Origin of the sequence: Limosilactobacillus sp. DJ3M12, from assembly GCF_947381695.1 — a bacterium.
GTDB lineage: Bacteria > Bacillota > Bacilli > Lactobacillales > Lactobacillaceae > Limosilactobacillus > Limosilactobacillus kinnaridis.
In genome coordinates this window covers 285786-401128 of record NZ_CANCWY010000001.1, presented here as the reverse complement: position 1 = coordinate 401128, position 115343 = coordinate 285786, and the positions used below count along the sequence as shown (strand labels likewise).

Annotated in this window: 108 protein-coding genes, 1 other RNA gene, 5 pseudogenes and 1 riboswitch (2 of these 115 cut by a window edge); of the genes and pseudogenes, 36 read left to right on the top strand and 78 right to left on the bottom strand. The window is 38.7% G+C overall.

Annotated elements, in window-relative coordinates; genetic code table 11:
• Window positions 1-174: the 3' portion of a TVP38/TMEM64 family protein gene (locus QOS06_RS02190; RefSeq protein ID WP_283595436.1), read on the top strand. The gene continues 519 nt to the left of window position 1, outside the view; 174 of the gene's 693 nt are visible here — the last part of the coding sequence; its start codon lies beyond the left edge, outside the window; its stop codon occupies window positions 172-174.
• Window positions 175-237: 63 nt separating this feature from the next.
• On the opposite strand, the gene QOS06_RS02185 is transcribed toward QOS06_RS02190, so the two are convergent.
• The 3 genes from QOS06_RS02185 to QOS06_RS02175 are packed head-to-tail and all read right to left on the bottom strand — an operon-like array spanning window position 238 to window position 3475.
• Window positions 238-2751, bottom strand: a complete 2514-nt coding sequence (locus QOS06_RS02185; RefSeq protein WP_098035079.1) for an excinuclease ABC subunit UvrA — start codon at window positions 2749-2751, stop codon at window positions 238-240.
• 15 nt (window positions 2752-2766) lie between these two features.
• On the bottom strand, window positions 2767-3105 hold the full coding sequence (locus tag QOS06_RS02180) for a fluoride efflux transporter FluC (RefSeq protein ID WP_078009771.1): 339 nt from the start codon (window positions 3103-3105) through the stop codon (window positions 2767-2769).
• A complete protein-coding gene (locus tag QOS06_RS02175; RefSeq protein ID WP_273774071.1) occupies window positions 3098-3475 on the bottom strand; it encodes a fluoride efflux transporter FluC in 378 nt (125 codons plus the stop codon). Before QOS06_RS02175 ends, QOS06_RS02180 begins: the two co-directional genes overlap by 8 nt.
• Before the next feature lie 107 nt (window positions 3476-3582).
• On the opposite strand from QOS06_RS02175, the gene QOS06_RS02170 reads away from it, so the two are divergent.
• Window positions 3583-3975, top strand: coding sequence for a VOC family protein (locus tag QOS06_RS02170; protein ID WP_004562272.1), 393 nt, complete (start codon window positions 3583-3585; stop codon window positions 3973-3975).
• Window positions 3976-4026: 51 nt separating this feature from the next.
• Here the strand turns inward: QOS06_RS02170 and QOS06_RS02165 are convergent, their stop codons facing one another.
• Together QOS06_RS02165 and QOS06_RS02160 are read right to left on the bottom strand one after the other, a co-directional pair.
• Window positions 4027-4842 carry a YdcF family protein gene (locus QOS06_RS02165; protein WP_283595435.1) on the bottom strand — a complete coding sequence of 272 codons (816 nt, stop codon included), beginning with the start codon at window positions 4840-4842 and terminating at the stop codon, window positions 4027-4029.
• 3 nt (window positions 4843-4845) lie between these two features.
• Window positions 4846-6582 (bottom strand): ABC1 kinase family protein, encoded by a 1737-nt coding sequence (locus QOS06_RS02160; protein WP_078009768.1) that lies wholly within the window; start codon window positions 6580-6582, stop codon window positions 4846-4848.
• A gap of 139 nt (window positions 6583-6721) precedes the next feature.
• On the opposite strand from QOS06_RS02160, the gene QOS06_RS02155 reads away from it, so the two are divergent.
• On the top strand, window positions 6722-8083 hold the full coding sequence (locus tag QOS06_RS02155) for a hemolysin family protein (protein WP_066035266.1): 1362 nt from the start codon (window positions 6722-6724) through the stop codon (window positions 8081-8083).
• Between the two features lie 59 nt (window positions 8084-8142).
• On the opposite strand, the gene QOS06_RS02150 is transcribed toward QOS06_RS02155, so the two are convergent.
• Window positions 8143-8571 carry a CopY/TcrY family copper transport repressor gene (locus tag QOS06_RS02150; protein WP_003667826.1) on the bottom strand — a complete coding sequence of 143 codons (429 nt, stop codon included), beginning with the start codon at window positions 8569-8571 and terminating at the stop codon, window positions 8143-8145.
• Between the two features lie 154 nt (window positions 8572-8725).
• On the opposite strand from QOS06_RS02150, the gene QOS06_RS02145 reads away from it, so the two are divergent.
• Window positions 8726-10114 (top strand): DHA2 family efflux MFS transporter permease subunit, encoded by a 1389-nt coding sequence (locus tag QOS06_RS02145; RefSeq protein ID WP_283595434.1) that lies wholly within the window; start codon window positions 8726-8728, stop codon window positions 10112-10114.
• Window positions 10115-10163: 49 nt separating this feature from the next.
• Here the strand turns inward: QOS06_RS02145 and QOS06_RS02140 are convergent, their stop codons facing one another.
• Both QOS06_RS02140 and QOS06_RS02135 read right to left on the bottom strand, forming a co-directional pair.
• Window positions 10164-10619 (bottom strand): DUF441 domain-containing protein, encoded by a 456-nt coding sequence (locus QOS06_RS02140; protein WP_078009767.1) that lies wholly within the window; start codon window positions 10617-10619, stop codon window positions 10164-10166.
• A gap of 71 nt (window positions 10620-10690) precedes the next feature.
• Window positions 10691-11107 (bottom strand): cupin domain-containing protein, encoded by a 417-nt coding sequence (locus tag QOS06_RS02135; RefSeq protein ID WP_283595433.1) that lies wholly within the window; start codon window positions 11105-11107, stop codon window positions 10691-10693.
• Between the two features lie 79 nt (window positions 11108-11186).
• Here QOS06_RS02135 and QOS06_RS02130 point away from each other — a divergent pair, with 79 nt between their 5' ends.
• From QOS06_RS02130 to QOS06_RS02120, 3 genes are all read left to right on the top strand, one after another.
• Window positions 11187-12077 carry an aldo/keto reductase gene (locus QOS06_RS02130; protein WP_087215155.1) on the top strand — a complete coding sequence of 297 codons (891 nt, stop codon included), beginning with the start codon at window positions 11187-11189 and terminating at the stop codon, window positions 12075-12077.
• A gap of 137 nt (window positions 12078-12214) precedes the next feature.
• Window positions 12215-12481: an ACT domain-containing protein gene (locus QOS06_RS02125; protein ID WP_003666221.1), complete on the top strand. Its 267-nt coding sequence runs from the start codon at window positions 12215-12217 to the stop codon at window positions 12479-12481.
• Window positions 12482-12505: 24 nt separating this feature from the next.
• A complete protein-coding gene (locus tag QOS06_RS02120; protein ID WP_078009762.1) occupies window positions 12506-13849 on the top strand; it encodes a PFL family protein in 1344 nt (447 codons plus the stop codon).
• Window positions 13850-13904: 55 nt separating this feature from the next.
• Here the strand turns inward: QOS06_RS02120 and QOS06_RS02115 are convergent, their stop codons facing one another.
• Complete coding sequence (locus QOS06_RS02115; protein ID WP_035160101.1) at window positions 13905-14429, bottom strand: GNAT family N-acetyltransferase; 525 nt, start codon at window positions 14427-14429, stop codon at window positions 13905-13907.
• 159 nt (window positions 14430-14588) lie between these two features.
• On the opposite strand from QOS06_RS02115, the gene QOS06_RS02110 reads away from it, so the two are divergent.
• A complete protein-coding gene (locus QOS06_RS02110; RefSeq protein WP_283595432.1) occupies window positions 14589-15434 on the top strand; it encodes an alpha/beta hydrolase in 846 nt (281 codons plus the stop codon).
• Here QOS06_RS02110 and QOS06_RS02105 read toward each other — a convergent pair.
• Window positions 15408-16256, bottom strand: coding sequence for a glycosyltransferase family 8 protein (locus QOS06_RS02105; protein ID WP_078009760.1), 849 nt, complete (start codon window positions 16254-16256; stop codon window positions 15408-15410). The two genes, QOS06_RS02110 and QOS06_RS02105, sit on opposite strands and share 27 nt — an antisense overlap.
• A 95-nt stretch (window positions 16257-16351) precedes the next feature.
• On the opposite strand from QOS06_RS02105, the gene QOS06_RS02100 reads away from it, so the two are divergent.
• Entirely contained in the window at window positions 16352-17011 is a 660-nt protein-coding gene (locus QOS06_RS02100) for an HD domain-containing protein (protein WP_078009759.1), read from the top strand.
• A 60-nt stretch (window positions 17012-17071) separates the two neighbouring features.
• Here the strand turns inward: QOS06_RS02100 and QOS06_RS02095 are convergent, their stop codons facing one another.
• From QOS06_RS02095 to QOS06_RS02085, 3 genes and pseudogenes are all read right to left on the bottom strand, one after another.
• Window positions 17072-17716 (bottom strand): hypothetical protein, encoded by a 645-nt coding sequence (locus QOS06_RS02095; protein ID WP_085680403.1) that lies wholly within the window; start codon window positions 17714-17716, stop codon window positions 17072-17074.
• Complete coding sequence (locus QOS06_RS02090; protein ID WP_087215802.1) at window positions 17713-18591, bottom strand: DegV family protein; 879 nt, start codon at window positions 18589-18591, stop codon at window positions 17713-17715. Before QOS06_RS02090 ends, QOS06_RS02095 begins: the two co-directional genes overlap by 4 nt.
• A 61-nt stretch (window positions 18592-18652) precedes the next feature.
• Window positions 18653-19575 (bottom strand): annotated as a pseudogene (locus QOS06_RS02085) (IS30 family transposase).
• A 290-nt stretch (window positions 19576-19865) separates the two neighbouring features.
• Between QOS06_RS02085 and QOS06_RS02080 the strand changes: the two are divergent.
• Window positions 19866-21548, top strand: coding sequence for an Rqc2 family fibronectin-binding protein (locus QOS06_RS02080; RefSeq protein ID WP_283595431.1), 1683 nt, complete (start codon window positions 19866-19868; stop codon window positions 21546-21548).
• Between the two features lie 131 nt (window positions 21549-21679).
• Here QOS06_RS02080 and QOS06_RS02075 read toward each other — a convergent pair whose 3' ends face one another.
• The 5 genes from QOS06_RS02075 to QOS06_RS02055 all read right to left on the bottom strand — a co-directional run bounded on the left by QOS06_RS02075 (window position 21680) and on the right by QOS06_RS02055 (window position 27085).
• A complete protein-coding gene (locus tag QOS06_RS02075) occupies window positions 21680-24154 on the bottom strand; it encodes an ATP-binding protein (RefSeq protein ID WP_078009583.1) in 2475 nt (824 codons plus the stop codon).
• A complete protein-coding gene (locus QOS06_RS02070; protein WP_078009582.1) occupies window positions 24154-25239 on the bottom strand; it encodes a carbamoyl phosphate synthase small subunit in 1086 nt (361 codons plus the stop codon). Before QOS06_RS02070 ends, QOS06_RS02075 begins: the two co-directional genes overlap by 1 nt.
• Before the next feature lie 76 nt (window positions 25240-25315).
• A complete protein-coding gene (locus QOS06_RS02065) occupies window positions 25316-26227 on the bottom strand; it encodes an RluA family pseudouridine synthase (RefSeq protein WP_078009581.1) in 912 nt (303 codons plus the stop codon).
• Between the two features lie 3 nt (window positions 26228-26230).
• Complete coding sequence (lspA, locus tag QOS06_RS02060) at window positions 26231-26677, bottom strand: signal peptidase II (RefSeq protein WP_004562298.1); 447 nt, start codon at window positions 26675-26677, stop codon at window positions 26231-26233.
• Window positions 26678-27085: an EbsA family protein gene (locus tag QOS06_RS02055; protein WP_078009580.1), complete on the bottom strand. Its 408-nt coding sequence runs from the start codon at window positions 27083-27085 to the stop codon at window positions 26678-26680.
• A gap of 23 nt (window positions 27086-27108) precedes the next feature.
• Here QOS06_RS02055 and QOS06_RS02050 point away from each other — a divergent pair, with 23 nt between their 5' ends.
• Complete coding sequence (locus QOS06_RS02050; protein ID WP_004562299.1) at window positions 27109-27504, top strand: ribonuclease HI family protein; 396 nt, start codon at window positions 27109-27111, stop codon at window positions 27502-27504.
• Between the two features lie 174 nt (window positions 27505-27678).
• On the opposite strand, the gene QOS06_RS02045 is transcribed toward QOS06_RS02050, so the two are convergent.
• The 5 genes from QOS06_RS02045 to QOS06_RS02025 form a co-directional block, all read right to left on the bottom strand.
• Complete coding sequence (locus tag QOS06_RS02045; RefSeq protein ID WP_004562300.1) at window positions 27679-28833, bottom strand: THUMP domain-containing class I SAM-dependent RNA methyltransferase; 1155 nt, start codon at window positions 28831-28833, stop codon at window positions 27679-27681.
• A gap of 295 nt (window positions 28834-29128) precedes the next feature.
• Complete coding sequence (locus tag QOS06_RS02040) at window positions 29129-29605, bottom strand: class Ib ribonucleoside-diphosphate reductase assembly flavoprotein NrdI (protein ID WP_078009579.1); 477 nt, start codon at window positions 29603-29605, stop codon at window positions 29129-29131.
• 300 nt (window positions 29606-29905) lie between these two features.
• Window positions 29906-30281, bottom strand: an RNA gene (rnpB, locus tag QOS06_RS02035) — RNase P RNA component class B.
• 32 nt (window positions 30282-30313) lie between these two features.
• The gene (gpsB, locus tag QOS06_RS02030) at window positions 30314-30676 is read right to left on the bottom strand and encodes a cell division regulator GpsB (RefSeq protein ID WP_152697652.1); all 363 of its coding nucleotides are present in this window, start codon (window positions 30674-30676) and stop codon (window positions 30314-30316) included.
• Between the two features lie 71 nt (window positions 30677-30747).
• Window positions 30748-31320 carry an SLOG family protein gene (locus tag QOS06_RS02025; protein WP_004562304.1) on the bottom strand — a complete coding sequence of 191 codons (573 nt, stop codon included), beginning with the start codon at window positions 31318-31320 and terminating at the stop codon, window positions 30748-30750.
• Between the two features lie 103 nt (window positions 31321-31423).
• Between QOS06_RS02025 and recU the strand changes: the two genes are divergently transcribed.
• Together recU and QOS06_RS02015 are read left to right on the top strand one after the other, a co-directional pair.
• Window positions 31424-32038: a Holliday junction resolvase RecU gene (gene recU, locus QOS06_RS02020; protein WP_035160109.1), complete on the top strand. Its 615-nt coding sequence runs from the start codon at window positions 31424-31426 to the stop codon at window positions 32036-32038.
• Between the two features lie 11 nt (window positions 32039-32049).
• On the top strand, window positions 32050-34314 hold the full coding sequence (locus tag QOS06_RS02015; protein WP_283595430.1) for a transglycosylase domain-containing protein: 2265 nt from the start codon (window positions 32050-32052) through the stop codon (window positions 34312-34314).
• Window positions 34315-34391: 77 nt separating this feature from the next.
• Here QOS06_RS02015 and QOS06_RS02010 read toward each other — a convergent pair whose 3' ends face one another.
• The 4 genes from QOS06_RS02010 to QOS06_RS01995 form a co-directional block, all read right to left on the bottom strand.
• Window positions 34392-35309: a DMT family transporter gene (locus tag QOS06_RS02010; RefSeq protein WP_004562311.1), complete on the bottom strand. Its 918-nt coding sequence runs from the start codon at window positions 35307-35309 to the stop codon at window positions 34392-34394.
• 22 nt (window positions 35310-35331) lie between these two features.
• A complete protein-coding gene (locus tag QOS06_RS02005) occupies window positions 35332-36036 on the bottom strand; it encodes a DnaD domain-containing protein (protein ID WP_004562312.1) in 705 nt (234 codons plus the stop codon).
• Window positions 36037-36119: 83 nt separating this feature from the next.
• Window positions 36120-36638, bottom strand: coding sequence for a cell wall elongation regulator TseB-like domain-containing protein (locus QOS06_RS02000; protein WP_078009577.1), 519 nt, complete (start codon window positions 36636-36638; stop codon window positions 36120-36122).
• Window positions 36639-36731: 93 nt separating this feature from the next.
• Entirely contained in the window at window positions 36732-39596 is a 2865-nt protein-coding gene (locus tag QOS06_RS01995; RefSeq protein ID WP_085720000.1) for a helicase C-terminal domain-containing protein, read from the bottom strand.
• A 216-nt stretch (window positions 39597-39812) separates the two neighbouring features.
• On the opposite strand from QOS06_RS01995, the gene mvk reads away from it, so the two are divergent.
• From mvk to QOS06_RS01965, 6 genes and pseudogenes are all read left to right on the top strand, one after another.
• Window positions 39813-40763 carry a mevalonate kinase gene (gene mvk / locus QOS06_RS01990; protein WP_004562315.1) on the top strand — a complete coding sequence of 317 codons (951 nt, stop codon included), beginning with the start codon at window positions 39813-39815 and terminating at the stop codon, window positions 40761-40763.
• Window positions 40763-41734, top strand: coding sequence for a diphosphomevalonate decarboxylase (gene mvaD / locus QOS06_RS01985; protein ID WP_004562316.1), 972 nt, complete (start codon window positions 40763-40765; stop codon window positions 41732-41734). The genes mvk and mvaD overlap by 1 nt, the downstream gene beginning before the upstream one ends.
• 27 nt (window positions 41735-41761) lie before the next feature.
• Entirely contained in the window at window positions 41762-42889 is a 1128-nt protein-coding gene (locus QOS06_RS01980; RefSeq protein ID WP_004562317.1) for a phosphomevalonate kinase, read from the top strand.
• 15 nt (window positions 42890-42904) lie between these two features.
• Window positions 42905-43951 carry a type 2 isopentenyl-diphosphate Delta-isomerase gene (gene fni, locus QOS06_RS01975; RefSeq protein ID WP_004562318.1) on the top strand — a complete coding sequence of 349 codons (1047 nt, stop codon included), beginning with the start codon at window positions 42905-42907 and terminating at the stop codon, window positions 43949-43951.
• Between the two features lie 60 nt (window positions 43952-44011).
• Window positions 44012-44500, top strand: a complete 489-nt coding sequence (locus QOS06_RS01970) for a DUF1440 domain-containing protein (protein WP_004562319.1) — start codon at window positions 44012-44014, stop codon at window positions 44498-44500.
• Between the two features lie 149 nt (window positions 44501-44649).
• A pseudogene (locus QOS06_RS01965) lies at window positions 44650-46349 on the top strand (IS1182 family transposase).
• Between the two features lies 1 nt (window position 46350).
• Here QOS06_RS01965 and QOS06_RS01960 read toward each other — a convergent pair.
• Window positions 46351-48540, bottom strand: coding sequence for an alpha-galactosidase (locus QOS06_RS01960; RefSeq protein ID WP_078009628.1), 2190 nt, complete (start codon window positions 48538-48540; stop codon window positions 46351-46353).
• A gap of 163 nt (window positions 48541-48703) precedes the next feature.
• On the opposite strand from QOS06_RS01960, the gene QOS06_RS01955 reads away from it, so the two are divergent.
• Together QOS06_RS01955 and scrK are read left to right on the top strand one after the other, a co-directional pair.
• On the top strand, window positions 48704-49723 hold the full coding sequence (locus QOS06_RS01955; RefSeq protein ID WP_085650099.1) for a LacI family DNA-binding transcriptional regulator: 1020 nt from the start codon (window positions 48704-48706) through the stop codon (window positions 49721-49723).
• Between the two features lie 121 nt (window positions 49724-49844).
• A complete protein-coding gene (gene scrK, locus QOS06_RS01950) occupies window positions 49845-50723 on the top strand; it encodes a fructokinase ScrK (protein WP_019253600.1) in 879 nt (292 codons plus the stop codon).
• 75 nt (window positions 50724-50798) lie between these two features.
• Here the strand turns inward: scrK and QOS06_RS01945 are convergent.
• The 4 genes and pseudogenes from QOS06_RS01945 to QOS06_RS01925 form a co-directional block, all read right to left on the bottom strand.
• Window positions 50799-51533 (bottom strand): annotated as a pseudogene (locus QOS06_RS01945) (L-lactate dehydrogenase); the annotation flags it as partial.
• Window positions 51506-52622: pseudogene (locus QOS06_RS11105) on the bottom strand (LytS/YhcK type 5TM receptor domain-containing protein); the annotation flags it as partial. The pseudogenes QOS06_RS11105 and QOS06_RS01945, both read right to left, overlap by 28 nt.
• Complete coding sequence (locus QOS06_RS01930; protein ID WP_003672105.1) at window positions 52623-53489, bottom strand: SPFH domain-containing protein; 867 nt, start codon at window positions 53487-53489, stop codon at window positions 52623-52625. It lies immediately after the preceding pseudogene.
• Window positions 53490-53507: 18 nt separating this feature from the next.
• Window positions 53508-54875: an RsmB/NOP family class I SAM-dependent RNA methyltransferase gene (locus QOS06_RS01925; protein WP_283595428.1), complete on the bottom strand. Its 1368-nt coding sequence runs from the start codon at window positions 54873-54875 to the stop codon at window positions 53508-53510.
• Between the two features lie 143 nt (window positions 54876-55018).
• Here QOS06_RS01925 and QOS06_RS01920 point away from each other — a divergent pair, with 143 nt between their 5' ends.
• A complete protein-coding gene (locus QOS06_RS01920) occupies window positions 55019-55831 on the top strand; it encodes a Cof-type HAD-IIB family hydrolase (RefSeq protein ID WP_078009632.1) in 813 nt (270 codons plus the stop codon).
• 57 nt (window positions 55832-55888) lie between these two features.
• On the opposite strand, the gene QOS06_RS01915 is transcribed toward QOS06_RS01920, so the two are convergent.
• Window positions 55889-56125 carry a cytochrome b5 domain-containing protein gene (locus QOS06_RS01915; RefSeq protein ID WP_003666157.1) on the bottom strand — a complete coding sequence of 79 codons (237 nt, stop codon included), beginning with the start codon at window positions 56123-56125 and terminating at the stop codon, window positions 55889-55891.
• Window positions 56126-56610: 485 nt separating this feature from the next.
• Here QOS06_RS01915 and QOS06_RS01910 point away from each other — a divergent pair, with 485 nt between their 5' ends.
• Entirely contained in the window at window positions 56611-57264 is a 654-nt protein-coding gene (locus QOS06_RS01910; RefSeq protein ID WP_181462550.1) for a response regulator, read from the top strand.
• 215 nt (window positions 57265-57479) lie between these two features.
• On the opposite strand, the gene QOS06_RS01905 is transcribed toward QOS06_RS01910, so the two are convergent.
• From QOS06_RS01905 to sufC, 7 genes are read right to left on the bottom strand one after another with little or no spacing between them, the layout of a single operon-like run.
• Window positions 57480-58370, bottom strand: coding sequence for a helix-turn-helix domain-containing protein (locus QOS06_RS01905; RefSeq protein WP_078009970.1), 891 nt, complete (start codon window positions 58368-58370; stop codon window positions 57480-57482).
• Window positions 58371-58386: 16 nt separating this feature from the next.
• On the bottom strand, window positions 58387-58719 hold the full coding sequence (locus tag QOS06_RS01900; protein WP_003667917.1) for a metal-sulfur cluster assembly factor: 333 nt from the start codon (window positions 58717-58719) through the stop codon (window positions 58387-58389).
• Window positions 58720-58751: 32 nt separating this feature from the next.
• Window positions 58752-60161, bottom strand: a complete 1410-nt coding sequence (gene sufB, locus QOS06_RS01895) for a Fe-S cluster assembly protein SufB (RefSeq protein WP_066035282.1) — start codon at window positions 60159-60161, stop codon at window positions 58752-58754.
• Window positions 60154-60615, bottom strand: coding sequence for a Fe-S cluster assembly sulfur transfer protein SufU (sufU, locus tag QOS06_RS01890; protein ID WP_078009969.1), 462 nt, complete (start codon window positions 60613-60615; stop codon window positions 60154-60156). The genes sufB and sufU overlap by 8 nt, the downstream gene beginning before the upstream one ends.
• A complete protein-coding gene (locus QOS06_RS01885) occupies window positions 60602-61840 on the bottom strand; it encodes an aminotransferase class V-fold PLP-dependent enzyme (protein WP_085680228.1) in 1239 nt (412 codons plus the stop codon). Before QOS06_RS01885 ends, sufU begins: the two co-directional genes overlap by 14 nt.
• Window positions 61821-63110 (bottom strand): Fe-S cluster assembly protein SufD, encoded by a 1290-nt coding sequence (sufD, locus tag QOS06_RS01880; protein WP_078009968.1) that lies wholly within the window; start codon window positions 63108-63110, stop codon window positions 61821-61823. Before sufD ends, QOS06_RS01885 begins: the two co-directional genes overlap by 20 nt.
• Before the next feature lie 11 nt (window positions 63111-63121).
• Window positions 63122-63919: a Fe-S cluster assembly ATPase SufC gene (gene sufC, locus QOS06_RS01875; protein WP_035160234.1), complete on the bottom strand. Its 798-nt coding sequence runs from the start codon at window positions 63917-63919 to the stop codon at window positions 63122-63124.
• 224 nt (window positions 63920-64143) lie between these two features.
• On the opposite strand from sufC, the gene QOS06_RS01870 reads away from it, so the two are divergent.
• The 3 genes from QOS06_RS01870 to QOS06_RS01860 are packed head-to-tail and all read left to right on the top strand — an operon-like array spanning window position 64144 to window position 66502.
• Window positions 64144-64350: a FeoA family protein gene (locus QOS06_RS01870; protein WP_003672088.1), complete on the top strand. Its 207-nt coding sequence runs from the start codon at window positions 64144-64146 to the stop codon at window positions 64348-64350.
• Between the two features lies 1 nt (window position 64351).
• Window positions 64352-66343 carry a ferrous iron transport protein B gene (feoB, locus tag QOS06_RS01865; RefSeq protein WP_078009967.1) on the top strand — a complete coding sequence of 664 codons (1992 nt, stop codon included), beginning with the start codon at window positions 64352-64354 and terminating at the stop codon, window positions 66341-66343.
• Window positions 66344-66349: 6 nt separating this feature from the next.
• A complete protein-coding gene (locus tag QOS06_RS01860; protein ID WP_003672085.1) occupies window positions 66350-66502 on the top strand; it encodes a FeoB-associated Cys-rich membrane protein in 153 nt (50 codons plus the stop codon).
• A gap of 102 nt (window positions 66503-66604) precedes the next feature.
• Here the strand turns inward: QOS06_RS01860 and QOS06_RS01855 are convergent, their stop codons facing one another.
• Together QOS06_RS01855 and menB are read right to left on the bottom strand one after the other, a co-directional pair.
• Complete coding sequence (locus QOS06_RS01855; RefSeq protein ID WP_085680230.1) at window positions 66605-68026, bottom strand: o-succinylbenzoate--CoA ligase; 1422 nt, start codon at window positions 68024-68026, stop codon at window positions 66605-66607.
• 18 nt (window positions 68027-68044) lie between these two features.
• Entirely contained in the window at window positions 68045-68866 is an 822-nt protein-coding gene (gene menB / locus QOS06_RS01850) for a 1,4-dihydroxy-2-naphthoyl-CoA synthase (protein WP_003672083.1), read from the bottom strand.
• A 33-nt stretch (window positions 68867-68899) separates the two neighbouring features.
• Here menB and QOS06_RS01845 point away from each other — a divergent pair, with 33 nt between their 5' ends.
• Both QOS06_RS01845 and QOS06_RS01840 read left to right on the top strand, forming a co-directional pair.
• Window positions 68900-69274: a PaaI family thioesterase gene (locus tag QOS06_RS01845; RefSeq protein WP_085680232.1), complete on the top strand. Its 375-nt coding sequence runs from the start codon at window positions 68900-68902 to the stop codon at window positions 69272-69274.
• A 347-nt stretch (window positions 69275-69621) separates the two neighbouring features.
• The gene (locus QOS06_RS01840; RefSeq protein ID WP_098039698.1) at window positions 69622-70197 is read left to right on the top strand and encodes an RNA polymerase sigma factor; all 576 of its coding nucleotides are present in this window, start codon (window positions 69622-69624) and stop codon (window positions 70195-70197) included.
• Window positions 70198-70261: 64 nt separating this feature from the next.
• Here QOS06_RS01840 and QOS06_RS01835 read toward each other — a convergent pair whose 3' ends face one another.
• A complete protein-coding gene (locus QOS06_RS01835) occupies window positions 70262-71446 on the bottom strand; it encodes an MFS transporter (RefSeq protein WP_085680236.1) in 1185 nt (394 codons plus the stop codon).
• Window positions 71447-71614: 168 nt separating this feature from the next.
• On the opposite strand from QOS06_RS01835, the gene QOS06_RS01830 reads away from it, so the two are divergent.
• Both QOS06_RS01830 and QOS06_RS01825 read left to right on the top strand, forming a co-directional pair.
• Complete coding sequence (locus QOS06_RS01830) at window positions 71615-74503, top strand: YfhO family protein (protein WP_085680238.1); 2889 nt, start codon at window positions 71615-71617, stop codon at window positions 74501-74503.
• Between the two features lie 73 nt (window positions 74504-74576).
• Window positions 74577-75302, top strand: a complete 726-nt coding sequence (locus QOS06_RS01825) for a potassium channel family protein (RefSeq protein WP_085680240.1) — start codon at window positions 74577-74579, stop codon at window positions 75300-75302.
• Between the two features lie 45 nt (window positions 75303-75347).
• Here the strand turns inward: QOS06_RS01825 and ribH are convergent, their stop codons facing one another.
• The 7 genes from ribH to QOS06_RS01790 form a co-directional block, all read right to left on the bottom strand.
• Complete coding sequence (gene ribH / locus QOS06_RS01820; protein WP_085680242.1) at window positions 75348-75806, bottom strand: 6,7-dimethyl-8-ribityllumazine synthase; 459 nt, start codon at window positions 75804-75806, stop codon at window positions 75348-75350.
• Between the two features lie 2 nt (window positions 75807-75808).
• Window positions 75809-76990 carry a GTP cyclohydrolase II gene (gene ribA / locus QOS06_RS01815; protein ID WP_283595426.1) on the bottom strand — a complete coding sequence of 394 codons (1182 nt, stop codon included), beginning with the start codon at window positions 76988-76990 and terminating at the stop codon, window positions 75809-75811.
• A complete protein-coding gene (locus tag QOS06_RS01810; protein WP_085680246.1) occupies window positions 76990-77592 on the bottom strand; it encodes a riboflavin synthase in 603 nt (200 codons plus the stop codon). The genes ribA and QOS06_RS01810 overlap by 1 nt, the downstream gene beginning before the upstream one ends.
• Entirely contained in the window at window positions 77585-78643 is a 1059-nt protein-coding gene (gene ribD / locus QOS06_RS01805; RefSeq protein ID WP_502868062.1) for a bifunctional diaminohydroxyphosphoribosylaminopyrimidine deaminase/5-amino-6-(5-phosphoribosylamino)uracil reductase RibD, read from the bottom strand. Before ribD ends, QOS06_RS01810 begins: the two co-directional genes overlap by 8 nt.
• A 147-nt stretch (window positions 78644-78790) precedes the next feature.
• A riboswitch (FMN riboswitch) is annotated at window positions 78791-78931 on the bottom strand.
• Window positions 78932-78991: 60 nt separating this feature from the next.
• Window positions 78992-79933, bottom strand: a complete 942-nt coding sequence (gene rihA / locus QOS06_RS01800; protein ID WP_283595425.1) for a pyrimidine-specific ribonucleoside hydrolase RihA — start codon at window positions 79931-79933, stop codon at window positions 78992-78994.
• A gap of 157 nt (window positions 79934-80090) precedes the next feature.
• On the bottom strand, window positions 80091-80216 hold the full coding sequence (locus QOS06_RS01795) for a hypothetical protein (RefSeq protein ID WP_003666121.1): 126 nt from the start codon (window positions 80214-80216) through the stop codon (window positions 80091-80093).
• A gap of 169 nt (window positions 80217-80385) precedes the next feature.
• Complete coding sequence (locus QOS06_RS01790; RefSeq protein WP_283595423.1) at window positions 80386-82653, bottom strand: phospholipase D family protein; 2268 nt, start codon at window positions 82651-82653, stop codon at window positions 80386-80388.
• Between the two features lie 354 nt (window positions 82654-83007).
• Between QOS06_RS01790 and QOS06_RS01785 the strand changes: the two genes are divergently transcribed.
• Window positions 83008-83247 carry a helix-turn-helix transcriptional regulator gene (locus QOS06_RS01785; RefSeq protein WP_152709467.1) on the top strand — a complete coding sequence of 80 codons (240 nt, stop codon included), beginning with the start codon at window positions 83008-83010 and terminating at the stop codon, window positions 83245-83247.
• 56 nt (window positions 83248-83303) lie between these two features.
• On the opposite strand, the gene QOS06_RS01780 is transcribed toward QOS06_RS01785, so the two are convergent.
• The 6 genes from QOS06_RS01780 to QOS06_RS01755 form a co-directional block, all read right to left on the bottom strand.
• Window positions 83304-86429, bottom strand: coding sequence for a type I restriction endonuclease subunit R (locus tag QOS06_RS01780; protein WP_283595422.1), 3126 nt, complete (start codon window positions 86427-86429; stop codon window positions 83304-83306).
• 53 nt (window positions 86430-86482) lie between these two features.
• Window positions 86483-87574, bottom strand: a complete 1092-nt coding sequence (locus QOS06_RS01775; protein WP_283595421.1) for a restriction endonuclease subunit S — start codon at window positions 87572-87574, stop codon at window positions 86483-86485.
• Window positions 87571-88545: a site-specific tyrosine recombinase/integron integrase gene (gene xerA / locus QOS06_RS01770; RefSeq protein ID WP_152709463.1), complete on the bottom strand. Its 975-nt coding sequence runs from the start codon at window positions 88543-88545 to the stop codon at window positions 87571-87573. The genes QOS06_RS01775 and xerA overlap by 4 nt, the downstream gene beginning before the upstream one ends.
• 74 nt (window positions 88546-88619) lie before the next feature.
• Window positions 88620-89741, bottom strand: a complete 1122-nt coding sequence (locus tag QOS06_RS01765; RefSeq protein WP_283595419.1) for a restriction endonuclease subunit S — start codon at window positions 89739-89741, stop codon at window positions 88620-88622.
• A complete protein-coding gene (locus QOS06_RS01760) occupies window positions 89731-91263 on the bottom strand; it encodes a class I SAM-dependent DNA methyltransferase (RefSeq protein ID WP_283595417.1) in 1533 nt (510 codons plus the stop codon). The genes QOS06_RS01765 and QOS06_RS01760 overlap by 11 nt, the downstream gene beginning before the upstream one ends.
• A gap of 17 nt (window positions 91264-91280) precedes the next feature.
• Window positions 91281-93044, bottom strand: a complete 1764-nt coding sequence (locus QOS06_RS01755; protein WP_271900729.1) for a GmrSD restriction endonuclease domain-containing protein — start codon at window positions 93042-93044, stop codon at window positions 91281-91283.
• 195 nt (window positions 93045-93239) lie between these two features.
• Here QOS06_RS01755 and QOS06_RS01750 point away from each other — a divergent pair, with 195 nt between their 5' ends.
• A complete protein-coding gene (locus QOS06_RS01750) occupies window positions 93240-93731 on the top strand; it encodes a DUF805 domain-containing protein (protein ID WP_019251216.1) in 492 nt (163 codons plus the stop codon).
• Window positions 93732-93790: 59 nt separating this feature from the next.
• On the opposite strand, the gene QOS06_RS01745 is transcribed toward QOS06_RS01750, so the two are convergent.
• A complete protein-coding gene (locus QOS06_RS01745; protein ID WP_098035135.1) occupies window positions 93791-94066 on the bottom strand; it encodes a hypothetical protein in 276 nt (91 codons plus the stop codon).
• Window positions 94067-94263: 197 nt separating this feature from the next.
• Between QOS06_RS01745 and QOS06_RS01740 the strand changes: the two genes are divergently transcribed.
• Together QOS06_RS01740 and QOS06_RS01735 are read left to right on the top strand one after the other, a co-directional pair.
• Window positions 94264-94494: a hypothetical protein gene (locus QOS06_RS01740; protein WP_003667978.1), complete on the top strand. Its 231-nt coding sequence runs from the start codon at window positions 94264-94266 to the stop codon at window positions 94492-94494.
• A 139-nt stretch (window positions 94495-94633) separates the two neighbouring features.
• The gene (locus QOS06_RS01735) at window positions 94634-94945 is read left to right on the top strand and encodes a hypothetical protein (RefSeq protein ID WP_152719022.1); all 312 of its coding nucleotides are present in this window, start codon (window positions 94634-94636) and stop codon (window positions 94943-94945) included.
• A 46-nt stretch (window positions 94946-94991) separates the two neighbouring features.
• On the opposite strand, the gene QOS06_RS01730 is transcribed toward QOS06_RS01735, so the two are convergent.
• Entirely contained in the window at window positions 94992-95525 is a 534-nt protein-coding gene (locus QOS06_RS01730) for a GNAT family N-acetyltransferase (protein ID WP_003671015.1), read from the bottom strand.
• 226 nt (window positions 95526-95751) lie between these two features.
• Between QOS06_RS01730 and QOS06_RS01725 the strand changes: the two genes are divergently transcribed.
• Together QOS06_RS01725 and QOS06_RS01720 are read left to right on the top strand one after the other, a co-directional pair.
• Complete coding sequence (locus tag QOS06_RS01725; RefSeq protein WP_085680256.1) at window positions 95752-97281, top strand: gluconokinase; 1530 nt, start codon at window positions 95752-95754, stop codon at window positions 97279-97281.
• A 12-nt stretch (window positions 97282-97293) separates the two neighbouring features.
• A pseudogene (locus QOS06_RS01720) lies at window positions 97294-97452 on the top strand (GntT/GntP/DsdX family permease); the annotation flags it as partial.
• A 250-nt stretch (window positions 97453-97702) separates the two neighbouring features.
• On the opposite strand, the gene QOS06_RS01715 reads toward QOS06_RS01720, so the two are convergent.
• The 20 genes from QOS06_RS01715 to QOS06_RS01620 all read right to left on the bottom strand — a co-directional run.
• Complete coding sequence (locus tag QOS06_RS01715) at window positions 97703-98041, bottom strand: type II toxin-antitoxin system PemK/MazF family toxin (RefSeq protein WP_109913969.1); 339 nt, start codon at window positions 98039-98041, stop codon at window positions 97703-97705.
• Window positions 98042-98106: 65 nt separating this feature from the next.
• The gene (locus QOS06_RS01710) at window positions 98107-98379 is read right to left on the bottom strand and encodes an AbrB/MazE/SpoVT family DNA-binding domain-containing protein (protein ID WP_109913968.1); all 273 of its coding nucleotides are present in this window, start codon (window positions 98377-98379) and stop codon (window positions 98107-98109) included.
• Between the two features lie 975 nt (window positions 98380-99354).
• A complete protein-coding gene (locus tag QOS06_RS01705; RefSeq protein ID WP_283595412.1) occupies window positions 99355-100047 on the bottom strand; it encodes a DUF3800 domain-containing protein in 693 nt (230 codons plus the stop codon).
• Window positions 100048-100140: 93 nt separating this feature from the next.
• Window positions 100141-101253 carry a LysM peptidoglycan-binding domain-containing protein gene (locus tag QOS06_RS01700; RefSeq protein WP_283595411.1) on the bottom strand — a complete coding sequence of 371 codons (1113 nt, stop codon included), beginning with the start codon at window positions 101251-101253 and terminating at the stop codon, window positions 100141-100143.
• 1 nt (window position 101254) lies between these two features.
• On the bottom strand, window positions 101255-101692 hold the full coding sequence (locus tag QOS06_RS01695) for a phage holin, LLH family (RefSeq protein ID WP_283595410.1): 438 nt from the start codon (window positions 101690-101692) through the stop codon (window positions 101255-101257).
• Between the two features lie 160 nt (window positions 101693-101852).
• Window positions 101853-102233, bottom strand: a complete 381-nt coding sequence (locus QOS06_RS01690) for a hypothetical protein (protein WP_283595409.1) — start codon at window positions 102231-102233, stop codon at window positions 101853-101855.
• A gap of 102 nt (window positions 102234-102335) precedes the next feature.
• Window positions 102336-102497 (bottom strand): XkdX family protein, encoded by a 162-nt coding sequence (locus tag QOS06_RS01685; protein WP_283595408.1) that lies wholly within the window; start codon window positions 102495-102497, stop codon window positions 102336-102338.
• A gap of 2 nt (window positions 102498-102499) precedes the next feature.
• Window positions 102500-102865 (bottom strand): hypothetical protein, encoded by a 366-nt coding sequence (locus QOS06_RS01680; protein ID WP_283595407.1) that lies wholly within the window; start codon window positions 102863-102865, stop codon window positions 102500-102502.
• 12 nt (window positions 102866-102877) lie between these two features.
• Window positions 102878-103675 carry a hypothetical protein gene (locus QOS06_RS01675; RefSeq protein ID WP_283595406.1) on the bottom strand — a complete coding sequence of 266 codons (798 nt, stop codon included), beginning with the start codon at window positions 103673-103675 and terminating at the stop codon, window positions 102878-102880.
• Window positions 103675-105333 (bottom strand): BppU family phage baseplate upper protein, encoded by a 1659-nt coding sequence (locus tag QOS06_RS01670; protein WP_283595405.1) that lies wholly within the window; start codon window positions 105331-105333, stop codon window positions 103675-103677. Before QOS06_RS01670 ends, QOS06_RS01675 begins: the two co-directional genes overlap by 1 nt.
• Window positions 105334-105678, bottom strand: a complete 345-nt coding sequence (locus QOS06_RS01665; RefSeq protein ID WP_283595404.1) for a hypothetical protein — start codon at window positions 105676-105678, stop codon at window positions 105334-105336.
• Window positions 105675-106019, bottom strand: a complete 345-nt coding sequence (locus QOS06_RS01660; RefSeq protein WP_283595402.1) for a hypothetical protein — start codon at window positions 106017-106019, stop codon at window positions 105675-105677. Before QOS06_RS01660 ends, QOS06_RS01665 begins: the two co-directional genes overlap by 4 nt.
• Entirely contained in the window at window positions 106009-108285 is a 2277-nt protein-coding gene (locus QOS06_RS01655; RefSeq protein WP_283595401.1) for a phage tail protein, read from the bottom strand. The genes QOS06_RS01660 and QOS06_RS01655 overlap by 11 nt, the downstream gene beginning before the upstream one ends.
• Complete coding sequence (locus tag QOS06_RS01650) at window positions 108282-109214, bottom strand: distal tail protein Dit (protein WP_283595400.1); 933 nt, start codon at window positions 109212-109214, stop codon at window positions 108282-108284. Before QOS06_RS01650 ends, QOS06_RS01655 begins: the two co-directional genes overlap by 4 nt.
• Before the next feature lie 17 nt (window positions 109215-109231).
• Entirely contained in the window at window positions 109232-113053 is a 3822-nt protein-coding gene (locus tag QOS06_RS01645; RefSeq protein ID WP_283595399.1) for a tape measure protein, read from the bottom strand.
• 3 nt (window positions 113054-113056) lie between these two features.
• On the bottom strand, window positions 113057-113221 hold the full coding sequence (locus QOS06_RS01640) for a hypothetical protein (protein WP_283595398.1): 165 nt from the start codon (window positions 113219-113221) through the stop codon (window positions 113057-113059).
• 107 nt (window positions 113222-113328) lie between these two features.
• Window positions 113329-113874 (bottom strand): tail assembly chaperone, encoded by a 546-nt coding sequence (locus QOS06_RS01635; RefSeq protein ID WP_283595396.1) that lies wholly within the window; start codon window positions 113872-113874, stop codon window positions 113329-113331.
• A gap of 19 nt (window positions 113875-113893) precedes the next feature.
• Window positions 113894-114550 (bottom strand): phage tail protein, encoded by a 657-nt coding sequence (locus tag QOS06_RS01630; protein WP_283595395.1) that lies wholly within the window; start codon window positions 114548-114550, stop codon window positions 113894-113896.
• A gap of 2 nt (window positions 114551-114552) precedes the next feature.
• Window positions 114553-114963, bottom strand: coding sequence for a hypothetical protein (locus QOS06_RS01625; protein ID WP_283595394.1), 411 nt, complete (start codon window positions 114961-114963; stop codon window positions 114553-114555).
• Between the two features lie 8 nt (window positions 114964-114971).
• Window positions 114972-115343 carry the 3' portion of a hypothetical protein gene (locus QOS06_RS01620; protein ID WP_283595392.1) on the bottom strand. Its footprint extends 189 nt past the window's final position, so the window shows 372 of its 561 coding nt (coding positions 190-561); the start codon falls outside the window, past its right edge — the gene reads right to left on this strand; the stop codon is at window positions 114972-114974.

The window sequence follows — 115343 nt, the reverse complement described above, 5'->3', positions numbered from 1 at the left end:
ACCGTGGGAATGGCACCGACCTCCTTTCTCTATGCCTTTGGTGGGGATGCTATTTTCAAAGGCAACATTAGACGACTGATCGGTGTCGCAATCGCTATTTTAATTCTAATTGGCTGTTATTTACTCGTTCGCAAAATCTGGCAAAGCCATGAAGAAAAAGCAGCAACAAAATAATTAACTTGATTAAAAACAAGGCTCCAAACATCCGGCAAATCCGAATGTTTGGAGCCTTTATCTTTAATTAAATCTTGACCAGTATTCTGACAAATACTTGCTGGTTAAACTTTCTGGTTTTTGAATAAGGGCTAACGGATTACCCTGAGCCACAATTTCCCCACCATTGCTGCCACCGCGCGGACCCATATCAAGCATATAATCTGCGTTAATAATCAAATTTAAGTCATGAGTAATAGTAATGATTGTCGCTCCCCGATCAAGTAATTGCTGCATTACCGCTAAAAGGGTTTTAACATCAAGGGGATGCAAGCCAATAGTCGGTTCATCAAATACAAATAACGTTTCGCTTTGATTATGATTAAGGTGTTTAACAAGTTTTAAGCGTTGCGCCTCACCACCAGAAAGACTAGGCGTACTTTCGCCTAAGTGCAGGTATCCTAGGCCTACTTCATCTAATAATTGAAGTTCACGAGCAATTTTCGGAACTTCCTTAAATACACTCATCGCTGCCCGAACATCTAATTTTAAGAGATCAACAATTGAATATCCCTGCCACTTAACTTTTTGAACTTCTTCATTGTATCGACTTCCCCCACATGTTGGACAAGTCTGTTGCATATCTGGCAAGAATTGAACATCAAGAGTTACGACCCCCGCGCCCCCACACGTTGGACATGCTCCCTGCTTATTATTATAAGAAAAGTAAGAAGGTGTATAGTGTTTCTCTTTGGCTAAGGGCTGGGCTGCAAATAACTTCCGCAGATTATCCATAATACTGGTATAAGTTGCGACTGTTGACCGGTTAGTTTTACCGATTGGCGCTGCATCAACACTTACTACTTCTTTTAACGGACTTGACAATTTTCGAACTTGCGAAGGTAATTTAGCCCCACTTGCTTGAGCATGGATAGCAGGAACTAAACTATCAAGGATCAGACTTGTTTTACCAGCACCCGAAAAACCAGTGATAGCAGTCAGCCGATTAACCGGAATCTCTCCATAGACGTCTTTAAGATTGTAATAATCTTTTACTTCAAAGATAATCTCTTGACTAGCTGGTTCGTTTGCTATGGGGCGACTTTTTAATACTGCCGTCCCATTTAAATAAGGACCAATCTTAGACTGAGGGTTGTTAGCAATTTGCGATGGTGTCCCCTCCGTAAGAATTTCTCCACCCTTTTCTCCAGAACCCGGGCCAATTTCAATAATCCAATCTGCTTCTTTGATAATATCAACATTGTGATCAACAACTACTAATGAATTACCTTGGGCCACTAATTCCTTAAATACATTTAAGAGGCCTGTAATATTGTCAGGATGTAAGCCGATGGAAGGTTCATCCAGAATATATAAGACACCGGTTGTTTGAGTTCGAAGAGTTCTTGCAAGCTGAATACGTTGTAATTCACCTGTCGATAACGTATTCCCGTTTCGCGATAAAGTTAAATAATCAAGACCTAATTCCAATAATGGCCGTAAATTATCATCAAACTCTTTAAATAATGAAGTCGCCATCTTTTTCATATCTGAAGGAAGAGCAGCTAATACATCTTGCTTCCACTTGCTTAATTCCCCAAGCGTAAGATCACTAACTTGCGCAATATTTAAACCACCAGCTAATTGTTTTAATAATTCTGGCTTTAACCGTGTTCCATGGCAAACTGGGCACGTTGAATAATGGAAAAATTCGCTAATTCGTTTTTGTGCTCGTTCGCTCTTACTGCTTTTGGCAGATGCTAATACCGCTTCATGAGCGTTCTCATATAAAGCATTAAAGTCATGAAAAACACGGCCTGTTCCAGAGCGGAAGTCCATCTTAAACTTCTTTTGGGGACCATTTAAAACAAAATCTTTTTCTTTAGGGGTTAAATCTTTATATGGAACATGGATTCGAACACCGGCCTGTTCAGCAACACTCGGCATAAAGTTTCGTCCAGGCAAATGCCATGAAGCAACTGCCCCATCAGCTAAACTAAGATTTTCATCCCTAATAAGTTTACTTTCATCCAGTTCACGAACTTTTCCTGTTCCATGACATCGTAAGCAAGCTCCGTCAGAATTGAATGCAAAGTCTTCTGCTCCATAGGCATAAAACTTTGTGCCACAAGTAGGACAGGTTAATTGTCCCATCTCATTGCCGCTCTTACTCATTACCTCTGCGATTTCAAGGCTTGGTTTTAAACGATGCCCATTTGGACAGACCGGTTCGCCAAGCCGCGAAAAGATCAGCCTAATTACGTTCAACATCTCACTCATTGTTCCAACGGTTGCTCGTTCAGATGGAATTGCGGGACGTTGCTTCAATGCTAGTGCTGAAGGAATATATTTAACACTTGTAACATCGGCTTGAGCACCTAACTTTATCCGCCGTCTTGTGTAAGTAGAAAGCGCTTCTAAGTACCGTCGAGATCCCTCTTCATATAAAATTCCCATCGCTAATGAGCTTTTCCCAGAACCAGATAATCCCGAAATTGCGACAAATTTATGTAGGGGGATATTGATATCAATGTTCTTAAGGTTGTGGACTCTTCCACCTTTTACTTCAATTTGCGTTGGTAGTCTGGTTTCTGTCACTATTTTTTACTCCTTTCATATCATCATTCCACAGATGGTGGCAATAACTCCACCAAGATAACTTAAGCCAAAATAAACAGCGAACATTCCCCATCGCCTTTCATCCATCATTGAAATTAGTTCAACGTTAAAAGTCGAAAAAGTAGTGTAACCTCCTAATAGGCCAATCCCAAATAATAGCATGAGCGATGAATTACTAGCAAAATTTTTGGTAAGAATGCCTAATAAAAAACTACCGGTGATATTAATAAACAGAGTTGCTAGGGGCCAATCAATTCTTAGCTTTTTCCACCAGCTTGTGATGATGTAACGAATGACAGCCCCAATTGCTGCTCCAAGCCCTACATTAATCATCTTGCCGCGAACCTCCGTATTTTCGTGCCAACATAAAACCGAGCAGTGCCAAAGCCAAGCCGCCAAGAGAGCTCACAAGAAAATAACCAATGCTAGCAATTATACCTTGGCTTTCAAGCTTAACAATAGTTGTGGCTAAACTTGAAAATGTCGTAAAAGCGCCAATAAAACCAGTTCCTATCCCGGCATTTAGCCATGCTGCTAATAGTCCCCGCTTAATAAAATAATAAGTTATAAAAGCTAACAAAAATGAACCAATAAGGTTGGCATATAAAATCCCATCGCCGCCTAATAGGACACTAAGTTCATAACGGGTAATTCCGCCGAGGAAGCCGCCAATCGAGACACTCATTATTGTTTTTATATTCATAAAAAATCTCCTTAGATCTGCAATCATTTCATTATACAACTTTTGCTATTTCAATTTAGAAACTTGTATAATGATATTGATTTAAAAATTTAAGGGAGACTTAGATAATGAAAATGCGACGAATTGATCACATTGTTTTAACTGTAACTGATTTAGAGCAATCAATGCGCTTTTATCACGAAGTATTTGATATGCCGGTGATTAAAGAACAAAGTAATGACGACTTAATTACAATGCGGTGTGGGCATCAGTTAATCCGTTTACAAAAAATTGACCGACCAACTACTTTAAAGGCAGCTGATCCGACAATTGGTTCTGCTGACTTATGTTTAGTTGCCGGAGATAGTATTGACGATATTGTTCACCATCTTAATAGCTATTATATTGATATAATTGCTGGACCAATTGTAAAACAAGGGGCGGAAGGCGAAATGACCTCGCTTTACGTTTATGATCCAGATAATAATCTGATTGAAATTGCAGTATATAAGAATAAATAAAGTAAATATGAGCGAGAGAAGGTTGTTTTTCACTTCTGTCTCGCTCATATTTCATTTCAAAATAAATTCAACTAAAAGTAAAAAGAGCGTGCTCCCGCAAAATACCCACCAATGGTCACGGATAATCCCGAGATAGTCACGAATAAAAGTTAATGGACAGTATCGCCAAGGAGTCTTGCTACTAATGAATGACCAGTTTAACCCCATCTTCCTTGCATAAGCTCTCGCACGAAGAACATGAAAATCACTAGTTACTACTACAACCGTCTCTTGCGGCTTAATGAGTTGACTAGCGAAGGCTAAATTTTGCCATGTATTAAGTGCCTTGTTTTCGCGAATTATTTTTCTTGCTGGGATTCCGTGAGCAATTAAGTAAGCAGCCATGACTTCTGCTTCAGATTCTTTTGCTTTCTGTACTATTCCCCCAGAAACAATAATTTTTGCAGATTGATGAGTTTTCCAACAATTAATGGCTTTATCAAGGCGAGTAGCTAACACTGGCGGGACTTGGCCATGTTTAACAGCTGCACCTAAAACCAGAAAGCCATGAACCGTAGCAGGACATTTTCGCAGGCGGGTACAACAACTGAAAACACAAAATAAAATTAAGTTAAAGGTACTTAAAACGTCAATAGTTGCTACTATTAATGAACTTAGCCAACTTACTGATTGAATCGGTAAATTTTTAAGCAAAAAAGCAAAAATAGGCAACACTACTATCAAGTTGAGCAACATCAAAACAAACGCAAACGTATTGAATCTGGCCACCTTGGTTTCACTATTTAAATGACGAATCAAAATAAGCCTAATCGTAATTCCCCAGCATAACACACATATTAATTCATCAACTAAGTTTAAATATATCATTAATCATCGTTTCCTTCGCCAATTTCGCCATCGATGGATAATCTCCGTAACAACTAAAAGAATAATAATTATGATTGCAATAATATAGCCAGATACTCCTAAACGATAGATATGTGAATCAGCTGGTGTTCCCTGGACTAATAATGATGATCCTAAAATGACTGCTGCTAAAATAATTGCAATCATGAAACGGTTCATTAACCGTTCTATCTGCTTTAGCACTCGTTGCTCATTTTTATACTGTAGATCAACTTTGGCATCCCCACTTACAAATGTATCGATCAATTCATTAATTCTTTCTGGCATCTTCCCCATTGCTTTGCTAGCAAGGAAAAAATTGACTAGGTTATTATCAAGGGCAGAACGCCAATTAAAGTTTCGTTTTAAATAACGCCGGCCAAACGATTGGGCAACCTCAAGCATTGATATTTCAGGATCAAGTTTAGCAACCGAGCTTTCAAGAGTTCCAAATGCCTTAATTAGCATCGTTACCTCTCCCCTCATTTGAAGGTGGTTTTTCTTACATAGCTGGACAATTTGGTATAGCATTTTCACGAAATCAATATTGCCAAGGCCGGTTGAAAAATAGGGTTGCATAAAGGCGCCAAGTTCTTTATAAAATGCATTTTCGTCAACTTCCCCGGTTCGATTACAAACATTTAAAACTGCTTTTCCAATTTTTCGCGTATCCTTTGTGTTGATAGTAATCACAATATTCGCAATACTATTTGCCATCGCTGGACTTAACCTTCCCATCATTCCAAAATCAAGGTAGATGATCCGGTAATTTGGTAATGCCTCCTGTTGATCATAACTAATGGTTGTATTATAAATGGTCTTTTCATGGTGTTTGGTCGTTGCGTATTGCTTTGCTGATTCATCCGGACGTAATTCGTGAATTAATATATTTCCTGGATGCGGATCCGCATGAAAGTAATGATCAACAAAAACTTGTTTTAAAAAGTTATTAACGAGCGTAGTAGCAATTTCATGATTAACGGTCGTTGCCTCTTGATCATTATCATTCGGCTGCTTAAACCGATATCGAATGCTTTTCCCTTCCATCGCTTCATTAACAAGAATCTTAGGAGCACAATACTTCATATATACTTTAGGAACTAAGATAGGTCCGTCACCGTTATTTAATGTATAAAATTCTTCCCCATTTTTTGCTTCTTCAAGAGTATTGACCTCACTTAATAATGAAGTACTGAGTTCATCAATTACTTTATCCAAATCAACTACTGCAATGTCTTGGGGAACATACTTAAATAAGACTACTGCTTTCCGTAACAAGGCTAAATCAGTATTAACAAGCTTACCGACTTCTGGATGTTGAACTTTGACAACAACCGGTGTCCCATCCTTAAGCATTGCATGGTGAACTTGCCCAATCGACGCAGAAGCAAAAGGTTTTTCCGCAAAGCTAGCAAATTCGTCATTAATTTTCTTCCCAGTTTCTTCTTCAAAAGTTTGCTCTACGGTCGCAAAGCTATCAGCTTTAACCTGATCTTGCAAGTGGCGAAGTTCTTTAATATATGCTGGGGAGACAAGGTCTGGACGGGTTGATAATATTTGGCCAAGTTTAATAAAGGTCGGTCCCAGTTCTTGCAGTGCCTGACAAATAGCTTGTGGATTAGTTTGATGGTAAAAATTGCTAACAAAATGATATTTTCGCATCACTTGCATAATCTTACGCAAGCGTGCTGACTTCTTGATTTCTTCTTCATTAGTCGTCATGTGTCTTCTCCTACTTATTTTCCTTTATTTTAGCATTTTCACTTATAAAAAAATAATTAAACTCCCCTTTCACTACATTTTACTGATACAATAGTAGTCGATAAATTTTTTAAGAAAGTTTAGGTGAAATTTTTAAACGATGAATGGTTTATGGGATTCATATTGGTTTAAATTAATTATCATTATTTTAATTCTGCTGTTAGCTGCTTTATTTACACTGCTGGAGTATTCAGTTGTTAAAGTGCGGCCTAGTGAGTTAAAGGAGCTCCGGCAAACGCGAAAAGTCAAACGTGCGGAACACATGGTAGCAAATCTTAATGAGTACCTATCAACAGCTCAAGTCGGTGTTACGATGACTTCTTTAGTTTTAGGTTGGTTAGGTGATGAATTTATCACAGATCTATTGCTAAAGATTAATATTATTCCGCACGATGTTCTTCAAGCGATTGCACCAGTTATCGGTGTTTTAATTTTTACATTCTTCCACGCGGTATTTACTGACTTAGTTCCGAAAAATATGGCGATTGATCGACCGGTACCAATTCTCTTATCAATTGTTCACCCGGTACAATTCTTCCATACTGTTTTTTATCCCTTCGTTTGGTTATTTGCGGTAGTCGCTGCGGCAATTACGAAAATGTTGGGATACAATGTTCAGCCAGAAGAAGACACATATTCACAAAATGAAATTATGACCTTATCCCAACAATCGGAAAAAGCTGGGGAAATGGATAAAGAAGACGTTATCTTCATGCAACGGGCTTTTGAAATGAATGATAAAGTTGCTGAGGATATTATGATTGATCGGACACAGTTAGCGGTTATTGATATTACGGCTTCAATTGAAGATGCAGCCAAACTTTATTTCGAAAAGAAATTCACGCGTTTCCCAGTTGTTGCTAATAATGACAAAGACCACATTCTTGGTTATATTTTTGCATATGATATTATGCGGCAAAACCAAATCAATCCGCAACAATCAGTTCGCACAATCATGCGCCGAATTCCAATCGTTTACGAAAATGAACAACTCACCAATGTCCTTGCTGAGATGATGAAAAAACAAGTGCCAATTGTCGTTGTCCAAGACGAATACGGTGGTACTTCTGGGATCATTACTGATAAGGATATTTATGAAGAATTATTCGGAACAGTTGGCGAAGAAATTGATCATGCTACCTCTGATATGATTGAAAAGAAGGATCCTGATAGCAAGGGTAATCCTACCTTCGAAGTTTCAGGTAAGATGCCACTAGATGATTTTGAACGTTACTTTGATACAAACATCGAGCAATTTGACAACTCTGAAGTAACAACCTTAACTGGGTTTTTCCTTGAACGGCAGTATGACTTAAAAGTTGGCCAACCAATTAGAGTCGATAATTTCTCATTCACACCTCTTGATTTGAAGAATGCCTATGTTAATAAATTCAAGGTAGTTTACATTAAGCCTAGAAAGAAGAAGCCATCAGCTGATGAGGATCAAAGCAAAGAAAAATAGATATTAAAAAGGCTCGCCGCAATTTAGGAAAGATTTCCTAGTTGCAGGGAGCCTTTTCATTAGCAGTTCATCTGCATATCAGGAATGCAGTTACATTTGACGTGGTCCGGCGAATTAGTTGCTTTGCTTGCCAATAATTCTTGTAACTTAGCAATATCATCCTTGCTAAGGGTTACATTATTGATCACATGTTCAAGGGTGCTTCCAACGTGTCGTTCACAAATATTATTAAATAGGTTGTCCGCCGCTTGGTCCATTGTTTGCTGTTCGGGAACTAAGGGCTCATAGATAAATCCACGTCCTTGACGAGTGGCAGATAAGGCTTTTTTATCAACCAAGCGTCGAAGTAAAGTCTTAATCGTTGCCGGTTTCCAGTCAACTTTTTTCTGTAAAATTTCAATAATTTGGCTACTGGTCGTTTGCCTTAGACTCCAAACTACCCGCATAATTTGCCATTCAGCGGGAGTTATTTCTAAATTAATATTCATCTAATTCCTCCTGCGTTTACACATGTAAATTCTTCGTAACTATATTTTATCATTAATTTACTTACTTGCAAATTCCTAATGTGTATTGACATTAATAATCTGGCTAGTAAACTCAATACTGTTTGACTAATTTTAAGGAGCGCTATATCTACTAATGAAAAATCAACGCATCAGCCATGCATTAGTAATCATGGTATTTGGTACATTTTTCGGTCTTCTCTGTTCAACCTTAATGAACATTGCTCTCCCAACCTTTATGAATGTCTTTCATATCAGTGAGGCTCAGGTTCAATGGGTAACAAATGGGTATATGCTTGTCAATGCCCTAATGATTCCCATTAGTTCATTTCTCATAAAAAGGTTCCCATTCAAGAATCTCTTTATTATTTTCTCCGGAATTTTTCTTTTGGGAACCATTATCGGAGCGATTGCGTGGAGCTTCAATCTAGTTGTGGTTGCTCGGATGATTCAAGCTTTGGGTGCAGGAATGATGATGCCACTAGTAAATGTCTTGGCAATTCGTTACGCAAAACCGGGTAAAAAAGGGCAAATTATGGGAATTATTGGCCTTGCCTTTAATTGTGCCCCCATCTTAGGTCCTGCTATTTCTGGTTTTCTGTTACACTTTTTCTCTTGGCGATACCTTTTCCTATTAATTATTCCCTTTGCAGTAATTACATTACTACTTTCATTCTTCCTACTTCCTAAAATCCCTCATAATGAATATCCCAGTTTTAATACATTGGCCCTTATTTTAATCACAGGCGGATTATGGTCATTATTAATGGGCTTATCAAATGTTTCGAACAATCACTTGCTTTCATTTAATGTCGCAGGGTATGTCCTTATCGGCTTAGTCTTTCTTTTCCTTTTCTTTCTTAACCAACGTCACAGTAATCGTCAGTTAATCAACTTTGGGATCTTCTCACACAAACAATTTGTTTTTGCCACTGTTATTAATATGCTAATTACATCAACAATGTATGGCAACGCAATTTTGATTCCCCTCCTAGTACAGATTGTCTTGGGCAAAAGTACGGTTGTTTCAGCCATCGCTGTCCTTCCGGGGGCAATCTTAACGGGCTTATTATCGACAACGAGTGGTCGCTTTTATGACATTTATCCAATTAAGATTCTTGTTGGGACTGGTCTCATAATCGATATCATCGGAACAATTGGCCAAGCTGCAATCGGTGCGCGTAGTTCTGTTCTCATGATTACCCTCTTTCAAACTGTTCGCCAATTTGGGTTAGTAACGATGCTGATCCCATTACAAACTCAGGCTCTCTCACTTCTACCTAATGAGATTGTTCCCGATGCGGTTGCTACCTTTAATACGTTACGACAAATTGCGGCTGCCTTTGGAACTGCCCTCATCGTTTCAATTGTTGGTATTGTTAATCACTTAGTTCACAACCCGTCCTCACACCTCGGCATTCAAGCCGGTTTCCTTCTATGCTTATGCTTGCTATTAACTTCGCTATACCTTAGCACTAAGTTATATCATAAAATTTCTTCGCAAGAACAATTAGAAAATGCGTAAAATAAAAACCAAGTGAGATCTATTTTGGTCTCGCTTGGTTTTTTGCTATTTAAAAATGCAAATTCAATAGCGTTACAATACAATAGGTCATTCCACTCGCGATAACTGGACCGGCAGCAATTCCCTTAAACGCAACTACTCCAATAATCGTTCCAAGTACTAAGGCAACCGTGACTTGAGGAACAGCTGCCAACTGGTTGACTCCATACTTCGATAAGATGGCAACTGCAATACCCATGCCGACTGCAATCCAACCAGCAGGGGTCTTAAAAGCCGCCCATAAATCATCAAAACCAATTTGCCCCGTCGCAATTGGAATCAAGATCGCAACTGAAATCACTGTTACACCCCAATTAATTCCTTTATGCTGTATCAGGGGCAACCACTTGGCGGTATAAGGGATCAGTTTCAAAACCATTACTACTACTGTGGCAATAATCAATGACGAGTTATGACCAAAGATTGCAATTAATAATACTAAAGCTAAAAAAAGCCAGCTTTCCATGTAATCTCCTCCTCAAACTTTACCTAGTATATCAAAGTTGAGGACGAGAACAAAGAAAGCTGACTAATTAACTAATCAGAAAGGCGGTTGTAAGTAGCGTCATCTACTTCTTCGCACCATTCGCTAGTTTCCTTCGTAATAGCAATATGAGAGAACCAACTATCTTTAGTAGCTCCATGCCAGTGCTTTACACCTTCATGAATTGCTACAACATCACCGGGTTTTAACAATTGCGCCGGCTTGCCTTCTTCTTGATACCAACCCTCCTCAGCAGTTACTAATAAGATTTGGAAACCATCATGGTGAATATGCCAGTTGTTACGGCAACCGGGCTCAAAATTAACGTTTGAAACATTTACATCAATGTTATCATCAGGAGATACTAACCCATTGAGATAACTTGTTCCAATAAAGTATTTTGCAAATGCAACGTTCTTATCACCAAAACCAAAAAGGTCATTTTTTATTTCGTATTCATTCTTAGCCATTATTACTAACATCCAATTAATTGTTGGTTTAATAATAAACTCTAGCATTAAGAATGTAAAAATCTTACCGAGAATTAAAATGAATCAAAATCTGCAACCAAAGATAAAATTAAACAACGGTCACCTCATCCCCCAACTTGGCTTAGGAGTCTGGAAAGCCTCACTTGCGGAAACACAGCAAATGGTTAAAGAGGCTATTATGAATGATTATGTTTTGATCGATACGGCAAAGCAATATGGGAATGAAGCGGCTGTCGGACAAGGTATTCAGGACGGTCTTATAGCAACTGGTCGTAAGCGCAACAGTATTTTTCTTACTACTAAAATTTTTAATGGTGATCAAGGAGATTATGATAAGCTTCGGCAAGCAGTAAAAGCCCAACTTAAGAGGCTTCAAACTGATTATGTCAACCTTCTTCTTCTTCACTGGCCAGTTAATGATAAATATAATGAGAGTTGGCGGGCACTCGAAGATATTTATGCTGATGGTCAAGCAAAATCAATTGGTGTTTGCAATTTTAATGTTGAACGAATGACTGATTTGCTCGATCACGCCAAAATTAAACCAGCAATTAATCAAATTGAATTCAATCCCCTAATTCACCAACCTAAGATTGTAAAGTTTTGTCGAGAAAATGATATTCAGCTTGAAGCCTGGTCGCCACTAGGCAATGGTCGTCTTCTTTCCAATGATGTTATTAAGCAAATCGCAGACGAGCACCAAAAGAGTCCTGCCCAAGTAATTCTTCGCTGGGAAATTCAGCAAGGCTTTATAGTTCTTACCAAGACTACTCATCCTCAACGTATGCAAGAAAATGCCGAAATTTTTGACTTTACCCTATCACCAGATGAAATGAAGCAAATCGACAAGTTAGATCAAGAAAAGCATTCTATCTGGTATGATAAGTTCAAATGGTCAGGAAATCCGGACGGTGTAGATGACTATATTGGTAAGCCAGGCGCATTTTGATCCAACCAATTTCATATCTTTTACCATAAAAGGCACCTCTAAACGAGTGATGCCTTTTTTATTAGCTAAAATTGTCTAGAAATGTTCATATTATTATACTACAATTAAAATCATTAAAAGAAAGAGAGGATTCTTTAATGAAAGCTGTTGTATCTGTTCTAGGTGAAGACCAAGTTGGAATTATCGCTAAGGTAAGTGCCCTCCTTGCCCAAAAACAAATTAATATTCTAGATGTTTCCCAAACAATTATGGATGGCAATTTCGTAATGATGATGTCTGTGATGATTCCTGAAAATCTTGATAGTTATCAATTAACTAATGAATTTACAGAACTCGGTAAAGAGATTGGTGTTGAAATCAACCTTAGAAATGCCAAAATTTACGATGCCATGCATAATCTTTAAGATATACAGGAGGAATACCCCTTAATGAATTCACAACAAATTTATGAAACCAGCCACATGATTTCTAATGAAAACCTCGACGTGCGGACAATCACGATGGGAATTTCTTTACTTGATTGTATCGATAGTGATAGTACGGTTGCATGTCAAAAGATCTATGACAAAATTACGACAAAAGCAAAGAGCCTTGTTAAAGTCGGCCAACAAATTGAAGCCGAATATGGGATTCCGATTGCTAACAAGCGAGTAACTGTTACTCCTATTTCCCTCATTGCCGCTGCTTCTCAAGACCACGACTATGTTAAATATGCTAAAACCTTAGACAGGGCTGCCAAAACATTAGGGATTGATTTTATCGGCGGGTACAGTGCTCTTGTTCAAAAAGGGTACCAAACTGGTGACCGCTCGTTAATCGCTTCCCTCCCTGAAGCATTAGCAGAAACTGATTTTGTGTGTGCATCAGTAAATGTTGGCTCTACTCGTAGCGGGATCAATATGGATGCCGTTGCACAAATGGGTGAAGTAGTCATCGCTGGTTCAAAGCTTGATATGATGACAAATGCTAAACTAGTTATCTTTTGCAATGCTGTTGAAGATAATCCCTTCATGGCGGGCGGATTTCATGGTGTTGGTGAACCAGATGTAGTAATAAATGTTGGTGTTTCAGGACCTGGAGTTATCAAAACCGCCCTAGAAAAAGTTAAGGGCGAATCAATGGATGTCGTTGCTGAAACGATCAAGAAAACTGCCTTTAAGGTGACACGAATGGGTCAATTAGTAGGAACTGCTGCAGCTGAAAAACTGGGCGTTCAATTTGGGATCGTGGACCTTTCCCTCGCACCAACTGCTGCCGCTGGTGATTCCGTTGCCGAAGTTCTAGAAGAAATCGGCGTTGCTCAGGTTGGAACTCATGGAACTACCGCTGCTCTAGCCATGTTAAACGATGCTGTGAAAAAAGGCGGTATTATGGCCTGCAGTCATGTTGGTGGTTTATCAGGCGCATTCATCCCCGTCTCTGAAGATGCTGGCATGATTAAGGCAGTTAACGCTGGAACGCTAAATATCTCTAAATTAGAAGCAATGACCGCAGTTTGTTCCGTTGGTCTTGATATGATTGCAATTCCAGGTGACACGCCAAAAGAAACCATTAGCGCAATGATTGCTGATGAAGCGGCGATTGGAATGATTAATAATAAAACCACTGCTGTCCGCGTGATTCCTGCACCCGGCAAAAAAGTTGGTGATACGGTTGAATTCGGCGGTTTATTAGGATATACCCCGGTAATGGCAGTCAACAAAGCCGCAAGTACCGCGATGATTAATCGTGGTGGACTTATTCCCGCCCCAATTCATAGTTTCAAAAATTAATTTTAAAAAGAAATAGCGAGAGATTAGGAACCCTAGTCTCCCGCTATTTTAACGTTTAATTACCTGTTAATAAGGCGTAAACATATGAATTTTCTTCTGGACGGTAAACCCCGTGAAGTTCACCAACTTTAGTAAAGCCATTTTTGTCGATCAAGTGTTGCATGATCTTGTTGTCTTCATGGGTATCGATCCGAATAGTCTTAATATCCTTCCGATTATTCTTAATGTAATCAATTACACTAGTGAATAATGCTGAGGCGTATCCTTTTCCAGCATGATTAGAGTGAATTGCCACACGGTGAATAACAACATAATGATCAGTGTCAATTAACCAATCACCGTCAAGTTCATCATATGAGTGATCTGGTGCTTCAACAATTGATAATGCACCAACAGTTTCATCATCTTGTGATTGTACAAGGTATGCAAATCCTTTTTCAATATCTTCTTTGATATGTTCTTCGTTCGGGTAATCTCCTTGCCATTGATCGATCCCTTGTTCAGCTAATTGGTTTCGACCATCTCGCAGAATTTCCATAATTTGATTTAAATCATCCATTTTGGCTTGTTTGATTTGCATCGTATTACCTTCCCTTCTCATTACATTAATTAGATGTGTTATTCGTTTAGCAACCCTAATACTGTAACATATTTTACGTTTTAAATACAACTGTTAACTATTAAAAGATGCCCCTTCAATATGCTATGATAGCACTAAAAAGAAAAAGAAGGCTTCTATATGATCAAATTTATTAAATTTACTTTAACAATATTTACTGCATTTTTCCTAATATTCATTTATGGACTAGCAGCAAATCCAGTTCATGCAGATCTCTCAAATAAATATATTCATTCTACTACCCCCACCCTCTTTTTCCATGGCTACGGAAGCGGTGCCCATGCAGAAGAATATATGGTAAATGGTTTTGTGAAAGCAGGTGTGTCAAAGACAGTTATCACCGCAGATGTTGCTGGCGATGGAACCGTTACTCTTAAAGGAGATATTCCTCATAACGCCGTCAATCCGCTCGTGACGGTCAATTTCAATGATAACCATAGCACAAATTATGAATTACAAGGACAATGGGTTAAGAACGTTCTTGAAGAACTGCAAGCTAAATATCATTTTAAAAAGGTAAATATTGAAGCACACTCCATGGGAAACATGGCAGTTATGTATTTTCTGCTTGCTAATGCCGGCAACCATAATCTTCCACAAATTCAAAAACAAGTTGCGATGGCTGGAGCCTTTGATGGTGCAATCGGTTGGAATGAACCTGCTAATCTAATAGTGAATAAAAAGACGGGAAAACCTTCCGCAATGAATGATTCCTATCAAAAATTACTTCCCTTACGTCACCGCTACCCACGGCAAATTAAATTATTGAATATTTACGGTGACTTAAAAGATGGCAACGATAGCCAAGTTTCAAACGCTTCCTGTCTTTCTCTTAAATATCTTATTAATAACCGCGCACGTTCATACCGCGAAGTTAAGATTACTGGGCTAAACGCTAAGCACGAATTACTTCATCATAATCCGCAAGTCAATAAAATCTTAATCAGTTTCTTCTGGGGAAAGTAATAATGTTGCACTAATAAGTTTATTAGTCATTTGAAAGTAGTTTTTGTATAAAGCAGTGTAACGACCACTATTTTTAGTTGGCAGCCATGGCTTGTCTCGTCCGCAATAATGGAGAATCACGGTATTACGCATTACCCAATCGGTTGTCCATTCACCAAAGGAAATCATTTCGTAAATACCGCCTTTACGAGTATCAAAATTATATAGTTGATCAGGGAAAGATTTAATATAACGTCCATATAAGGCATTTAAGACGTCTTGATCAGGTAATAAAAGTGTATGGGTACGGATGTAGTTAAAAATGTCCGTATCCTTTACTTTTTTACGGATAGTATCAAGGTTCATCAAGAGAACGCCAGAATTATAATACCCGTCAGCATCAAAGTTTTGCAGACGAATCTTATTAATAACCTCTGTCGTATTCGTCAGGTTTGTATGGATGGCAGAAGCATATAGGTATCCCTCTAATGAAGTCTCATACAGACTTGAAAGATCATTAATACACAATACATCAGCATCCAAGTATAAAATTTTATGCAAATCTTGAGGTAAAAGACGGTGTGCTAGTAAACGATAATAAATTGTTGTCGGATAGCGGTCTGTAACTGGTGCTTTGCTAAATAATTGATCATTAACTTTGATTGGAAAATAGTTCATTCCTAATTGCTTACAAACTCTTTCCAAGTCTTCAGTTCGTTTCAATTTCTCCTTTTGTAAGACATATACGTTAAATTCTTGTGCATGAGTATTTAACTTGATCGATAACAAAACTGTTGCTAATTGCGTGACAAATTTGTCGTTAATTGAAAATAATAAATTCATTTTATTCCACCCCTCACATCTTATTCTACAAAACGTTGACGTGGATTGCGATTCAGTATTTAATAATTAAAGAACCAATCAAGAATAGAGGTTTTATGATGAAACAAGCGGAACAATTAACTGCCATTAAAGAGTACACCATTCAAAAATTAGGTCAGGACAAGACTGGACATGGGATGGACCATATTAACCGCGTAGTAAAAATGAGTAAACGGTTAGCAATTGGTGAAAAAGTTGATCCCTTTTTGCCCATCGTGGCGGCCTACCTTCACGATACAATTGATGAGAAATTAGTTGACAACGTTGAGGCAGCTAAACAAGAATTAGTTGATTACTTAAAGCAAATTGACTTTAGTGATGACCAAGTCGAAATAATTATGAATGTCATCAATAATATTTCTTTTGCTCATACCTTAGATAAAGAGGAAGTCAAACTCTCCCTCATTGGACAAATAGTCCGTGATGCCGACTGGTTAGATGCAATTGGCGCAATTGGCATTACGCGGGCAATTTATTATGGAGGTGGCCATCATGAAAAAATATACGATCCGGCTATTAAACCTCGTCATAATATGTCCAGGGAAGAATATCGTAATTTAGCAAATGAAACTATCATTAATCACTTTGATGAAAAACTCTTACATCTAAAAGACATGATGAACACTGAAACTGCCAAGAAAATTGCAAATCACCGTCAACAAGTGATGCTCGACTTTCTTGATGAATTTCATGCAGAATGGGATGCAAAGATGTAAATTATTTAGAGAAATAATAAATGCCCTGGAAAACTTGAATGTTTTTCCAAGGCATTTTGCTTACTTATCATCTTTTTTATTTTTAGCACTTCTTAAGTCGACAATAATCGAACCGCCCTGCTTATCGTCTGCAGAGTTACCTGAATCATTATTATGATTATTATCAATATGCAATGCTTTTCGCGCTACCCACCGAAAAATCAATGAGATCGGTGCTACCAGGAAGCCATACAATAATCCTGTCAGTAATGCATTAGGAATAATCAGTTGAACAAATGTTAATCCACCTGTTGGCGTCCCCGTTAGGACTAATCCAATTAGACCATAAAAGATTGAAATAAAGAATAATTGAACTAGACCGGTAAAAATAGCAAGCCATAATAATTGTGAATGATTGAGATCAATAGATAATGGAACTTGTTTGCGTAAAATCAAGCCAACCACAATCAAAATAACAATAAAATCGACTAATATTACCCAGTCAGCAGTTCCTAAGACAATCATGATTATGGCACTAACAAGCGTCACAATAAATGCAATATTAATTCCCAATGCAACTGCTATTCCCACTGCAATCACGCCAGCTAAAGGCATAAACGCCTTACCGGTCGGTAAAATGGTTTGAAAGCCAGTAAATGATATTAATATCATCAAAATACCCGCCGTAATTGCCAAAAGGGTTTTAATTAAGGTTTGTTTTTTCATGCTAAAGGCTTCTTTGCTGTATCTTGCATCCATGCTAAGGCCAGGGCTCCTTGTCCTAAGTGGGAACCAATTACTGGACCAAAGTAACTCAACTCAAATGAAATATCAGGATGATCCGCTTGAAGTTTATCAAGCCACTTTTGGCCTTCTTCTGGAGCATTTGCGTGAACAACCATCGCTCTAACTGGATAGTTAAGTTTGGCAATATCCTCATCAAAGATTTGTTCACAGCGAAGTTTAGCCTTTTTCATTGACCGCACCTTTTCAAACGCTTCAATGGCATGCGTTGGAGTATGCATAGTCAGGAGAGGTTTGATTTTTAAAATTGAGCCTACAAATGCAGAGGCGTTTGATAAACGACCACCACGAACAAGGTTTTGCAAGTCATCAACCACAAATACATTATTAAAGGTATCACGATATTCTTTTACCTTTTTAACAATGTCATCTAAATCATCGCCTTCACTAGCTAATTTAGCTGCTTCTAAGGCTAAGTACCCCATCATTTTAACTGTTAGGTGGGAATCAATTGGTACGATCTTGATTGTATCCTTCATCTGCTCAGCAAGTTGTTCAACAGTATCCAAATATCCTGTAATAGCCCGTGTTAAATGAATGCTAATCACAGCATCATACCCATCATCGGCTAATCCTTGATAAACTTCCATCAATTGACCGATTGGCGTTTGAGAAGTCGTTGGAAAAGAGCTTGAATTTGCCATCTTTTCATAAAAATCACTGGTGGAAATATCGACACCTTCACGGTATGTTTGACCATCCAATGTCACTGGGATTGGGACAACATGAATATTATTAGCCGCCGCCTCTTCAGGAGAAAGGTAGGCAGTGCTGTCAGTAACAACAGCAATTTTCATCTTATCAACTCCATGTTCTAAATTTGTATAAGGCAGATTGCAAGAAATAACTTGAACAAAGTTAGTGATGCAGATTACGCAAAAAGATCTCAATTGGTGTGCGCCAGTTTAAACATTTGAATGGCCTGGAGTTCAAATACCAGTTAATTTGAATTAACTCATCATCAGTGATTTCCTCAATCGGTTGACCTTTGGGGATAAAGCGTCGTAGTACTCGGTTGCGATTCTTATTACTGCCCCGTTCATGTGGAGAATAAGCATGCGCAAAGTAGAGGGGAATCCTGGCCTGCTCTTCAATTAGCTTGTAGTTAGCGAATTCTTCCCATGGTTAACAGTAAGGGTCTTGAGATTATCTTCTAACTGGTTAGCTAATTCTAAAATGGCCTTGGTCATTGAGGTACTATCTCGTCCCTGAAGCCGTTTAACGATGATAAGACGACTCTTACGCTCGACAAACGTAGCTATTGCTTGACCTTTACGCTTTCCAGATAAAACTGTATCTGCTTCAAAGTGACCTGAGGTATGACGGTCAATAACTTTAGCGGGACGATCTTCAATGGAACGTCCATGGCTAAAAGTCCCACGGGTTTCTTTGGCTCGTCGGCGGCGAATTCCATGGTCAGGTAAATCAGCCACGCCAATATCCAATACTCCTTGATCAATCCAGTTGTAGATGGTCTTGTAGGCGATTCTAACTACATGAGCCACTTGTTCAATCGACCATTTTTGGATCTTAATCTTTTCTTCAATTAATCGCTTGAGGTTAGTCGTTAAGATGGTTTTACGCCCACGATGACTAAGTTTAGCTTCATGATCAGCTTGAGCTTTAACTGCGTGATATTCACCAGTCAAACGATGAACCTCATTAAAGATCGTGGTTTTACTGAAACCAAGGTAATCAGCGATGTATTTAAGGGAGCGGTTTTCATAACGAAGAGTTTCGATGACAACACGGTCTTCAAATGATAAAATAGTGGTGCCCATAAAGGTCCTTCTTTCTAATGGAATGTTGTGGTGACACCATTAAAGACCTTTATGGGTTTTTATGTCCACTAATATGTTCAACTTAAATCTTACAATCTACCATAATTAAAAATAATTGCGTTTTTACGCGGATTTCACCCACATAATACAAAAAGCATACCACATTGACGGCCCTAAACCAACCAAAAATATGTCCACTAAAGTATCATTACTTTTCATTAATGATGTAAAACTGTATAATTAATAGTGCTATTTTCGTTTGTAATTATAATATTTAGGAGGCTACACTAATGTCTTTTGATGGCTTGTTTACTCATGCAATTGTCCATGAGCTAGATCAAAAATTAACTACTGGTCGGGTAGCCAAAGTTAGTCAACCTTACCCTGCAGAATTAATCATTATGATCCGTGCTCACCGGCACAACTATCCATTACTCATTTCTGCTAATCCAACATACCCACGAATCCAAATTACTGAGATCCCATACAAAAATCCAGTGGTTCCAACTAATTTTACAATGACGATGCGGAAATACCTTGAAGGTGCAATCGTCAATAAAATTGAACAAGTTGATAATGATCGGATTATCAAAATTACCTTTGACACTCGTGATGAATTAGGAGATAGTCAACAATTAGTTCTTGTGAGTGAGATTATGGCCCGGCATAGTAATATTTCACTCGTTAATCTTAAGACGGGTAAAATCATTGACACCATTAAGCATGTTGGCTCAGATCAAAATCGGGTTCGCCTGTTATTACCTGGTGCTACCTTTGTCATGCCACCAAAGCAAGATAAAGTTAACCCTTACTTGCCAAACCAAGTCTACTCTGATCTTGTAAGACAAACCGATGACACAGTAGAATTAAGTCATCAGTTACAGGAGCATTATCAAGGATTTGGCAAAGACTCCGCACGGGAATTAGCTGCAGAATTACTGCAAAGTGATAATTTACCAGCTACCTATCAGCACTTTCTTAAGCACTTTGAAAATCCAGAGCCAGTATTAATCACCCACTCTAATGGAAAGTCTCAATTTGCTGTGTTCCCTCCATTAAATATTGATGGTGAGTTGCAACATTTCGACTCCCTCTCTGCCCTTCTCGATGCCTTTTATGCTAATAAAGCAGAGCAAGATCGTTCCAAAGAATTAGCTGAGCAAGTGTTAAAGGTATTGAAGAATGAGCTAAAAAAAGATCGGCGAAAAGTAAAAAAACTGCAACAACAATTACAAGATGCAGCAACTGCAGATCAGTACCGAATTTGTGGTGAGATCCTTACTACCTATCTTAGTAAATTAACTCCAGGAATGAAAGAAATCGAACTTCCTAACTTTTATGATGATAATAAGCCACTGAAAATCAAGCTTGCTCCAGAATTATCACCATCGCGTAACGCCCAAAAGTACTTCACTAAGTATAATAAGCTTAAAACCTCTGTCGAATATGTAAAGGAACAGCTAAAACTGACAAATGATGAAATCAAATACTTTGAAAACATTGAAAATCAGATTAAATTAGCTGCTCCTGCTGATATTCAAGAGATTAAACTAGAATTACAAGAGCAAGGTTATATTAAAAAGAAGAAAAGTGGGAAAAAGCAACGAAAAGTTAAGGTAAGTGCCCCAGAAGAGTTTCATACTAGTGATGGCACTACAGTTTTAGTAGGTAAAAATAACCTACAAAATGATCGTCTTAGCTTTAAAATTGCTAATAAAAATGAAATTTGGTTACATGTTAAAGATATCCCAGGTTCCCACGTGGTAATCCGCTCAACAAACCCATCTGAAGATACGATTCTAGAAGCTGCACAGTTAGCAGCATACTTCTCTAAAGGTCGCGATTCCGATAACGTGCCCGTTGATTATCTCCCTGTCAAGCAACTTCATAAGCCAAACGGAGCTAAACCTGGATTTGTTATTTTTACAGGTCAGAAAACACTTTATGTAACACCACATAAGCTTTCTAACTAAAAAGAGGCTGGGAAAAAACTTTTGTTTTCTCCCAGCCTCAACTGCTTTTACGAACAATAGAAAGATAACGTGGAACTAGCTTCGCGTCGCCACAAGGCGGTTATTTTCCACTTCTTTTTTATATCTCTAAATTATTCTCCTAAAAATTGCATCTGAGCACCAATAACTCGGTTGCGGGCAGGGATTCCACCTTTGACTCGCAACGCCTTAAATGGGAAGGTTGCACGATAGTTAACAATCCCTGATACCGGTTTGGGCTCCAGCATTTTATCGAATTTACCAGTGAATAATTGAGTAAAAATTCCTGGTAAGCTAATATGAAGTGCTTTTGACAAAAAGGCTACTTCTGGCAATGATAATGGTTGAACTTTAATTAAATTAAATTCACCATCATTCTCTTCAAAAATCACTTGGTATAATCCTGGCTGTTCCAGCTTTAACACAGCAACACTAGCCTGGTCATTGAGATTTTGGTAAGTTGACGAAGGAAGATCAGCCGGGTAGCGTAAAGCGGTGGATTGATAGTTTAACGCAATTGGTGAAAAAAGATCAGTCATTGTTCCTAATGGATAAGCATAATTACCATCATAGACATAATTGAAGGAGTAACGTTGCCTATCGCTACTAGCAGCAGTAGTTGGCAATTCATCTGGAATTACGATGATTTTTACATCCAAGTCATAATTTTGCAATGATTTCAATAATTTACTATAACTAGCAGGAATAAACAAATACTGGGGTTGCTCTATCCGTAATATCTGCAAAATATTTTCAATCGTTACTGGCTCAACATAGCGCTTTTCAGCTAACTCTGGATTAAACGTAACTGAACTAGGATTCGAATTTACAATGACGTTATTAAAGCCCTCATTATGAAGCTCTTTTAACATCATAGCAACAAAGTAATCACCAGAATTACTTAATCCTAAACGTAGTCCCCCCGTTCCAATTACAAGGGCACTTGGTTGGGAAGTTCGGCTAATTTCATTTTCTTCTTCATAAGCAGAATAAAAACTATTAGTATGTTGATCAAACTCCCCGGCCGATGGTTCGATTTCCTTGTACTTTGTCAACAATTGATGGTCTAAACTCATCTGATAAACTTGCTCAGAGGTAGTTTTCCATAGTCTTGCAATAAGCTGATTGCTTAATCCGTAACTCTTTGCTTTTTGTAAAACCGGTTCTTTATTTGGATGCTCAGCAATTTCCCGAATCAACAACCGCATTTTATTAATCTGTTCAAAATAAAATGGGTCAATCTTTGTCATCTCTGCTAATTCGTTAACTGAATATCCTCTCTGCATTGCTTCAATTAATACAAAAAGTCGTCCTGCTTCTGGGTGGACAATTTTGGCGATTAATTGGTCATCAGTCAATTGCTTTTGAGCGGCAAGATGAAAGTCAGCTGGCTCGTGATAACGGGATTCAATAGCTTTGAAAAGTGCTTCAATAGTGCTTCGGCCGATACCAAAAACCGTCCCCACCGACCGCTTTTCTGTTCCAAGTAAACGACTAGCTTTTGGTAAATCGTTGAATCCCCATATTGGAACCCGTGCAGCAATATGATCCATCGTTGGTTCAATAAGAGCCGCATGATGGACATAATTTTCGCCAAGATCAATGTCCCGCAGATACTTTCCCGCATATAATTGTGCTGTTACTTGAGCAATTGGGTAACCAGTTGACTGCGACACAAACGTTGTAATTCGATCAAAGTATGGACTGCTCTTAATGACATAAAAACGATCACTATTTGTATCCAGGGCAAACTGAATATGGTTTGTACCAACAATTCTTAATTTGCGAGTAATAGCAAAAGCCGTATCCCGAATATCCTGAATCTGCCGATCGCGAAGTGTTTGGACAGGATTGAAAGCAATCGAATCACCAGCATGGATACCAATTGGGTCCATATCCTCAATCATTGACAACATCATCATCGTTCCAGAACTATCACGTTGAACGACGACTTCAATTTCCTTATAGCCAGCAAGACTTTGCTGAACTACTACCTGTTCCGCACGCGACTGGCTCAAGCAAGCCTTTACCGCATCTGCCAATTCACTTCGATCATGCACGATTTTACGCGTACTGCTACTCTTAGGTAATACCGACCGGATAATAACTGGATATCCTAGTTTAGTTGCCTCATCCAAAGCATCCTGATAATTATTAACCGTTACGATTTTTTTAACAGGTGCTTCCATTTGACGAAGGGTTCGTTCAAGTAAAACCGCACTATTAATTTGACGAATAGTTGCTTCAGGGACTCCTAGCAATTGAATATTTTCTTTACGAATAATCCCTTTTTCTAGCAATTCTTGGGTAAGTTCAAAAGCCCGACGATTTCCCAGTGTAGGTAAGATTGCATCAGGATGAAATTTATTAATAATATCCATTAGGCTTTCGACTTTTAGTGGGACAATACAACCGTGGTCAACATTTTCTAAGCTTACTGAAAATGGGTTATCATCTGCCAAGATTGTTTTTATCTTCATTTGCTTAAAAACGCGTGAGACCTGGTAAATAGCAGAGTCGAGCTCATCACCGTGTTGAACATCGTTGGCTCCTGCTCCAATAATCAATACAGATTTCAACTTTTCCATCAATGACGATCCCCCCTCCTATTCATTGTATCAACGAACTCATCAAACAAGCCATCAGTTTCATCAGGCCCCGGTGCACCATCGGGAAAGAATTGAACTGAAAAAGCTGGATAGCGACGATGACGAAGCCCTTGAACACTATTATCAAGCATGTCAACGTATGTAATAAAAAGCTGGGAGCGGTCAACCGAATTACGATCAATCAAGTATCCTTCTGCTTGAGTCGCATAGACAATGTGGTCAGTAATAATTTCATGAATTGGGTGATTCACCCCATGGTGTTCGACCGGAATTTGCTGGACATTTGCTCCATTGGCGATTCCGAATAATTCATGACCTAGTCCAATAGCAAACATCGGTACTTTGGTCTGGACAGTACGAATCATTTCCAGGACCGACCTACGAACATTATTTGGGTTTCCCGGCCCACTTGAAAGTACAACTCCATCAGGATCTAACCGTAATATTTCTTCAGCCGTTGCAGTATATGGCAAGACAGTAATATTGCATTTTCGTCGACTCAATTCCCGTAATATTCCGTTCTTTAATCCAAAGTCAATCACAACAACACTTAGCCCGGTTCCAGGATTAGGATATGGCTTAGGAGTAGAGACTTGAGCAACTTGCTGGTTCGTTAAAACAGTCGCATGAAGCTGGTCAAAAGCGTGATCATCTGGAACTGGAACAATACTTCCTTTTAATGGCTTTTCAGCTTTTCTTAACTTATGAACTACTGCTCGCGTATCAATATTAGCGATTCCAGGAATATTCATTTGTTGAAGGTATTTATCAAGTGTCAATTGTCGTCCATTATCATCGGTGCCAGCATCGGCAAGGGAACGAACAATAATTCCTTTAATTGTCGGTACAATGGATTCATAAATATTACGTTGAATGCCGTAACTCCCGATATTCGGCTGGGTAAAAACGACAATTTGGTTATTATAAACCTGATTAGTGATGATTTCTTGGTAACCAGTCATACTGGTGTTAAAAACAACTTCACCAAAAGTAACAGCTGGTGAACCAAAACCTTCGCCAGCGAAAATTGAGCCATCTTCAAATATTAGGTATCGTGCTGTCACTGTCCCACTCTCCTAAAACTTTGTTAATAATTGATCAATATTATTATGAACGTTTTCTGAATTAAACACAATAATTTTATTGGTCTGTCTTACGTAAATGTTCAAGCATTTTTGTGAAATAGGCTGGTAATGGAGCCGTAAAAACCATTTCTTTGCCTGTTCGGGGGTGTTTAAAGCCTAACAAACGAGCATGTAAATATTGGCCGTTGCCAGTAAGCGTTTTTCGCGGTCCATACAACGGATCTCCCGCCAGCGGGTGACCAATATATTTCATATGAACGCGAATTTGGTGAGTCCGTCCTGTTTCTAACTGGCAGGCAACTAATGTGTAATTCTTAAACCGTTCTAACACATTAAAATGAGTTACCGCATGACGTCCATCAACCACAACTGCCTGCTTCTTGCGGTCCTTTAACGAGCGACCTAATGGAGCATCAATTGTTCCTTTATCTTCTTTTATAACTCCATGCACAAGCGCAACATATTCTCGTTTATTAGTTTTTGCTTTTAATTGAGCTGTCAAAGAACGGTGCGCCATATCATTTTTGGCTACCATCAATAGTCCTGAGGTATCCTTATCAATCCGATGAACGATCCCTGGCCGAAATTCTCCGTTAATAGTTGATAGTGGTGAATGATATAAAAGAGCATTTACAAGCGTATGGTTTGGATGACCTGGTGCAGGGTGAACCACCATCCCCTGCGGTTTATTAACGACAATAACATCATCATCTTCATATACAATATCAAGAGGAATATCCTCAGGTGTTAAATCAATTTTTTGTGGTTCTTCTGGAATTATTTGGACGTGGTCACCTACAAGCAACTTATATTTAGGCTTTACCTGTTCGCCATTAACAAGGACGTGACCATCTTCTATCCAATGTTGAATTTGTGATCGGGAAAATTGATCAAAGTGATGACCAAGCTGCTTATCAATCCTTCCCACCATCTCACCATCAATTGTTAATTCTAATTCTTCAGACATTTGTTAGTCTTTCTCCTTTAAGATGCAAATTATTAGCCAGATTACGCCAATTGTTAAGCACATATCCGCGATGTTAAAAATTGGGAAATTAATAAATGTTGTTTCAAACATATCCACAACATACCCTTGTCTTAACCGATCGATAAAGTTGCCAATTGTTCCTGCCATAATCAATGATAAACCAATTAGCATAGGAATATTTTTTCGGTACTGCCAGATAAAGTAACCAATTACAATAATCGCAATAATAGTTATAATGGTAAAAAAAGTTTGTTGCCCTTCAAAAATGCTCCAAGCAGCCCCTGAATTTCGTAAATTAGTTAACTCAATAATACCAGGAATTAACTGCTTACTACCACCAAGAACAATTGAAGAAGCAACCCAAGATTTTAATAATTGGTCACAAATTGTTAAAATTAAAATAATTACAATAGCGATCCCCAGTAACAATTATTGAACCCCCTGTTGTTTCAATGCCAATTTCAAACGTGCAATTGCTTTGGTGGTAAAGGTAAAACTCATTACCTCTCCATTCACAGTAATTGTCACCGTATGATTGGTAAACTCTGGCTGACGAATATCAGAGATTGGGATAACGAGGTACTGTTTTTGTAACAAGCGATTAAACACCATTTTAGTCGGAGTGATTACTACGGTTCGTCGCCGCCATTCTAATAAGGCAAGGATTACAAAAACTGCAAAAAAGAGCGCGCTGAGCCACTGAAAATGAGTAATTTCAAGCCAAATTACGAGACCGGCAATAAAGAAGAGAAAAGTCCAACACCAGCTAATAATTGTCCCCGTAAGGTCTGGTTGGTAAAAATAACGAGTTTCTTCTTCCATAATTATAAATGTCATCCTTTCAGAAAAGAGGTAGTTTTATGATCAAAATCTTTACAGATGCTGCAACAAAAGGAAACCCGGGCCCTACTGGTTTGGGAATAATAATAATTGCCAATCATAAGCAAATTCAGCTTGCAATCCCAGTAGATAAGGAAAGCATGGATAATCACCATGGCGAATTCGCTGCAGCTCACTTTGGATTTAAATATTTAATTGATCACTTTAGCAATAATGAAACAATCCTATTTTATACTGATAGCCGTATCTTAAGTGACGCAATCGGCAAAAATTATACAAAACATTACCAAAAAGAATTAGCAGCATTAAATCCTCTTCTCCAACACTTTCCAACAGTTGTTACCCAGTGGATTCCTGAAAGCCAAAATCGCGGAGCACATAATTTAGCAAATCAGGCCCTCCATAAAATAGAGTGATTTTAGAAAACAGCATATCGTTTTAATTATATCATCCACGTGTTCTATCAGCCACCAAACAGAGAAAAAGCCTTAGCGGTCGTTACAATGTAACTCCTACTAAGGCTTTTATTATTGGGAAAATTTGCCCCCCTAGCACCTATTTTCGATCTTTCGAATCCCTTGGAACCCTTGCTATTTAAGGGATTTGATCTTGGAGCGATCTTTTTTGCCCCAATATTGGTAGAGATCTGTTCGTAAAGCACCGTTATAAAGTTTACGACGCTTGGTAGCGGGTGCGCCATAATACTTTTCAAATTCCATATCAGCCGTCAAAATATATTTACTCCATGTGGTTAATGGACGATATAACTCACCCATCTGCCGGTAAAGTTCATGAACTGATTCCTTATCACTTAACCGTTCACCATATGGCGGATTAGCAACGATAACTCCATTAACTTCGCTTGTTTGCCAGTCTTTTACGGCTAATTGCTTAAACGTAATATCGTGAGTTAATCCTGCCGCACGAGAATTTTCTTGAGCAATATCAATCATATTCTGATCAATATCATATCCGTGGATATCTAATTCGATATCATAATTTGCTAAGGAATCGGCTTCATCCCGAACTTCATCAGATAAACCATCTGGAACTAAGTTAACCCATTGTTCACTAATAAATGAACGGTTGATGCCCGGCGCAATATTATGACCGTATAATGCGGCTTCGATTGGAATCGTTCCCGAACCACATACAGGATCGACAAATGGATTATCTGGGAACCAGTAAGCCAGCATCACCAAGGCGGCTGCCATATTTTCCTTCAACGGTGCTCCACCTTTATTTTTACGATATCCACGCTTAAAAAGCCCTTCTCCACTAGTATCTAACGTAAGAAGAACATGGTCTTTATTAATCGCTACTTCTAACGGGTAAGTGGCACCAGTTTCGGCTAAGCGAGTCCGACGGTGGTATGCATTACTGAGGCGTTGAACAATCGCCTTTTTAGTGATTGCTTGAACACTTGGCACATTATGCAATTGTGAGTTATGACTTTTTCCTTCCACTGGGAAATTCGCGTCAATTGGTAACAAATCTTCCCATGCAATGTTTTCAGTACGATCAAACAATTCTTCAAAAGACCGAGCATCGAATTCACCAACAACAATTTTTACTCGGTCTGCGGTCCGTAGCCAGAGATTAGTCCGAATTACATCCTTCATTGTTCCTTGAAAACGCACCCGACCATTTTCTACTTTGACTTCATAGCCAAGATCTCTTAGTTCTTTTCCTACTAATGCTTCAATACCTGCAGCAGCAGTAGCAATTAACTGATATGTTTGCACATTAAACGCTCCTTTAGACTTATTCCTATTAGCTATTTTACCTTATGTTGCTTTAAAATGAAAAGAAGACGCAAGAAGAAACAAAAGGAAGCGAGACAGAAGTCACTTGTTACTTTGTTTTTCGACGCGAAGCTCGCCTCTGGGAGCCCTCGCAAGCAACAATAGGCCTCCAATGTTTGGCTTTTTTGCCGGACGTTGGAGGCCATTGTTGTACTGCGTATTTGCTTTTATGAAAGTAACTTAACTTATGTCACAATCCCTTTTTGTTTATGAATGGTAGTTGACTTTAATCTAACTACATTAATGAATTCTCATTTACTTTATCAGTTAATATTTTATAAACGCGTTCTATGTCCCAGGTGGTGCCACGAGATTCAAATGCGTCCAATAAAGGCAAACCATATTCTTTGGCGTATGTCTTGGCAGTTATTACATACATCTTCCCTAAGGTTAAGTTCCCACTGCCAATTATTCCCGCACAACATTTAACATTGTCATAGCTTTCCAAATAATCGTGCATTGGTGTTGTTAAAATCTCTGTTAATGTCGGCGTAAATCTACTTCCACCAATCATATATGTTGGTAGTAAAACAAAAAATTTACTATCGCTTTCAGTCGGAAGTGTCTCCTCTGAAATCTCCAATAAATCGACTAAAGGATTTTCATTATTCAAATGATGTTGTTGCGTTGCGTATTCTTGAAGCCGATGAGTAAATGACCGTACATTCCCAGAAAACGACATATATACAATTTTTATTCTCTTATTATCCATAATTCCCTAACTTCATTATCTAATTTTATTAATCAAAAGATAAGCTAATTTACAAATAACTCATTTCTAACCCCTTTAACATTATAGGCGCACTTGCAATAAAATGAAACGATTATTTATATTTTATTGCTATTTTAAGTAATATCTATCTTAAGCTTCTAAAATTTAATTTATCGCCATTTAACTTTTTACTTCAAGCGAGTAATTATTAACGCATTCTACAAAAAGAGAACCAATAAAACCATACTCTGATTTTTAAAATAAAAAAACCCGAGCGAACTCGGGTGCCTGTATGCAAGTATCTGTAGGCCATGTTTTGTCGTAATATAATTATCAGGCATAATTATATCGAGGTAATCATCTATCTCAGAGTACCGAAATACTCTCCCCTGGAATCACTTCAATTTGTTATCCAAAGCTCCCCTACCGTAGTTTGGGTTTACCGCTTGAGGGGTTTACCGCGTTCCACCAATATCGTTTCCAACATTGTATCGTCACTGTGGCACTTTTCAGGAATACTAAGACATAGTTAAAACCTTAGTCCGTTTTTCCGCCGTCACCATAAAATGGTGCCCCGCCTTATTTTTTCAGCGAGCACAAACACTACAGGCATCGCAGCCTGTGCGAGCATGGACCTTCCTAACACAACATAAGCTGTGCTCAATTACCCAAAACTTGCAAAATTATTAATAAACTATTCGACACGCACTAAAGCAAATGTGAGTCATTATTATCATTACCATCTAACTGTGAACCAAATACACGACGTTCTAGATTAGATAGACGCTTTAAAATATCCATATTTGTAGCGCTCGATACAGGTTGTCGGGAAGTAGTTTGGCTACTCATAGATGAACCAACTTCTACTTGACGATTTAATTCATCAACCTTTGCTCTCAAACGTTCGTTTTCATCATTTAAACGTTCAAGTTCTTTGTTATAGGTGTCGTAGTCTTTAATAACATCATCTAAGAAAGCATCAACATCCGCTTCATCGTAGCCTTTGCCAATATTTCTCTCCTTAAATTGCTTGTGCAAAATATCTTGTGGAGTAAATTTTATGTTATCCAACTTAAACACCTCAATTGTTTAGTTTGCGTAGTCCAATAACTATAATATCAAATCAAAGAAAAAATGCAAGATTAAAATTCATCTTTTTCCCTTTGACGCTCGGCCCATTCTTCTGCCTCTTCTTGAAGTTCATCAAAATCAACAAGCGTCATCGAATACTCACTTTCTTCTATATATTTTTGAATCGTCTCATAATCATACTTAGTTTTTCCTTCATACTCTGGATCGTAAAGAAGAAAAGCCTCATCAGTATGGGTAAGCATAAACTGCTGATAATTCCGTAATTGTTGTGGCGATTGATAAGGTTTATCTGAAACATTAGCAAAAAAATCAACTTGCTGGGTAATATTTGTCAGCTTCAACTGATTACTTTCATTCCATTGCTTACCAAATTCTGCAAAAGGAAACATTAAAGCTGTTTTTAATTGTGGAAAATCCGCTTGGAATTCTAAAGCAGCTTCAAGTCCCCATCTTTCCGTTCCCATTTGTGGTCCAGTTATTACCCAAAATTCATCATCATTTAATTCTAATTGAGCCCTTAAATATTTTTTTAGCACCTCTTTTATTACTTGAACTTTGGGATCATCATCCTTAAATATATTTAGTTCGTAACTTCGATAGCCAGTAATCCATAATCTCTTCATAAAATTCTCCCTAAAGCCTTTAACTTAAACTTGTAATCATCTTGTATCAATCATTATGTAACGAGTCTGGTATAATAAATCTCTAGTTAGGAGAGTGATCACTGTGACCATTCACTATCCCAATGGTCAGCAACCTGTACAACACTATAATACACATAATGAATTACCGACACCACATCAATCTATTTATGCCAAACGTGGGATGTCATTAGAGGATGAGATCAATCATAGTAATCATTACTATTTGGCTCGCCATATTGCTGTTATTCATAAAAAGCCTACCCCTATTCAGCTTGTAAAAGTTGATTACCCCAAGCGGAGTGCGGCTGTTATTAAAGAAGCATATTTTCGGCGACCATCAACTACTGATTACAATGGAGTGTACCGTGGATACTACATTGATTTTGATGCTAAAGAAACACGTAATAAAAATTCTTTTCCATTAAAGAACTTTCATCCCCACCAAATTCAACATATGCGTGAATGTGTAGCACAGGGAGGAATTTGTTTTGCTTTCATTAAATTTACGGAGCTTGACCTGCTATACCTGCTTCCCGCTTCCAACCTGTTTAAATATTGGGACCAACAGCAAAATGGCGGCCGTAAATCAATTTTGAGAACTGATATCGCTAAAGAAGGCTATCAAATTCATTATCAACTCAATCCGCGTTTACCATATTTAAACGCTGTTGATAAAATAATTGCTGCAAAAGCGTAAAGGAGTTTACTATGTCAAATGATAATCAGTCAACGCGTAGTGAGCGTCATAATAATAATGACAATCAACAGCGCAATGTTGGCGGCTTAATAAAGAAAATCTTGCTATGGGTAGCAGGAATCGTCGTTCTACTAATGGTGGCATCTGCAGCTTTATTTTTCTACTATGCCTCAAGTGCTCCTAAAATTAGTAGAAGCGACTTAACAAGTCAGAGTATTACGACTATTTACGATGATCAAAATCGAGTGATTTCTCGTTTAGGAGCACAAAAGCGAGAATATGCCAAGGATAATCAAATTCCAAAGCAGTTAAAAAATGCTGTTGTTTCAATTGAGGATCGCCGCTTCTACAAGCACCATGGTGTTGATACAATTCGAATTCTTGGAGCAGCCACTTCTAATGTTTTTGGTCGTTCAGCCGGGATGCAGGGGGGAAGTACGCTGACTCAACAGTTAGTTAAATTATCCGTCTTCTCAACGGCTGCCTCTGATCGAACATTAAAACGTAAAGCCCAAGAAGCATGGCTTGCTATTAATGTTGAGCAGCATTTTAGCAAGAGTCAAATCCTTGATTTCTACATTAACAAGGTTTTCATGGGAAATGGAATTTATGGAATGCAAACAGCAGCCCAGTACTACTACGGTAAAGATTTAAACGATCTTGATCTTTCCCAATTAGCCCTGCTTGCTGGGATGCCACAATCTCCCACTTACTATAATCCACTTGTAAGTAACACAAAGTATGCAACGCAACGGCGCAATGAAGTATTGAATGCGATGGTTCGCAGCAATTATATTACCCAATCCCAGGCTAACCAAGCTGCAAGCGAAAGCGTTACTGCTGGTTTAGACCCTGATCACGGTAATATTTCGGGAAGCGGAACTGCTGTAGATTCTAAGGTTGTGGATCCTTATGTAAAGCAGGTTCTTGCTGATTTACAGGCACAAGGATACGACCCTTATAGTGATGGGTTAAAGGTTCACACCAATCTTGACCTCGATGCGCAACAACACCTTTATGATGCTGCAAATAAAAATGTTCAGTTCCAAAACGATAAAATGCAAGCTGGAGTGGCTGTTACCGACCCCCACAACGGGCAAATTATTGCCATGCTCGGTGGCCGTCACACAGGAAATGTTGTGTATGGACTTAACCGAGCTGTGCAAAGCAATCGTAGTTCTGGGTCAACCGCAAAGCCATTAATGGATTATGGTCCGGCTATCGAATACTTGCAATGGCCAACTTTTAAATCAATTGCTGATACGCGGTTTGTCTTTCCTGGTACCAACACTGTCCTTCATGACTTTGACAAAAAGTACAAGGGTAATATGACAATGCGTGAAGCCTTAGTTCAATCACGGAATGTTCCTGCTATTCGCGCATTGCAAGCTGTTGGAATTAAGCGTGCTACTTCTTTCCTTGATGGATTAGGAATTTCACAAAAACAACCATATACTTTACAAAACGGGATTGCGCTGTATATCTCCCCACTCCAAGTTTCTGCTGCATATGCGGCCTTTGCTAATGGTGGTACTTACTACAAACCTTACTACATTAGCTCGATTACTACTCAAGATGGTTCAGTAAAGCAATTCAATCCTAAAGGTAAACGCGCAATGAATAAGGCTACTGCCTACATGATTACTGATATGCTTAAAGGAGTTTTCACGGATTCACAAGGAAGCGCAACTGACGCTCGACTCGACGGTGTTAACCAAGCTGGTAAGACAGGGACGACAAACTACCCTGGAAATTCTAGCCAGTCTGGCGTAATGGATTCCTGGATGGCTGGTTATACTAAGAATTACTCAATTGCAGTTTGGACTGGTTATGACCATCCACTCGAACCTGGTGGCAGCATTTCAGAACAGTATGTAAAGTCAGCGCAATTGCTTTACAAGGACTTAATGCAATATCTTGACAGCCAAAATCACGCATCTGATTGGACGATGCCAGACACTGTTGAGGCTGTTCGAGTTAAAGGTAAACGTCAGCTTGTAATTCGTGATTCAAAATGGGCATTTGATTACACTGAAGATACATCAGATGATCGTGATAGTAGTTCTACTTCTAGCTCAAGCGATTCATCATCGTCTTCATCTTCTTCTAGCTCTGCTTCAAGTAGTAGCAGCGAAAGTCGCACAGAAGAACGCAACAATGCTCCAGCTGAGTCTTCATCAAGCAGTGCTCCGGCTAGTTCAAGTTCATCTGCACCCGCACAAAGCTCAAGTTCTAGCCCTGCCTCTGCTACACAACCAAGCACGACTAATCCCTAATAAGATCTTTTAAAAAAAGTTGATAATAAAAAGGATTGTGGAATTTTCTCCGCAATCCTTTTTATTATCAACTTTTTTTAATAATGAATTGTACGTTTTCGCCGACCATTTTGTAGAATATAGACGGCAATAATTACTAAAATAATTCCTAAAATTTCTGCCCAATTCAAGTTCAATTTAAAGAAGATCACACTTAAAATCGAAGTTGTAATTGGTTGAACGGCATCCATGATACTAACTACATCAGATGGGGCATATCTAGTTGCATGAAGCAAAATTCCAAACGGTAAAATCGTTCCGAATAACACCACCGTCGCAACCGATGCTACTAACGTGGTAGTAATATGTGGTGGATTGACCCAAAATGGCCGGTAGAGGTTAAATAGGACTCCGGCAATCATCGTCCCCCACCCGAGGACAACAATTGGCGGATTTTCATCAGCAGCACGTTGTGGAAGGACAACATAGAATGCAGCTGTAATTCCAGAACCTAAGCCCCAGAGAAGAGATACAAACGGTAAAGCTAATTGGGTAAGGTTACCACGCGTAATACATAATGCTACCCCAATCAAAGCAACAACAAACGCAATAATATCACTCCTGAACGGACGACGATGCATAAAAATAATTCCACCTAACACAATAAAAAGCGGGGAAAGATATTGAAGAATTGTTGCTGCTGAGGCATTTCCTGTTTGAATAGCATAATAGAACGTAAGCAGGTTTGCCATCAATCCTAAAATAGCATAACTAATAACTGAAATAGCAGTTGCTCGTGTCTTAAATACGTTAAAAATCTTTTTTCCATATAAAAATACACTAATTACTAATAAAATTACTCCTGCTGAAAAAGTCCGCATTGAGAGCATCCACGTAGCAGGAATTGCTAAATTTTGTGAGATGAGTTGCAAAACGGTTCCGGATATTCCCCACATAGCGGAGGCAACCGCTGCCCATATAATTCCTTTCATTACTTGAGAAGAAGATTTTTCCATGTCAACCACCCTTTATTTAATTTTATTCGCCTAATTTATAAATCGGTATTTTAGGCTTTTTTAATGTCTTCTTTTCTGGCTTTTGTCCAGCCTCTTTTCGCTGTTCAAACCTCTTTTCGTGCTCATTGATATCTCTTTCTGTCCGTAAGCCCTGACGATCCCAGCTTTGTAGAATCCGGTCCATATATTGGAGATTTAGCGCACTATTCATTACTGCCTGCCGTAAAGCAAGTTTAATCATTATTGCCGAATAATTATCTTTATCCAACCAATCATTAACAATTTGCAATTCCATTGATGAGAGTGGCCGGCCAAATTCGGCCTCTAGCTGATTAAATGTCTCAACCCGACTATTAGTATTTTCAACCTTAATTGTTTCCTCTTGGTCATTCTCATTGAGCAATGCTAATTTATTGATAAGGAGCGAAAAATCATATATTGCATCTTCTTTACCATCTTCCATTTTTCGCATCTTCTGCTCAACAAGATGGTTTGTCATCATTTGGTGAAGCTGTTCAAACACCTGCCGCTCTTTTGTTCCTAAGTTCTTTGCAATTGTACGAACATCCGGATTCATTATTCCTCGGTCCTGATAGGATTTGAACTGAAGATATAAGACAAATTGAGAAGTTGTCATCCCCAACTCTTTATAATGATGTAGCAATAAGTTGCTTATATTTGTTTCTCCTGCCTGCAAATAATGTTGTAAAAGGCTTGCATCTGGCATTTAATCAGCTCCTCTCTTAGTAAAATATTTTTGCAAAAGTAAAGAGACTGAGTAATCCCAGCCTCTATTAGTTTCAGCTTTTATTAAAGGTTATTAATATTTTGAACGTATTGTCCAGTCTTAAAATTAATCAGATCGTAGCAGAGGTTCCCTTTTTGATTACGATATGTTACTTCCCAGACAATCTTGTCATTAAATATCCCGGGAGCAACTTTTAAAATTTCTCGCAGATCACGATTTGATTTTGTCATCGCTCGTGCTCTCGCAGCAGTAATCCCACTTGATTGTTTTAGAACTCTGATCTTGCCACCGTGTTGGGGAACCATAACCAAGATCGGTTGGTTTTGCTGATTCTTGCCACTAATCGTATAGTAAGTATTCTCTCGATTATAAATATAAAATTGGTCAGGAGATTGAAGATGAGCATATTTTTCAGCAAGTGAAATTGTCTGTCGTCGCGCTGAATTTCGCGGCTGATTGCTAACTGCAAAAACACTCCACACTATTAACAAGATTAGTAAAATCGCAATCAAAAGGTTACGAATTGTCCGCATTGAGGAACCGCGACTTTGTTCACGCTGAACTTCACGTCGACTTTGCATATCTTTTCCCTCTTATCTCTTTAGTTTTTTAGATTCTTATATGACAATCGTTTTCGATTATACCAGAAATCGGTAATTAAAAGTTGATAAAGTTTAATTAACTTTGTCCTCTTTACCATTTCGTAAAAACTTCTGAGTAATTGAAATCAAGTCAGCAGTTTTTTTGCTATTAACCGGTAAATCAGTGGGCAGACTACTCAAAATAGTCTTCCCATACCGTCTTGTCTGTAGTCGTGGATCAAGAACTACTGCAACCCCATGATCATCTTCTGTCCGTAATAATCGTCCAATCCCCTGACGTAACCGCATCGTTGCTTTTGGCAATTCTGAATGATAGAACGGATTTTTCCCCTGCTGCTGAAGTAACTTATTATGAGCACGATTCATTATTTCATCAGGCGAATCGAACGGTAAGCGCGTAATAATTAAGAGTTCAAGAGCGGACTCTGGTAAATCTATCCCTTCCCAAAAACTAGAAGCACCAAGAAGGATCGAATTTTTTCCACCACTAAACTGTTTTAAGATTTTATCACGATTACCCGTAATTCCTTGGGCTAAAATATCCCGCTGATCAAATAGATCCGTTTCACGAAGTTGGCTATATACCTGCTCAATCATCACCAGTGAGTTGAATAAAATCATTGTCTGATAATCAGCATTCTTCGTTAATTGGTAAATCGTGTCACTGAGATATTTAATGTAATCACTGTTATTTTGAGCGCTCGGTACTGGTGCATCTTCTGCAATCAATAATTTAGCATTCTGTTTGTAATTGTATGGAGATGCGAATCGACGCGTTAAAGTATTATTGCGCTCTAAATCTAACTGGTGGTAAAGATACGGCGATCGTGGCGATGTAAACAATGTCGCCCCCACAAATAATGGTTGAGCAAAATATGGATAAACATTCTTTGTGAGGTAATGGGTTGCTTCCAATAGCCCCCCACTAAGCTGTAAGGCACTTTGTTCACTTGATTGGCGAATAGTAATCCAAAAAGCAGCAGCCTCTCCTTGTTGTTGAAGTGTTTCGTTAAATTCATTTAGTGTCTGATCGGCTTCAATTAATTTTGCAAGCTGACTTTGAAATTGGCTCATGAGGTAACGATCACTTAATAACCACCGGTCTGGCTGACTGCTAAATAAATGACTGAGGGCAGAAAAATGAAGCTGCACACTGCTTAATGCCTGCTCTAGCTTCATCATCACGGGCCCACTAATATCTAAAAGAGCCATCACTTGATCATTTTGTAGTGGTTGTTCAATTAATTCATTATCAGGATTACCAGTAGCGCTTGCCATATATTGACGGTAAAGGGCTTGCTGGAAAAGGTCAACCGCTTCTTCTACTGCATTGAGATCACCACGAAGCAATTCAACATTATAACTGCCTAGTGCCTGTTCAGCGAAAATATCAGTTAAGTTCCGGTCATTGCCATTATTAACTAACCCAGACATTATATGAACTGCTGTGCGCAATTTTTGAAAATTAAATGTTCGCCGTGACCGTTTTAAGATACTTTCGCTTAAGTGCTGAGCTTCATCGATTACTAAGTATGGGCGACGAGTTCCATCCCCTAATTCCTGGGCATGAGCAACCAAGTACGCATGATTCGTAATAATAATATCAGCTTGATGAAGCCGCTTTTCCCGCCGAACGAGAAAATCATCATGGTAAAAGGCATTTGCTGGATTCAAGCTCCGAATACCCTGATGACGAATTTCAGTAAAGTATGGCGACTGCTGAGAATTTAAATTAAGTTCATCAAGGTCCCCACTTTGCGTTGAAAGCAGCCATACTAAAATTTTAGCTTTTAACAACTGAACAAGCTTCGAATCTTCAATCACACTTAAGGAATGAACAAAACGTGCAATATCAATATAATGAGCGTTTCCTTTGATAATCACACTATTCATTTTAAAAGGCAACACCTTATTTAACTGTGCGATTGATGTATCAATAATTTGTTGCTGGAGGATATTAGTTGCTGTGCTGACGACAATCTTCTTATCAAGATATGCAACATAACTTAGCGGAAAAAGATAGCCCAATGTCTTCCCTACTCCAGTTCCAGCCTCGACAATCATATTTTGGGGTTCAGCATGAGTATAATTATTGTAAATGCTGTTCATCATTTTGGCTTGAACAGGCCGCAATCTCAACGTATCTCCGTATAGCTTTTCCTTTGCCTTTTTAGTGGAAGGATATTTATGCTTTTCTCGCTGACCATTAGCAGTAATCGGCCGCGATTTATGAAGAACAATTCCGTGAGAGACATACAACTCTTCGCTTAATGGCTGGGGCGATTTACGTCGACGCTGCAATTCAGCATCAAAAACCCCGGCTGTTTGCTGAGGTAGGTTGAGCTTCAACTGAGTAATCTTTTCAAGCGTAAGCGTTGGTAATTCTTGAACTCGTTTTAACAAGTCATTAAGTAAGTCTGCAGTTGCCTCAGCGTCTGATACTGCACTATGAGGGTGATCATGCTCAATATGCAACGAACTAGTTAAGTCTCGTAAACGGAAACTCTTTGCAGTAGGAAGAAGAATCTGACTAAGGGTTACAGTATCGATTGCAGGAATTGATAATGAGGGATATCCAGCTCGCTCTAATTCTGCATTTAGGAAAGGAAAGTCAAAATTAACATTGTGAGCCACAAAGGTCGTTTCCGCCAACAAACTATAAATAGTTCCAGCAATGTCCTCAAACAAAGGTGCTTTTCGTACGTCTTTATCTTCAATTCCTGTTAATTGAACAATTGAACGAGGAATTTTCTCTCGTGGATTTATTTTTGTTTCAAAGTGATTCATGATTTCGCCATCTTGAACGAGAACACAACCGATTTGAATGATTCGATCACCATGATTAACATTCGTTCCGGTTGTTTCTAAATCAACAACTGAGTAGATTGGCGCTTTCTTGTCACGCTTTTTTGTGCGCTGACTACTACGCTGTGTCACACTATCACCATATTTCTCCGAAGTTATTATATTAAGTTACTAAATATTCTAAACTAAATGATACACCATTCTACTATAAATTTCTCATTTTTACACGAATCGGCTTTTCTTTGTGCTAAAATGTTTAGATTTGGTAACATCCACAATCGCTTTTAGCTAGAATCACTGTTTTATGCTATGATTAAGTTTGAATTTTTATATAGAAAGTAGGTTACGATGGTGAAACAACAAGGGATTGGTACTAGCCATGCGAAAATCATTTTAATGGGAGAACATAGCGTAGTATACGGTCAACCGGCAATAGCCTTACCATTGCCAAGCGTTCAATTATCAGTTACGCTCAGCAGTCGCCAAGATAACCAGCGAATTATTAAAAGCCGTTATTATCATGGTAGTCTAGGAAATTTACCTTCCTCCATGATCGGAATTAAAAAATTAATTGACACTTTATCTGCAAGGTTTAATGACCACGAAACTGGTTGGGACTTAAAAATTGAAAGTCAATTACCTGCTGAACGAGGAATGGGGTCGTCTGCCGCCAGTGCGATTGCAATTATTCGAGCATTCTTTGATTATTATGATGAACCACTCGATCGAACATTATTGCTTCAGCTTGCAGATGTCGAAGAACAAATTACACATCGTAGTCCATCCGGTTTAGACGCTGCTACTGTCAGTTCAGATAAACCGCTTTTTTATGTTAAGGGGCGGATTGGGGTACCAATTGAAATGAACCTTGATGCCTCTTTAGTAATTGCTGATACTGGAAAAAAAGGTGCTACTAAGGAAGCTATTTTGGCAGTTAAAGATGAACTGAAAAATAACAATGAAAAAGCTGAAGGACATATTAAGCATCTCGGTGAATTAGTAAACCAAACAAAAGACTATCTTACACAAAATGACATTGTAAAATTAGGCGATGCTCTTAACTTTGCGCAAACTGATTTAGCTGCTCTCAACGTGTCAGACCCATCATTAGATCACCTTATTCATGTTGCACGTGATAATGGAGCTCTTGGTGCAAAATTAACTGGTGGTGGTCGTGGCGGTTGTATGATCGCCTTAATGCAAACAGCTATGGGAGCTCGCCGCCTTGCAAGTATCCTAAAAGAGAACGGGGCACATGATATTTGGCTTCAACCACTTGATAAGCGAGGTAATAACTAATGGCAACTGCAAAAGCACATACTAATATTGCGCTTGTTAAATATTGGGGAAAGAAGGATCAAGAATTAATCATTCCACAAACTGACAGTCTCTCCCTTACGCTTAATGAGTTTTACACCACTACTACCGTAAATTTTGATAATCACCTTACTTCAGACTTAGTTGCCATCGATCAACAAACACTTAGTAAGAAAGAGGCCAAAAAAGTAGTTCATGTTCTAGATATTGTTCGGCAACTAAGTGGAATAAAAGCTTTTGCACGCGTAGAGTCAATTAATCATGTTCCAACTGCAGCCGGCCTTGCTTCCTCAGCTTCCGCATTTGCTGCCTTAGCAGGCGCTGCCAGTACTGCGGCCGGATTAAATCTCTCAAGCCGTGATCTATCACGACTTGCCCGACGTGGATCCGGTTCGGCAACTAGATCTATTTATGGCGGATTGGTTGAATGGCAAAAAGGAACTGATGATGCATCCTCGTTTGCACAACCAGTTTTAGAAAATGTTGACTTTCCAATCGAAATGTTAGCAGTTTTAGTTGATACAAAAAGGAAAAAAGTTTCCAGTCGATCTGGAATGCAATCCAGTGTTGAAACTTCACCCTACTATGATGCTTGGCGCCAAGTAGTAGCGAATGATATGGTTGCCATAAAGAAAGCTATCAAAGCAAAAGATATTGACCAAATCGGCCATATTGCTGAAGAAAATGCTCTTCGGATGCACGCACTTACTTTTTCAGCTGACCCTGGTTTTACCTACTTTAATGGTGAAACGTTAACCATCATTAAAGCAGTGGAAGACTTGCGCAATCAGGGAATAAACTGCTATTATACAATGGATGCCGGTCCGAACGTCAAAGTGATTTACGACCGAGAAAACCGGAGCAAAATTGTTGAAAAATTAAGTAATATTGTTGGCCCAGAACGGTTGGTAGTTTCACAACCGGGACCTGGAATAAAGATTTGGAATGAATAAAATTTAATGATAAGGGGACTTTAAATTTTGATTACTGAAAAAGCTCCCGGTAAATTGTATATTGCCGGCGAATATGCTGTTGTTGAAAATGGTTATCCTGCAGTTTTAGTTGCGTTAGATCAATTTGTTACCTGTACAATCGAGGAAAGCACTCAAGAAGTTGGTCAAATTATTAGTCGCCAATATAATAACGATCAATTATCCTGGCGACGTTTAGGAGACCAAATGGTAGTTGACAAACGTGACAATCCTTTTTCTTACATTCTTTCTGCTATTAGAGTTACAGAAGAATATGCTCGTACTTTTAGTCGCGACTTACGAATATTTAATATCCATATTGACAGTCAATTAGACAGTGCTAATGGTCGAAAATATGGTCTTGGTTCCTCTGCCGCTGTTACTGTAGCAACTGTTAAGGCTCTTTGTCGGTTCTATAATTTGCCCGTTAACAAGGACCAAATCTTTAAATTAGCTGCAATTGCCCATTTTGAAGTTCAAGGAAATGGTTCGTTGGGTGATGTTGCCGCTTCCGTATATGGTGGTTGGATTTCCTATCATTCATTCGATCGGCAGTGGCTTGCCCAACAACGTAAGTATCTTGACCTAAAGACGATCATTGATTTACCTTGGCCTGATCTGAATATTGAGTCTCTAACTGCTCCCAAAAACTTAGAACTTTTAATTGGCTGGACTGGTAAACCAGCCTCAACTTCCCAACTTGTTGATAAAATTTCTCTTTTTAAAGCTCGTCGTCAAACTGAATATCATCATTTTCTTGAAAAAAGTAAATCATGTATCCAACGAATGGTTGATGGTTTTCACCGTCAAGATCTTGAAGCGATTAAAAATGAAATTCGTTATAACCGTGACCTCTTAAAACAACTCGGCACTAATTCGGGGGTAAACATCGAAACCGAATCATTATCTAAGCTTTGCCAAATCGCTGAATCTTTTGGTGGGGCTGCTAAGACATCTGGTGCTGGTGGCGGTGATTGTGGGATCGTCGCTATTGATAGCAACTCTAACTTTGGGAACGTTCTAAAGAGCTGGGCCAAAAACCGCATCGAACAACTTCCTTTATCCGTACACTTTATCGATAACGCAAAAAGCTTCAAGAAATCTGTTAAGCACCATCTTTCTTACATTCACAAGTAGATCAAAGGAGGCTCCATGATGGAATCACGTCATGCCCAACGAAAAAACGAACACCTTTCATTAGCTGCCAAATATTATGACCAGGTTCATCAACATCATTATTTTGATCAAGTGCGTCTAATTCATGATAGCTTACCTGAAATGACAACAGATGATGTTGATTTGCATGTCCAGTTAGCTGATAATTTAGAAATTGAATGTCCTTTTTATATTGAGGCAATGACTGGCGGAAGTGATCAAGCCCTTAAAGTCAACCAACAACTTGCTCAATTAGCTCATAAACACCATTTAGCAATGGCAACTGGATCTCTCAGTATTATTTCAAAAGACCCCCAATCCTTTTCGTCTTTTGAAATAATTCGCGAAGAAAATCCAAACGGCATTATTTTTGCAAATTTAAGTGCAAATGCCAGTCTTGACCAAGCGATAAATGCTATTTCACTTTTGAAGGCAAATGCCCTTGAACTGCATATCAATGCGGCCCAAGAATTAATTATGCCTGAAGGTGATCGCGATTTTAATTGGTTGGATAACATCCAATACCTTGTCAGTGAACTAGAAGTCCCAGTTATTGTAAAAGAGGTTGGCTTTGGAATGAGCAAAACGACGATTGCCAAACTGCAAACCCATGACGTTCACCTCATCAATGTTAGTGGACGTGGTGGGACAAACTTTGCAGCGATTGAGAATCGGCGTAACCATGATATTAATTTTGAGAGTTTATTGGACTGGGGACAAACAACTCCCGAATCACTATTGGAAGCTCATTCAATTCGGCGCGGTAAAACTGAAATTATTGCCTCTGGCGGAATTACTTCTCCCCTCGATGTTATCAAGGCTGGTGTATTAGGCGCCCGGGCAGTTGGTGTTGCCGGTTACTTCCTCAATATTCTTCAAAATGAAGGCTATGAAGCATTAGACCAAACGCTCGGTGAATGGCAAGTGATTGTCAAACGCTTGCTCGCGCTCCTTGGTTGCTCATCATTTACCGAGCTTTCACGTGTTGAATATGTTTTAGGAACAGACTTACTATCATATGCTCGTCAACGACACTTACGCTAACCTAAATAATTGAAATTCCTATTAAGATTGATACAATTGATTTAATAACTAAAGGTTTGGATGGTGATTGAAGTGAATAAAATTAATTGGGGCAAATCAATTACAGTTGGTATAACGGCTGGTCTTGTTGCCGGCCTTGTTAAACTTGGTTGGGAAAATATTCTCCCACCACGGACACCAGAGCGAGATCAAACAAACCCACCACAAAAAATGCTTGAGCAATTTGGCGTTCCAACACAGATTACACATGCTACTTATACCTATTCCGGCCAACAGTTGCCATGGGTAAGCTATGTTGTTCACTTTAGTTTCTCAGCTGGTTTTGGAGTTCTCTATAGTATCGGTGGACAGTTAGCGCCGTGGATCAAAAAAGGCGATGGAATACCATTCGGGATTGCTGTTTGGGATTTCTTCCACCTCAAGTTAATGCCATTAATGGGAACAGTGCCTGCTGCAAAAGATCAACCACTTGAAGAACATGTTTCTGAATTTTTAGGACATGCAATCTGGATGTGGACGATTGATGCATTAATAAAAAGTAAAAAATAATAAAAGAGGCTGGGAAAAAACTCCTAGTCCAAAATAAAAACCGGATGATGAATTTTTTGAACAATTCATCATCCGGTTTTTATGTACACAGGAAATCGTTCCTGATATGATGTAATTACCCCTAAAAACAACCAAAGGGAGCGATTTCCATGTATCAAAATTATACCATAGGACAAACCGAATTCGTACTAAACTATAACTATGATTTACCACAAAATCATATTGCGCGGCTAATTAGTGATTTTGTCGACTCGATTCCACAAAATGTGCTATTAGAAGGTTCAGGAGCGGCTACCGGCCGCCCTTCATCGCATCCAGCAATTATGCTTAAGATTCTCTTGTTTGCCTACTCACGTCAAACTTATTCTGGAAGAAAGATTGAAATGATGTTGGATAAGAACCTGCCAATGCGTTGGTTAGCCCATGATTATACTTATAGCTACCATACCATCAATAACTTTCGACGCAGTCAGCACGCTAGTAAGCTAATTAAACATGCCTTTGTCTACTTTACCATGGCTTTGAAAGATCACGGACTAATTCAAAATGATGCAGTTTTTATCGATGGGACCAAGGTAGAAGCCGATGCCAATAAATATTCATTTACTTGGCGGCGGGCGGTTGAAAAGTATCACGCTAAGTTAAGAGAAAAGACGAGTAAGCTTTATGGGGAACTAGTAGAAAAACAAGTGGTGCAAGAAATGGCACCCGAGCTGGTTACTTCTGCCGAAGGCATGGAAGTAATGAAACAAGAGCTTGCGGAGAAAATCATTAAGTTAGATGAAGAGATTAAGCAAGAATCAAAAATCATCAAAGGTGGTTCAGTTAGAAAACGGCGCCGTCGTTTTCTAAAAAACTTCGCCATCAATTAAGCAACGACCTAATTCCGCGTGCCAAAAAGTATGAACGTACCGAAGATATCTTCCAAGGTCGTAATAGCTATTTCAAGACTGATCATGATGCGACTTTTATGTGTATGAAGGAAGATCCGATGATGAATCGGGAGTTGAAGCCCGGCTATAACCTGCAAATCGCTACACATAAGCAATTTGTCCTTGATTACGGGCTCTTTTCAAATCCAACTGACACCAGGACCTTAGTGCCATTTCTTACCCAGTTTCATGCTTTAGATTTCTTTAAGCATATCGTTGCCGATGCCGGTTATGGTAGTGAGTACAATTACACAATGATTCTTGATCAGTTTGAAAAGCAGCCTGTTATTCCATACACAACTTATCAAAAGGAACAGAAACATAAATTTAAAAACGATCCAACTAAATCACAAAATTGGCAGTATAATGCCGAAGATGATTACTACATCGATCATTTAGGAGTTCGCTTTAGCTTTTATCGTTATAGTAGGCGAACCGATAAATATGGTTTCGAACGTGATTTCAAACTCTATCGAGCGGATAAGCACCAACTGTCAGAACAATTGGATGAGTTGGCAAAAACACCAAGTGGTCGGCAACACTATATGCAGGTTAACCCAACGTGGAATTATTACAAGGCTAAAGTAAAAGCAACCCTCTCAAGTGACGAAGGCAAGGCAATTTATCGTCGACAGAAGTTCGACGTTGAGCCAGTCTTTGGTCACATGAAGAGGGATTTTGGCATATGCCGAACTCATCTACGCGGACAACGAGCTGTGGAAAATGACATTGGGCTAGCCCTGGTGGCATTAAATCTAACGAAATTGGGACAATCAATTAGTCGATTGGCGACTAATTTCATAAATAATTTAAAATCCGAACTACGATTTTTGGATCGATCAAAAATCATAGTCCGGATTTTACTGTTAGAGAACCAAGAATTAATAGTTAATTCCCAGCCTCTTTTATTATTTTAAATTATTTACCTTTAAAGTAATGCACTTCGGAAGTGAAGTCCCCCGTACGAGTCGGGTCACGGAACAAACCGACATTCATCAATTCATCTCCACCATAAGTCTTATCAGTCATTTCATCATGATAATCAATTGTTGGATCAAGCCCTGCCATCTTGGTATTATTAATTTCAAAACGGTTAGTATGCAACTGCTTAAACATAAATAGCAGTGCTTCTGACTTATCCGGACTGACAAATTCCCAGGCGACTGTATTGCTATCAAAAGGACTTTCTAAGCGAATAAAGTCACCATATTGAATTAAGTGGCGGTGAGCCTTATAAAACTTGATCTGTTCCTTTACCATTTGCCGATCCTCTTCAGTCAAATCTGCTAAGTCAAGTTCATATCCAAAGACCCCACTCATGGCAACATCGCCCCGCATCTCAAAACTGGTAGAACGGCCAGTTTGCTGGTTAGGTGAAACCGATACATGCGCCGTCATAGATGAGATTGGATAAGTTAAAGATGTTCCGTATTGAATCTTTAACCGTTCAACCGCGTCTGTATCATCTGATGGCCAACTTTGCGGCATGTAGTAAAGAATACCAGCATCAAAGCGGCCACCACCGCCAGAACAGCCTTCAAACAAGATATTAGGATAACGGGTAACTAACCGCTCCATTAAGTCATATAAACCTAAAACATAACGGTGGCTAACTTCTCCTTGATGTTCTGCATCCGCTGCACTAGAGAAGACCTCAGTAAGATTACGGTTGAAGTCCCATTTAATATAGTCAAGTGGCACCTTATCTAAAATTAAGCACATTTGATTGTAAATATTATCAACGACTTCTTTACGGCTAAAGTCTAGCACTAATTGATTACGAGAAAGTGTCATTCCACGGTTTGGTTCATGTAAGGCATAGTCTGGATGTTCCTTATATAACTTAGAGTCAACTGAAATCATTTCTGGCTCAAACCAGAGACCAAATTTCATGCAATGCTCGTGGGCCCGGTCTGCTACCCGCTTTAATCCACCAGTAAGCTTATCCTGGTTAACAAACCAATCACCAAGCGATGAATTATCATCATTCCGGTGGCCAAACCAGCCGTCATCAAGAACAAACATTTCAATTCCCAATGGCTTTGCTTCATCAATAATTTGGTCTAACTTCTTATCATCAAAGTCAAAGAAGGTCGCTTCCCAGTTATTAATAACAATTGGTCGGTCTGCATATTGATACTTACCGCGAGCAACCCGGTCCCGTAATAACTTATGGAATACTTGTGACATCCCATTTAAGCCACACTGACTAAAGCCCATGATTGCTTCAGGTGTCTGAAAATCTTTTCCCGGTTCAAGAACCCATTCAAAGTTATAATCATTAATTCCAGTTATTAAGCGAATCTGGTCGATCTGATCTTTTTCCAAGGTAAACTGGTGATTACCTGAGTAGACAAGGAGCACTCCCAAAGCATTTCCCTGAAATTCATCAGTGTTCTTGTCAACTAAGGCCACAAATGGATTCATATGATGAGAACTAGAATTTCGACGGCTAGAAAATTCTGTTATTCCCCGACGTAATTCTTGTCGTTCAGGTTGTCGTTCAAGAGCGTATTGGCCTGGAACGGAGATAACGTCATAATCATGTTTAGTTAAATCCAGTTGCATTGAGGCAATCTTTTCAATTCGTAATTCTTGATTGCTTGTGTTTACTAACCGCGCATTCCGTGTAATAACCGGCCGTTCGTTATAGATAGTGTATGAAAGAATAAGTTGTGCACCGATTGTTTCATCAACCAAAGTAACTTCCAATGTTTCTGCTTCTTTATCACTTTTAACATAAGATGCAGGTAACCCAGCTAGTTTGGGCTTCCCCGGTAAAATCTTATAAGACTTGTAACGGAAATCAGTCAGTCGTGAACCATTTTCTGTTTTGATAATAATTGCAGGCACACGATAGTCTCCGGTATTGTTTCCCGAATACTCCTGCAACAAATCATCTTTAGAGTAAGTTCGGTCCATCGATCCAGGAAGGTTCCCTGAAAATCCACGATCAACTCGTGGATATCGGCGTTCACCATGGTAGTTACGAATTGCCGGTCCAAAATAAAGGTGACTGAGGATATTTCCCTCTTCTATTGAAAATAAATAGGAAATTTCTTTATTTTTTAAGTGAAAAACACGTTGTTGTTCATCAAATGTAATCATTCGTTGTGGCCCCTTTCTTGAAATCGATTCTATAATAAACGTTTAGTCATCTCTCGTCAAGCGCTTTCATTATTGATATACCAGCAATCATCTGTCAATATTGACTACTAAACGTTTACTAAAAATATGTTATGCTAGAAATTGATTAAAAGGAGGTTTTCCTATGACTGGTATCAGAAAAATAGCACGTGAGGCTGGTGTATCTCCTGCCAGCGTTTCACGTGTCTTAAGCAATGATTCATCTTTTTCAGTAGGTGAACAAACAAGAGCACGAATTAAAAAAGTAGCAGCAAAGTATAATTACCATCCCCACCTAAACAGGACCGTTACTCCGCCGCCAACTCCTCGTTCAATTCTAGTGCTTACAACTCATTCGCTCGAGACAGAAGCTCATGACCCTTACTTCATTCAAGTCCATGATGGAATTATTCAGGAAGCTTCCAAGCAAAACATTCAAATCAAAGCTTTTGTTCGTTTTCCCAATAAAGCCTTTCAATTTACTGACGCTCAAAAATATGATGGCGTAATTGTTGCCGGAGTTTTTACGCAAGAATTCTACGCTAATTTAGCTAAAAACAATCCCCATATCGTTTTAATTGACGACTATCGATATCTCCCCGCTTACGATATTATCCGTAATTCGTATTTTGAAGCCACTCAGATCGTTCTTGATCAGTTACTAGAAAATGGACTTAATAAAATCGCCTTTATCGGTGGAAATATTCATCCCATGAATAATAATGGCGAAACGACAGACTCGTATCAAGATATTCGAGCTAAGGCCTATTTGATGTGGACAAGACTTCATAATATTTCTCCATTGATTGTCCTTAATGGGTGGACTCCTAAAGATGGCTTTGACAGCATGAATACTCTTTTGAAAGATAATTTTCAGGCCGCCTTAATAGCTAGTGACCAACTAACTATCGGCGCATATCGAGCCCTGAAGCAACACCAGCTTAAAGTTCCCCAAGACCTTCAAATTATTAGCTATAATGATTCGGATATTGCTGAATATTTAGTTCCGTCTCTTTCATCGATCAATCCAGCGAGTTTTTTAATGGGGACAATAGCAGTTCAAAGACTAGTCCACCGTCTGAATAATCCAAATGAAATCCCTATTCATATTAATTTGCCTGCCAAAGCCACTTGGCGCGAAAGTTCAGAAATTAATTTGAATTAGTGAAACGTTTTATAAGTAAAAAGAGAGTAATTGTGCTTGTGATACCGTTTTCTAAGGTTTATACTCAAACATGGTTATCAGATTGATAAACGTTCACTTTAATTAAATGAGGTTTTTGATTATGTTATTAGGAAGTATTGAAGCTGGCGGTACTAAGTTTGTCTGTGCTGTCGGTGACGAAAATTTTAATGAAATTGATAAAAAAATCATCCCTACAACCACCCCCGAAGAAACTTTAGGGGCTTCAATTGAATTTTTTAAGCAGTATCCTGAACTAGCTGCACTTTCAATTGCCAGTTTTGGACCAATTGATACTAATCCGGCTAGTGAAAAGTACGGTTATATTACTGATACTCCTAAAGTTAAGTGGCAAAATTGCAATTTTGTCGGCACAATGACTGACGCCCTCAATATTCCCGTCTACTGGACAACGGACGTCAATGGTTCGGTTTACGGTGAATATGTCAATTTAAAAGATAAGTATGATAATCCGGCCTTGGTTTACTATACCCTTGGAACTGGCGTGGGTGCTGGAGCAATTCAAAATGGCCGCTTTATTGGTGGAATTAGTACCCCTGAAATGGGCCACGTTCGCTTACAACGCCACCCAGCTGATCTAAACTTTACTGGTATCTGCCCTTACCACCACGATTGCTTGGAAGGATTGGTAGCTGGACCAACTTTCAAGGCGCGGCTCGGTATTAGCGGCGAAGATGTTCCTGATAATCACCCTGTTTGGGATATCATGGCCTATTACGTTGCACAAGCGGCAGTTCAGGTAACTGCCATTTTGCGGCCACAAAAAATTATCTTCGGTGGAAGTGTTTCGCGCCCAGCCTTTCTTGAACGGGTTCGGAAGCAATTTGCAATGTTATGGAATGATTATCTTCCAGTTGGATCGCTCGATGAATATATTGTCAACCCTTCTGTTCCAGGAAATGGCTCTGCTACTCTCGGTAATTTTGCATTGGCTAAACACTTAATCGAAACAAATAAATAACCATCATCGGTCACTATAATGCAAAAATGACTAAGACTGAGGAAAATATTGCTCCTCAATCTTAGTCATTTTTATTTATTTCCAAAGATAGTTCAATAGACCCGCTTTAGTCATTCCATTGGCTGTCGTTTCACGCAAAACTGATGCTGAATTAATTAAAGCCTCTTGTTCACGCGAATCTAATGGTAATTCTATTACCCTTTGAATACCGTCTTTATCAATTACAGCCGGTGTCCCGAGGTAAATATCTTTTTCTTCATATTCACCATCTAAATATGCACTTACGGGTAATACTGTACTTTGGTCATACAAAATTGCTTTTGTTATTCTTGCCAAAGCAGTCGCTACTCCATAATATGTTGCGCCTTTCCGGTTAATAATCTCATAATCCTTATTACGTACTTGTTCTTCTAGTTTTAACAATTCTTGCTTTGTTAGCCCATTAGCTAAAACATAATCCATTAAAGGCGTTCCACCGATTGTCCCACAAGAATAAGCAGCAAATTCTGAATCACCGTGCTCTGCTAACATATCAACATGAACATCTCGGGGATTAATAGCTAGCTTTTTACCAATCGCTACTCTTAAGCGTGCCGAATCAAGAGAGGTTCCTGATCCAATTACTTTATGTGCTGGAAAACCAGAAATTTTTTGAACAGCATATGTCAAGATATCGACTGGGTTGGCAGCAATTAAGAGGATTCCATTAAACCCGGTATTAACTACTTCTTGAACGATTTCCTTCATAATCTTTAAGTTACGTTCAACTAATTTAAGCCGTGTTTCACCTGGCTTTTGCGCAGCGCCTGCACTTCTGCTTCACCTAATGCAATTTGGTTAGCAAAAATCTCACATAGACCGATTGCTAGCTGAATTTCAACCGGTGTTAAATGCCATCGATCATTAACGTGCCGATAACTTCATTCCCAATTCGCAGAGGAGCAACAATCGCTGCTTCTAAAGGACAATTGGGATCGATACAACCAATTATTTTACTATTATTTGCGATCTTTATTTGGCCCGTTTTGATCACATTACTGGATAAAGAAGTTTCTAACCTATTTCCTGGAATATGGTGATCATCACCAGCCCCAATATGCGCCAGTATTCGTTGTCTGTCAGTGATACTCACTGCATCAAAATTAGTATATTTTTTAATAATTTTGACTACTTGTTGCGCTGAGCTTTTATTTAATCCTTGACGAAAATAAGGCAAGGTTTCATTTGTTAATTGCAAGACAGAATGAGTTTGCATAGCGCGCAGTTCTTCCTCTTGGTGAAGGTACATTGAAATGATTGATAAGAAAATCGATGTCCCCAGTGAATTAACCAAGATCATTGGCAGGGCAATATATTTAACTAAGACCCATCCCGTGGGACCGAATAGTAAGATAAAAAGCATTTGAATACTTTCCATCAAAATCCCCACAATAAAACCATGCCACGGCGTCATTACCTTAAAATAACTTTTTCGATCATGATACAAAAAAACAGAAAGCGCACCAATCAAAACTGAGCTGGGCACATAAAACCAACCTTGCAGGGGTGCACTTGAATAATCCGATGGACCCCCGCTACTAATCCTACTAAACTACCAACCCATGGCCCACCAATAATTCCAGCAACTGAAACAGCCAAAATTCGGACATTGACAATCGAGTCATTTGTTGAAATGGCCGTAAGAATAATTTTATTATGCAACTGGTTATTTGCGTCAATTTCTATTCCCGTCATATTAGCCATAATAGCAAAAATAGAAAAAAGAATCGTTAGCTGAATTTTGGCACTAATGGTTTGATTAAATAACAGGCGGCGAAATAGGGGTACACTAACCAGCAAAAACGCTAGAATAATAATTAAACCAACGCGCTCAGCCATTAAAATTGTTAAATATATCATTTATCCTTGTGTCCCTGTATTTATTACTGGTTGCGTTCCCCGTTCACTAATAATTGCTACCATGATATTATTGATAATTTGCAAACGTTGCTCATCTGTTAAATCAAGGTTGGCTTCCTTGCTTAGGCGTTCAATCGCTTCTTCAGTAATTGAAACAGCCCCCTCAACGATTATCTTGCGCGCTGATAGGATTGCTGATGACTGTTGTTTTTGCAGCATGGCGCTCGCTATTTCAGTTGCGTAGGCTAAGTGCGTTAACCGTGTTTCAATAATTTTGACCCCCGCGACATTTAACCGTTCTTGCAGTTCAGCAGTTAAACGCTCTGATACTTCGGTGGGATTCCCGCGAAGGGTAATTGCATCTTGATCTTCAAAACTATCATAGGGATATTCACTAGCAACATGACGAACCGCAGACTCACTTTGAATTTGAACAAATTGCTCATAATCATCGACCGAAAAGAGTGCTTTTGCGGTATCGACAACTTTGTAGACAATAACGGCCGCAATTTCGACTGGATTACCTTTCGAATCATTGACCTTTAAAATTTGACTATTAAAATTGCAGACACGAAGAGAAACAGTCTCCTTATTTGTAAATGGTACCGTCATAAATAAGCCCGCATCACGAATAGTCCCAATATAATTACCAAAAAAAGTTAAAACTTTGGCTTCATTTGGCTGAATAATTGTCAATGATGTACTAAAAAGAATCACAATCAAGAATAAAATAATTCCAATTGTCAGGACTACCGGAAAATTACGCGTAAAGCCAACAAACATCAGCCACAAACTAATTAAACCGATAATAATCGCCCCGAGTAACCCGAGGTAGCCATTAACGTGAAAGGCTGCTTTTTCTTTCATCTCGATAATCCTCCTAATTTAAAAACGTAACCCCTTGGGATAAAAGTTTTTGATTGTTTTACCGACCAACTTTCCAAAACCAGCGGTATGTTTGTCGCATACTAGTAAATACCAACCATTCGGAAGGTCAGCATCAATATTGATTACATCCCCATGGACATATTGGTGCCACTGTTCTCTGTTTAGGTCAATGACCCGTTTTGCCTCCTGTGGTAAGCTAGCAAGGGCCCATGCCAACGCTGGTTCAAATCGATTTTTCTTAAAAGTACCGAGGTGAAGTCCAGGCCGAAGTACATTTAGTCCCTCGATTTTGTCCTCTTCTAATGGCAAATCATAGAGCTGGTCACCAAATAAAATCAATTGGTGTGGTTGATAGTCTGGAAAAACGCTTGTAGCAAACTGGTTAAAGAGTTTGATCTGTTCTTTGTCCGGTTTAACAATCGATTGCTTTTTCCGCTTATTCTTCTTTTTGCGCTTTTCATTAGTTGACTCTGGCTTACCATTTACTAACTTAGCAATGAAATGTCCTTCCCCCTTGAGATGGTGCGGGAATAATCGGACTGTCTTTTTCAACTCTTCATTGCCATCAGCCCATTCTGGACGACCATCATCCATCCCCACTGCCTTTTCAATCGGGACGAGTTTTAAATCCGGATAATCACCAAGCAACCATGAAATAGTTTGTTCATCCTCTTCTGGTGCAAAAGTACAGGTCGAATAGACTAACGTTCCTCCTGGCTTTAGCATTTTCATTGCGGATGCTAGGATCTTCTGCTGACGGTTAGCACACTCAGCAGGGTATTCTGGTGACCAATATTCAATTCCGGCAGGCTCTTTTCTAAACATTCCTTCTCCCGAACAAGGCGCGTCAACAAGAATCCGGTCAAAATATTGAGGAAATTGTTTTTCTAAATCTGCGGGACTCTCACTAGTAACAACTGCATTTTTTGCTCCCCATCGTTCCAGGTTTTCAGCCAAAATTTTCGCCCGTTTAGGGAAAATTTCATTAGCAACTAATAGTCCCTGGTTGTTCATTTTAGCGATGAGGTGTGTTGTTTTACCTCCCGGAGCTGCACACAAGTCTAGCACTCGTTCTCCAGCTTGTGGATTAACCACTTCTCCTACAAACATTGCTGACGGCTCTTGACTATATACCCATCCAGTAACATGGTCTAATGATTTTCCATTCACTTGACCATAATATCCTGTCGGCACATACGGTACTTTTCCCGTGGCTTTTTCAATTGTTGCAACCGGCTGTCCGTTCTTTAATGGATTCTCGCGAAAACCACTATAACTTGACTGAGCAAGTGCTAATAAAAACTCATCGGCCTCTGCTCCCATTAGTTTTTTGTATTTCGTGACAAATTCATTTGGTAATTGCACGTTATTTTTCGCTCCTCTTTACTGTAATATCTTTATTGTAACGTATTTTTTAGTCTTTTTAAGTCAAAATACTTGGCAAAGCGTTAAGTTTTTGTTTACAATATTATAATTGAATTTTTTATGGAAAGAGAAGTGAGATAGTAATGGATCAACACTTGATTGCGCTTGATCTTGATGGCACAACATTAAATAATCAATCGAAATTAACAAACGAGACAATTATAACTTTACGTGCCCTTGCCCGGGATGGACATATTGTCAGCATCATCACTGGCCGTCCTTACCGAATTGCCAAACATATTTACGATGAAATTGGGATTAAAACTCCGATGGTAAACTTTAATGGGGCCCTAACGCATATACCTCATGAACACTGGGATAAAGAATATGATGTTGAATTAACACGGGAGCTAGCCCTCGATCTTCTAGCCCACCGGAAAGAACTAGGAATTAAAACAATTACCGTTGAAAATAAACATCATGTATGGGCTAATCAAGCTAGTAATGATTTACCCGAATTCTTACCGAACAAGTTGCGCGATGATCAAATCCTAACCGCGACTAACTTAACAGGCAATCCAATCGCAATGACGATCCAATATGAACCAGAACACCAAGAAGAAATCATTAAAGCAGTTAATGAAAAATACGGCGATTTTGTTGAACCACGAGTATGGGGTGGCCCTTACAACATCTTAGAACTGATCCATCGTGGCACTCATAAGGAGTCAGGAATGTTTTATATCGCTAAGCAGTACCAAATTAACCGGCAAAATATTATTGCTTTTGGTGACGAGCATAATGATTTAGAAATGCTTGATGCAGCTGGACGTGGCGTTGCAATGCATAATGCCATTTCTGAGCTTAAAAGTATTGCTAATGATGTGACCCCAATTGATAACGAGCATAACGGGCTGGCGAAATACTTGCAAGCTTATTTCAAAGTTACAATATAAAAAGCTAGGAAGAGATAGTTTAAAACTACCAATTCCTAGCTTTTTACATAGTTATTCCTAGTCAACTAGTTTGCCAACAACAGGGATACCTTCAAGGACTGATTCCAGATGGATAGAACGAGGCATTACTGAAGTTAAATCACGACCAGCAAGGTTTCCATGGTGTTTACCATCCTTCCATTGCGGAACGTTAGAGACATCGTAAACAACGCCTTTAACGGCAACGTATGCAGGATGTCCATTTCGACCATCGAACTCAGCGAGTTCGGTTGTTGTAAATGTTTTTTCTGCCATCAATGCTTCACCTTTCTCTGATTCAAGAATAGCTAATAATTATATTCTAGATCAAACAATCCGTAAATGCATTAATTATTAGATGATTATTATTTTTTCTTCAATCAACTTAATAAAATTGTTAAAATTGGCTTTTTGATTGCTCTTCTTGCCTTTTCCACTCTTTTCATAAAATAATTTATAGATAAAAAGATAATCTTTATTACATTAGGACAAAAAATTGGTATAATAAAAGGTGAAGGTGATTCTGCAATCACTTTCGCCAACATACTTCTACTGTGGATCATTGATGTTGTCATGTCATCAATGATCCTCTTTTATTTTACAGCATTAGTTTTATTCTGCAATAAATTTTCACAATTATTCCAGCCGTTTATTGAAACTATTTCAGCAAGTGTGAAAAATAACTTTTGGATCTTGATAATTATTAGCAAAAAGAAGATACTGAAGAAGAGATAACTTTAAGAATGAAAGCAGGTTTATTGATGTATAGAGTACTTGTGGCGGATAATTATCCCATCATTCGAATGGCAGTTAAAAATCTGGTTGAACAACTAGATAATTTTAAAGTAATTGCTGAAGAAACAACCGGAATAGATGCCTCATTACGGGTTGAACAAGGTGACATTGATATCATTATTATGGATTTAGCGATACCACCTGGTGAAAATGGTCTGATCACAATCAAAAGAATTCATGAACATTTCCCTAACACCAAAATTATTATTTTTTCTTCTCGCAATGAACCTCAATACATCAATCAGGCAATTTATAATGGCGCAAATAGCTATATCTTTAAAAGCTCCTCTCCAAAAGAACTAGTTCATGCCCTAAGACACGCTATTAATGGTGAAAAATACTTAGACAATAATATTATGGTAACGAAGAAAGATTTATTAGTTATCAAAGGCGGTTCTCCGCACTTCGATTTAGGAAATTACGTTGCTCTTTCGAAACGTGAGCAAGAAATCTTACCGTTAATCGTTCTCGGATATACTAACAAAGAAATTGCTACTAAGATGTTTATATCCCCTAAAACTGTTGAAGCCCATAAGACAAAGATTATGCAAAAATTAAACCTTGCTTCACACGCAGAACTTCTCCACTATGCAGTTAAACATCAATTAGTAGACCTATAGATAATGGGAGTGGAAAATAATCTTCTCGACAAGGCGGTAGGCTAAGGATAGAACGGTGATTAGCACGGCACGGGCTGATTATCGTTCGTACTTAGCCTCGAGTCTTATGATTACGACGCGGAGCTAGCCTATTTGGCTTCCACGTTATCTTACTATTGTTCGCGAAAATCATTGAGGCTGAGAGAAAACAAAGTTTTCTCCCAGCCTCATTATTTTCATTTATTACTAATTGTCTTATCAAAATTATTTAAAAGAGCAGCTACTTGAACTTCAACAACATTATTTTTATTGAACCGCGCAAATACTTCTGCTTCAGTTAAAAGTTGACGTATTTTTTTCGAGTTTTCTCCTAACTCAATTGTATTATTTGCTTCTAGTAATTTGATTCGTGGTAAGAAATAAGTAACGTGGTTGCTAGCACAGATCTTTGTCGTAGCCTCCAACACTTGGTTACTAACTTCCAACCGCTTGTTTAATGAATGATACTCGGCAGCGTAGTACATCATCGTTACAATCCGTAGATAATAGTTCCGATCAACACCCGCTAAGTCTTCATCAGCCTTTGATCTTAAGAATGCAATAACCTTTGAGAAAAAGAAATCAGCATGTTCCATTGAATTTTGTCGTGCATATAAGATCCCTGATCCTAAATATGCTAATGGTGAAAAGATCGTCCGATGTTGCTCATCCAGTTCATCTAAAATCTTAGTAAAGTTAAAAAGACTTGTCGACGCGTTATTATTAGTTAAAGTGTAAATCATCCCTTTTAAATAATAATATTGCATCCGGTCTTGTGGCGATTTTAAATCTTCAAGCCGAATCTTCTTAAGGTTACTAACTGCCTGTGGAAAGTGTTCAATCATTAAAGCTAATTCAATTTGGTCTAGCAGACTCCGGATATAACGAATTGAAGACGTATTGTCCTTACTTAAATCATCAATCGTTAATCCTAGCCGCTCACAAAGCTGCGCCAAAATCGTGAGTGATGGTACTTGACCATTGCTTTCAAACTTGCTTAAGGTCGACTGGGTACAAATCCCCTTGCTTAAGGCAACTTGTGAGTAGCCGAGTCTTTTTCGTTGATAAACAAAGCGTTTAATATCCATGTCTGACCTCCTATATCTAACCGTGAATTCCTAATGCAATTTTAGCAAACCTACTCATTCTTGACAAATCCCAGACGGGTTCCCACACAAGGTTAATATTACATTTAGTTACACCTTCAACAGAAGTAACCGCCTTGGTAATGTCGCGATTTAAGATGTCGCCTAATGGACAGCCCATTGTCGTTAAAGTCATTGTAACCGTACATTCACCATTATCATCAACTTTAACATCATAAATAAGGCCAAGGTTAACGAGGTCAATTCCCAATTCTGGGTCAATAACTTCTTCCAACGCATCCATCACTTTATTTTCAATTGGGGAAAAGGGAGTATCTTTTTCGTCAGCCATAAGCGTTCCTCCAAACTTACTTGTTAATTCAATTAACCAATTGAACCTTCCATCTCAAAACTGATCAAACGGTTCAATTCAACTGCATATTCCATCGGTAATTGTTTCGTAAATGGTTCCACAAAGCCCATAATAATCATTTCAGTTGCCTTTGCTTCTGAAATTCCCCTGCTCATAAGGTAGTAAAGCTGTTCTTCAGAGATCTTAGATACTTTTGCCTCATGTTCCATTGCGACATGAGCATTGTCAATTTCATTATATGGGATCGTATCTGAGGATGATTGGTCATCCATAATGATCGTATCACATTCAACGTGGGCTTTAGAGCCATCAGAGTGCTTACCAAAGCGGACCGTTCCGCGGTAATCAGTTGAGCCCCCCGTCTTAGCAATCGATTTCGAAACAATTGAACTAGATGTGTTTTTAGCATTGTGGATCATTCGGGCTCCCGAATCTTGGTGGATTCCGTTGCTGGCAACTGCGATGGAAAGCATGGTTCCCCGTGCCCCCTCACCATTAAGGTAGACGCTTGGGTACTTCATCGTGACTTTTGAGCCAAGGTTCCCATCGACCCATTCCATGGTTGCGTTTTCTGCTGCTGCTGCCCGTTTTGTTTCTAGACTATAAACATTATCAGACCAGTTCTGAATAGTTGTGTAACGACAATAAGCATCCTTGCAGACGTTAACTTCAACAACGGCAGCATGGAGACTATCAGAAGAGTAATTGGGAGCAGTACATCCTTCAACATAATCAACACTTGCCCCTTCATCAACAATAATCAAGGTTCGCTCAAATTGTCCTGAGTTTTCCGCATTAAGCCGGAAGTAAGATTGAATTGGCGTCTTTGTCTTAACGCCCTTTGGTACATAAATAAATGAACCGCCCGACCATACTGCTGCATTTAGGGCCGCAAATTTATTATCAGTTGGTTGAACTAATTTACCAAACCATTTCTTAAATAATTCTGGATATTCTTTTAAGGCTGTATCTGTATCAGTAAAAATAATCCCCAGCTTTTCAAACTCATTTTTCATGTTGTGATAAACAACTTCAGATTCATACTGAGCTGAAGAACCAGCAAGGTATTTTCGCTCTGCTTCCGGAACTCCTAAGCGATCAAAAGTCCGTTTTAAATCTTCGGGCACATCATCCCAGTCGCGAAACTTTTTATCCGTCATCTTTTGGTAGTAAAGCATGTTCTTCAGGTCTAATTCTGATAAATCTGGCCCAAATTTTGGCATCGGTAATTCTTTATAAATCTTGTAGGCTTTAAGCCGGTAATCTAGCATCCATTTAGGTTCATGCTTAGCAGCTGAAATTTTGCGGACAGTTTCTTCTGTTAACCCTCTCCCAGTTGAGTATTCCGGCTCAACGTTATCGTGAAAGCCGTATTCGTACTGGTCATTATTATTTATAATGCTAGCTGCATCATTACTCATTATTTTCTTCCTCCTCGCTATCCTTCAACAGTGCTCGTTGTAATGCCCACCATGAGAGCGTGGCACACTTTATTCGGGCTGGAAATTCCATAATACTAGTAAGAATCCGGGCATCCCCTAGTTGATCCAAGTCAGCTTCTGAATGTTCTTTGCCAATTGCCATATCAGAAAAAGTCTTTGCCATCGCAAGGGCTTCTTCAGTTGTTTTTCCTTTAACAGCATCGGTCATCATGCTTGCTGATGCTTGACTAATAGTACAGCCCTCACCAGTATAGGCAATATTTTTGATCTTGTTATCTTCTACTTCGACTTGAAGATTAATCGTATCTCCACAAGTCGGATTATGAAGGGTCATTGCATTCGTAGTAGTTGCTAATTCTCCCTTATTATGTGGATGATCGGCATGATCGAGAATCACTTCACGGTATAAACCACTTAACTTAGATAGTCCCAATGTTAAAGAACTCCTTTGTTTCCTTGATTGCGTTAATTAATTGATCAGCATCTTCTTTAGTATTGTAAAAATAAAAACTGGCACGAGCGGTTGCTGTTACTCCCAAGTCTTCCATGAGTGGCTGCGCACAATGGTGACCAGCACGGACTGCTACCCCATCCATATCAAGGGCCGTAGCAACATCATGGGGATGGAGACCTTTGATGTTAAAGGAAATTACCCCAGTATGTTTTGCTGGCGATTGCGGACCATAAACTTCGACATCTGGAATAGCAATTAACTTGGGTAAAACATAATTAACAAGTTCCTGTTCTTTTTGCACAATCCTATCCATTCCAATACCATTTAAATAATCAATCGCGGCTCCAAGCCCAACTGCCCCGGCAATATTTTGGGTTCCCGCTTCAAATTTAAACGGGATATCAGCCCATGTACTCTCATTCCGGTGAACGTCATTAATCATTTCTCCACCGTATTGGTAAGGAGACATCGCTCGTAATAAGTTCTCTTTTCCGTACAAAACCCCAATTCCCATTGGACTCATCATCTTATGACCAGAGAAAGCGTAAAAGTCAACATCAAGATCTTGTACATCGACTGGCATATGGGGAACTGCTTGTGCTCCATCACCAACAACGATTGCCCCATGTTGGTGCGCAATCGTTGCTAATTCTTTCAAGGGCGTCACTGTTCCTAATACATTACTAGCATGAGCTACTGCCACAATCTTTGTCTTATCGGTAATTTTCTTTTTAGCATCTGCAAGATCAAGTTCGCCATCTGGAGTTAATTCAATATATTTCAGGGTAGCACCCTTTTCCTTAGCTAATTGTTGCCAAGGAATAAGGTTACTATGGTGTTCCATTATTGAAATAACAATCTCATCACCAGGTTGAATATTTTGTTCGCCATAGGTTGCAGCGACGAGATTCAACCCATCCGTACATCCCTTTGTAAAGATAATCTCATTAGCACTCGACGCGTTAATAAACTTTTGCACTTTTTTTCGCGCTTCTTCATAATCCTTAGTTGCACGTTCTGCTAGGGTATGAACCCCTCGATGAACATTTGCATTATCTTGTTCATAAAAGTTAATAAGTGCCTGAATTACCTGACGTGGGCGCTGAACAGTCGCAGCATTATCAAGGTAGGCTAAGCGTTCATCATTAACTCGCTGATTAAGTGCTGGAAAGTCGGCTAAATAATCATTCGTATTGCTGTCCATCGGCGAGCTTCCTTTCAAGAATCGTAATTAACTTATTTCGTACATCCGCTGCTGGGATTGCACTCAAGACTGCTCCTAGGAATCCTCGAATAACCATTCGTTCTGCTTGTGCGCGCGGAATTCCCCGACTCATTAAGTAATACATTTGTTGTTGATCAACTGGGCCAACACTAGCCGCATGTCCTGCCTCGACATCATTTTCGTCAATTAACAGAATTGGGTTAGCATCTCCTCGTGCTTGATCGGACATAATCAATACCCGGTTTTGTTGATCAGCCTTTGCACCATGAGCACCATGAATAATTTGCCCAATTCCATTAAAAATCAATTCAGACTTTTCAAGAATAACACCTCGCTGGTTTATCAATCCGGTAGTATGCTTGCCGTGATTAGTAACGCGGTTGTTGACGCCAACTTCTTGGTCACGAGTAGTTACGGCAATCATCTTTGAGTTAGCATAACCCCCATCACCTAGCAATTCGGAATCCATATCACCAACTGTGGCACCATCGTTCATCAAGCCGACTGCCCATTCAACGTGCGCATCCTTACCAATATCGGCACGCCGCTTAAAGTAAGTATGGGTATGGGGACCAAATTCATCTAAGGAAGAAAAATCAATCTCACTATTTTCCTGCGCCATTAATTCAATCATCATATTAGCGGCATTTTCATGATCACCAACAGTTGTAAGGTGTTGGATAAACTTAATGCGGCTGCCACGATCGGCAATTACTAGAATATGCGAAATTAGAGGCTCATCTTGAGTACTGTCCTGAATAATCTCAGCCTCAATTGGCTTTTCAATTTCAACGTTTTTTGGAATATAGAGGAATAAACCGGCATTAAGGTAGGCAAGATGATAAGCAGTTAATAGGTTTTCTTCGGGGTTAATAGCAGTCATGAAGTACTTATTGAAAAGTTCAGGATATTCGCGCGCAGCAGTAAAGATATCTGTGAGAATAACCCCCTGATCTTGAAGTTTTTGTGGCAAGTTAACGTGGAGCAAAGTTTGCCCAAACTGAGTTACCTTAATTACTTCATCATCGGTGACTGATTTTTCAACTAAGTCGGCGTCTGATTCAACCCATTTCAATGGCCGCTCCGCAATAAGGGGCCAAGTTCGAAAATCGAACCGTTGCATCCGTGGCAAACGAAGCTTTTCCATTAACTCCCGAGCACTAAGCCGGCGATCAATCAATTGCTGAGGTTCATTATTTGCTTTACTAGCAGCAATTATTTGTTCTTTTGCTGAGTTTAATTCTGTCATCAAACTGCCTCCTAGTCTTCATCATCTACAAGTTTGATATCAAGACCTAATTCGTCACGTAAGCCAGCGTAACCTTCATCTTCAAGTTTCTTGGCAAGATCAGGGCCACCAGTTTTAACAATTCGGCCACCCATCATTACGTGAACTGTATCAGGAACGATGTAGTTCAAAAGACGTTGATAGTGGGTAATAATTAATGAACCAAAGTTGTCGCCCCGCATTGAATTAACACCCTTTGAAACCACCTTAAGGGCATCAATATCAAGTCCAGAGTCAATCTCATCAAGAATCGCAAAACTAGGTTCAATCATTAAAAGCTGCAAAATCTCATTCCGCTTCTTTTCACCACCAGAGAATCCTTCATTAAGATAACGTTCAGTCATGGATTGACTCATATCAAGCAATTCCAGGTTCTTATCGAGTTTCTTAATAAAGTCCATTACCGAAATTTGATCATCTTCAGGACGACGAGCATTGATCGCAGCCCGAAGAAATTCAGCATTAGTAACCCCTTGAATTTCAGCGGGATATTGCATTGCAAGAAAGAGACCTTTTCGTGCTCGTTCATCGACCGGCATATCAACAATACTCTCCCCATCAAGAAGGATATCGCCTTTTGTAACATGATAGTTAGGATGACCCATGATGGTTTGAGAAAGAGTAGACTTACCAGTTCCATTTGGTCCCATAATTGCATGGATTTCTCCAGTCTTCATCTTAAGGTTAACCCCTTTAAGGATCTCCTTTTCTTCTTTGCTTTCTTCATCTTTAACTGAAACGTGAAGATCCTTTATTTCTAGTGTTGCCATAAAATTCATCCTCCTGACCCGAAATATTCCAAAATATTCTCGGTAAATATTCCATAAATATCAATAAATTCTTTACATTCTTATTATATCCGAATAATAAAAAAATAAAACTATTCATCTCAATTTATTTTAAGCGTTTTCTCGATGAATAATTTGAGTGTATAATAAAGATATAATATAGTGTTTATATAATTTTAGAATATTTGATAAGGCAGGTGGCGATAATGATTCAACAAAATTATATTCTTCACTCATTTGACTGTTTAAATACAGCCACTGCCGCCCGATTACATGATATGGGCTTGTGTGAAGGGTGTCCGATTAAAGTAGTTCAAAAATATCCTTTTCATGGCCCAGTGATAATCGAAAATGATCACCAACGAATTGGTTTGCGGTACACTGTTTTTACGATGCTTACGGGGGCAGAATAAAATGACAACAGTTGCACTGATTGGAAACCCTAATACTGGTAAAACTACCCTGTTTAACTCGCTCACTGATAAATACGCCTATGTCGGTAATTGGACAGGAGTCACAGTTGAAAAGAAACAAGGAACACTTAAGGGAACAGATATTATTATCATCGATTTACCTGGCGTATATTCACTCGATCCTTTGACAAAAGACGAAGCAGTGGTAACTAACTACTTAATGCATAACCAACCTAATATGGTCTTAAATATTACAAATGCTAGTCAGTTAAAACGAAACCTTTTGCTAACAATCGAGGTATTGGAACTCGGCTATCCTGTTGTATTGGTTCTTAACATGATTGATGATCTCCGTCGATCAGGGTACGACTATGACCTTGACCTGCTTGAAAAAAGGCTGGGTTGTAAAGTAATGACAACAAATGCGCGTGGACATCAAGGGATTGATCAATTACGAAAAGAAACTATCAATTGTAATTCGCTCCACCCTACCCAACTAGATTTAGATTATCCCCCGATGATCAAGCAAGCAATCAGGCAGGCAAGTACAGCGTTGGAAAGTGATTATTCTTTTGCGCCCCAGGTTGCGCGTTGGTTAGCGATTCAATTCATAAGTAAGAATAAAGTAATTCGTAAATTTGCCCGGGAAAAAGAGCTAACTCCCCTTCTTTCGCAACAAAAATATTATGACGCGCAAAAGTTCGCTGACCAAATTTTTGAAGTCCGGCTACAGTTTATTGAGGACACTCTCAACCAGGCCCGTCATCCACTTAACAATGGTGGGCAAGTTGAGATAACAAGTCGAATCGACAAAATCGTTACCAACCCGATTCTTGGCTTACCAATTTTCGTCCTAATTTTCTTTGTAATGTTTAAGATGTCCTTTGATTGGGTTGGCACCCCACTTTCCGATATGCTTGATCAGTTTATATCAGGCCCAGTTTCAACTACTACCGACCAAACCCTCGCTAGTCTAGGGGCAATTCCTGCATTACGGTCGTTAGTCGTTAACGGCATTATTGCCGGGGTTGGTGGAGTTTTAGCCTTTATTCCACAAATCTTCATGCTCTTTGCCTGCATTTCCCTGCTTGAGGACTCTGGTTATATGGCGCGGGCAGCGTTAGTAACGGACCGGGTTATGCAGATGATTGGTTTAAATGGTAAGTCTTTTATTCCATTAATTATTGGTTTTGGTTGTAACGTTACGGGAATCATGGCTGCGCGAACAATTGAACAGCCTAAAGAACGACTGATCACTACCTTAATCATGCCGTTTATGAGTTGTTCAGCCCGCCTACCGATTTATAGCTTATTCGTTGCCGCCTTCTTCCCACGTCACCAAGCACTGATTGTTTTATCAGTCTACTTCTTAGGAATTGTCGTGGCTTTAGCAATGGCAAAATTCTATCAAGTAATCTTTAAGGTAAAAGAAAGCTCAGTGTTTGTAGTTGAACTTCCTCACTATCATCTTCCCCGTCTTGATATAATTTGGCACGGAACATGGGATAAGGGTAAAGGATTTATTAAAAAGGCTGGGACAATTATTTTTGCTGGAACTGTTTTAATCTGGATATTATCAAGTTTTGGTCCTAGTGGTTTTGTTACTAATTCGGCTAATAGTTTTGCTGCCGACCTTGGACACATCCTTGTTCCGATCTTTAAGCCAATTGGTATTGACCAGTGGCAGCCAATTAGTGCTTTGTTTACAGGGATCCTTGCCAAAGAGGTTATTACTTCTAGTATGATGGTAATGTTCCATACAAGCAGTAAAGCATTCCTCATCGCTTCACTTGGTCAGTTTATGACTCCGCTTTCTGCTTATACGTTATTAGTCTTTATTCTCTTATATGCACCATGTTTCGCAACGTTAGCAACTATCAAACAAGAAACTGGTTCTACAAAGTGGATGCTTTATTCTGTTGCATCCAGTTTAGTCGTTGCGTACGGGCTTGCATTTATTATCTTTCAGGTTGGTCGATTATTTATTGGGTGATTTAAAATGAAATTAATTATTAACGTTATTATTATTGCTGCAATTATTGCGTTAGCCTTTTACCTCCTTGTTAAGACTTTTCAACGAGGCAAGCAAGGGAAATGTGCAGCTTGTGACTACGATTGTGAAATTAAAAAGCTGGCAAAGAATAAAAAGTAATTATAAAATATGGAGACGTGTGGTTAGTTTCCACGTTATCTTGCTATTGTTCGTGAAAACGAGGCTGAGAGAAAACAAAAGTTTTCTCCCAGCCTCGTTTTTTTACTCATTATTCAATTTTTCTCGTAACATAAACCGGCGAATCTTACCACTCGCGTTTTTTGGCAATTCTGAAACAAAAATATAGTGTTGAGGAACTTTATATCGCGCCAGATGTTCATAACCATAATTTATTAGCTTAGTTGGAGAAAGACGACGATCACTGACGACAAAGGCAACTGGTACTTGGCCCCAGACAGAATCATTTTGACCAACGACTGCAACTTCATTAATCTGTGGGTAACGTTGGTAGATCTGCTCAACTTCTTGGGGGAAAATATTTTCTCCACCAGAGATCAACATTTCATCTGCGCGACCATCGATATAGAGATATCCTTCTTTGTCCAGATGACCGATATCTCCTGTCCGGTACCACCCGTCAATCATTTTAGAAGGCAACTTATCAGGCAGGTTAAGATAGCCCGGAGTTAAAGCTGGTGTTTTCAGCAGAATTTCACCATCTTTACTAAGTTTTAGTTGGGTTGAGAATAGTGGCTGCCCAACTGATCCTAATTTTAGGAGTGCATCAGCTGACCGTAATGCAACAATTTGGGAACATGTTTCCGTCATTCCATAGCATTGAACAACAGGAATTGACCGTTGCAAACATGCTTCGAGCGTTTCTCGATCAATCGTTCCGCCCCCAAGTAACATACAACGAAATGCTGAATTATAGTGCGTATTAGTCTTATTTTGCTGCTGAATGAGCTTTTTCAGCATAAAAGGCACAACCGACATAATGGTGACCGTTTCATTTGCTAAAATTCGTTCAAGTTCTTCAGCACGGAACTTCTCAACCAAGCGAACAGTCATCCCGTAAATTAATCCCCGCATAATAATCGAAAACCCACTAATATGAAAGATCGGCGCTACACACAACCACTTATCTGCGGATGATAAACCTAAATTCAATGCAGAAGAGACTGCTGAATAAAAATGGTTGCCAAAAGTTTGCAAAACTCCTTTAGGCCTACCAGTCGTCCCAGAAGTATACATAATGCTGGCTACCCAGTTTGATTTAAATACTGGAATTAGCTCTCCTGGATCAGCACTTGTTATCAAGAACGCACTGTAAGACTTAAAAGGATCCGTCATCCCTGATCGCCAGAGAGAATTTTCAACCAAACACAACTGAAGTCCACTATCTTTAATCTGTCGTTCAAGCTCTTCACCAGCAAGCCGCCAGTTCAACCAGACAATCGTGCGGCCACTACACATGATCGCTAGTGATAATTTATAGCTCATCAGAGTATTAGTAGCTAGGATGCCTACCCGCGAACCAGGATTAAGATGGTCAATTTTTCCCACAAGTACCTCTACCTGTTTTTTTAATTCAGCAAATGATAGGCGTTCATTACCATCGTCAATCGCAATCTGGTTCGGCTGAGTTGCTGCTTGCTTTAATAGCCAGTTTTGTGTTTCCATTTAAATTGCCTCTTTTATTTATGGGAATTTAGGGAACTGGTCAAAATTAGGGTCCCGTTTTTCGTTAAAGGCATCCCGCCCTTCTTTACCTTCATCAGTGGTGTAGAAGAGCATCGTCGCATCACCACCGAGCTGTTGGAGGCCAGCCAGTCCATCAGTATCAGCATTCATGGCAGCCTTAATAAACCGTAATGCCGTTGGTGACTTCTTCAAGATTTCGTTACACCAGTCCAAGGTAACCGATTCAACTTGGTCTAATGGCACAACTTTATTAATCCAGTTCATCTGGTAGGCTTCATCGGCACTATAGAAGTGATTTAAGAACCAGACTTCCTTTGCCCGTTTATGACCAATTACGCGGGCAAGATAACCAGATCCATAGCCAGCATCAAAACTTCCGACCTTAGGACCAGTTTGACCAAATTTAGCATTGTCAGCAGCAATCGTTAAATCACAAACAAGTTGCAAGATATTTCCGCCACCAACTGACCAACCTTTTACCATCGCAATGACTGGTTTAGGGATAATCCGGATTAAATGCTGCAAATCAAGGACATTGAGACGGGCAATCTTATCTGGACCAACGTATCCACCATTACCACGAACTCCTTGGTCACCACCAGATGAGAAAGCCTTATCACCAGCACCAGTTAGGATAATCACCCCAATTGTGCTATCATCACGACAGATGGTAAACGCGTCGATCATTTCTTGAATTGTAACGGGGGTAAAGGCGTTCATCTTTTCTGGACGATTCATTGTAATTTTTGCAATCTTTCCCGCTCGTTCAAAAATAATTTCAGAATAATCTTTAACCGGTTGCCAATCAACTGTTGTCATAACTACTCTACTCCTTTTGTGAGGTCAATAATAATGAACCTATTAGAAAATTTAGATATTCAAACTCAATCAGTCACAGCCAACAAGTGCGTTATCACTGTTAAAGTAAGTGATAAGCTCAAGCAACCTTATGGAATCGTTCATGGTGGAATAAATGCAGTCCTCGCTGAAACCGCAGCTTCCTTAGGTGCCAATCAATGGTTAGCTGATCGTCAACAAGATCAAATAGCTCTCGGTGTTAATATTACCACAGAGCACCTCATTGCGGTATCGAATGGTAAATTAAGAGCAATTGCAATTCCGATCAAACGTGGCCGGCGAATCCAAACCTGGCAAGTCGATATCCATTGCAATGATCAATGTACTAGTACCAGTATAGTTACTTTGATCAATCAACCCCGGTCTTAATCTTCTGATCATTTCTTTAATTATTATTCGAAAATAAAATTATTCAGAATTATAAAAAATGGTTATTCATCTTTACTACTATCTTTTCTCGCCTTAACGTTCGATTAATCGTTCTGATTATACAAATTCCGTTATTGTTCTAAAATAAGACATTTGATAAATTAATACCAACGCGAGGCGAACTGCGTGATAAAATTAAACCGTTTTATCTTGCCTGAATTAAGGAATGAATCCCTTCTTTTAGGTCGTCAGTTTACCTATTTGGGGAGAAGAAAAATAAATAGGACAAACACTATGATGGGAAGCATGTCGCGTAAATTATAGTTTTAAAGGAGAGCATTTTTGATATGCGCTTCAATGAAAAAGATGAAGAAAAGTACCTTAAGCTGATTAACAATACCCGTCGCGGAAGCAATAAAGACTTCGAAGAGTTATTTCGCCGTTATTGGCCGCTCGTTCGCCGACTGTGGCAACGATATAATATTAGCGGCCTTGAATTGGCGGATTGGGAACAGGAAGCCCGCGTTGTGATGCTAGAAGTTATTCGTTTATACAATAATCAGGGGCTGCGCATGTTTAGCTGCTTTTTTAAGGAATGCTTAACTAACCGGATTCGTGATATCCAACGACAAACTCAGGCCCACAAACGGATTCCAGCAGGCTGTCTTTACGCATTAAGCGATGATTTTGCTGAAACACTTACCGACTTTTTACATCATTCTCCTGATGATATTATTTATTGCCGGCAGAGTCTTGACCGTTTACTTTGCCGCTGTTCTACATTTGAACGAAAAGTACTAGTTTATCTTCATACTGGTTATTCGATAACTGAGATTGCTGGTACCCTTGATTGCTCTAAACGGAGCGTTCAAAGTGCCTTGCATCGTTGCCACGACAAGCTATTAAAAGTATTAATGAAGTAAGGGCTTGTAAAGTAAAAATAAGGTGTTGAGAGAAAATTTTTATTTTCTCCTAACACCTTATTTTTTACGCTTTTCTAATAAACAAACATGCAATCACTGCAACTAATGCACTGATAACAAGGCCGAAGAAAGCGGCTGAATATGAGCCTGCTGCTTGAACAATCCACCCAATTAAGAGCGGACCAACAAAGCCACCAAGCTGTCCACCAAAATTAACAATCCCAATTGATGATCCATAAGTTTTTTCTGATAAAATCTGCGCAATGAAACTAAAGATGCCAGTAAATGCCAATGATTTAACGAAATAGATCAAGACATCAAAGATCACAACACCTACTAATGAGGTGGACTTGAAGAGCCCAAACATGAAAACCAATGTCAGGAATGAAGCAATACTAATCATCCACCGTTCATGCTTCTTAAACAAGTGCACCATCACAAAGCCAGAAATAAATGCTGCAATACCTCCAAAAATAACTGGTAATGGCACTAACCATGCTAAGTTCTTCAAGTTAATTCCCTGTTCTTGCAAGAAATAAACTGGCATCCAGGTTTCAAGTCCCTTAGTAATGATATTCAGCGCAAGTCCAATTACTACAAAGGCCCAGACACGGTGGTCAATCTTTTTCCATTCAATCTTGGAACGCGCCTGCCCATTTTCTTGGCTGCTATTAATTGGCCGTTCTACCAGGTAATAGGTAAGTAAAATAATAAACCCACCAACCCCAAGCAAAACAAAGGCATTTCGCCAACCACTGCTAGCAATAATTGGCACAATAATTAGTGGCGCTACTGCTGCCCCGGCATAATTCGATGAAATTAAAGCAGAAGTTGCTTGTGATTTCTCACTCTTATCATAATTTTCAGAAATTCGTTTTAATGCCGCTGCTGGATATGGCCCTTCTGCAATCCCAAATAGAAACCGAATCGCAATCAAGGCGGCAAGGGACCACGCCCAGCCAGTCACCATCGTCATCAACGACCAGGTAAACAGGGAAATAATCACCATCAGTTTACTGCCAAACTTATCAGTTAAGTATCCCCCAGGTATCTGCATTAAAGTATACCCTAAGAAGAACGCACTGGCGGTTGCCCCTAATGCTGCTGCCCCAACATGAAAGTCTTTACCGATGTAAGCAAGGGAAATATTCATCACTGTTCGGTCAGCAAATAGAATCATATATCCTAAATATAGTAGCAAAAAAGATCCCCATCGTTTTGCTACCGTAAAGTTACCTATATTTTCCATAAAATTACCTCTTTAATATAAAGATCTTTTTTATTGTAATTGATCATTTTAGAACTTACCACCCAAATTCTAAGAATGTCCGCTAAAATTAAGAACGTCACTCTTAATCTTTTTTTGTTAAAATATTAGAGATATCCTAAAAAATGATTGTTAATCCAAGGAGGAATTATGGATTTCTCATTTAAAAAACGACCGGTAAAAAGACTATACGGTGAATATACTATTTTATTCATCTTTTTAGCCTTATGTATTTTCGGGACATATTTAGTTACTGGTCATACTTTTATCCTTAGCAAAGATGCTCTCAACCAGCATTTACCTTTACTAGCAAAGTATCGAGAAGCACTGATTAGCTTCTTCCACCATCCCCGCCTAAACTTCTGGTCATGGCAAATGGGGCTAGGCAGTGATACCTTTCAAGTATATTCTTACTATACAATTGGGGACGTTTTCTCTTACCTTGCATTGCTTTTTCCCGCAGCAAAGATTACCCTCGCTTACCAGGTAATTAATATTATCCGGATGTATTGTGTTGGCCTCGCTTTCGTCTATTTCGCTCAACACTTTAAGTTTCGCAATAGTGTCATTTTGATGGGAGCAACAACCTACCTGGTCAATTCGTTTTTACTCTATGCCTGTATCGCCCAGCCGTTCTTTACCACGCCATTTATCATCTTTCCGTTAATTGTGGTTCAGATTGAGCGGATATTACAAGAAGGATCGCCCTGGCCGCTTGCTGGTGCCTTTACATGGATGCTAGTAAGCAACTATTACCTTGCTTATGTTTTAGGAATTGGTTCATTCCTCTATCTTGTTCTTCGCGTAGGAACACATTATCGTCGCACGCTTAATTATGGGAAAGCCTTGCTTAAACTTTCCTTTGCAACAATTACTAGTGTCCTCTTATCAGCAGTTTTGCTTGTTCCCGAAATTATTGCGGTCACAAATTCAACCCGGACTGGATCATTATTTGCTAATGGTTTAAAAACCTATCCTCTTTACTACTACCTCTTTTTGCCTAAGTCACTGATTAACGGTGGTCAATGGTATTTCATGTTCTGGTCTGCGCTAGGGATCGTTTCAATTGGTTTTATCACCCTTGTTTACATTTATTCTCGTCCCCGAAAGTATCCCCTGCTAACGATTAGCCTCGGTCTTGCCTTAATCATGCTGCTAATTCCAGCAGTCGGCGCTTTCTTCAACGGAATGATGTCAGCTTCTAACCGTTGGACGCTCTTGATCTACCTTCCATTAGCAATGGCCGTCTGTATTCTAGCAGAGAACATTCCAACGCTTGATCAAAAGACAATGGCGGTCCTAAGTTGGGCAACAGGGATTTACCTCATTGTCTTGATCGCAACCTTCTTCTTTGACAATGAGAATGATATTTTTATGCCGGTTATTTTCTTAATTGGCTCCCTAATGGCCATCTGGTTGATTCACTTAAATAAACTTACTCATCCTTATCGGTGGCTACTAGCAATTACAATGTTTAACGCCGGGGTGAACGCAATTTACGCGGCTTTCCCCTATAACGGAGATTTCTCTAGTAGTATGCTGAGTCGGGGAGAGTATCAAGCAATTACCAGCAACCGTTACGGTAACCTTGATCAGGATTTGAAGAATAATTCTTTTTACCGCGTTTCAACAATTAGCCAAAATAAGATTATTGACGGCCCGAACCTTGATAACGACCTTACTTCTGGATTGCATAACATTGATTCTTACTATTCACTGCAAAATAAATATTTGGGACAGTTTAATACAAGCCTACAAAATAACCAGTATCAGGCTAATATCCCCATTCGGCAAGCCGATGATCGGACAATTATGAACAATTTCTTTGGCGTCAAATATCTCTTTGTTCAAAGCAATGGTGATAACGCGACAAAGATTCCCGCTGGTTACTTTTTAGATAAAGCAACTGATCCAGTCATCAATTATGATGAAGGACAGCCAAGCAATCCCCAAAGCAAAGATGAGTTTGTGCCCACGCAAACAATGCGGTACAAAACGAACTATGCTTTCCCATTACTTTACTGGCAAGATAACTACATTAGTAAAAAAGATTATCAATCACTCTCACCAACTGAAAAAGAACGCGTTTTAGCTACCGGTGTTCTGGTTGATAAGCAAGAAAAGCTTCGAGGAATGAAGGCCGCTAATCTCAAGACGCATGTCTATCCCCTTAAAAGCGAGTTAGTTTCTAACCGCTTGAATAAGGTTAACCCGGCTAAGCTGACCTATACCGATAGTGAAGAAACTTATCAATTGCAATTACCAGAACTGCAAAGTAAAAAAATGCAGCAAAAATTAAAGGGCAGCGAGTTGCATATTGAATTTTCTAAGATTAAGTACACTCCTTTCTCCATGAAAGAACAGATTGCCTATGAGCAAGCACATCTGAAGGAAACGGTCCTTAATCCCGGAAATGTTATTAATCAGCGCTATACCCACTATCGCTATTGGCGTTACCACGTTTTAAATGGTTCACCTGATATTAGCTTTAAGCTTAATGTCGGCAGTAAGTTTGGAACTGCTACGATTGAACAGGCGCGGCAAAGTACCCTTTCTTTATTTAAACACGTTACTAATTCGACGCTTAATATTGGTTATTATGATGGCAAACTGCCAACTTCACTCACCTTCCAGCCTTCAAAGCTGGGAACTTATAAGCTCAAATACCGGGTAGTAGCAGAAAAACTAGATAATAATTATTATCGTGAAGTTAAAACATTGCAACGCCATCGTCTAGAGGACGTTAAATTCAAACGCAACCAAGTTCAGGGAACGATTAAAACTACTCGTCCTGGTGTCCTCACCTCTTCGATTCCTTATTCTACTGGTTGGTCAGTGAAAGTTAATGGGAAAAAGACAACTACCTTACGAACAAACCAGGCTTTCTTAGGAGTATACTTACCTGCCGGAACTCATCATGTTACCTTTAGCTATGAGTTGCCAGGAATCAAATTAGGCGTATTACTCAGCTTGATTGGCCTAGGCTGGACCATTCTTGCCGGAATCATTACGATCGTATGGGAACGGAAGCGCAAGTAAAGCAGAATAATTCTTGCATCCCTTTTAAGAGACGCTTAAGATAAAATTAAATCTATGGGCAGGAGAAAAAATCGTGCATAAGAAGTTTACCTATATTGTCTACCAAATTATTATGGCTATCTTAGCCGTTATCTCGATTGGAATGCTGATCGCATATTATGCTAAGCGGATCAATATTGATGCCTACCCTTACAATATGATTGACAATGGGATTTGGTTGGCCTTCTTTACTGATTACGTTATCCGCCTGATTATTTCACCAAATAAACGCGAATTTGTTAAAGATAACATCTTTGACCTTCTATCAATCATTCCTGCCAGCAGCCTCTTCTTTCTCTTCCGAATTGGACAAATTGGTAGAACCTTTCAGATGCTTAAACTCATGCGCATTATGCGTTTAGTCGGATTTACCGGTCGTTTAGGCGTCTTCTTTGAGCGCAATGAGTTGCTCTACTACTTGTACATTACGATTGCTGTTATAATGGTAGCCGCTGCAATGTTTTGCATCTCGGAGAAAGTCTCTTACGAAACAGCCCTGTGGTGGGCAATTACAACTGCTACTACGATTGGTTACGGGGATGTGATTCCTAAGACCGGAATTGGCCGGGCAGCCGCGATTGTCTTGATGCTCTTGGGAATTGGTTTTATTGGGATGCTTACCAGTACGATTACTGAGTTCTTTGCCAAAAAAGACGAACGGAAGATTTCTGCACAATTAGTCAAAATTCAACATGAAAATCGCCAACTAAAGGCTGAGCTAGACGAAATCAAGCGTTTGATTAAGAAAAATAAACGTTAGCAAATAACCTCCATTCAAGGATTTATCCAAGAATGGAGGTTATTTTTAATTTATTTGTCGATTTAACGAAATCATCTCTAGTAAGCTTTGTGCAGTGATCGCTCCTTCATTACCCGCTTTGAGTCCCGCGCGTTGCATTGCCTGTTCAATGTTATCGGTAGTAAGGATGCCAAATGTAATTGGAATATTGCTCGTTAAGTTAAGATTCATTACGCCGCCAGCAACATTTTGACAAATTAAATCGTAGTGATCTGTTTCACCTTTGATAATAGCGCCTAACGTCAAAATGCCGTCATATTCCTTTTTTGTCAATAATTGTTTTGTCATAAACGGAATTTCAAATGCTCCCGGCACATGGTATACATCAACGTTTTCAAGGTCAAACTTAGCTAACATTTCGGTAGCTCCCTGCACTAATTGTTTAGTGACAGTTTCGTTAAAATCAGCAACAACAATCCCGATTTTTGCACTTTGAACATTAAATTTTCCAGTAAATTCTTTCATGATTAAGCCTCCAGATTCAGTAAGTGATGAAATTTATTTTTCTTTGTGATTAAGTAATTCTCATCGTAGTTATTAGGTGCGATTTCTAATGGTATCCGTTCATTGATTTCAATATCGCCAAGTTGTAATTGCGCAATTTTATCGGGATTATTAGTAAGTAGGTTAATCTTGGTTATCCCTAATTGATGTAAAATCGCAACTGCTTGGTCATACTGCCGTTCATCAGGCGCAAAACCTAATTTTTCATTGGCTTCGACAGTATCATAGTCGTGCTCTTGTAAATAGTAAGCTCGCAACTTATTTGCTAAACCAATTCCTCGTCCTTCTTGACGCAAATAAATAATAATCCCGCTGCCGTTTTTCTCAATTCGGCGCATTGCTTCATGAAGTTGAGGACCACAATCACAGCGAAGGGAACCAAGAACATCGCCAGTAAAGCATTCTGAATGCAAGCGAACCATTACAGGAGTAGTTGGATCAATATCTCCTTTTATCAGCGCTAGATTATTGTCATCAAACCATCGTAAGCGAAAGTCCCCATACTGAGACGGGAGATGCACCTCTTCTACTGGTTTGCTCGCTAGACTTTGCCGGTATTCCTGAAGTTCTTTGATCGTAATGATGGGTAAGCTAAATTCGGCTGCTTTCTCATGGAGTTCAACTGATCGTGCCATTTCACCATTGTCTTTTAAAATCTCACAGATATAAGCAACTGGTTCCACTCCAGCCAAGCGCGCAAGATCAACCGCAGCTTCAGTATGTCCATTTCGTTCTAATACTCCATTTTTCTTGGCGACCAAGGGAAAGATATGACCTGGCTTGTAGAAGTCTTCGTTCTTAGCAGTTGGCGCGGCAAGATGAGTAATGGTGCGCCAACGATCAAAGGCTGAAATTCCGGTAGTCGTTGAATGGTGATCAACACTAATTGTAAAAGCTGTCCCAAACGGATCCGAATTATCAGCAGTCATCTGTGGCAATTTCAGTCGTTCAGCTACTTCCGGTGCCATGGGAACACACATCAATCCACGGGCATACTTAGTCATGAAATTAACCTTTTCGGGAGTAGCTTCACTAGCAAGCCCCACCAAATCGCCTTCTGCTTCGCGGTCTGCATCATCCATGACAATTGCTAAACCCCCTTCTTGCAAATGCTTAATCGTTGCTTGAATTTTCTTTACATCCATTATTTTCGGCCTCCTAGTAAATTTGCGACTACATATTTGCCTAAAATATCGGTTTCTAGATTAACTTCATCCCCTACTTTAAGCGTATCTAAGTTAGTCACGAGTTGAGTGTGCGGAATCAGCCCAACCGTAAACCAGTCATCACCAGTTTCCATCACTGTTAAACTTACGCCATTAATCGCGACACTTCCTTGCGCTACCACTTGACCATGCAGGCGTTGCGGAAGACTAAATTGCACTTCAATAGCATTTTCATTGACAGTCCGCTTTAAAACTCGTGATAGTTCGTCAACATGCCCCGTTACAATATGACCTTCTAGCCGTGCGCCGATTTGCAATGAACGTTCAAGATTTACCAGGGACCCTTTTTCCAAGTTTTTGAACGTTGTCTTTTCAAAGGTTTGTGGCATTAATGTCGTCGTAAATTGATTGTTGTTGATTTCTACGACCGTTAAACATGTCCCATTTACCGCAATTGAATCGCCAAGTTGCACGGTGGTTAAAAAATCATCACTATGAGGTTCAACCACCAATTCAATCGTTTCTCCATCTTGGGTAATTTTTACTATTCGTCCCGTTTCCGCAACTAAACCACTAAACATTTTCAATCTTCCTTTCTGCAATCCTAATATTATTTTCTAAGATTTTAATTTCCTGATGGGTAAAATTCATTGGGCAAGCTAGTTTCATGCCGCTAACACCTTTTTTGCCAAGCATGTGGGGAGCTATGTATGTAATAAGCTCTTCAAATAAGTCTTTCTGTAAAAATGCTTGATGAATTGTCGGGCCACCTTCTACATAAACAGATTGAATTTCTTGTCGACCAAGTTCATGTAAAATATCAGCAATTGACCACGTTTGTCGGTAAAATACCCGCACATCTTTAGCAAACTGGCCTTGCATAGTGCCATTTTCCGTAAAAATCCAAGTAGGTGCCCGCCCGTCAGTCAACAAGTGTAAGGTTGGATTAGCTTTTAAACGTCCCCGGCGGTCAAGAACAATCCTTACTGGCGGAAACTTTGTCGGACTAGTCGTTAATAAAGTTGGATTATCGATAATGGCGGTTTGGCTTCCAATCAAGATTCCTTGAAAATTACCACGCTCGGTATGAACCATTTTTGCCACAGTAGAATTAGTAATCGTCGTTCGTTGACCTTTTTCTGCGGCCACGCGATAGTCAAGACTCACTGCTTGTTTTAACGTTACCCATGGTCGTCGGTACAGATAGAAGAAATCGTAATGCGGATTTAAGGCCTGTGCTGCTTCCTTAAGGACGCCCGTTTTGACAGTAATATTTTGCTGTTGAAGCGTAGCAATTCCTTTCCCGGTGACAAGCTGGTGCGGGTCTGTTTCCGCAATCACAACCCTTCTGATGCCCGCGTCAATAATCGCCTGACTACATGGCGGTTGTTTCCCATAGTGATTGCAGGGTTCCAACGTGACATAAAGAGTTGCTCCCTGTAACTGTTTTGGCGTAAGTTTACCTATTGCATCCCGTTCAGCGTGAATTCCACCATATTCGTGAGTATGACCTCGCGCTAAAACTTGACCATTCTTAACAATAACTGCCCCAACACGAGGATTTTTCCAGGTTTCATTGCCGGCCTTTGTTGCTTCAGCGATTGCCATTTGCATGAAATGAACATCTTCCACTCTAACCATCCTTTCCAAAATAAAAACGCCCTAAGATTTTCTCTCGGGGCGTTAAATGGTTACTTAAAAAAACAGCTCGGCAAAAATAAAACCGGATAACATCACTGCTATCCGGGGCTTTACGTTTAAACTGATTGTGTAATTTTTCGTTTTCTTCTCCCATCCAGACTATACTGTCGGTACCAGATTTTCACTGGTTCAACCGTTAACATAAATGCTAACGGGTCACGGACTCCAAGCGTACTTGTTACCGTCGGTTGGGAATTTCACCCTGCCCCGAAGAAAATTAAGTTGTTATATTTACATATAGTGTAACTCTTCACTTTCTTTTTGTAAACAATAAATTAGTTATTTAGAAAAACTTTGTAGGGTATCCATAATCAATTGGATGAATTTCTCACGATCAATATCAAGGAGGACTTCAGTATTTTGGGGCTTATCAGTTAACTGATAGTAGTCACAAACCGTCTCTCCCCGTGTAAGATCGCCCTGAGTTTCAACATCTACATTCATTTTGTCAGTACCGAACATGGTGGGATCAATCAACCAAGCAATCGTACATGGGTCATGGAGGGGCGCACCTTTAAAACCCCATTTTGGATTTTCATGATACTGTTCAAAGAAGTTTAGGAGACCGTGGAAAGCCTGGGCAACTGGATTATTGATTTGCCCAATTTGCTTAATCTCATCCTTCATAATCTGAGCTTTATGGGTTACGTTCAACGGTGCCATTACCAGAGGCAGGCCGAAGCTCATTACAATCTTAGCTGCTTCTGGATCAACAAAAATATTAAATTCAACTGATGGTCGCCAATTGCCAAGTCCCATTGCCCCACCCATGAAGACAATTTGATCAATCTTTTCTTTTGCCAAGTCGGGATAGACCCGCAAGAATAAGGCTGCATTTGTCATTGGACCGCTGACAACTAGAGTGACTTTCTCATCACTTTCACGAAGAGTTTTAGCGATCAATTCAATAGCCGGAATTGGTTGAACTTTGAAATCGGGATCAGGAAGGTCCGCACCATCTAAACCCGTCTCCCCATGAACTTCCGGTGCAGTTTCAAGCGGCTCAACCAGCGGAGTTTGATTTCCCTGAGCAACCGGGATATCTTCACGATGGAGTAAAGTTAACATCCGCATCGCATTATTTAAGGTTTTGTCCGGTGTTTGATTACCAGCAGAAGTTGTTACGGCAAGGACATCAATCTTCGGTGAAGCAACAGCCATCGTTAATGCCAATGCATCATCATGTCCGGGATCGCAGTCAAGAATTATCTTTTTGGTCATTTGTTATCGGCATCCTTTCTTTGTGAATTGCAATTATAGCGGTTACATTAATTATAACAAATGAACATTATTCCGTTTAATGTCGATCAATAAAAATTTAAAAAGACATAATAAAAGGACCACCTAATCGTGATCCTTTTCAATATAAGTTATAATTTTACGCTTTCTTTACTAAATAAATTGGTAAAGCAATAGCGCCAGCTAAAAGGGCTAAAATAGTAAACTTCTTCTTTGAATGCTTCTTAGGTTGTGTAGTTTTGTTTTCAGTTTTATTTTTCTTCATAAGAATCTACTCTTTTATTCAAAAACCTATCACTACCTACACTCTTATTTTAGCCCCATTTTGCCTTTACGTAAAAATATATGGGCCAGGTAATTAAAGCAATTATAAATAACCAAACAATTATCTTTTGAAATAGGTTAAGTTTCCAAATATGTTTCATAAGTTCACCTTATTTCTTTTTAAGCCAGCTAAATATCCCATGGCGGTGCGCTTGCTTTTCTTGTGCCTCTGTTAACCGGGTAAGCAATTCAGTCACCTTTGCATCAGTATTTACTTTTTGAGCGTCCCGAGCTACTTCGCTGCTATTATACTTTTGCTGAAGGGTATCACTGTTAAGCCACCGATCAAAATTGGCAACATCGACAATAAAACCGGTACTAGTATATTGATAACTAATTCGATACTTTCGCGGCAAGTATTGGAAGTACCGTTCCATCATCATTGAACCATTATTTCGCGCCGTACTATCTGAAACCTTATTAAACAGCTGCTTATTAATCTGTGCTTTTAACTGACCATCCTGCTGAATAAACGTTAGATCAGCACCCACTTCCGCCTGGTTAATCAGCATTGTCCAATCATTCCGACCGACAAAAAGTGAATAGTCATAATTATCGTCAAAGTAGTCTTTAACAAGCTCAAACATCCCAAATTGGTCCATCGCTTGTTTCAAGACATATTTGATGGGATAAAGGTAATCCTTCTCAATCTTTTGTTCTGTCTCCGGCGACACATCATTGAAGAATTTTGCAAGTTCAACTTGGCAATAACGATAAAGCTGATCGTTAGCGCGCTCAAGCAAGTCATTTAATTTAGCTTCACGTTCATCCTCATCCCCGGCAAAAGTTGATTCAAAGCTGAGGTACCATAAACGACGCATAATTTCCGGTTTAAGGGAAAATTGCGATTTACTATCACCCTCACGACGATTCATCGTAAAAATAAATGATGGGAGGGGCTGAGTTAAACTACGATTGTTAGTAATTTCTTTAATGAAGCGATCAAAATATGGCCGTGTCGTTAAGTCAGGACTAATATCATCAATCATCATCGGATTAACAGGACCAGCACTATACATATAATCGCTTAAAACCGTTGTAATAGTCATATTGATATTGGACTTTCCTAATGCATAATTTTTAGCATCAAAAACACCGCCATCAAGGAAGTTGCCACTCCCCGTTAGCTTGGCTGCTAGCCGCTTTCCCAACGTCGACTTTCCGGTCCGTCCTTGACCAATCAAGGCTACTCCAAGGGGTACATCTTCGCGCGATTTACTACTTGGCGATAATTCATACATATTCCGGATTTTCCATAGCCAAGGCGCCTCAAATAGGAAACACATGAAATCACATGCCTGCCACCCCTCGCCGACTTCTTTGTAATTATCGTACTCATGGGCAATATCGCTAAATAATTGAAGCTGTTCACGGAGCCGGTCACCCGTTAAATTCGATGTTATTAATTCTGACTTTACATTATCGCCAACACGGGGCGCTTCAAATAACTGACCATTGTTATAAAACAAGACCGGCTTAGGGTAGAGATCTTCTTCACGGGTAATCTTTCCTGAGCTATCATCGTTTCGAGACACATGTTTAACTACTTGGGTAAGGCTATAGAGTTCTTTCCCGATATTTTCGAGGTTGCGTTTCTTATAGCCAGCATTACCAAAGAGCTTGACAGTTTGGGCAACACTCAATTTTTCTGGAGCTGATAGTTTCTTTAATTCCTCGTCAGAACTATACTGATCCTTATATTCTTTTACTTCTTCTGCCGGGATAATCACCGCATCCTTGTCACCGGTATCCTTGTTTTTCACCATATTCACCGTATCGGTATAGACATTAATCTGAAGTTGCTCTTTATTTTTCGCCTTAATGAACCCGGCCATTTTCTTTGCGTCCAGATAGGTAGTCGCATGGCGAAGGTTATCGTTGAACATCTGGACATGGCATTGATAAAGTGGATCCTTCTGCATTCCATAATCACTGTCGAGCTGTTCTAAATTATGATGAATTGCTGCTTCAGTTAAATTCATTGAACCGGCAAATGAGAGATACCGGTCGTCACTTGTCATTAAGTACATTTTGGTATGAATTAATTCTTGCTTTGTGAATAAAAGTCGCAAGCTCCCATCTAAAATTCGCTTCGTAAATTCACTATCAGGGTGTTCATAACCATAATTGACAAATTCAGTCCGGTCATTTAACTGCCTTATCCGTTTGCCAATTGATTCTTTTCCATTATCGCTTAAGCCAAGGATCAAAGTGACCTTATCATAACGTGGTAATAGTTGCTCCTCAATAAACTTAATTGAAGAAACAAATGAAACGCCCCTAAATTCAGTTGGCTTTTCAAGGTGTTCGCCTGCAAATTTCCAAAAATCAGCATCAGAAATTAATTCTTGTTTAGTGTAATCTAGGATATCTAACATGTGACTCGCCTCCTTTTAGTTAACTTTCAAATTATATCATGAAAAAAAGAACCACCCGCAAGTGATTCTTCGGATAAAAATTAGTTCTTCTTTGCCAGCTTATATAGCAAGTACATTGGCCAAATTAAGGCTCCTGCGACAAGTGTTAATAAAACAATCTTTTGGTTCTTTGACAAGTTATGACATGGACACTTCATATTTAATCGCCCCTTTGTTGATCAGTTAAGTTAATTATAACGCATTTGGGCGATAATGTAAGGAAGCGATTTCAGGCTTAAAGAATTTATAAGTAGTAGTGTTTTAATTTAAGCTATAATTAAAACAGATTAATTTTTGAACTTGGGAGATAGTAAAATGACAAAAATTCCACTGCCAACTATTGGTGAAATTTTACAAGAAGAATTTATGATTCCACTGGATATATCACCAGTAACTTTATCAAAGAAAACCACTATTTCTTTAGAGCAAATTGACCATCTTTTGCATAATAAATTAGTAATTGATGCGGATATTTCGCAACAGTTAGGACAAGGGTTTCATGTCTCTGACAAGTATTTCTTGAAATTGCAAAAAGATATTGATAGCCGAAAATAATTGAGTGGTAAAATGACTGGTTGTTGTAACAGCAATTAGTCTTTTTACTTTAATAATCAGCTCTCTTGAGAGGCCATTTGTTCAGCTTGCTTTACTACGGTCTTAATTGCATCTGGAGCAATATCAGGTGGATAACCGTACTTACGTAATAGATGTTTAACTGCGACACGCATTTTAGCACGAACATTGCTGCGCCGCTCCCAATCAACCCCTGATTGTTGCTTTACAGTCTTTACTAATTCAGCAGCGATGAGATGTAACTTTTCTTCTCCTAATTCTTGAACAGCTTTCTCATGATCAGCTAAAGCATCATAAAAGGCAACTTCTTCTTTTGAAAGTCCCAGATTCTTACCTTCTTGTTGTTCTTTATTAATTTCCTTAGCCATATCAATTAACTTTCTAATTACAATTTCACTGGTAATTCCCCGCTTATTGTAATCATCAATTGACTCTTGAAGTAATTCCTCAAACTTCTTACCTTTAACAATATTCGTTTTTTGGTAGGCTTTTACTTGCCCTTTTAATAGTTTCTCTAAAAGAGTAATTGCTAGATCTTTCTCAGTAATTTCATTTACTTTTTCAAGAAATTGTTCTGAGATTAAATCTAAGTTAGGGCGTTCTAATCCTAGGTCACGATAAATGTCAACGTTCGGCTCTGAAATAATTGATTGATCTAATAGTTGTTGCATTCGATAATCGACTGAGCTATGAATCTCCTTGCTATCGTCTGGATTATCAGGAGCCTCAAGTTTAGTTAAAAATACTTTAACCGTTTTAAAAAATGCAATCTCCGCGCTTAAATCTTGGGCTTCAGGCTGTGTTGAAACTAATGCATAAGCTTTTTGAAGTTCTGTTACTACATCAAAGAATTTTTGTTTTGTTTCATCGTCCTCTGCAGCTAATTCATTTACAACACGAGTAACTGCCTTCTGACGAGTTTGGCTATCATCAGAATCAAATTCTGAGTAATCAATCCCATATAGGAAATCTTCTTTAATAATGTCATATTTCTCTTTTAGAAGCATTAGTGCACGATCAACATTAATTCCAACTTTTCCTTGGTCATCTTTTGTGTATACATTTAAGGCAAAACGAAGGGCATCAGCGATTCCGATGTAATCGACAATTAGCCCACTATCTTTATTCTTAAACACCCGATTAACACGAGCAATTGCTTGGATAAGATTATGTCCTTGCATTGGCTTGTCAATGTACATGGTATTCATGCTAGGAACATCAAATCCAGTTAGCCACATATCAACAACTATTACAATTTGTAATTCGTCATCGTTATCTTTCATCCGTTGTTGTAACGTAAATCGGTCTTGTTTGCTTGTCTTAAATTTAGCAAATTCTGGGCCATCAGAAGCATTAGACGTCATAATAACTTTGATTTTTCCCTTATGAATATCATCATTTATCCACTCAGGACGTAATTTTGCAATTTCATTATATAGCTTTACTGCATTTTGTCGTGACATTTCAACAATCATCGACTTACCAAATTCTTCCTTTTGTCGTAATTCAAAATGATGAACAAAGTGTTGGGCTATTTTTTTTAACCGTGGTTTTGCACCGGCAAGGGCCTCTAATCTAGTAAATGCCCGATTCCGTCGCTCAGTTTCTCTAAGATTAGGATCGTCATTAATACCAGCTTCTTTAATTAACTTTTGATATTCATCAATTGCATTGTCCTTAAGCTTTAATGGGAAAACGTGACTTTCATAATAAATCCGGACCGTGGCATGATCATTAACTGCTTGAGTAATATCATAAACATCAATGTAATTTCCAAACATTGCCACGGTAGATTTATCTTCAGTATTTATTGGTGTTCCTGTAAAACCAATAAACGAGGCGTTAGGAAGAGCCTCACGCAAATATTTAGCATATCCATAACGAATACCATTATCGGTTAGTTTTGCTTGCATTCCATATTGAGACCGATGAGCTTCATCAACCATTACGATAACGTTAGAACGGTTTGTAAGTATAGGCATATGTTCTTCACCTGCGTCAAAGTTTGGTGAGAATTTTTGAATTGTACTAAAAACAATCCCGCCAGAATTCTTACTCATGTATTTACGAACTTCTCCTCGTGATTCAGCGTGATCAGGGTTTTGTTGTAGATATTCATGAGCAGTCGCAAAAGTACCAAATAACTGATCATCTAAATCATTACGATCATTAATTACTAAAATAGTTGGATTACCAAGTTTACGAGCTACTATTCCAGAATAAAAGACCATCGACAAGGATTTACCAGAACCAGTGGTATGCCAAACAACACCAATTCGTTTGTCATCAGGGTCAGCCAATACTTTTGATGTTCTTTTTACAGCTTTATTAACCATATAGTATTGATGATATGCTGCTAAAATCTTGATTGTCTTGTCTCCATCACTTTCAAAAAGAATAAAATTCTGAATGATGTTTAATAAATCAGATGGGGTAAGCATGTATTTTATCAATACTTCTAATTCCATCATTGAATCGTCAATATCTACATTTTTCGGCTCGCGCCACCGCATAAAGCGATCAATTCCTGCTGTTAATGACCCAGCTCGCGCATTAATTCCATCAGAAACAATTAAAATTTCGTTATATTGCATATAAGAAGATATCTCTTCTTTATAAGTAGAAAATTGGGCAAAAGCTTGTTGAATACCTACATTCGCATTTGCTGGGTTCTTTAATTCAAAGGTAACTAAAGGAAGCCCATTAATAAAAAGAGTAATGTCTGGTCTTCTTTCATGTTCTCCTTGTTTCATTGTAAATTGATTTGTTGCAACAAATGTATTGTTATCAACGTTTTTAAAATCAATCGGATACAAAGTTATAGTTCGGTCTTCACCTTTAATTGATATTTTTACTTTTGCTCCGCCGATAATTAATTCATGAAGCTTATGGTTATTAAGCATCATATCTGGGCTATCTGCTAGCATCTCAAATTGATGAATGGCATTACGGTATACTTCATCATTAAACCCAGGATTTAATTTGCGTAAGGCGTTTTCTAATTGTCCTTTTAAAATAGGCTGTGTATGGTCATTATTTCTTTCAGCATCTATTTCTACATTCGGACTAGTATAACTAGCACTTTTGTAGACTTGATAACCTACTTCATCAAGACATCTTAAAGCAATGCCCTCGATATTTTCTTCGTTAAGATAACTTGCCACAATAAATCACCTCTTTCTGTTTGATTTAGGGAGATAAATGATAATTTAGTTGCTTAAAAAAGTTTACTTAAAAGTTCTACTTTTATTTTTTCTAAAGAATGATTTTCTGATTCAATAATTCGAATGTTCTTAAAAATGGGATTAATAATAGTATCAAATCGGGCTAATTTGTCTTTATCTGGAATCGATATACTTAATGAATTGAGATTCTTTTGTGAGATCTTTTTTTGAACTGCACCAGTGACGATACTGGTAATTTTTCTTTGTTTAAAAAACAAATATAACCATTCTGTTGATACGTTTTTACCTTGCAGAACATGAGCATGATTATTAGGCCAAAATTTTCCAGAAATATATTGAAGAATTGGATATCCATTGTCATCTTCAACAGTGCCATCTTCTCCTAGTAGTAGATAAATACCGTCAAAATTGTATTTATTTATATAATCATTAACGGATGTAGCACCTATATATCTATATTTACCTGGAATGCTCAATCGTTCCTTCTTTGACAATGGTTTTCGCAATCTGTCATAGTTACTGATGAAATTTCCGATCATTTCATTTCCCGAATTAATATTTGGAAAGTATTTATTAAATAAAGCTGTAGCAAGTGAGATTAAATTATCATTTATCTGATTATTTAATTCTATTTCTCGATCTAATAAATTCAATTTTCCAGAAATATAATTTTGTTCTTCAAAGGAAGGAATTTCAAATTCTAAATTACCAAAATCATTTTTATTCAAAATTGGCATAGTACTTCCCTGATTACTTCCTATGAAATGAAGCAACTCTCTTTTAGAAATTAATAGATAATATAGATATAATGGATTAACATCATTTCTAATAAAAGTAATTGAATTTAGTTGCTGATTCGTAATTATAGCTTCTTTATTAAAAATTGTTTTACCCATGTTGGATCCTATACATGAAACAGAAATACTTGGTCCGCTTACTATATTATTCTTTAATCCTCTTACTCCTTTTTCTGATAATTGCCGTGCAGTAATATCTGAAAATCGTTGCCCTTTCAAATCACTTGGTGTTAGAAAATTCATTGTGTTTCCATACGCATCTTTTTCATTTTTGGGAGGAGTTTTTCCGGTTATTATCTTTCCAATCTCTTTTAATTTTATTTTCATCCAATATACCTCCTATGTGCTATCTTTACATTTTGTTGTTTAACCATTGCATAATGCAAGGTTGTGTCTATTCGTTTATGTCCTAAAAGACGCTGTAATTGTTCAATTGGCATTCCCTTATCTATTGCTGTTGTAGCTAACGTTCTTCTAAATTTATGTGGATATACACGCGAAATTCCTAATCTTTTACCTAAATGCTTTAATCGTGATTCAACTCCCCCAATTGTTAATCGTGTATGTTTCTTATATAACGAAACGAATAATGCTTCATTACTATCTGTACGAGTATATAAATATTTCTGCAAATGCAATTTAGCCCTTGCATCAAAATAAGCAATTCTTTCTTTACTACCTTTACCAAAAACAACACATTCACGCTCTTGGAAATTAATATCGTCTCTATTCAACAATACCAATTCTCCAACCCGCATACCTGTTGAAGCAAGAAAATCAATCATTGCTAAATCACGAATATTCTTACAATTATCACGTAACTTTTCTAGTTCTTCGTCAGTATAGGTTTCCTTCACAGTTGTTGAAACCTTAACCTTATGAATCCTTCTTACTGGACTCTTGATAATATAGTCCTCATCTTCTAACCAGTTAAAAAAACTGGAAAGGATTCTTCTAATGTTATCAATAGTTACCTTACTAGAGTTATGAACTTCTTGATAATTAGTCAAATAGTTACGGAGCTCATCTGTTACAATTTCTTTAGCATTTTTACCAATTGAAGACAGAGCTTTAGTAATAGTAGTTTTATAATACTTTAATGATTTTTCCGAGCATCCTTCTGCTCTTTTAGAGGCAAAGTATTTAGTAAGCAGCTGCTGGTTATCCTTATGATCATCTACTTGTTTACTTTCCGTAGTAATTAACTCATCTAACGCATTTCTTAGGCATAATAATTGTTGGTTATTCAAGTATGGTAACATTTTTTGAATCAATTTTTCAGACTCTACTCTTCGCATGAATCAATTCTCCGTTTTTGAAAAATAATACACCACAGAGAGTTGCTTAGTAGATTAAATGATAATTTAGCGGCTTAAAAATATTTATTTAGTAGCGTTTCTTTTAAAATATTTAATTTAATATTTTCGTTTTGAAGTTCAAATATTTTAGCAAAAATAGGTTTTGCAAAAATCATATATCTGCTAAGAAGCTCTGCTTTTGGAACTAAGATTGGCATTGATTTAAGTATTTTAGAATTAATCGCTTTTGCTATAGAAGATGTACTACCTAAAGTTTCAAAAGGAAAATTATCCAGATAAGTATATAAAAATTCATAAGGTAGTGTACTATCTTTGAACTGTGCTATTGCTTCATTAGTAACCATATCTTCAATAGATATTTTTACACGGCCAATAGTTAATTTAAAACTTACCATTACTGTATATTGAGGAACTACCTGGATATTAAACTTTTGAATTGCTTTTTCTGTTAGATGTTCTTCAGCATAAAATGCAAAGGCGCCCTCCCTTTTCATATCTTTGATTGATAGCCACTTGTAGCCATCTTTAAATGAAAACCATTGATTTTGTTTTCTAGGAGGAGTTTTGCCTATTTTGATATTTGCAATATCACTTGCTTTGTTGATTGGCTTTTGATCACCAAAAATATGTCTAAAAAAGTTTCTATTTAACTTCTCTAAATTATCATTTATCTGATTATTCAAATATAATTTATTCTCAAAGGGCTTAATTATATTAACAATCTCTCTTTGAATATTTATAGATGGTAAATCAATCATTAAAGATCTTAACGATTTCAATCCTACATTTTTTATTGTAGTTCCTGTAGCCATATTATTTAAGATGTTTTGGAAATTGCAAGACTCAAAATATAATTTTAAATATTCAGGAGTTATAATATCGGTCGAACATTCAAAAAAAGCAACGCTTTTACTTAAAATTATAGATTCACCATTATATATTGCTGTATTTCCCAAAGTACCATTTATGGAAAGTAATACTGTCTTTTGAGGTATTAAATTAGGATTGTATTTTAGGTATTCAGCTTTTGAAACAGACCTTGCGTTACTTAAATCAATAAGTTCACCTTTTAAGTTATTGCCATTTATAAAATAGAATTCATTATTTTTACAATAGTTTGGCGTACCATGTAATCCATCACCAATCTTACAAATATTGCCTAACCTATATTTCATATCCAAGCTCCTTCAATACATCTTTAATTTGGGCTTGTAACTTGTTACTCTCCTCAAATTGTTCTTTTAATTCACTAGTTAGTCTCTTCATTTTAACTTCGTATGGTTCGCCATCATCTTCTTGTTTAGCAAGTCCAACATAGCGACCCGGAGTTAATACATAATCGTTTTTAGCGATCTCATCTAACTTAGCAATTTTACAAAAGCCAGCAACATCCTTATATTCTTGATCATTTGTACCACGGTAAGCATGGTAAGTATCTGCTACTTTTTTAATATCATTATCATTAAATGCACGATGAGTTCGATCAATCATCTCACCTAAATTACGTGCATCAATAAATAATGTTTCACCCTTTCGCGAGCGTTCATCCTCAGATTCCTTATTCATATCAATAAACCATAATGAAACTGGAATTCCTGTCGAATAAAACATTTTTTCAGGTAAAGCAACAATTGCATCAATCTTATCATCTTCTAAAATTGCTTTACGAATTGCAAACTCTTCTTTATTAGAAGTCGATAAGGCACCGTTAGCTAAAACAAAGCCAGCTTTCCCATCCGGTGCTAACTTACTAATAATATGTTCAATCCAGGCATAATTTGCATTTCCTGTTGGTGGAACACCATATTTCCATCTAGCATCTTCTTGAAGCTTTTCGCCACCCCAGTTTTTAATGTTAAATGGTGGATTAGCCAAAATGTAGTTGAAACGAACACCTTTATGTAAATCATTAGTGAAAGTGTCGCCTTGGTGAGGGCCTAAATCACTATCAATTCCTCTAATCGCTAAATTCATCTTGGCTAATTTCCAAGTAGTTGGGTTAGATTCCTCACCAAATACGTGAAGATCTTTCAACTCTCCCTGATGATGACGAACGAACTCTTCTGATTGAACAAACATTCCACCTGAACCACAACAAGGATCATAAATACGTCCTTTATAAGGCTCAATCATTTCAACTAAGATTTTAACAATTGACCGTGGTGTATAGAACTCACCACCGTGTTTACCCTCTTGACTAGCAAATTCATTTAAGAAATATTCGTAAACACGACCTAAAACATCTTTATCTGTAGATTCTTTAGTTCCAACCTTAATGTCCGAAATTAAATCGACTACTTCACCCAAGCGTGTTTTATCAAGATCTGGTGAAGCATAATTTTTACTCAAAATCCCTCGAAATGAATCATTGCTTTTTTCAATCGCGGTCATTGCATCATCAATTACTTCACCAATTTGAGGTGTTTTAGCAGCATGTTCAATCTTTGCCCAACGAGCCTCTTGAGGAACCCAGAAAATATTATTTTCTAGATACATATCTGGATCTTCTGCATCTTCAGGATATTCTGTTTTTAAAAGCTCTTGTCTTCTTTCATCAAAGGAATCCGACGCATACTTAAGAAAAATTAATCCTAATACAACATTACGATATTCTGATGCATCCATGCTTCCACGCAATGCATCAGCAGCCTTCCATAATTTATCTTCAATATTTAGCTCTTTAGACTTAGTTGCCAAAATAAAAACTCCTATCTTTACATATTTTCATAAAATTCACGCATCTTTTTTGCCATTAAGTGGCGACGTTGATTTAGAAAGTCACTATAATTATGGAAATCATAATCAACTATTTCTTCTGGGATTGCATTTTCACGATTATTTGTTTCTGACATAAACTCTATAATATTCTCATCACTCAAATAGTCTTTAGGTGCTTTGTCACTAATTTCTAAATTCTTTGGCTGAGTAACCCAAACATAATTTGCGATTTGGTTGATATCACCCTTTGAAAAACCATTTTTACGTAAGTATGCTTGTGGAAAAATATGATGAATATTTCCTTCTTCTAACATCACCGTTTCTGTTGATGTATCTTTTGCTAGCCAAGCAGTATCTTTCCCATAGATCTGTGACATTTGAAAAATCCGCCAGCTCGACGCTTGAGTAGATTGAACTCGTAGCATATTTGGCAAAGTTCCATTCCAAAATGAATCATTCATTTCTCGATCTAAAATATCATCCAAAACGTTAATTGGATTTGCATCACGACTAATCATCTTTAGGTCACTTTCTGTGATAGTTTCTGAAGATCCACTGTAACGTCCGGTTAATGCTGACATAATAATCCATCGTTTCAAATATGAAACAATCTTTTCTTGGGAGAGATTAGTACTTCGATGAAGATAAAGAAATAAAATGTAGCCAAAGTTAAACACTCCATGCCCTACTAATCCAAGTTTGCCACTATTCCGCATCCCCATATCACGAAGGATCATCAAATAACGTTGAAAATTAGATTTATTAAAGACTAAGGTAGCCCCTGCTTGCATTTTTGCGTAGTTAGCCTTCATTCCTTCTTCACTATAATTTCGTGCTTCAAAGTCACGTCCAGAAATTAAGCTAACCATATCTGATAATTTTCCACGTTTAAATGAAGTTGCCAAAATTAAATGCAGAATATCTGCGTACCTAGGCTTATATATTGGATTTACCTCACTTGCAATCCACTTAATTTGATTAAACTCTTTAGTGTTAGCAAAGTCAGAATCAAATTTCACGATATTTTCTAATAAATTTGGATCATTCAGAAGCTGTACAAAATATTCAATTTGTTTTCTTAAGTTATTACCGCCGTGAATCGTATCCGCAGATAAACGTGACATTGCTAAATCCGCAGATGATAAGGAAACACCTTTTGAGTTAATTCTATTAAAAATATCAGTAACCGCACCAATGCTTAGGTTATATCCTAGTTTGATATCACCTATTTCAGACTGCCGAATTGCAAGCAATTTCTGTAAAGTAGCCCCTAAATCTTCTGGTGCCATTCCTAACTTTTTTGCATTATCTGTTACATACGAATAAGAATTAAAATCTGACTTAAAAATATCAGAAATGTCATTTATCCATAATGGATCTTTCTCAATTGCGCTGTTTAAAGTATTAAACTCTCCAGTACTTGGTTTAAATGATATCTTTATTCGTTTAGTTATGTATTGTTGAGATACAACCTTTTCGCCACTGAGAGCTGCTTTTAAAGCTGTCAGTCTCTGCTGTCCATCAATAATAATCTCTTTATTATTGGATGATGAATCATTCTTTAATCCTATTGCCGGATTTTGCCATGTAACGATATATCCAATAGGATAACCATTATATAGTGAATCAATTAAATCTCTAACCTTTGCTGTGGACCAAACAAATGGACGTTGCATTTCTGGCAATCCAATTTTCCCCTGTTTAATCCAACCAAGAATTTCTTCTATCGTTACATTATCAACATGATAGTTTTTTACCATACTTTATATCCTTAAAATCAATATTTATTACAATTAGTAATCCTATAAATTATATACTCTAAAGTAAAGTGTGAAAAGTTAGCATATTAATGCACCAGTTATAGCTATGATTTTTCTCCTCCCCAAATCATAAGTCAATCTACATCCCCCCAAAATGCTATAATCAAAGCAAACCTATCAAAGGAGGAGAATTGTATGTTTGAAGCTTACAAATACTACTGGGAAAACGCCTTTAAGTACCGGGCTACTTCAACGCGGGCGGATTTTTGGTGGCCAGTATTAGTTAATTTCATCATTTTTGTTATTTTATATTTCTTACTAGCAATCGCTGGTTTTGCTTCTGTCACTTCGATTATGAATGGCTATAATCGTGGCGTTGGATTCTTAATTTTCTTGCTCTTCGTTATTGCAGTATTCGCTATTGCTATTATTATTCCCGGAATTGCTATCTGTGTCCGGCGGGTTCGCGATACCGGTTTGACTGGCTGGACCGTATTGGTTTTCTGGTTACTTTCCCTTATTTTTACAAGTAACGACAGTGCAGTGATGGAAACTATTTCCTCAGTCATTGATATAATCTTCTTAGTGATTCTCTGCTTGCCAACTGGTTACGTCAATAAACAAGGTTGGTGGAGCGCTAACTACGACAACGATGTTAAGGTTCTATCATTACGAAACAATAATTAAATTAAAAGAGCTGGTGCCTCAAAATGCAGCATCAGCTCTTTTAATTTAGTCAATTTTAATTATCCCTTGTAAATAGGTTGGTATGAACCCCGCAAAGTGATCTTATCAAGTCCGTTATCGAGGTTGTACTTATCGTCACTAAGCTTCTTTTCCCGGTAACCTGCCCGTGAAAAAGCTTCGACTAAGTGTGCCATAAATTCTTGACCACCTTCTGCAGTTTCATAAATCATGTGGTCAATGTATTGTGGCATATTTGTACTCTTCCGCAATAAAGTGATTAAGTACACCTGCTTATCAGTCTTGTTAATTTCTGAGGTATTTTGCATCAATGACATATCTATTTCCTCCTATTCAATCCAAGAATTCTCTTCCTACTCATATTATAAATTATGTACAGGATTAGTCAAAACTGTTTATCAAAAAAATGAGCGAAAACACGAATAAGTTAATTTAGAAAATAAATGTCCTCCTGTAAAATATAATAATATTTTTACCCTAACCCTGTAATTTTCGTTAATTAAGTGTTACTATAATGGCGAAAGGAAGCATAATCATGGAAATTAATGCAGATGCTCTTAAGAACTTCCAAGATTCGAAGTTCAATTTTGTAGATGCAGATGGTAATGATGTAGACTTTGATAACTTGGACGAAAGTGTAAAGTACACTCTTCGTGACGGTGAAACAGTTGTTGAAGATGATATGCATGCCAAGGACGTTGTTGATACCATTAATAATGAATATGGTAAGACAATGAACGTTTAATTTCTTGATATGTAGAATTAAAAATGGGTTCCTATCATTTAATCTTTGATGGGAACCCATTTTTTGACTATCTAAATTGCTTCTCTTGCCCAAGAGTTCTAAAATTAAAGATAAATTGAAAGATAAGGGACTCTTATTTATGATGAACATTTTATTAATCATCTTAACAGCAATTTTTATTATCGAAAGTATTTTTGAAGTTCGTTATTTTTACCAAATTCGAACCATTTTTAATCAATCTGACCGTATTGAACCTACTAAACGAGTTCAGCGAATCGTCACAATTGAAACTCAGTGGTCATGGATTTCATGGATCTTCTTACTCTTACTGTTTGTTTTACCAGACATGTATACCGCTATTCTCATCTGTGTCATTACCCTTATTGAAACATGGGTAGTCTACGAACTTTACAACGCTCGCGAATATGCTAAGAAAATTAATGAAAAATAATAAAAGTAAAGAGGAAGGTGTTACAAGCTTAACGCCTTCCCCTTTTTTATGCTACACGCACTTTTGTTAACAGTTCATAAACATAAGACAACTCACTTGGACGAAAGGCGCCATGGAGGGTCCCCACTTTTTTAAAGCCGCTCTTAGTTGCGATCCGTTGCATTGCCATATTATTTTCATTTGTGCTTAAACGAATTGATTTGATTTCTGGACGCTCGGTCTCCAAATACTCAATCAAACTCAAAAATAATTTGGATGCATATCCTTTTCCTGCGTGCCGTGAATGAATAGCTACGCGGTGGATTACAACATAATTTTCAGTATTAATTAGCCATTCCCCGTTGAGTTTGTCATAAAAATGATCCGGTGCTTCAACAATTGCTAACGTGCCAACTGTTTGTCCATCATCTGCTTTAACGAGATAAGCATAACCATTCTCGATATCTTCTTTTACGTGGGTAACGTTCGGATAATCCCCCTGCCATTGATCAACGCCCCGCTCAGCTAACTGGTTACGTCCATCACGTAAAATATCTACTACTACATCTAAATCTGCCATTGTTGCTTTCCGGATTTTCATTGTAATCCCTCCTTAAAATCGTTGCTTATAGCTAAACCATAACAAATTAAGCAACTAATAGTATCACACCTTGAGATTCATATGCAATTACTTTTTATTTTTAAATTTAGGAAATCGATAAACTTATATTAAATAAGCTATTGACATCGCTTACATCTAATATTATATTATTAGGTGTAACGATAAACTAAAGCGTTTTCAAATAAATAAAGGGAGAATTACTACAATGAATTATTTTATCGGTGTTGATGTTGGAACTACTTCTACAAAGGCAGTTCTATATGACCAAAATGCAACTGTGTTAGATCAATTTAGCCAAGGTTATTCCCTTTACCGCGATGCTAGTGGAATGGCTGAACAAAACCCAACTGCAATTGTCGAAGCAGTCGAAAAAGTTATTCATGATGCAGCACAAAAAGCAGATTTAACAAATGGAAAATTGTTAGCGGTATCATTTTCTAGTGCTAACCAAAGCGTGATTATGCTCGACAAGAATTTCAATCCCCTTTCACGGGTCATCACTTGGGCTGATACCCGTGCACGTGATGTCGCCAACGAATTAAAGAATAGTCCTGCTGGTCAGCAAATTTATGCTAAAACAGGTACACCTATTCATCCAATGTCCCCATTGACCAAGATTATGTGGCTCAATAAGACACAAGCAGATAAGGTTGCTCAAACTGCATATTTTGGCGATATCAAATCCTACCTCTTCCACCAGTTTTTCAATACATTTAAGGTTGATGTTTCCATCGCTTCATGTACCGGAATGATGAATGTCAATACGTGTGACTGGGACGATCAAGCATTGGAACTCGCTAACGTCGACCGTTCCCAATTACCAGAAATCGTGAACGGAACAACCCAAGCGATTGGCCTAACAGCAGTGGCGCAAGCAAAAATGGGTATCCCCGCTGACACGCCATTTGTCTATGGTGCCTTTGACGGTGCTTTATCTAATTTAGGTGTGGGGGCAATTAAGCAAAATACTGTTGCCATTACGATTGGGACTTCGGCTGGTGTTCGGGTAGTAACTGACCATCCAGTGATCGATCCTCAGCAACGACTCTTCTGTTACGCCGTGGATAAAGGTTTATGGGTCATCGGCGGTCCGCTTAATAATGGTGGCGATGTCTATCAGTGGGCCGTTGAACACTTAGTTGACGCTAGCGCAGTTAAAAATGAAAATATTGATCCCTACACTCTTGCTAACCGAGTTATTGAAGGTGTTCCCGCCGGAGCTCACGGCTTGCTCTTCCACCCATTCCTTGGCGGTGAACGAGCACCATTATGGGACGCTAATGCGCGCGGCAATTTCTTTGGGCTTTCCCACATTCATACTCGTGCCGATATGCTGCGCTCAGTAATGGAAGGAATTTGTATGAATATTGCAACTGTTTTCCAAGCGGTTCGTGATCTTGTTGGTAATCCTGCAAGCGTAACTGCAACTGGCGGTTTTGCGCGAGCTGAAGTTTGGCGGCAAATGTTAGCAGATGTCTTGAACTGTCCGGTCAATATCCCGAACTCATTTGAATCTGGTTGTCTCGGTGCAATCACCATGGCAATGAAGAGTTTAGGAATGATTGAAAACTATGAAATCATTAAAACACTAATTGGTGATATCAGTTCTTATCAACCAAATCAAGAGGCGGTTAATGTTTATCAAAATTACTTACCACTCTTTCAACAGGTTGAGGGATTATTAACACCAGCCTATTCGACCATCGCTAAATTACAACAACAATCTATTCATTAGGGGGTTATTATTATGCCTTTACTTATTGTTTTAATCGGAGTTATTATCTTAATTTTTATGATTGTTAAACTAAAGATGAACACTTTTGTTGGTTTAGTAATCACATCATTCATCGTTGGTTTGTTACTCGGCCTTCCACTTACAAAGATTCCCCAAACTATTGAAACTGGTTATACCTAATATACGAAATTATGTAAAAAAGAACGGCACCCCTCAAATGAGAGATGCCGTTTTTAATTTTAAACCACTCGATATATGTATTATATCATTCACCAAACTTATCAGCTAGTCGTGCCACTATTAGTCAACAAAGGTAAATAAACACCTGTTTCCTTTACGGACACAAAAAAAGACTATATACTTAAGTTGTCATACAAGTATATAGTCTTTCTCGTCCATCACTTAATAGCTGATGGATTTTTTAGTATGTTGCAGAATTTTTCCTTAAAATATCTGCTAAAAATTCTTGAGGAACTTTGTCAACAAGTTTGAAAGATCGAAAACTTAAATCAAGTGACCGCTCATGCTCTAGTTCAACAACACCATGAATATTTTCAAGTTGTGGTAGCTTCACGTGTAATGGAAAATGCTTCTCATTAGATGTAATTGGCATAATCTTTACCATGCCACCACATAATTGATTAAAATCATTGTTAGAAACTATCAGCGCTGGCCGATAGCCTTGTTGTTCATGTCCTTCAGTTGGGTCAAGACTAATCTTAACGATCTGTCCTTGCTTCAAGCCTTTGTAAGATTCCATTCAGTGAAATCCCCTTTCATAAAAATATTTTATTGCCTTCACCGAAAACGTACTGGATCCAGCAATTAAAATATCTCCTTGCCTTGTGGCTTGCCCCAATCAATTTCTTTATTATTAGGTTCACTTTTGAAATATGCTTCGGTATCAAACCCATCAAACATTTTTCTTAGCGGACTTTCATTCTTTTTAGGCTTCAATATAATTTTATCGTCTTCTAGTTGATACGATACTTTATCATTATTGGTTAATTTTAGAATATCTAATACATTTTTTGGTATTCGTATAGATAAACTATTACCCCACTTTGATAAAGTGAGTACTCCTTTTGTGTGCTCCATGACAATCCCTCCGTGATAAATATACTCACAATATTACAGCATTGTGTAGCTTAATTGCTACAATTACATTATACATCTTTTTGTCATATTGTCGATACTAAGTTGATACATAATAAAAAGCCCTAGTGACTATTGCATAATCTGCAACAACCACTAGGGCTCGTCAATATGAGAGGAGGATTTCGCTTCCTATTTAATTTGATATACTTGTTTCGAGAAAAGAGGTGATATATATGAAATTAGACGCATCAGGTCTTGCTGCTCTCATGATGTCTAGTATAGCTATTGGTAGTATTCTCTCGCCAATGGCACAATCATGGATTAGCAACTATTTTGAACTACTCCCACTTAGCTAAGCCTACGGCTTGACGCTTGAAGTGGGAGTATTCTCGCCAATTATGGATAAATTTAAAATAAAAAAGGATGCCGATTAAGGCACCCTGCTTACCGGTACGGTTTAAGTAATCAACTGAAACCAATTTGCACACCGGCATAATTCTCTTGATGTATTTATTATAGCATAATCAATTTATGATACAATAGTTGAGCACACTGTTGGAACTAATCACTCCACAAATATGTGCAAGTTGGGAGGTGTCCCAATTGCATCATTGGTGCATAATTCTCTTGATTGTGCCTAATAAGCACATAAAAAAGCTAATCAAAAAGGCTATTAAGCAACTATTTGCTTGGTTGCGTGTCTAGCTCTTGTGGCTAGGTAAATAGTTATTTCAGCGGTGGTAATTCGTTTACTATCGCTGTTTTTATTATACGCAAAAAAAGCCCTAATAACCAGTAAGGCTACTAAGGCTTAAATATTATTTAAAAATAAAAAAAGCTCCAAATTGGGGCTCCCCCAGTAGGGCTGGCGCACTTATTAGTACGCTTAATAGTTATTATCAGTTACCTACTGTAGCAATATACCTAAAGTACTTGCAACATAATAATATCATTTAATTAAAACAAAATCAATAATTAAGGCAAAATCAACGAAGTATGATTAGTCAGAATTCTTAAATTTTCATTCCTTACGTAATAAGAAGTCCATATACGATTAGCTAAAATATCACAAGCCTGAATTAAGTAATCCTTTGAAGAATCACAATAAGTTACATCGACAAATAGCCGACCATGCAATATTGGTTTATAAAATGTTCCGTAATTAAAATTCATAATACCCTTAGCTAATTCTTCTTTAACAGAGTCACCCAGTCCATAAATCCCATTTGTTGCTGTATTTTGTTCATCTACAAATATATGTATATGAATTTCCTCACGATCATCAATTTTTCCCAAGGATAGAAGTTTTTTAACTTCTTCTTTAATAATTCTTTTCAGTGCATAATCTTTGTAGCGATGTATAGAGTTTTTATCATCTAACACATACGATCTTAATTCTGAAATTCGAACGGCGACTGAAAATGAATCATATCCATGCATGATCTTATATAATTTGTTTTTATGTTTAGGCTTAAGGTGGCACGCCTTAGCTTCTGTATGTAAATGAAGTCCCCTTTTTATCTTATCTGATAACGTACGATATTTTCTGTGTGCATCTTCTCGATGATCTTTTCCAAGAAAGCAGTAACCAGCATATATAAAATATTCGTTTCTTGCATTCCTATGAAGGACCCCTGAATCGTCTACGTAAAAATATATATTTTTCATACCTATTTTTTCAATTATTATATCACTTATATTTATACGATAAAAAGCCCTAGTGGAGTTACAGAAAATGCAACAACCACTAGGGCTAGTTCTTTAGATTTGAATTGTTTGACCAACATAAATAACATTAGGATTTGCGATACCATTTTTCTGTGCTAATGCTTGCCAAGTAGTATGGAAGACATTAGCAATGTTAGAAAGTGTATCACCTGCCTTAACAGTATAAGCATTAGATTGACCACTACCTGCAATATAAATCTTTTGACCAACATAAATAACGTTAGGGTTAGTGATGTGATTACGACTTACAAGGTCAGGTACGGTTGTGCCAAATTTAATGGCAATCCCGCTTAGTGTGTCACCTGCTTGGACGAAGTAAGTATTTTCGTTTGTAGGTTGACCAGTAACTTTAAGCACTTGACCAACACTAATGTGGTTAGGATTACCAATGCTATTAATTGCTGCTAAGTTTTGGTATGTAGTCCTGTACTTTTCAGCAATTCCACTCAATGTATCGCCCGGCTGAACAATGTAGGTTCCAGTAGCTGGGTGACCAACATGTTGAACCGGCTGTGGTGCTGGAATAACAGCTTGCGGAATGTTTCCAGACGCAGAACCAGTGGTAAAGGTACCATCAAAGTCAAGACTAGTATCAATACCCATAATACCGTGATCGGTTGTTTGCCAAGCATTAGCATTATCAACACCTAATGAGGTTACACCATAACCGGCAACCCAAATCTTACGAGAACCGAATCCGTGAGAATTAAGAATACCGCCAGTGAAGAAGGACTTCATGGAGTAAATCCCAGTATTCTTGTAGCCGAGAGCTTCTACTTCTTGGAGGAATGCTAAGGAAGTGGACTGATAATCTGCGACAGAATGAACTTCTGCATCATCAATCATGAGCGTATCGTCATACATACCGAATTGTTTAGCAATCTTAACGAAGAACCGGGCTTCATTTTGCGCATCAGCAATTGAAGTATACCGAGCGAAATGATAACAAGATACTTTCAAGCCGACTGCTAAAGCATTACGGATTTGGGCGGCTGCACGTGGGTTAACATAGGCGGAACCATCTTCTGAACCTTCCGTTAATTTAACAACAGCTCCTAAAGCCCCTTGATTTTTAGCAGCTTGGAAGAATTCTTTTGTATCAGGATTATAACTTGAAACGTCAATAAACGGATTACGTAATGCCATTTTATGCGACCTCCTTAGGGTCAATTGCCTTTACTGTACCTGCTGGAACTACTACTTCTTGTTCAGCGTCAGCCTTTTTGCTTTCGCTTTCATTTGAGTTAACGGTTGGTGTTAGCATAGACATTTCATAAGCTGATTGAACCGCTGCTTGAATTTGCTTTATATCTACGTTGAGACCCTTGTTTTCAAGGTAGGCTTGTACTTGGGTAACAGCTTCAACGAACTTAGCTTGACCAGTCATATCTTTACCAATGAGCGAATTAACCACTGTCATTGACACTTGTTGAAGTAACGTCCACAGTTCCTTTTGTTGAGCTGTCTTAGCGTGCTTAATCTTGCTGTCAACGAATGGTTTACCAAATGCAACAGCAATGTAGATTAGCAATGCTAGAAAGCCCGAATTGATAATCCAATTAATAATGTCGTTTAGTGTTTTCATGACGTTTTCTCTCCTTTATTTCTTCTTTTAGTTTCCTATTCTGCTCCCTCAATCTGTCATTCTCTGTGGGTTGACTACGTTGGTGGGCAGTGATCCAAGCAACGATAATCGAACCAATGGTGGTAATTAAGGTTGCTAATACTTGGTCGCTCACCTCGCCTCACCCCTTTATAAGCACAGTTAGAACAATACGAATTAATACGAAAAATGAGTACATGCTGGGAATACTAAGCAAGTTTCCTCGCAATTGATCATGGATAACAAAACCGCATAAAAATAACAGCCACACAAAAGTCAGCGAGGCTGTCATAATCGTTTTGTAATGGAAGCGTTGGATATTCCACAGCGAATAGACTAGCGCAATCGTCCCAACCACACCCAGTAAGAAGATGAAAGGCGGATCATCTAGCATATCCAGCACACTATTTGGTGGCGGTGTGAAGTTGCCTGTACTATGAGTAGAGATAAAGAATCCCGCCAGTGCATACGTTTCTAGCGCTGTAATTCCCCACAGCCAGTTATGTCGTAGATTATTAATCATTCATGTAAAGCCTCCTTTAAGCCGCCCATAATAAAAGCCCCGCTCGTTTGAGTGAGGCTTTTGTTATGTACTGTGTATTTCTGTGGCGACTATGTTTTAATGCTATGCAGGTTGCGGTTCGGTTGCTGTATCATAGTCTTGACCTGTGACAGTTTTGTACTCGTCTTTTGTGATCGCTCCGCATTGTACATAAACTTTGTAAAATTCTAAATTATGGTTACCCCAGTCATTCCAAAACATTTGAAGCATTTGTAATTGTGTCATCGTTATGCTGTTACCTCCTTAGCTTTTTCGACTGCTTGTTGCTGATTAGCAGTCATAAGCATTTGTTGTAATTGTTTGATCTGGGTTGCTTGTTGAGCGTTAGTAGCCTGCAATTTTGCATTCGATTGGTTCTGTTGCATAGCCATAGTTTGCAGCATTGTGATCTGCTGTGCTTGTTGCATTAATAACTGTTTAATTGAAGGTTTATATTCTAAAGGCTTATCAATCCAACAGCCATTTTCAAAGTAAGGGTTAAAGTGACAAGTCAGCGCTGGATCAATTGTCGTTGAATTTTTCGGTTGAATTGTCGCTTCGACACATCCTAGATAAGCACCAGTCTGTTCATCATAAAGATAATATCTACTCATTGAACTCGCCTCCTAGTAATCGGTCGTAATCGGATACGTAAAACTTCCAATGATTTGAACTGGTGTAGCATCAGCAGCTCTTGCTACAACCAAATTACCATTATCATCAATTTGACCAGTAATGCTCATTCGATTGTTAGCCGCATCAATGCCTGTTAAAGTAACATTAATTGCATGATACCAAGAATTGTTATATGTAATGGGCTTAGGCAAGCCAGAGCCAACAATTGTATAACCGGCGTTGCTAAAATCACCCGACTGAATAGAAATATTAACGAAGCAAATGTTCTTTTGAATGACATAAAAAGAATGAGTCCCTAAAACGCTCGCTTCATCTTTCCAATTATTCTCTAATTTAGGCGCATTAGGGATCTCTCGATTGTACCAATTAGAGCGATAGTTTCCGATTGCTTTACCACTTAGTTTAAACCAATCATCATGCCAAATTGGATACATATAAGCTGGTTTATTAGTAGAAATAATGTAGAGATTAACTTTAGCTGTTTGGAAAAGGCCACTAGTAACCAGATATATTTCATCATCTAACTGAACAATCTGAAGTTTTAATGTTTCAGCATCATCATCTTTATCTAGGAGTGTATATTCTCCTTTAGACCCATAGATTCCAATTCGATGAGAGACAACTGTTTCAGCTCGATAAGAAGTTACCAGCATTTCTGCTTCAAAATAGTTATCGTTGTTATATGCATCTTTATCAGGAAGTGGTGGGAGTCTCACAAGCCGAGCAAAAAGATCACTATGTAAGTCAGTATTGGGATAGGCTTTTGTCTGTGTATACAAATTAATCATTAGTTAATCACCCCGTTTGCATATTGTCGAATTAGAGCTTGCGCCTTAGTTGAAGTAACATCAAACCAGATCCACACAGCAGATGTATAGTCAAGAATCCCAGAAGCAAACAAGCCCTTAAAATACATATATTGAACTTCACCTTGTGAGTTGTACTGTGATCCTACGTTCCAATTCGACGGATCTTCTAGCGCTTCGTAGTTATCTTCAATTCCTGTTTCGCTCAAATAAATCGGCTTATGATACAAAGCAATTAATGATTGAATGATTGGAGCTACTTGTTGCCAAGCAGAAGCAATTAAAGCAAATGGGACCGAACGTTTTAAATCGGTTACTGTAGGATAGGCATTCAACCCAATAAAATCACAAGCGGAATATACAGAACTTTGAGCATCACCTAAATATTGTTGAACAAAGGAGATACCAACTGATAACTTAGTTGCTGTCTTTAAGTCGTTGATTAGTTTGACGACTTTATCAGCATACGTTTTTTCGTTAACTAGATCCCAACGCTCGTTCAGAATTGTCAGTTTTGTATCAGTAGTAAGGCTTAGTGATGTACAAGCAGCACTTACTGAATTTGCATAATCATTGAAAAAATTATCCATTCCGTAATTATTAATCTGTTCTAAAGTAGCTACACAATGGATTTTAATTCCCATTAATTTGAGGCCTTTTGAAGTTGCATAATCAATTCCCTGCTTAATATCGGCGAGATTACCAAGAACATGAAACTGATTGCCGTCATTTTCTAAGCGCAAAGGGACAACAATTCCTTGCACATAGTTAGCTGCCCCATCGATTGACGTTTTCATCTGGTCGACCGAAAACTGCGTATACTGTCGCTTATCGTTATCCCAGTTTGTCCAGTAGACACTTAAAGCGACTGGGTTCTGACCTTTGCCAAAAACACTTGCCAATTTTTCATCAACCTTTGTAAGAGCTTTGTCAAGTTGTTCTTGAATTTTTTGCTTAAACGCATCTGCCTCTGCTTGCGTAAAGAGATTGTTATCTTTAATCTTCTGCAGTAACCCAGAAAGACTTGTATCGACTGAAACGCCTAGTGCTTTAAGCGTGTTCATTTCTTTAGTATATTCAGCGATTGCGTTACTTACGGCATCATCAAGGGACTTCTTATGATTTTCGTAATCTTCTTTTGCTTTTTCGAGGATTTCATGAACTGGTCCAATCCAGTCAACAGACTTAATTTGTCCTTGAACCATATCAGCACGGATATTAAAGGTGAATTCAAGGGTGGCAATGCTTTTATTATCACGATAGATCCGGAAGAAAGCTTGCTTATATGAACCATAGACTGCAAAAGCTTGGTCAGGCAAATTAATGCGGCATTGTCCCTGTTGTAAGCTAATTGGTGTCATGATATCCGGGTCAACGATGTACTTGCCATCCGGCTTCCAACCTTCAAACATGATGTTGGCACCAGATAGATCAAATGGAATTAAGGCGCCAGTATTATCTTTTTGATCTTCATACAACTCCAGAAAGATTTCGTCCATTCCACTGTTGTATTGCATTGCCTGCACTTTATTTTTATTAACATCTGGGTCCTTACTCAGATCGAACGTATCACCTTCATGCAATTCAAAAGGCGTTAGTTTCCGTTGATCTTGCCCAATAATGTATTTCAAAGTCAGCAATTATATCTCCCCTTTCTCTTTCATGTCGAGAATTATATCACGAATCGCTTTACTGTCTTTTCCCATGTAAATCGACTTTATTCGACCAAAAAATTCTGATTTTACGGTTTCTAAATCGTCCTTCGTGGCTTTTTCTTGTTCAAGCTTTTGACAGCGCTCTTGAAGATCATCGATTTGTCCTTGTAGGTTGCCATCACCTTTTTTACGATCTGCCACTTCATCAGATAGAGCTTGATCATCGTTTTTGTCCTCTTGCTCAATCGCCTTGAAGTCCTCTTGCAATCCCCTTATTAACGTTGTATCGGTTCGTAAATCCTCTACGTGCGGTAGCTTAAACTCGTTCATTGACTATCACCTACTTTCGTGAATACTGGTTGCCCGTCATCACTGACGGATAAATAAAAAGTCGTCCCATTAGGCGACTTCATTATGATATGTTCAAATGGTATTTCTGCAATTCGATTGATGTCACGTTGGTGGTATATTTTACCTTGAGAGCTATACTCAGGAACCCAAGTCACCCCATTATCATCACTACATAGCAGCAGATAAAATCCGCTCACCGGATCAATCATTCTCTTTAATATCAAGGATTGATCAAATTGTGGTGTCTTGTTATCTGGAGCAACTGCTTGCAAAGGTGGTCGCTTGTCGTCTTTGCTTTCAGTCGTCTTATCATCTGCCATCTAACGTCACATCCTTTCCTTGCATAAATTGAGCTAAACGGTTCATTTGAATTTGACTATACTTTGGAGCTATTGGCCCTGTTTCTTTTTGATTATTCGGATTAGCAAAATGGTCTTCCTGTTTGGTTCCAATCGAAACACCTCTCTCTGGAAGACTATTATTTCGATTTATCTTTTGTAAATCCTGTGCTAGTGCGTCAACAAAGCTCTTCAATTCAAGCCCTGTGTTCCTGTATGTAAGCTCTGGCGCTTGCGTTTCATTAAATGGATTACCGCTATAGCCAACTAAGGTCTCCCATGACTTTATATTCATTTCGGGCGCATATACCCTAATTTGATAACCAAGTGCAACTGTGTGCCAATCGTCCATTGTTGTAGTAAAAGTCGTGTCCGGTTCATGTTTAACCGTGTTAGCAACAAACGCTTTTAACGTATCCATATCATAGATACTGTCTTGAACGATCGGCGCCCCCACATGCACTCCATAACGTTTCTGACTATCTTTGTCAACGTAATGATAGTACAGCGAGTAATAAGACTCTGATGTGGTGCTAGAAGTAGTTCCGCTATCGCTACTATCACCAGTACCACCACTTGGAGCGCCACCATTCTTGATAATTTGCAATGGATCTAACCAAGTGCCGTCATTGATAAACGCCTTACTAAAGGCACCTGGAATTGCTGCTCTTGTGATACCTAAATGCAAATGATTATTGGTTCTAACGCCAATTACATCACCTGTTTTGATCTGTTGGCCGACACTAACAGACACATTATTACGATTAAGGAACGCTTCTTGATACTCACAATTTAAACCGGTGCTGTCCGTAATAACTACGTACCACAAGATTTCATTGCCACCCCATGAAATAGAGGTAACAGTGCCACCGTGAACCGCATGGACTTCTGAACCCGGATGATCAACTGAACCGAAATCAAGGCCATCATGGAACCCGTTTTGCCGGAAGCCGCCACCAGGCTGAACCCCAAACAATTGACCGCTGGAGAATGAACCTTCACCAGTACCAGGGAAAGGCCACCCCCAACTATTATCAGTAGCCGGTTTAGCTTGAATGGTAGCTTTGCTAAGAGGTGCCCCAAACGGAGACCAACCATGACGACCAGTAATCTGACCAAAACAATTGGGGATATTGAAGAAAGCAATTAGCTGATCAAAGCCACTCATAATGTTTGTATAAGGCGGTCGACAGTAATAATTGAACGTGCCTTGCTTAAACTGCAATAGCCCTAAAGCAGGGCCATCACTCAATCCATCAGTTCCACCTTTAGCTTGATCATTACCACCAGATTCAAGCTTAATCTGTGCCAAAAGCACGCCTAACTGTTGATCGTTCATTGAAACACCCATCACGTTAGCAGCATTTTTAGCAGCTTGTGACCAGTCACCATTAACAGCAGTCGTGACACCATTGCTGACCCCACCGATTGCCGTAACAGTAGTAATATCCTTCTGAACCTTGCCACCATAAACCCAGCAATCATTGACAAGCTCTGTTCCGTCACTTTGTAAGTCAACCTTCGTCATGTTGTTTAAGTAGCGGAAAGTCTCATCGCTCCGGTGCTGAATTGAGGGTAAGTCATATACCCGTAATGTATAGCCATCAGGGTACCAAAACGCCCCATATGAAGCAAGATTAGAGCCTAGCCATTCGTATAACGATCCCGTCGCTTCGTTTGCTATCTTTGGGAAGGTTCCATAGATAGCAAGTTTTACTCCTTGATCATTATTATCGATAAATTTATGGAGTTGTTCTTCGAGACTATATGTTTGCTGAACATCAGTCTGTTTAACAGTCACGGTTGTACCTGGCTGTTGATTGTCCTTATTATCATCGCTTGAATCGCTAGAACTATCAGACCCCGAACCGCTAACATCTGGATTGTCTTCTGTTGGCTGTTTGGGGTCTATTCGGATATTCTTCATTAAATCAATTAGTGCATGAGTAGCTGTTATTTGTAATATTGGTTGACCAGTCTCATCAACGCCCTCTTCCATTTGCTGAATTGCAAAGAATTGACGAGTTCCATCGTCATAAGCGTATTCAACGTATCGCTTCATCTTTGCCAGCTTATAAGCCTCCGCAAATTGTTCTGTATAGGTTAATGTAAGTGAGATTTCGTAAGCAGAGCTTAACTGATAGTTTACTTTGAAAGAGTCGTGTAAGTCGCTATAGTCAACTGCTTCTCCTTGCGTATTAGAAAAATTATCCAATCCATTCGTTAATACAACTTGATCACGTATCATGAGAACCACCACATCGGAAAATCAAATTTAATCGTGCCTTTGAAGTTATCAATTTGAAAATCATTCTTGCCAATTTGAAGAGTAAGCGTATCGGGAGTGCAGTTCATAGTATCAGATTTACCATTAAGTGTTTCGCGAACTCCATCAATAACAAATTGACCATCAAAAGAAGAATTGACCGCTTTGCCGTTTATCTCCATCCCAGCACGAGTGATCGCATCACCAGTTGTTTTATTGGTAATTTTCAAATTGCCATCTGAATGACCGTCAAGGATTATTTTTAAGGGGTGTCCGCGCCGGTCAGGGTCAATTAACACATTCCCTAAGTTATACACGCTAAAAGTGTTAGTAGTGAACGTATATTGCGGATCTACTCCTTCCGGCATATCGTTGCCAACTCCCCAAATATCATCTGGGTAATCTTGGGAAGTACCGATTGATCGGCTTAAACCATACAAATCAGTAAAGGTAACGTTGCAAGTCCAGTTCTTTTCGTTACTATACGTAGGCTTATCCATCTTAGCGACAACGTAATACATACGATGAGGCCAATTAGAGAAACATATCCAATAAGCTTCACGACTGATTAAAAATTGTTGTAGTGCATCATATTCAAGCATTGCATCAGCTTCACTAACACCAGAATACATCATCGACATTGTAAAGTCGCGAGTGTCGTAAGTCGTTGACAGCAACCGTGAGCCATCCTGTAAACCGACCTTGCGCAAGTTATTTGTCCGAGTAGCCGGTTGAACGTCAGGCGGAACAGTGCAATAGACACCTTCTAGCGCTGGAACATCAAAACAACTAGTCCAGCCCTTACCGTCTGGACTGATAGAAAATTCATAAGGGGTGAACACCGGACTCCGAATGTCACCGTAACCGTAAGCATGTGGCTTATCGGTTCTTGCCGAAAATACTTGTAACAAACTGCTTATGCTCCTTTCTAATTCTTGCGCAATCTCCATGTTTTACCTTGTCGTTTACTTACATCATCAGTGACCTTCTCACCGTCTAAGTAAATATCGGTATCTTGACTTTCAATAGCAACTAATACCTTTCCAAGAAGATCAATCATCTGGTCTAGTTTAGAATTACCGTTGCCAGTTGATGAGTTAGCCGGTTGTGCTTGCGCAGTAGCTTCAAAAGCTCTGTCAAGTAACGGCTCAGCAGATACCGCATAAGGATTCAAGACAAACTCATGATGTTCTGGGTTATCACCAATGATTGCATTAGTTAATCCGAAGACTTCACCACCAGTTGCAAACCTGCGACCACCTGTTGGACCCCAACCACCAAGCGTTAAGTCTGAACGCCAAGTAGTATCGTTAAACATCGCCAATAATTGATCAAACGGGCTGTAAATGTTTGTGTGACCAGCAACAGCATACTTTCTAAAAGTACCATCAATAAATTGCAGAATACCCTTAGAAGGATGGCCTGCTTTGGCATTGCTATCCCAGTTGTTAATAGCACGAGCATTGCCACCAGATTCATGTTTAATAACATTCATAATGTGACTAATATCTCCGCCAGAAATAGCAACATGCATCTTAGCAGCGGCGGCACGGATTAAGTCGGGACTAGCACCGCCGGACTCAAATTGAGCTTCAAGCTTTTCTAATCCTTTCTTGAACCAATCAGCAATTGGCTGGGTAAGCTTATTCATCGCACCGTGAGCAACGTCAGCAAAGTTGCCTAAACCTTTATATAGCCCACTGGTTGCCTTTTCTAGCAATCCCTTAGTAGCCTTTAACGGGTCTGCTAAGAAATCTTCAAGGGCACTGAACTTGTCGCCAAGCCAACTACCAATGTTTTCAAGCGAACCTTTAGCCCAGTCAATACCTTCACCAATGATTCCGCCATCTGCGAAATGTTGAGCACCAACAATACCACCAGTAGCATAGTGAGAAACACCCACAGCATTCATGATCTGTCGTGTTTCGGCACCACTATACACACGGGTACCTTCCGGCAAGAAACCAGTCCAATTACGCTCTTGTGACATGAATAAGTTACCATCAGGAGTTTGGACTAATTCTTTCCAATCAGGGCCATCACCATCATTGATCACAGATAAGTGCCGATGAACAGTTCCACCCTGTGCAAAGTGAACCTTACCTAATTCTTTTAGCCCGGTTCCATGACCTGTAAAGAAACTCCAAACCTTATTAATTCCACCAATAGCAGCATTAATAACACTAATAACACCATTCATGCCATCCGCTGCTGCCTGCTTAATACCGTTCCAAATTCCTTTGAAGAAGTTAGCAAAAGCATTCCAGCCCGCATTCCAAATACGATTGATAGTATTTAGACCACCAGAAATTGCATCATGAACATTATTTACTCCACTTGAAGCGTAATTTTTAATGTTTTTCCAAGCGTTCTGCGTAAAGCGTCCAATCGTTGACCAGGTATTATTCCAAGTTTTTTCAATCGACTTAGACCGTGATTGCATAGACTTGCGAACATTCTCTACACCATTTTGCGTGTGTTTTGAAATATCATTCCATGTTGATCGCACCTTCTTAGTTAGTCCAGACCAAAAGTTATCCCAGCGCTTTTGCTGTTCTTTCTGCTCTTTTTCTTGCAAGCGGGTCTGATTCCTAGAATACCTTTGATATTCCTTTTGCATGTTAGAAAAGTTCTTTTTAAGATCCTTTTCCCATCCTGCTTTACCGGTGAAAGTATTCTTGATCGATTTACCAACTTTTGAAGCTTCTTTGCCTATACTTCGTCCAATCTTTCCAAAGTCTTTTTCTAAACTTTGAAATCCTTTAACGAAATTCTTTTCCCAGTTAGCATTACCAGTAAAAACATCTTTAATAGCCTTGCCGACTTTATTAACAATATCTCTAAAAGTCTTACAGTGCTTGTAGGCTTCATAGAACGCAACACCAAGCGCAACTACTGCAGTAACTTTCCATGTAATAGGACTTAATGCAATATCAAGAGCAGCATTAGCTACGGTTAGCTCTTTAGTTCCTGAAATCAAGCCACCTAATGCTTTAATCCCAACACTAGCAAGGGATGTGAAGCCAGTCTTTAGCGTTTTAAGTACACTAACTGTTTCGGTAAACAGCATTGTTTTCTTTAATTCTGTTAACCACTTTGTAAATGCCATGTATTTATTAACAGTAAATACAGAAAGCATTACAACGCCCAATGCCTGGATAGCGGCCTTGTTGTTAGCAACGTCTTTTAATAGGTTAGCGATTGCCTGAAGTGGGGATGCTGAATTCTTAGCTGATGAGCCAAAGATCCCAAATACACGGGCAACGTCCATAATGGCCGCTCCTGCTGCTTCAGTAAAGATCTTAATAACTGATCCGATAATACTAAACGTAGCTTTGATATTGCCTGCGTTCTTAGCGATAATATCAGTCAGCGCCTTAATCTTCTGGCCTAAACCGATTACCATGCCATCTAATTCACGTTCAATTTGAGATGTCCCAACGTGTCCACCAGCAAACGCCTGAACTACCTTAGCCATCCCCTGCGAAGCAACTTGGCCTAGCTTATTAAACTCACGACGAGTCTTGGTGTCAGTTACCCACCGTGAAACAGCGGCATAGACTGGGCTCTCCGTCTTTGTAAACGGCTTGATCAGCGCTCCAGTAAGCACTGGAACCGTCGCTCTAATGGTCCGAGTCATACCATCAATAGTAGTCGTAAAGTTCTTGGTAGCATTCTGATATTCATGGCCCATCCTAATCAGAACGGTATTCATATCGTTAGAACTAATCTTGCCAGCGCTCATCATGGCATTAAGATCAGCCATTGTCATGTTCTTGCTATGATGAATTTGTTGTTCGTACTTCAGCAGTTCTTGCCGGAATTTTGGAAAGACGTTCTGAATGGAAAGCATATCTTGAGCAGAAGCTTTACCATTACCAACCATCTGTGCCCACTGCGTACTGAAGTTTTCAATAGCAGCATCACTTGCATGGAAAGCGTCCTGCAATGTCAGGACAGACTTAGACAGCTCACGTGTCTTGTCAGCATTACTGGTAACGGCATAGAAGCGCTGGTTAAGGTCATTAACCATCGAGGTTGCGTTTTGGGCTGAAATGGCCAGTTGATTAGTCATATTGACCATTTTTTGTCCTTCAGCAGCCGATCCAGTTAAGGTCCGCCAGCTTGCAATCATCGTTTGCTGCTCCTTGTCGTACTGATAACCAGTAGCGATAAGACCCTTAATGCCATTACCGATTGCATAAATACCGTTAAGAACAGCATTTCCTAAGAAAGTGCCCATCAAAACATCTTTTAATTTAAGAGATGAATTTTGGCTTTCTTTTAATTGATTATTAAAGTTACGAAGGCCATTTGAAAAATGATCCTTAATTGTAATTACTGTTTCTTTGATCTTTGGTACATCATGAATTTTTCGACTAAATGATTTCAGCTTATTACTGTCAATTTGAGCCTTTATGCTAACTGTTTTCTGCTTAGGAATACCATTTAGAACTTGTTTACTTTCGTTAAATTGTTCACGGATATTCTTAGAAGCATCGGTAGCAGCATGCTGATAAGACAACAACTTTTCTTTCATGCTATCCAAGGATTGGGAAGTCTCTTGAGCAGCCTCTTTTGCATCATTCCCCATCTTTTTCCAGTCTTCGCCAGTATTAGCAACCTTTGAGCCTTCTTCTCTAACCTCATCGGCTCCTTGCTGGATAGCTTGACGGGCTTTAGCAACTTCTTGCGTAACTCCATCTCTGAATTTCCACCAGAACTCTTTTGTAACAACTGGGCTACTCATAAACTACCCTCCTCCCAGCATGTTCATCAACAGTTGACTAGCCACTGTCTTTTGTCGTAATTGTGGCTGTTCGTCTCGTTCCTCAGCAATATTTTTACCAATAGCTTGATTACGTTCTTGTAACTGTTTAATCAAGTCGGCTATTGATTGTTGGGGTTCGATTGGCACAGTCTGTTGTGGTACCGTCTTAGCAAATAAAGTTAAGTCTCTTTGATCAACTAAATGGAGTTGGTAGCCTCGCTGGACTGCTTTAAACTCCTTCGGTGTTAATTCTTTTAGTTCAGTAGGTGTGAGTCCGATTCGTCTTGCTTCGGCGATGATTCTTGCGACGTCATCAACTGTTGAAGCTTCGTTGTTGAGTCGTCGATTTGGCTCATACCGATTTCCATTTGGTCCTTCTTGTCCTCGTCCGTCATTGATTCGATATGCTTCTTCATAGTTGCCGTGAGCTTGTCGTTGTTCTTGATAAACTCGTTCAACTTCCGAGCTAAAAAATCGTTGGCTTGTAATGACTTGAGAATGTCATCAAAAGCTTCATCAGTTGCTTTTTCATCGTTAAACATCGCTGTTTCAAGCGCTTCTTCAACGGCTGTTTCTGATGGTTGATTACGCTTGTACCATGCTAACGAGTGGTAATAAGCAGCAATAATCATATCGACGTTTTCGTCAAGTAGGCCATTAACTAATGCTGAGAAGCCATCTTGACCGTTCTTTGCTAACGACTTATCGTCCCGTGTTTGCAAATAAAAGCCGTAATTTAGCTTTGGTGTGAATACTGCGGGTTGTGCTTGTGGGTTCACTTGAATTGTTAAAGTTTGCATAATTTAATTCCTCCTAAAATTAAACCTTTGGTTCTGCTGGACTTTTAGCTGTTGTACCACCGTTGCTCTTCATATATTCGTCTAATGGGTCTGGCGTTGGATCCATCGTTCCACCCATATCGGTATTGTGAGCGTAGCCGTAAAGTGCTAATCCAATCTGATAAAGTGCTGGTTCCATTTCATCTTGACCAGTCACACCTTCTTGTGCTTCGCCGTCGATGTTGTAAGTGATGTTTGAGTGAAGAAGGTTATTAACCGCTTCTGTTTGTGGTACCCCGTTTGGATATGCCTTTCCAAACAAACCGGGAACAATAAATTTAGTTGGATCTTTAGGGTCTTTTCTCATTCGATTAAAGTCGAAACGAAAAATCCCTAAACGTACTTTTTCATGAACACAACGCCGTAAACTGCGTTGAATGTAGTTATCAATCTTGCGCCAGTAGCTATCAACAACAAAGGTTTCAGTTGTAGCCCCTGGAGCATGCATTGAACCGCCTTTTAAGTTAACTGCTTGTGATGCCAAGTTATCAGTAGTTGAAGTAGCTGCTTGAAGTCCTAGAAGGTGAATCTTATCTTCTGGCTTATCCCACTCGAACATGCATCCGTAGACAATTTTGTCCGCCAAGCTCATAGAATTTGGATCGATATTAGCGTCACTCGCTGTAAATCCTGCCATAATTAATTACTTCCTTTCTTGATTGCTATTCCGTAAGTAGTGAAGTCAAACAAAAAAGCCGCCCTTTTGAGCGACTCTCCTTGATATGATTCGTCAACGAAAATGCGCACGCTGTAATCGTCAAATTTCGATCTCCAGTGTGCGCATCTTACTTGTTGCATAATGTTTCTGACTTGATTGCTAATATCTAGCAGTATGTCAAGCCTATCTATCTCGCTATAAACATCCACAGAAATGGTGAGTTTAGTTTCCTCAATCCCTTTATAGGAGCGTGGTTCATTTTGAATATTGCTTAAATCAATAATCACTTGTGGATATTCAGCATTGTGTTTTTGCCCGTCGTAATAAACGGGGGCTCTTACCTGGTGAAGAGCCTTTTTGACCTGCACAATCAGGTCTGCTTCTGGACCCATATTTCCTCCTACTCTAATGCTTGTCGCATCGTATCTTCAAACTTCTTATCGAGGCGAGTGGCTACCTTTTCGCCACTTGGTTTCATGAACGGCTCTTTAGGATTTCTCCCTTTGCCAAATTCCACCGCTGTACCATAGTAATAAGCGTCTTCATTCTTTGAGGGCTTATTTACTTTACGTATCTTTTTATTGCCTTGCTTGATCTGCTTGCGGGCTTTTTCAGCATCCTCAGCAGTTGCAAGGGGCACGACACTAACTTTCATCCCATCTTCGCTAAATTGGGGCGTGATACTGCCTTGAAGCGTCCCAGTAGGTACATAACCGCTCTTGCTATGTCCTACCTTTTGACTTTCAATCTTTTGTGCTTCGTCTACTTCTTC

What these genes read in the sequence shown, in the direction of transcription:
- QOS06_RS02180 (WP_078009771.1), bottom strand. Translation starts at nt 3,105, where the DNA reads ATGATTAATGTAGGGCTTGGAGCAGCAATTGGGGCTGTCATTCGTTAC.
- QOS06_RS02175 (WP_273774071.1), bottom strand. Translation starts at nt 3,475, where the DNA reads ATGAATATAAAAACAATAATGAGTGTCTCGATTGGCGGCTTCCTCGGC.
- QOS06_RS02170 (WP_004562272.1), top strand. Translation starts at nt 3,583, where the DNA reads ATGAAAATGCGACGAATTGATCACATTGTTTTAACTGTAACTGATTTA.
- QOS06_RS02165 (WP_283595435.1), bottom strand. Translation starts at nt 4,842, where the DNA reads ATGATATATTTAAACTTAGTTGATGAATTAATATGTGTGTTATGCTGG.
- QOS06_RS02160 (WP_078009768.1), bottom strand. Translation starts at nt 6,582, where the DNA reads ATGACGACTAATGAAGAAGAAATCAAGAAGTCAGCACGCTTGCGTAAG.
- QOS06_RS02155 (WP_066035266.1), top strand. Translation starts at nt 6,722, where the DNA reads ATGAATGGTTTATGGGATTCATATTGGTTTAAATTAATTATCATTATT.
- QOS06_RS02150 (WP_003667826.1), bottom strand. Translation starts at nt 8,571, where the DNA reads ATGAATATTAATTTAGAAATAACTCCCGCTGAATGGCAAATTATGCGG.
- QOS06_RS02145 (WP_283595434.1), top strand. Translation starts at nt 8,726, where the DNA reads ATGAAAAATCAACGCATCAGCCATGCATTAGTAATCATGGTATTTGGT.
- QOS06_RS02140 (WP_078009767.1), bottom strand. Translation starts at nt 10,619, where the DNA reads ATGGAAAGCTGGCTTTTTTTAGCTTTAGTATTATTAATTGCAATCTTT.
- QOS06_RS02135 (WP_283595433.1), bottom strand. Translation starts at nt 11,107, where the DNA reads ATGGCTAAGAATGAATACGAAATAAAAAATGACCTTTTTGGTTTTGGT.
- QOS06_RS02130 (WP_087215155.1), top strand. Translation starts at nt 11,187, where the DNA reads ATGAATCAAAATCTGCAACCAAAGATAAAATTAAACAACGGTCACCTC.
- QOS06_RS02125 (WP_003666221.1), top strand. Translation starts at nt 12,215, where the DNA reads ATGAAAGCTGTTGTATCTGTTCTAGGTGAAGACCAAGTTGGAATTATC.
- QOS06_RS02120 (WP_078009762.1), top strand. Translation starts at nt 12,506, where the DNA reads ATGAATTCACAACAAATTTATGAAACCAGCCACATGATTTCTAATGAA.
- QOS06_RS02115 (WP_035160101.1), bottom strand. Translation starts at nt 14,429, where the DNA reads ATGCAAATCAAACAAGCCAAAATGGATGATTTAAATCAAATTATGGAA.
- QOS06_RS02110 (WP_283595432.1), top strand. Translation starts at nt 14,589, where the DNA reads ATGATCAAATTTATTAAATTTACTTTAACAATATTTACTGCATTTTTC.
- QOS06_RS02105 (WP_078009760.1), bottom strand. Translation starts at nt 16,256, where the DNA reads ATGAATTTATTATTTTCAATTAACGACAAATTTGTCACGCAATTAGCA.
- QOS06_RS02100 (WP_078009759.1), top strand. Translation starts at nt 16,352, where the DNA reads ATGATGAAACAAGCGGAACAATTAACTGCCATTAAAGAGTACACCATT.
- QOS06_RS02095 (WP_085680403.1), bottom strand. Translation starts at nt 17,716, where the DNA reads ATGAAAAAACAAACCTTAATTAAAACCCTTTTGGCAATTACGGCGGGT.
- QOS06_RS02090 (WP_087215802.1), bottom strand. Translation starts at nt 18,591, where the DNA reads ATGAAAATTGCTGTTGTTACTGACAGCACTGCCTACCTTTCTCCTGAA.
- QOS06_RS02080 (WP_283595431.1), top strand. Translation starts at nt 19,866, where the DNA reads ATGTCTTTTGATGGCTTGTTTACTCATGCAATTGTCCATGAGCTAGAT.
- QOS06_RS02075 (WP_078009583.1), bottom strand. Translation starts at nt 24,154, where the DNA reads ATGGAAAAGTTGAAATCTGTATTGATTATTGGAGCAGGAGCCAACGAT.
- QOS06_RS02065 (WP_078009581.1), bottom strand. Translation starts at nt 26,227, where the DNA reads ATGTCTGAAGAATTAGAATTAACAATTGATGGTGAGATGGTGGGAAGG.
- QOS06_RS02055 (WP_078009580.1), bottom strand. Translation starts at nt 27,085, where the DNA reads ATGACATTTATAATTATGGAAGAAGAAACTCGTTATTTTTACCAACCA.
- QOS06_RS02050 (WP_004562299.1), top strand. Translation starts at nt 27,109, where the DNA reads ATGATCAAAATCTTTACAGATGCTGCAACAAAAGGAAACCCGGGCCCT.
- QOS06_RS02040 (WP_078009579.1), bottom strand. Translation starts at nt 29,605, where the DNA reads ATGGATAATAAGAGAATAAAAATTGTATATATGTCGTTTTCTGGGAAT.
- QOS06_RS02025 (WP_004562304.1), bottom strand. Translation starts at nt 31,320, where the DNA reads ATGAAGAGATTATGGATTACTGGCTATCGAAGTTACGAACTAAATATA.
- QOS06_RS02015 (WP_283595430.1), top strand. Translation starts at nt 32,050, where the DNA reads ATGTCAAATGATAATCAGTCAACGCGTAGTGAGCGTCATAATAATAAT.
- QOS06_RS02010 (WP_004562311.1), bottom strand. Translation starts at nt 35,309, where the DNA reads ATGGAAAAATCTTCTTCTCAAGTAATGAAAGGAATTATATGGGCAGCG.
- QOS06_RS02005 (WP_004562312.1), bottom strand. Translation starts at nt 36,036, where the DNA reads ATGCCAGATGCAAGCCTTTTACAACATTATTTGCAGGCAGGAGAAACA.
- QOS06_RS02000 (WP_078009577.1), bottom strand. Translation starts at nt 36,638, where the DNA reads ATGCAAAGTCGACGTGAAGTTCAGCGTGAACAAAGTCGCGGTTCCTCA.
- mvk (WP_004562315.1), top strand. Translation starts at nt 39,813, where the DNA reads ATGGTGAAACAACAAGGGATTGGTACTAGCCATGCGAAAATCATTTTA.
- mvaD (WP_004562316.1), top strand. Translation starts at nt 40,763, where the DNA reads ATGGCAACTGCAAAAGCACATACTAATATTGCGCTTGTTAAATATTGG.
- fni (WP_004562318.1), top strand. Translation starts at nt 42,905, where the DNA reads ATGATGGAATCACGTCATGCCCAACGAAAAAACGAACACCTTTCATTA.
- QOS06_RS01970 (WP_004562319.1), top strand. Translation starts at nt 44,012, where the DNA reads ATGGTGATTGAAGTGAATAAAATTAATTGGGGCAAATCAATTACAGTT.
- QOS06_RS01960 (WP_078009628.1), bottom strand. Translation starts at nt 48,540, where the DNA reads ATGATTACATTTGATGAACAACAACGTGTTTTTCACTTAAAAAATAAA.
- QOS06_RS01955 (WP_085650099.1), top strand. Translation starts at nt 48,704, where the DNA reads ATGACTGGTATCAGAAAAATAGCACGTGAGGCTGGTGTATCTCCTGCC.
- scrK (WP_019253600.1), top strand. Translation starts at nt 49,845, where the DNA reads ATGTTATTAGGAAGTATTGAAGCTGGCGGTACTAAGTTTGTCTGTGCT.
- QOS06_RS01930 (WP_003672105.1), bottom strand. Translation starts at nt 53,489, where the DNA reads ATGAAAGAAAAAGCAGCCTTTCACGTTAATGGCTACCTCGGGTTACTC.
- QOS06_RS01920 (WP_078009632.1), top strand. Translation starts at nt 55,019, where the DNA reads ATGGATCAACACTTGATTGCGCTTGATCTTGATGGCACAACATTAAAT.
- QOS06_RS01915 (WP_003666157.1), bottom strand. Translation starts at nt 56,125, where the DNA reads ATGGCAGAAAAAACATTTACAACAACCGAACTCGCTGAGTTCGATGGT.
- QOS06_RS01910 (WP_181462550.1), top strand. Translation starts at nt 56,611, where the DNA reads ATGTATAGAGTACTTGTGGCGGATAATTATCCCATCATTCGAATGGCA.
- QOS06_RS01905 (WP_078009970.1), bottom strand. Translation starts at nt 58,370, where the DNA reads ATGGATATTAAACGCTTTGTTTATCAACGAAAAAGACTCGGCTACTCA.
- QOS06_RS01900 (WP_003667917.1), bottom strand. Translation starts at nt 58,719, where the DNA reads ATGGCTGACGAAAAAGATACTCCCTTTTCCCCAATTGAAAATAAAGTG.
- sufB (WP_066035282.1), bottom strand. Translation starts at nt 60,161, where the DNA reads ATGAGTAATGATGCAGCTAGCATTATAAATAATAATGACCAGTACGAA.
- QOS06_RS01885 (WP_085680228.1), bottom strand. Translation starts at nt 61,840, where the DNA reads ATGGACAGCAATACGAATGATTATTTAGCCGACTTTCCAGCACTTAAT.
- sufD (WP_078009968.1), bottom strand. Translation starts at nt 63,110, where the DNA reads ATGACAGAATTAAACTCAGCAAAAGAACAAATAATTGCTGCTAGTAAA.
- sufC (WP_035160234.1), bottom strand. Translation starts at nt 63,919, where the DNA reads ATGGCAACACTAGAAATAAAGGATCTTCACGTTTCAGTTAAAGATGAA.
- QOS06_RS01870 (WP_003672088.1), top strand. Translation starts at nt 64,144, where the DNA reads ATGATTCAACAAAATTATATTCTTCACTCATTTGACTGTTTAAATACA.
- feoB (WP_078009967.1), top strand. Translation starts at nt 64,352, where the DNA reads ATGACAACAGTTGCACTGATTGGAAACCCTAATACTGGTAAAACTACC.
- QOS06_RS01860 (WP_003672085.1), top strand. Translation starts at nt 66,350, where the DNA reads ATGAAATTAATTATTAACGTTATTATTATTGCTGCAATTATTGCGTTA.
- QOS06_RS01855 (WP_085680230.1), bottom strand. Translation starts at nt 68,026, where the DNA reads ATGGAAACACAAAACTGGCTATTAAAGCAAGCAGCAACTCAGCCGAAC.
- menB (WP_003672083.1), bottom strand. Translation starts at nt 68,866, where the DNA reads ATGACAACAGTTGATTGGCAACCGGTTAAAGATTATTCTGAAATTATT.
- QOS06_RS01845 (WP_085680232.1), top strand. Translation starts at nt 68,900, where the DNA reads ATGAACCTATTAGAAAATTTAGATATTCAAACTCAATCAGTCACAGCC.
- QOS06_RS01840 (WP_098039698.1), top strand. Translation starts at nt 69,622, where the DNA reads ATGCGCTTCAATGAAAAAGATGAAGAAAAGTACCTTAAGCTGATTAAC.
- QOS06_RS01835 (WP_085680236.1), bottom strand. Translation starts at nt 71,446, where the DNA reads ATGGAAAATATAGGTAACTTTACGGTAGCAAAACGATGGGGATCTTTT.
- QOS06_RS01830 (WP_085680238.1), top strand. Translation starts at nt 71,615, where the DNA reads ATGGATTTCTCATTTAAAAAACGACCGGTAAAAAGACTATACGGTGAA.
- ribH (WP_085680242.1), bottom strand. Translation starts at nt 75,806, where the DNA reads ATGAAAGAATTTACTGGAAAATTTAATGTTCAAAGTGCAAAAATCGGG.
- ribA (WP_283595426.1), bottom strand. Translation starts at nt 76,990, where the DNA reads ATGGATGTAAAGAAAATTCAAGCAACGATTAAGCATTTGCAAGAAGGG.
- QOS06_RS01810 (WP_085680246.1), bottom strand. Translation starts at nt 77,592, where the DNA reads ATGTTTAGTGGTTTAGTTGCGGAAACGGGACGAATAGTAAAAATTACC.
- rihA (WP_283595425.1), bottom strand. Translation starts at nt 79,933, where the DNA reads ATGACCAAAAAGATAATTCTTGACTGCGATCCCGGACATGATGATGCA.
- QOS06_RS01795 (WP_003666121.1), bottom strand. Translation starts at nt 80,216, where the DNA reads ATGAAGAAAAATAAAACTGAAAACAAAACTACACAACCTAAGAAGCAT.
- QOS06_RS01790 (WP_283595423.1), bottom strand. Translation starts at nt 82,653, where the DNA reads ATGTTAGATATCCTAGATTACACTAAACAAGAATTAATTTCTGATGCT.
- QOS06_RS01785 (WP_152709467.1), top strand. Translation starts at nt 83,008, where the DNA reads ATGACAAAAATTCCACTGCCAACTATTGGTGAAATTTTACAAGAAGAA.
- QOS06_RS01775 (WP_283595421.1), bottom strand. Translation starts at nt 87,574, where the DNA reads ATGAAAATAAAATTAAAAGAGATTGGAAAGATAATAACCGGAAAAACT.
- xerA (WP_152709463.1), bottom strand. Translation starts at nt 88,545, where the DNA reads ATGCGAAGAGTAGAGTCTGAAAAATTGATTCAAAAAATGTTACCATAC.
- QOS06_RS01765 (WP_283595419.1), bottom strand. Translation starts at nt 89,741, where the DNA reads ATGAAATATAGGTTAGGCAATATTTGTAAGATTGGTGATGGATTACAT.
- QOS06_RS01755 (WP_271900729.1), bottom strand. Translation starts at nt 93,044, where the DNA reads ATGGTAAAAAACTATCATGTTGATAATGTAACGATAGAAGAAATTCTT.
- QOS06_RS01750 (WP_019251216.1), top strand. Translation starts at nt 93,240, where the DNA reads ATGTTTGAAGCTTACAAATACTACTGGGAAAACGCCTTTAAGTACCGG.
- QOS06_RS01745 (WP_098035135.1), bottom strand. Translation starts at nt 94,066, where the DNA reads ATGTCATTGATGCAAAATACCTCAGAAATTAACAAGACTGATAAGCAG.
- QOS06_RS01740 (WP_003667978.1), top strand. Translation starts at nt 94,264, where the DNA reads ATGGCGAAAGGAAGCATAATCATGGAAATTAATGCAGATGCTCTTAAG.
- QOS06_RS01735 (WP_152719022.1), top strand. Translation starts at nt 94,634, where the DNA reads ATGATGAACATTTTATTAATCATCTTAACAGCAATTTTTATTATCGAA.
- QOS06_RS01730 (WP_003671015.1), bottom strand. Translation starts at nt 95,525, where the DNA reads ATGAAAATCCGGAAAGCAACAATGGCAGATTTAGATGTAGTAGTAGAT.
- QOS06_RS01725 (WP_085680256.1), top strand. Translation starts at nt 95,752, where the DNA reads ATGAATTATTTTATCGGTGTTGATGTTGGAACTACTTCTACAAAGGCA.
- QOS06_RS01715 (WP_109913969.1), bottom strand. Translation starts at nt 98,041, where the DNA reads ATGGAATCTTACAAAGGCTTGAAGCAAGGACAGATCGTTAAGATTAGT.
- QOS06_RS01710 (WP_109913968.1), bottom strand. Translation starts at nt 98,379, where the DNA reads ATGGAGCACACAAAAGGAGTACTCACTTTATCAAAGTGGGGTAATAGT.
- QOS06_RS01705 (WP_283595412.1), bottom strand. Translation starts at nt 100,047, where the DNA reads ATGAAAAATATATATTTTTACGTAGACGATTCAGGGGTCCTTCATAGG.
- QOS06_RS01700 (WP_283595411.1), bottom strand. Translation starts at nt 101,253, where the DNA reads ATGGCATTACGTAATCCGTTTATTGACGTTTCAAGTTATAATCCTGAT.
- QOS06_RS01695 (WP_283595410.1), bottom strand. Translation starts at nt 101,692, where the DNA reads ATGAAAACACTAAACGACATTATTAATTGGATTATCAATTCGGGCTTT.
- QOS06_RS01690 (WP_283595409.1), bottom strand. Translation starts at nt 102,233, where the DNA reads ATGATTAATAATCTACGACATAACTGGCTGTGGGGAATTACAGCGCTA.
- QOS06_RS01685 (WP_283595408.1), bottom strand. Translation starts at nt 102,497, where the DNA reads ATGACACAATTACAAATGCTTCAAATGTTTTGGAATGACTGGGGTAAC.
- QOS06_RS01680 (WP_283595407.1), bottom strand. Translation starts at nt 102,865, where the DNA reads ATGAGTAGATATTATCTTTATGATGAACAGACTGGTGCTTATCTAGGA.
- QOS06_RS01675 (WP_283595406.1), bottom strand. Translation starts at nt 103,675, where the DNA reads ATGATTAATTTGTATACACAGACAAAAGCCTATCCCAATACTGACTTA.
- QOS06_RS01665 (WP_283595404.1), bottom strand. Translation starts at nt 105,678, where the DNA reads ATGAACGAGTTTAAGCTACCGCACGTAGAGGATTTACGAACCGATACA.
- QOS06_RS01660 (WP_283595402.1), bottom strand. Translation starts at nt 106,019, where the DNA reads ATGGCAGATGATAAGACGACTGAAAGCAAAGACGACAAGCGACCACCT.
- QOS06_RS01655 (WP_283595401.1), bottom strand. Translation starts at nt 108,285, where the DNA reads ATGATACGTGATCAAGTTGTATTAACGAATGGATTGGATAATTTTTCT.
- QOS06_RS01645 (WP_283595399.1), bottom strand. Translation starts at nt 113,053, where the DNA reads ATGAGTAGCCCAGTTGTTACAAAAGAGTTCTGGTGGAAATTCAGAGAT.
- QOS06_RS01635 (WP_283595396.1), bottom strand. Translation starts at nt 113,874, where the DNA reads ATGCAAACTTTAACAATTCAAGTGAACCCACAAGCACAACCCGCAGTA.
- QOS06_RS01630 (WP_283595395.1), bottom strand. Translation starts at nt 114,550, where the DNA reads ATGGCAGGATTTACAGCGAGTGACGCTAATATCGATCCAAATTCTATG.
- QOS06_RS01625 (WP_283595394.1), bottom strand. Translation starts at nt 114,963, where the DNA reads ATGGGTCCAGAAGCAGACCTGATTGTGCAGGTCAAAAAGGCTCTTCAC.